Raw genomic sequence first — 111453 nt, forward strand, 5'->3', positions numbered from 1 at the left:
CGGCGGCTGGGTGCGCGCGACCGCGGGCGACGGCGCAGGCGCCGAGATCACCGGCGAGGTGGTCGGCTCGGCCGGACGCGCGACGTTGTTGCTCGGCGGATCGAACAGCAGCGTGAACTCACGGGTCAGGCGGCCGCTGGACCAGTTCAGTTCGAGGATGACGTCGACGAAGGGCTCCTGCACCGCGCGGTCGCTGGACAGGCGCAGATAGGGACGTCCGTCGGAACGGCGGGCCAGTTGCACCTGCGTGTTGGCCAGCACCGCGTTGTAGTCCAGGCCCGAGGCCCGGTAGGACTCGGGCGGAGCGACGCGCAGCTTCAGCGAGCTCGCCTCTTCAGGGCTCAGGCTGCTGACGTCGATCTCGGCGCGCAGCGTTTCGCCGAGCGCCGACTGCACCGTCAGTTTCCCCAGTCCCAAACCCCAGGCAGAGCCCGCCGCCAGTCCCAATGCAGTGACCGCGGCCACCTGGCTCAGCGCAAAACGCGCATATGCGCTCGCATGTTTTTTCAAGGCGTCCCCCAAAGCAACAAAGCGGCCCACCCGGAGGACCGCTCGTCATGACGTATTGTTGTTGTGCGACTCATGCGCCGCGCAGGCTCCCTGCCTATCCCGCGGTAGAAAATCACAACGGTGGCAAGCATATACGCATCGTTGCTGAGGTAGCTCATGAATAACATCCATGAGCCAGCCTCGATTCACAGGTGGTTACGGCCTTGTCGCTAGAAGGCAACGCGGGCGGAGTGCTCGCTTTCCCTCATCGGAACGAAAAAAAGCGGTGACACGCCACCGCTTCCAGGCCGACCGCCTCAGCGATCCAGCAGGATCCTCAGCATCCGGCGCAGGGGTTCGGCCGCCCCCCACAGCAGCTGGTCACCGATGGTGAACGCGCCCAGGTAGTCCGGACCCATCGCCAGCTTGCGCAGACGGCCCACCGGGATGGTCATCGTGCCGGTCACCGCGACCGGCGTCAGGTCCTTGATCGTGGCCTCGCGGGTGTTGGGCACGACCTTCACCCACTCGTTGTCGGCGGCGATCATGGCCTCGATGTCGGCCAGCGGCACGTCCTTCTTCAGCTTGAAGGTCAGGGCCTGCGAGTGGCAGCGCATCGCGCCCACGCGCACGCAGAAGCCGTCGACCGGCACGGCCGGCGAGCCGAAGCCCTCGCCCTGGCCGAGGATCTTGTTGGTCTCGGCCATGCCCTTCCACTCTTCCTTGGAAGTGCCGTTGCCCAGGTCCTTGTCGATCCACGGAATCAGCGAACCACCCAGCGGCACGCCGAAGTTGGCGGTTTCCTCGGCGGACAGCGCGCGCTGCTTGGCGATGACCTGGCGGTCGATCTCGAGGATGGCGCTCTTGGGATCATCCAGCAGCGGACGCACCGCGGCGTTCAGCGTGCCGTACTGGGTCAGCAGCTCGCGCATGTGCTGCGCGCCGCCGCCGGAGGCGGCCTGGTAGGTCTGCGTCGACATCCACTCGACCAGCCCCGCCTTGTACAGCGCGCCCACGCCCATCAGCATGCAGCTCACCGTGCAGTTGCCGCCGATCCAGTCCTTGCCGCCCTTGGCCAGCGCGTTCTTGATCACCGGCATGTTGACCGGATCCAGCACGATCACCGCGTTGTCGGCCATGCGCAGCGAGGACGCGGCATCGATCCAGTGACCGTTCCAGCCCGCGGCGCGGAGCTTGGGGTAGACCTCGTTCGTGTAATCGCCACCCTGGCAGGTGATGATGATCTCGCAGCGCTTGAGCTGCTCGATGTCGAAGGCGCTGCGCAGCGCGGTCTCGTTCTTCGCGAAGGCCGGGGCGGTGCCGCCGGCGTTCGAGGTGCTGAAGAACAGCGGCTCGATCAGGTCGAAATCGCGCTCCTGCGCCATGCGGTCCATCAGCACGGAGCCGACCATGCCGCGCCAACCCACCAGTCCAACCAAAGTCGTCATTTGCGTTCCTTGAAGAGGCCCGGCACTGCTGGCCGGGCATGTCGCCCAAACACCGTCACAAACCCTGGGGAGCCTGCCCGGCTCGCTTCGCCGGGTTTGTGAGTGGGGGCGAGACGAACCGGAGCGGACTAGCTCTTGATGGTTTTGGTCGTGGTAATGGCGGTCGTGCCCTTGCTGGACGCAATGGCGGCGACGACGGCATCACCCATCTCGCGGGTGCTCACCTTCTGGGTGCCCTCGCTCCAGATGTCCGCGGTACGCAGACCCTGGGCCAGCACGGACTGAACCGCCGACTCGATGCGAGCGGCGGCTTCGGGCTGGTTGAGGGAGAACTTGAGCATCATGGCAGCGGACAGGATTGTAGCCAGCGGATTGGCAATCCCCTTTCCTGCTATGTCTGGGGCGCTGCCATGACTCGGTTCATACAGGCCTTTGTTGTTCTTGTCCAACGAGGCACTGGGCAACATGCCAATCGAGCCGGTCAGCATCGCCGCCTCGTCGGACAGGATGTCGCCGAACATGTTGCCGGTGACGACCACGTCGAACTTCTTCGGCGCCTTGACCAGTTGCATCGCGGCGTTGTCGACATACATGTGCTCGAGCTCGACGTCCGGATAGTCGCGGTGGACCTCGGTCACCACGTCCTTCCAGAACTGGAAGGTCTCCAGCACGTTGGCCTTGTCGACCGAGGTCACCTTGCGGTTGCGCTTGCGCGCGGCCTGGAAGGCGACGTGGGCGATGCGCTCGATCTCGGGACGCGAGTAGCGCATCGTATCGAAGGCTTCCTCGCTGCCGGGGAAGTGGCCGTCGACGGCGGTGCGGCGGCCGCGGGGCTGACCGAAATAGATGTCGCCCGTGAGCTCTCGAATGATCAGGATGTCCAGGCCGGCGACGAGCTCCGGCTTCAGGCTGGACGCATGGGTGAGCTGCTCGTAGCAGATGGCCGGGCGGAAGTTGGCGAACAGGCCCAGCGCCTTGCGCAGCCCCAGGATCGCCTGCTCGGGCCGCAGCGCGCGCTCGAGCTTGTCGTACTTCCAGTCGCCGACAGCGCCGAACAGCACCGCGTCGGCCTGGAGCGCGAGCTTGAGCGTCGCCTCGGGCAGCGGGTGGCCGGCGGCCTCGTAGGCCGCGCCGCCGACGGGCGCGGTCTCCATCTCGAGCGGCAACTCGAGCACGTTCAGGACCTTGACGGCCTCCGCGACGATTTCGGTGCCGATGCCGTCACCAGGCAGGACTGCGATCTTCATGAGGTCCTCAGCGAGTAATTCGGTTGTTGAGCCACGGCTTGGTGGCGATGCGTTCGGCCTCGAAGGCCTTGATCTTGTCGGCGTGGCGCAGCGTCAGGCCGATGTCGTCGAAGCCATTGAGCAGGCAGTACTTGCGGAACGGCTGGACGTCGAAGGGCAGCTCCTCGCCATCGGGCTTGACCACGACCTGGCGCTCCAGGTCCACCGTCAGCTGGTAGCCCGGGAAGGCGAAGACCTCGTCGAAGAGCCGGGCGACCTGGCTGTCGGGCAGCACGATCGGCAGCACGCCGTTCTTGAAGGTGTTGTTGAAGAAGATGTCGGCGAAGCTCGGCGCGATCAGCGCGCGGAAGCCGTACTGCTGCAGCGCCCAGGGGGCGTGCTCGCGGCTGGAGCCGCAGCCGAAGTTGTTTCGCGCCAGCAGGATCGACGCACCCTGGTAACGCGGCTGGTTCAGCACGAAGTCCGGATTGGGCTTGCGGCTGGCGGGATCCTGGCCCGGCTCGCCGTGATCGAGGTAGCGCCACTCGTCGAAGAGATTCGGGCCGAAGCCGCTGCGCTTGATCGACTTCAGGAATTGCTTGGGAATGATCGCGTCGGTGTCGACGTTCTCGCGGTCCATCGGGGCCACGAGGCCCTGGTGCACGGTGAACTTGTCCATGGTGGTGTCCTGTCGGTCCTCGGGCTCAGGCGATGCGGCGCACGTCGACGAAGTGGCCTTCCATCGCGGCGGCCGCGGCCATCGCCGGGCTCACCAGGTGCGTGCGGCCACCGGCGCCCTGCCGGCCTTCGAAGTTGCGGTTGCTGGTGGAGGCGCAGCGCTCGCCGGGTTCGAGCCGGTCGGCGTTCATCGCCAGGCACATCGAGCAGCCCGGCTCTCGCCATTCGAAGCCGGCGGCCTTGAAGATCTGGTCGAGGCCCTCGGCCTCCGCCTGCGCCTTCACCAGACCGGAGCCGGGGACCACCAGCGCCAGCTTGACGTTGGCCGCGACTCGGCCGCCCAAGCGCTTGACCACGGCCGCGGCTTCGCGCATGTCCTCGATGCGGCTGTTGGTGCAGCTGCCGATGAAGACCTTGTCGATGCGGATGTCGTTGATCGGCTTGTTGGGCTCCAGCGCCATGTACTGCAGCGCACGCTCGATGGCGCCGCGCTTGACGGCGTCCTTCTCCTTGTCGGGATCGGGCACGCGGTCCTCGATCGACAGGACCATCTCGGGCGAAGTCCCCCAGGTGACCTGCGGGCGGATCTGCGCGGCGTCGAGCTCGACGACCGCGTCGAAGCGGGCGCCCTCATCCGAATGCAGCGTGCGCCAGTACGCCACCGCCTGGTCCCATTCGACGCCGGTGGGCGTGAACGGGCGGCCCTTGACGTACTGGATCGTGGTGTCGTCCACGGCGATCAGGCCGGCGCGCGCGCCCGCCTCGATCGCCATGTTGCACACGGTCATGCGGCCTTCCATCGACAGCGCGCGGATCGCGCTGCCGGCGAACTCGATCGTGTAGCCGGTGCCGCCGGCGGTGCCGATGCGGCCGATGATCGCCAGCACGATGTCCTTGGCGCCGACGCCGGGCATCACCTGGCCCTCGACCCGGATCAGCAGGTTCTTCGCCTTCTTGGCCAGCAGCGTCTGCGTGGCCAGCACATGCTCGACCTCGGACGTGCCGATGCCGTGGGCCAGCGCGCCGAAGGCGCCATGGGTGGAGGTGTGGCTGTCACCGCAGACGACGGTCATGCCGGGCAGCGTGGCGCCCTGCTCCGGGCCGATCACATGGACGATGCCCTGGCGCTTGTCGCTCATCTTGAACTGCGTGATGCCGAAGCGGTCGCAGTTCTTGTCCAGCGTGTCGACCTGCAGGCGGGACACCGGATCGGCGATGCCCTGGCTGCGGTCGGTGGTGGGCACGTTGTGGTCGCTGACGGCCAGGTTGGCCGACAGGCGCCAGACCTTGCGGCCGGCCAGGTCCAGGCCCTCGAAGGCCTGCGGGCTGGTGACCTCGTGGACCAGGTGGCGGTCGATGTACAGGACGGACGTGCCGTCCTCCTCGGTGTGCACCACGTGCTCGTCCCAGAGCTTGTCGTACAGGGTGCGCGGCGCACCGGCGTTGGAGCTGTTGGCGATCATGGGATGGCTCTCCATCACTTCAGGAATGACGCTTCACCGGGAAGCGCCCTTGGAAACGGGGGTCGACGAGCCCGGGGTCGAGGCGGCCGCCTCGTTCCTGGCGGCCGGGCACAGCGCGTCGACGAAGCGCTGCACGACGGTGGGCAGCCGCTCCTGGCGGGCCACACCCAGAACATAGTCGCGCTGGGCCCAGGCTTCATCGAGCGTCAACCGGCGGACGTCGAAGACCTGGGCGAAACGGCGTGCCGGCGCATCCGGCAGCACCGCGACGCCCATGCCGGCCTCGACCAGCTGGGCGATCGCATCGAAGCCGCGCACCTGCAACCGCGCCTTGAGCGTGCGGCCGCGGGTCATGGCCTCCTGCATCATGAGTTCCTGCGCCGCGGCGCCGCTGTGCAGGCCGACAAGGTCATGGTCGAGCAGGTCGTCGAAGCTGACCGACTCGCGTCCGGCCAGCTCGTGGGCCGCCGGCACCAGCACCGCCAGCCGGCCGGTGCGGTAGGACCAGGTCTGCAGGCGGTTATCCAGCAGCGGCGTGGTGAAGACGCCCACGTCGGCGCGGCCCTCGGCCACGGCGGCCTGCACTTCGGCGCTGGTCTGGTCCTCCAGGCTGATGCGGATCTGGGGATGCGCCTGGGAGAACGCGGCCAGGTCCGGCGGCAGCGCCTCGGCGATCGCACCGGCATTGGCGGCGATGCGCAGGTGGCCCTTGATGCCGCGGGCGAACTCGACCACCTCGCTTTCCAGCGCATGCAAGGACGCATGCAGCGAACGGATGTGGCGCACCAGCGCGCGGCAGGCCTCGGTGGGCTCCACGCCACGGGCGCGGCGCTCGAAGAGCTGCACGCCCAGCCGGGTCTCCAGGTCGGAAATCCGCTTGCTGGCCGCGGCCAGCGCCAGATGTTCGCGCTCGGCCCCACGGGTGATGGAGCGGGTCTGTTCGATCGCCAACACGAGGTTCAGGGTGGTGAGGTCGAGGCGCATGGTTCCGCGGCGGCTGGGTTGCACTGTAGCCTTCGCTCAGAGAGCAAGACTCTGGGCGTTCATGATAATTCCTTCGCCCCAAACGAAAGCTTAAAAATTTTCAGCGACGGTGGTTACCGTTGTTTGGCTTGTATTGGTCTGCATCAGGTCCTATGGTGGTCCTGCTTTGGTGTGGTGTCGGGCCACTTCATCGAGGCATCCAACTTCTCAATCAGGAGACTTGCATGCAATCCCGAGCCCGAACCGCCGGCGCGTTCGCGTTGGCCACCTTCTCGACCGCCATGACCGCGATGCTCGCCCAGAGCACCGCGTTCGCCCATGGCGCGCCCGAGTTTCCGATCTCGCGCCAGTACAACTGCTACAAGAACCCGTCGCTGCCGGCCTGCCAGGCCGCGATCGCCTACGGCGGCGAGCAAGCCATCTACGACTGGAACGGCGTCAACCAGGCCGCCGCGAATGGCAACCACAAGGCAGTCGTGCCCGACCTCAAGATCTGCGCCGGTGGGCAGGAGAAGTTCAAGGGCTTCGACCTGGCCCGCGGCGACTGGGCCGCGACCGCCTATTCGCCGGGTGCTGACGGCCGGTATGAATACCGCTACAACGCCACCGCGCCGCACCGCTCGCTCAACTGGACCTTCTTCCTGACGCGCGATGGCTGGAGCCCGACGACGTCCTCCCTGCGCTGGTCGGATCTGGAGCAGGTGCAGCAGCTGGGGCCGGAGCAGATCGTCACCTCCGGCAAGACCTACACGATGAAGCTGAGCCTGCCCAAGCGGACCGGCCGGCATGTGCTGTATTCGGTCTGGCAGCGCGCGGACAGCACCGAGGCCTTCTATGCCTGCTCGGACGTCGACTTCGGCGGCGGCAGCACGCCGCCGGGCACGCCGTCGGACCTCAAGCAGATCGGCCAGGTCTCGGCGGCGCAGGACCTGCCCGCCGGCAGCCAGGTGAAGCTGCGGGTGTTCAACAGCGCCGGCAACGACCTGGAGACGATCTCGGTGTCGCTGAGCGCGGCGGCGACGAAGTCGGTGTGGCTCGGCCAGATCGCGACGAAGGCCAACCAGACCTCCGGCTACCTGAAGGTCGGCACGCTGCAGGGCGGCACCGTCGTCGTGCCCAGCGGCGCGACGGTGATGGACGTCTACCTGCAGAACGCGAACTCGGGCGCGAGCTACGCGATGGACGTCGTCCTGCCGACGACGCCGCCGACCAACCCGCCCGGCACGACCTGGACGGAGGGCGCGAGCTACACGGTCGGCCAGGTGGTGAGCTACCAGGGCAAGAGCTACCGCTGCCTGCAGGCGCACACGGCCTACGTCGGCGCGGGCTGGACGCCGGCCTCTTCGCCGACGCTGTGGCAGGCGATCTGATGACCGCGCCCTGAGTCATCCCCGCGCCGGACCGAGGCCCGGCTCGGACATTCCGAGGCCCCGCCCCGGTCCGGCGCCGGGTGCCTCGGAAGGCCCGCGGGCCGAGAGTGGCTCCACCCTTTCACGTGGAGGCTCTCACCATGGCACTGCCCACCCCGGCCGACCGGCGGCCGCTCCTGTCCTCGACCCGGGCCGCCGCGACTCATCCTGGCACCTCGACCGGCCGCGCGCCCGCAGGACCGCACCGCGAGCGCTGGCGGCGGCACGTCCGGCCGCGATGGGGCCTCTGGCCGGTGGCGCTGGCGATCGCCACGGCGCTGCCCCCGGCGGGCACCTACGCCTTCACGCAAAGCGGCGCCGGGGTAGGCCTGGGCAACGGCATCCCGATGGGCCATGAATGGCTGACGCGGCTGGCGGCGCTGGAGCTGACCGGCGGCGATCCCATCATGCCGACCGACCCGCAGGACCCGCGGCGCAACTGGACGCAGGGACGGGCGAAGAACCTGGACCTGAGCGGCGCGTCGACGCAGGCCGAGCTGGCGCGGCTGCGCGCCCTGCCCTATCCGGACCAGCGCTACCAGTCGACTTACCAGTTCGTCTTCGACGCCATCCTGGGCGAGCGCTGGGTGGACCTGGGCGGCACCAACGTCGCCAAGGGTCGTCTGGGCCAGTTCGACTGCTTCGACGCGGTGGCGCAGGAGCCGCCAGACGTCCAATACGACCACTTCATGCGCCGCTACGACGACCGCAATGGCGACGGCGGCGTGAATGCCGCGCAGCAGTCGCGCCAGCGCTTCGTGCGGTACTTCGTGGCGGCCGCGATGGCGCCGCGCGCGCAGATGCGGACCTGGGACGGCGGCGCCTACAGCACGTCCTACGCCGTGGACCGCAACTACTACCTGATGGGCCGGGCGGCGCACCTGCTGCAGGACTCCTTCAGCACCGAGCACACGGTCCGCGACCCGGGCTCCAACCTGGAGCGCCTGCTGCAGGTCAAGAGCTACCTGTGCGCTGCCGGTTCCGAACAGCACACCCATGACGACAGGCAGTTGCTGACCTACGCGAGCGGCGATGTCATCTGGCGTCCCGGCACGCAACTGCAAGGCGGCTGGTCCGGCTACAAGCCCAGCAACATGAAGGTGCCGGCGCTGGTCGCGCTGGAGGCCAGCAAGGACCTGTGGGCCGCCTTCATCCGCACGATGGGCACTCCCTACGGCCAGCGCGAGGCCAAGGCGAACGAGGAGGCCGAGGCGATCGCCAGGAACTGGATGAGCTTCGACGAGCAGGCGATGCGGGCCTGGTACGACGAGCCGGCCCACCGCGACGCCACTTACGTGCTGGCGCAGAACCAGCGCGGACCTGGCCGCAGCGTGGCGGACTGCATGCGCGGCCTGGGCGAGCCCTCCGGCGACCAGATGGTGCGCGTGCGCCAGCTCGAGGAGGATCGCCGGCAGTGCCTGTTCAACATCGAGGCGCAGGACGGCTATGGCGACCTGGCCGATCCACAGCTGCGCCTGCCCTTCTATTGGCGGTGGAAGGACCAGAGCTGGCTGCCGGCGCCTGGGAACTGGCAGCCGCCCATCCCCGCAGCGGACAGCGGGAACCGGGTGCGCCTGCGCAGCCTGGCCAACCAGCAGACGATGACGGCGCCCGACGGACTGGTCGACAACGCCTGGCTCTACAACCGGGCCGGGACGCCGGTGGAGTTCGTCCAGGTATCCGGCGCCGGCGGCGCCTCCTGGTTCCGGGCGGCGGACCAGAGCGACCTGTTCCTGAGCTATCGCGCCGCGACCGGCGCGGTGAAACTGTACGCGTCGCCGGCCGAGGCCTCGTTCAGCGTGGCGCCGGCGCGGGCCGGCATGGGGCTGCGCAACCTCTACTGGAACCAGTATCTGTGGCTGTCCGGCGAGTCGCCCTACCTCACCCGCAGCGGCGATCCCAACCAGCCCAGTGGACAGTGGTCGCTGGACCCGTCGCCGCCACGCTGAGCGGCCGGCGCAGGCGCCTCAGTCGAGGAGGCCCAGCATCGCCTTGCCTACCGCCTCGGCGACCTCGATGCCATCCACGCCGGCGGACATGATGCCGCCGGCGTAGCCGGCGCCCTCGCCGGCCGGGAACAGGCCGCGCACGTTCAGGCTCTGGTAGTCCTTGCCGCGCGTGATCCGCAGCGGCGAGGAGGTGCGGGTCTCCACGCCGGTCAGCACCGCGTCGTTCATCGAGAAGCCGCGGATCTGGCGCTCGAAGGCCGGCAGCGCCTCGCGGATCGCGTCGAGCGCGTACTCGGGCAGGCTGCCGAAGCCCTTCTGCTGCAGGTCGGTCATCGTGACGCCGGGCTTGTAGCTCGGCTCGACGCCGCCCAGCGCGGTGCTGCGCTGACGCTTGATGAAATCGCCGACCAGGCCGGCCGGCGCCTTGTAGCCGCCCTCGCCCAATTCATAGGCGCGCGACTCCCAATAGCGCTGGAATGCGAAGCCGTCCAGCGGGTTGACGGCGCTGCCGTCCTTCCTGCCGTCCTGGCGGTAGTCCTCGGGCGAGATGCCGACGACGATGCCGGCATTGGCGTTGCGCTCGGCGCGGGAGTACTGGCTCATGCCGTTGGTGACGACGCGATCCGGCTCCGAGGTCGCGGCCACCACCGTGCCGCCCGGGCACATGCAGAAGCTGTAGACCGAGCGCCCGTTCTTCGCGTGGTGGACCAGCTTGTAGTCCGCGGCGCCCAGGATCGGATGGCCGGCATTGGGGCCGAAGCGCGCCTTGTCGATGATCGACTGCGGATGCTCGATGCGGTAGCCGATCGAGAACGGCTTGGCTTCCATGTAAACGCCACGCGCATGCAGCATCGTGAAGGTGTCGCGGGCGCTGTGGCCGAGCGCGACGACCACATGGTCCGCGCGGATCTGCTCGCCCGAGGCGAGCGTCACGCCGCGCACATGGCGCTGCCCATCGGCGCCGGGCTCGATCAGCAGGTCGGTGACCTTCTGCTGGAAGCGGATCTCGCCGCCCAGGCGCTCGATCTCGGCCCGGATCTTGATGACCATGCTCACCAGGCGGAAGGTGCCGATGTGCGGCTTGCTGACGTAGAGGATCTCCTCGGGCGCGCCGGCCTTGACGAACTCGGTCAGCACCTTGCGGGTGAGGAAGCGCGGATCGGAGATCTGGCTGTAGAGCTTGCCGTCGGAGAAGGTCCCGGCGCCGCCTTCGCCGAACTGGACGTTCGATTCGGGATCCAGGACGCTTTCGCGCCACAGGCCCCAGGTGTCCTTGGTCCGCTCGCGGACCTGCTTGCCGCGCTCCAGCACGATCGGTCGCAGGCCCATCTGGGCCAGGATCAGCGCGACGAAGATGCCGCACGGGCCGAAGCCGATGACCACCGGACGCGGGCGGTCGCCGGCATGGAAGTCGGCCGGAGCATGGCCGACGAACTGGTAGCGGGTGTCCGGCGAGGGCTTGATGTGGGCATCGCCCGCGTGGCGCTGGAGCAGCGCGGCCTCGGCGGCGACATCGCCGACCTCGCAGTCGACGGAATAGATCAGCACCATCGCGGTCTTCTTGCGCGCGTCATAGCTGCGCTTGAAGACGGTGAAGGCGGTGAGTTGCGCGTCGGGAATGCCGAGCCGTTCCAGCACGGCGGCGCGCAGCGCCTCCTCGGGGTGGTTGAGGGGCAGGCGGAGTTCGTTGATGCGGATCATGGCGATTGATCGGGCAGCAGGGCGAGGTCGCGGCGGGCCGCCGGACGTCGCAGAAAACAAAACAGGCCCCGCCGGGAGGCATGGGCCTGTTGTCGGGTCGATGGGGTCTTGCTCCCCGCGACCTCAACCCGAGTGCGGACGCTTGCCCGGGTTCTTCTTCGAGCGGGTGTGCGAGCCGCGCTCGAGGCTGCTCTTCTGGCCGCGGTGCGTGGTGACGGTCACGCCCTTGGGCGCGGCGGGACGGGGAGAAGCCTTGCGGTCGGCTTCGGTGACGATCTTGTTGCCCATGTTGGCTCCGGTAATGAACGAGAGACACCTGCCCGAAGTCACAGACTCGCCGGCCTCGGGCCCGAGCGGGCGACCGGTTGCCTTGAGCAGCGTCGGAAATACGGTGAAGGGCGGGAGTTTACACGCGTCGCGGGCGGCTCGGCGTGGCGGCGCGGGTGCCCGGCTCACTCCAGCCCATGGCCGCCGGCATCCAGGGCGGGCGGGCGCAGCAGGTCCGCATCCACGCCCATGACCTCGCTGGCGCGCTCGACCGCCTGCCAGAGCGCGGCCGGCATGGCCAGGATGTCCTCCGGCGAATCGGAGCGAGCGATCCAGGCATCGATTTCCTGATGCTGTTCGCGCGTGATCAGGTCCAGGTTCAACATCTCGTCGATGGTCTTCACGGCGGCGTCCTTCTGGTCGTGGCGGGTCTCAACGGCGAGTCGCTCGGCGCAGGGTACCAGCCTCCTTCGACCGCAAGGCGGCACTCGATCACGCAGAGCGCACGATCCGCGCACGTTCCGCGGGCCGGCCATGCCGATCCGCGTCGATCCGCGCCGGGCCGGGCCCGCCGATTGCCGGTGTCCCGACCGGCGCATGGCAAGCCTCGTCCGCCTCGCCAGGATTCGACCTCGAAGGGAATCGGCCATGAAGCACCTCCGCATCGCCCTCATCACGGCGTCGGTGACCGTCGTCGCCGCGGCGGCCATCGCCCAGACGCAGGAGCCGCCGCCCTCCTCCGGCGCCAGTCGCAAGCAGTCCGGCGTGGTCGGGCCGCCGCTGGACGCGGCGCAGATCCAGCAGCCGCCGGCGTCGACGCCCGCGCCCGCAGTCACGCCGGCGCCGACCGCATCGCCCCCGATCGTCGAGTCCCCCGAGCCGCGGGCAGACGCCCCGGCTCCATCGCGCGCCGAGCGCCCGGCACCGTCGAGCCGCAGGGCCAGCGGCCGGGTCACCGAAGCCGCCGAGCCCTCCGGCGCGCTGCCGATCCGCCCCGACCGGAACTGACCGGCCAGCCCGCCGCGTTCCCACCGCATGAAACCCGCCGCACCGCCTCCGCCTCCACCTGCCGACCAGCACGATCCCGGGCCGCCCGAGGAGGCGGTCCCGCTGTTGCTGCGCGGCTTCTCGGTCGTGCATGCGGCGCTGGCGCTGCTGTTCACCGTCATGGCCCTGCTGCTGCTGGCCATCGCGGCGAAGGAAACCTGGATGGCGCTGCACCTGGACTGGAACGACGAGGCCGCGCAACTCGTGATCGAGGCGATGGGCGTGCTGGCGGCCGCGGTGGTGGCGCTGCAGATCGCTCAGACGATCACCGAGGAGGAGGTGATCCGCAGCGCCCACATCAGCGCGCCGACGCGGGTGCGGCGCTTCCTGTCGCGCTTCATGGTGGTGATCGTGGTCGCGCTCGCGGTCGAGGCGCTGGTGGCCACCTTCCGCTCGGCGCATTCGAACTCGACGCTGCTGCTGCACGCGGCGGCGATGGTGCTGGCGGTCGGCGTGCTGCTGACGGGCTGGGGCCTGTTCATCCGCCTGAACCGCGCCGCCGAGGAGCTCGAACCCGAGGCGATGCAGGAAGCGAAGCGGGAGGATCACAAGCTCAAGTGATCCGGGGCGATGGACCGTCGCCGCTCAATCGTTCTCGAACGGCATCGTGTCCAGGAAGTCCTGCGCTTCCACCTTGCGGGCGACCAGGCGCGCGCAGCCCTTGAGGCGGGACAGGTCCTCGGTCTGCAGGCCCGGATTCGGGTGGGCGCTGAAGCAGCACACGGTGCCGAAGATGCGGCCGTCGGACAGCACCACCGGCGCGCTCAGGTGGGCGCCGATCGGGATCGGCGTCGGCGGCAGTTGCAGCGCTTCGGCCAGCGCCGCCGCGTTCGTCATCAGCTGCGGGACGCGGCCCTCGACGATGCGCTGGCAGTAGCTCTGCTCCAGCGGCGCCGAATCGCCCACATGCACGCCGATCTCCGACTCGCCGTCGACGAAGCGGAACACCCGCTCGCCGTCCAGGAACTCGGACACGAACACCACGTCCATGCCCAGTTGCTCGCGCAGGCCGCGCAGCACCTGGGTGATGCGCGCATCGAGCTCCGGATCGAAACCGTCCGAGGTGGCAGCCAGCAACTCGGAGATGGCGACATCGAGGGAATGGGCGGTGAACGGACGGTCGTACATCGGGCGTAAGGCTGGAAGGAAAGACGCGGAGACAAGCGGTCGATGCTACTCATCCGCCCCGCGGTGCCCCCCGTGGAACGGGCGCGCGGAGGTTACCGCTTGTAGCGAGGCGCCTGGACTCACGCCCCGCGCGTCACGCGATAGAGCCCCACGTCGACGCGCCCGGCCAGGAACCCCGCCTCGCAGTAGCTCAGGTAGTAGGTCCACAGCCGCTGGAACGGCAGGTCGAAGCCTTGCGCCTCGATCGCCGGCCACTCAGCCAGGAAGCGGCGGCGCCATTCCGCCAGCGTCCTCGCGTAGTCGCGCCCGAAGCGGGCCTCGGTGTGGAAGCCCAGGCCGGCGCGGCCCGCCTCCTGGGCCATGCGCTCGGGCGTCGGCAGCATGCCGCCGGGGAAGATGCAGCGCTGGATGAAGTCGGGACTGGCGCGGTAGCGCTCGAAATGCGCCTCGTCGATCGTGATCGCCTGCAGCACCGCCAGGCCACCCGGCTTGAGCCGATCCCGCAAGGTGGCGAAGTAGGTCGGCCAGTACGCCTCCCCGACCGCCTCGATCATCTCGATCGAGACGATGCGATCGAAGTGCCCCTGGATGTCGCGGTAATCCTGCAGCCGCAGGTCGACTTGCGCGGCGACACCCCATTCGGCCGCGCGCTGCTGGGCGAAGGCGAGCTGCTCGGTCGACAGGGTCACGCCGACGACCTCCACCCCGCAGCGCCGGGCGAGGGTCGCCGCCAGCGTGCCCCAGCCGCAGCCGATCTCGAGCACCCGTTGACCCGCGCGCAAGTCCAGCAACTCGACGATGCGGTCGAGCCGCCGCGCCTGCGCGGCCTCCAGCGATCCGTCGGCGGGCGCAGCGGCCCCGCCCCCGGACGCGGCGAAGGACGCGGAGGGTGCGACGGACGCGGTCGGCGCGAAGGGCGCGGTCGCCTCGGCGCTCGAGGCCTTCGCTGTCGGCCCGGCGCCGGACACCTCCGCCGCGGCGATCTCATCCCCGCCGTAGATCGCGCTCGAATAGAGCATCGAGTCGTCCAGCCACTTCGCGTAGAACCGGTTGCCCAGGTCGTAATGGGCGGCGATGTTGTGACGGCTGCCGCGCCGCGTATTGGCATTGGCGCGATGCCGCCATCGCGCGAGCCAGCGCGCCGGGCCCCGCGTCGCGGTCACGCCGGCCAGCGCCGCCTCGTTGGCGACACCGAACATCAGCAGCGCGGTCAGGTCGGGCGAACTCCAGTCGCCATCGCGGTAGGAGAACGCCAGCCCCAGGTCCCCCTGCATCAGCAGGCGCAGCACCGGCCGCCATCGATGCAGCCGCAACTCCGCACGCGGTCCCGGCGCGGGGCCGGTGACCTCGATCCGCCGGCCATCCGGCCAGATGAGCGTCAGGCGGCCCTGCCGAACCCGCGCCAGCCACCGGCGCAGCGGCGCCTGCCACGCGGGCAGCGGATCGCCCGCCAGCGTGGCCGCCGTCGACGGGTCGTCGCAAGGCGCGGTCAGGATCGAACTCGTGTCGTGATGCATGAGGGTCTCGCGGGTCGGTCGAGGAAACTCGGTCTCGAAAATTCCGGATCGGGAAGAACAGTCCCGGGGTCGGGCGCGGTCGGACCGCGCCGCGTCGATCGGGGCGGGGTCGCGGTCAGGGCCTGGACGATGTGGCGCCGTCCCGCCGCACCACGGTCAGCGGCAAGGCCGGCGCGGCCGGCCGCTCATGCAGCCGGGCGCCCTTGAGCCACAGCCGCAGCGCTTCCCAATGGATGCCGGCGACGACCTTCAACGTCAGCAGCGGATAGGCGACGAGCAGCCGCAGCAGCTGGGCATCGGTCAGCGGCGCGCGGCGCGCATCGAGCCGGGCAAGGAGCACCGCGGCGCCGTCGGCCTCATGCACGCTGACGCCGATGGACATCGCCTCGCGGGGCGGCTCGATGCGGAAGCGGTACTGCAGCGCCATGCCGAGGAAGGGCGACACGTACAGGCGCTTGTCGCTGCGCTGCTCGATCAGCGGCGCGGCGCGCTGGGCCGGATCGACCTCGATCAGATAGGCGTGCCGCTGGCCGAAGGTGTTGTTGACCTCGTAGAGAATCGCCAGCGGCGTGCCGTCCGGCGCGTCGCAGAACCACACGCTCAGCGGATTGAAGGCGTAGCCGAGCAGGCGCGGCATCGTCAGCAGCCGCACCGCGCCGCCGGTGGGCAGGCCGGCCGCCGCGAGTTGCGCGTCGATCCAGGCGCGCAGCCCGGCCGCGTCGCTCGCGCGTCCGTCGCCGTGATCCGATGGCCGGAAGCTGAAGAGGTTGAACCGCCCCAGTGAGAACCAGCGCAACCGCGCGTCGAGCGCCGGCAGTTCGTCCAGGTCCAGCAGCATCGAGAACATTCGATAGCTCAGCCGATGACGCAGCGGCCGCAGCCGCTGGTGCATCACCCGCCCGCGGTAGAGCGCGGAGGCGCTTGGCGTGCTTGGGGCGCTCATGCCGCCACCCCGGTCAGATCGGCTAGGCCGGTCGCGCCGCGCGGCAGGTGGATGCGGCCCGATTCGTCGGGCACGGACCAGGGCCGGCGCACGCCGCCCAGGGCCTCCGCCACTGCCAGGCCGGCCTGCAGGCCGTCCTCGTGGAAACCGGACCCGAACCAGGCGCCGCAGAACCAGGTGCGCTGCCGGCCCTGCAGCGACCAGAGCTCGCGCTGCGCGGCGATGCCGGCCGCGTCGAAACGCGGATGCTCGTAGACCTCGGTGCGCAGCAGGTGGTCGGGATGCGGCGGGACGGCCGGATTCAGCGTCACGAACAGCGCTTCCGCGCCCGGCCCCTGCGGCAGGTGCGGCTGCAGCCGGTTCATCCAGTAGGTCACCGTTGGCGCCGCCTGCCCCGTCTCACCGTGGCGTGAGGCGAGGTAGTTCCAGCTCGACCAGACCGCCCGGCGGCGCGGCATCAGCGCCGGGTCGCGGTGGAGCACGGCCAAATTGCGGGTGTAGGGGAAGGCGCCGAGGAGGCGTCGCTCGGCGGCGCTGGGGGCGAGCAGCATGCGCAGCGACTGGTCCGCATGCGTGGCCAGCACGACCTGGTCGAACGGCGCGGTCCAGGCGCCACGCCGGGTACGCAGCCGCACGCCGTCCTGCTCGCGCGCGACGGCGATGACCGGTTCGTCGCGATGGATGCGGTCGGCGAAGGACTGCGTCAGGCGTCGCACGTATTCGCGGCTGCCGCCGTCGACGGTGCGCCACACCGGCCGCCCGCTGACCCGCAGCAGGCCGTGGTTCTCGCAGAAGCGGACGAAGGCGGCGACCGGATAACGGCCGATGTCGGCGGCGGTCGAGGACCAGATCGCCGCGCCCATCGGGTACAGGTGGTCGTCGCGGAAGGCGCGGCCGTAGCCGCGCGCGTCGAGGTAGTCGTCCAGCGTCAGGTCGCCGCTGGCCTGGGCATCCTGCGGCGCCTCGCGGTAGAAGCGCAGCAGCTCCCGCAGCATCGACCAGAAGCGCGGGCGCAGCAGGTTGGACCGTTGGGCGAAGAGGCCGTTCAGGTCGGTGCCGGCGTATTCCAGCGCGCCGCCGTCCAGGCTGACCGCGAAGGACATGTCCGAGGCGCGCGTCGGCACTGCCAGGTGGCGGAACAGCGCGCTCAGGTTGGGATAGGCCGGCTCGTTGTAGACGATGAAGCCGGTATCGACCGGCACGGTCGCCCCGCGATCCGGCGCATCGACCGTGTGGCTGTGGCCGCCGATGCGGCCGTCCGCCTCGAAGACCTGGACGTCATGGCGCCCGGACAGCAGCCAGGCGCAGGACAGGCCCGAGATGCCGGCGCCGACGACGGCGATGCGCAGCGGCCGGCCGTCCGGCGGGCTGGGGAGGTCGGGCGGGAGGGTGTCTGAGCCGGGCATCGTCGCGTCCTGGGGTTTGGCGCTTGTACGCGAACCGACCGGATTTGGATCGCCGCCCCCAAACCGGCGATCCGACTCCGACGTCCGTTGGGGCGAGGGTCGCCCGCATGGCGGTTCCGGCGCGACCCGGCGATGATCCGACCCGCCGTCCGCCGCGTATCAGGTCCCATGGGCACCCCGCGTCGTGACGATTCGACCTCCGCCCCGGCCTCCCGGCCGGGCGAGGCCGCACCCACGCCCGCTTTGCCAAAGGCCCGCCATTTGAAGATCGTCCCGTTCGATCCGGACCGCACGTCCGCATCGCCGCCGTCCGAGCCGGACTGGGCGGCGCTGATGCGTCGCGTCGCCGAACAGCACGATCGGGAGGCCTTCGGCCGGCTGTTCTCGCATTTCGCGCCCCGGCTCAAGAGCTACCTGATCCGCACCGGCAGCACCGACGCCGCCGCCGAGGAACTGGCGCAGGACACGCTGGTGATGGTGTGGCGCAAGGCGGCGATGTTCGATCCGGCGCAGGCGGCGGTGTCGACCTGGATCTTCACCATCGGCCGCCGTTTGCGCATCGATGCCGCGCGGCGGCATCTGCTCGACGGTGCCGGCGACGAGTGTTTCGAGTTCGACCGCCTGCAAGCCGACCAGCCCGACGTGGCCGACCACGCCGATGCGGCGCGCCAGGGCCAGCGGATCCGTGACGCGTTGTCCCGGTTGCCGCCGGAGCAGGCGCAGGTGCTGCGGCTGTCCTTCTACGAGGACGAGCCGCATGCGCGGATCGCCTCGGAGCTCGGATTGCCGCTGGGCACGGTGAAGTCGCGGATCCGGCTGGCGGTGGCGCATCTGCGCCGGCTGCTGGATCCCTGAGCCGGCCGCGGTCCTCCATGCACCTGAATCGACCCCTCCAACGGCTCTGCCATCGACCTCACCATCACCCTCTCCCGCCCTTCTCCTCCTGACCGTCCGACCATGCGCCCGCCCGACATCCACCATCACCCCGCCGACGAGCTGCTGCTGTCGCTGGCCGCGGGCGCGCTGCCCACGGGCATCCGGCTGGTGACGGAAATCCATCTGGAGCTGTGCGCCGCCTGCCGCGAGCGGGTGGCGATGCTGCGGGCGGTCGGCGGGGCGCTGATCGAGGAGGAAACGGCCGCGCCGATGCGCGACGACGCGCTGGCGCAGGCGTTCGCCCGGATCGACGCGATCGAGGCGGCTGCAGGCGCGGTGGGGACGGCCGTTCCCCGCAAGGTGCCGGCCCCGCCACCGCTGCCGACTGGCGCGGTGTGGCCGAGGGCGCTGGCCGACTGCAGTGCGACCCGCTGGCGCTGGATCGGACCGGGCATGCGCTGGAGCAAGGTCAGCGTGCCCGGCGCGCCGCAGGCCAATGTCTTCCTGCTGCGCATCGGCCCGGGCAAGTACCTGCCGCCGCACACCCACCGCGGGACCGAGCTGACGCAGGTCATCTACGGCCGGTTCCACGACGGGCGCGCCCTGTTCGGCCCCGGCGACTTCGACCTGGCCGACGGCGAGGTCCACCATCAGCCGGTGGTGCAGGAAGGCAGCGAATGCATCTGCGTGGCCGCCGTCGACGGCCGGCTGCACTTCGACGGATTCATCGCCCGATGGTTCGGGTCGCTCGTCGGGATGTGAGCGCGGCCGTCACGAGCGCGGCGACGCCGGACGACACGCCGCTGATGACGGTGCCCCACGCCAGGTCGATGACGGTGATGAGCCAGGGCCAGTCGCGCAGCGTGGCCTGGTTGGTGAAGTCGTAGGTCGCGTAGGCCAGGAAGCCGAAGCAGGCGCCCTGCGCGAACGCGAGCCGCGATCGGCCCCGACGCAGCGCGGGCGCGACCGCGAAGAACACCAGTCCGGCCACGTACAGCGGATAGAAGACCGCCACTGCCCGCCAGTCGACGGTCGCTGCCATCAGGTGACCGATGGCCGGCTGGTAGACGCGCCCGGCCATGGTGCCGAGCCAGGCGGCGTCCATGGCCAGGAACACCACCAGCGTCGCGAGGTAGGCCAGCGGCCAGCGCCAGGCGGGCGCGTGAGTGGGCAAATGGCGGGGTGTCGTGGTCGAAGCGGTCATCGCGATCTCCTGGGGGTTCGATTCATCGCAGCCGATAGGTCAGCATCCGTCCGCCCTTCACCACCGCATCGAGCCCGACCCAGCGGCCATCGGACCGGGCTCGCCACAGCGTCAGCTGCTGACGTTCCGCGGGCTTGCCCGCGACGACAGGGGGCGTGGCGGTGAGGCGCCAGCGCATCGCCTCGAGCTCGCGGCCGGCGACGGTGATCGACGCGTCGGGCAGGCGCTCGATGCGGACCTCGTCGACCTCGCCGGTCTGCGGATTCAGCAGGCGCTGCTGCCGCACCAGCGCAGGATGCCAGTAGGCGTAGCTCATCAGGCAATCGGACCCGCCCGTCCCGGCGGTGGATGCAGCCGGCGATGTCGATCCCGATGCGGCAGGCGGTGCCGACGGCGACGTGAGCGTGGATGGCGCTGGCGATGCGGTCGACGGCACTCGCGGCCCGAAGCTCTTGTCGACGTCGATCGGCTTGCCGTCGTCGTCGGTGCGGCTCTGGAGTCCCTGCAGGCAATCGCCGCGCCAGCGCTCCCGGGCCTCGTGGCGGTAGCGGAAGACGGTCAGGCCCAGGAGCTTCACATCGAAGCGGGCGACGCTGCGCACGGTGCGGGCATCCGGCTCGCCAGCGACCTCGAAGCGATGGCTGCCGATGGGCTTGCCATCGAGGCGGACCTCGAAGTCCCAGCTCCCGCCCGCGACCGCGACCGCTTCGGCGGTCCGCGGCTCAGGCGTCGCCTCGGCGCCCGGTGTTGCCGCGCCGACCGAGGCGCCGCTGATCGAGCCGACCGCGACGATGATGGCGCGCAAGCCGACCCGGGGCAGGAACGCTCGGGCGGCCTTCATCGCGTCCCGTCCCGTTTGGGCGGCCACGGGATGAAGGCGCTGGTGCGGGCGATGTAGTCGCGATAGGCGGGACGCCGCTGGCCGATGTCCTGCTCGAGCAGCGTGATGCCGCTCACCTTGAGCAGCAGCACCGTCATCAGCACCGGCGAGGCCAGGCACCAAGCCACCGCCACGCCGCCCGCCGACACCGCCATCAGGCCCAGCCCCCACCACACGCAGCATTCGCCGAAGTAGTTGGGATGACGCGAGTAGCGCCACAGTCCGGTATCGAGCACCCGGTCGCGGTGCCCCGGCGCGCGGCGGAATCGCGTCAGTTGCGCGTCGGCGATCGTCTCGATGAGCAGGCCGCCCACCGCGATCGCGGCGCCAAGGGTGTCCCAGGCCGTCCACGCCGACCGCCCGCCGCCGCTGGCCGCGAGCTGCGGCCAGGACACGACCCAGCCGAGCGCCGCTTGCAGCAGGAACACCAGCCACAGGCTCTTGAGCCCGAAGCCCGGCTGGTTGCGCGCACGGATCGCCTGGTAGCGGGGATCCTCGCCATGGCCCCAGTTGCGCGTGGTCACGTGGACGCCGAGCCGCAGCGCCCAGGCGAGCGTGATCGAGAGCATCACCCAGGCCCGCGCGTCCCCGCCGAGGCTGACGACATAGAAGGCCGACGGCGCGGCGATGAAGGCCGACCACACGCGGTCGGCCAGGCTCGCATCGCGCCGCGCGAGGCTGACCAGCCAGGTCGGCAGCGCGATGGCCACGGCGATCGAGAGGCCGATGGCGGCTGCGACGGCGAGCGCGACACCGGAAGGCGCCATGTCGATGCCCACCATCAGCGCCGCGGCGCGAAGAGATAGTGGCTGACCCACCACTGCTGCCCGTGGTCGTAGGCGAACAGCTCCTCGACGGAGAGCAGGAAGAGCCGCCAGCGCTGCCACCACATGGGCGCGTCGTCGGGACCGTAGACCCGGTCGAAGACCGGCATCAGCTCGGCGCGGTGCGCGTCCAGCCGTTCCAGCCAGGCCGCCGCGGTGCGCGCATAGTGGCGGCCGTCCCAGCGCCAGCGCTGCAGCAGCGCCAGGTCGTCCTGGCAGAGCAAGGCCAGGTCGTCGCTGGGCATCATCCCGCCGGAGAAGAAGTGGCGGCTCATCCAATCGGTGGCATCGCGGACCTCGAAGGCATACGGTGCCTCGCGATGCGCGAAGACATGCAGGAAGAACCGGCCATCGTCCCGCAGCCAGTTCGACACCTTGCGGAAGGCGCGCGGCCAGTTGCGCAGATGCTCGAACATCTCGACCGACACGATCCGATCGAAGCGCCGGTCGAGCTGGCCGTCATCGCCCCAGGACGAGAAGTCGGCGGTGCGCACCTGCAGGTTGCGCAGGCCGAGCCGAAGCGCCTGCGCTTCGATGAAGGCGCGTTGCGAGGCCGAGTTCGACACCGCCAGGATCTCCGACGCCGGCAGGTGCTCGGCCATCCACAGGCTCAGCGATCCCCAGCCGCAGCCGAGTTCCAGGATGGTCTGCCCATCGGCCAGTCCGGCGCGCGCCGCGGTCTCGGCCAGCGCCGCCTCCTCGGCCGCCGCCAGGTTGTCGACGCCTTCGGGCCACCAGCAGCAGCTGTACTTGCGCCGCGGGCCCAGCATCGCCTCGAACAGCGCCGGCGGCAGCTCGTAGTGCTGCGCGTTGGCCTGCTCGGGGAGGACGGCCAGCGGCGCGGCACGCAGCCCGGCCAGGAACTCCTGCGTCAGCGCGGCGGCCGCCTCGGGGTCCTGGTGATGGGCCTCGTCGAGCCGCAGGCGCAGCAGGCGCCGGATGCCCAGCCGCACCGCGGCCTCGGGCAGCAAGCCGCGCTCGGCGAGCCGCACGGCGATCGAGGAAATTGCAAGCGCCATGGCATGCCCTTCGAAGAATGACTTGCCGCTTGTACGCGGGGGGCGGCGACTTGGATCTCCACCCACACCAGCCACCTCCGGGGACCATCCTCACCCCTGCCCTCGGCCCACAACCCCCGGGGTCCCACCCCGCACATCGCCTGAGCCGCGGACGCGGCGGCGGCCTCAGCCCGCCATCACCCGCCCCTTGCCGCCGCGCTTGCCACGCAGCATCTCGTGGTCCGCGCGCTCGATGAGTTCCTGCGCGCCGGCCGTGTCGTCGGGCAAGAACACCGCGACGCCCACGGTCGCCCCGACCGCGACGGTCGCGCCCGAACTGAGGGTGACCGGCTCGCCGATCGCGTCGATCACGCGCGCCAGCACCGGCCGCCAGTCGTCGCCGTCCATGCAGGTCAGCACCAGCACGAACTCGTCCCCGCCCAGGCGCGCCGCGGTGTCCAGCGGCCGGATGTGGGCCAGCAGCCGCGTCGCCACCGTCAGCAGCAACTGGTCGCCGGCGTCGTGCCCGTGCTCGTCGTTGACGGCCTTGAAGCCGTCCAGGTCCAGGTAGCAGATCGCCACCCGCTTGCGTTCCCGCCGCGCCACCGCCAGCGCCTGCTCGATCCGGTCGTGCAGCAGCACGCGGTTGGGCAGCTGCGTCAGCGCGTCATGGAAGGCCGCGTGCGCCAGGTGCTCGTGCGCCGCCTTCATCGGCGTGATGTCCACCGCCATCGCGAAGATCTCGGTCTCCGACAGCGGCGCCGCGCCGAAGTCCACCCACACCGCCTCGCCGCCCTTGCTGCGCATCCGCAGCTGCGACCGGTAGTGGCCGTGCTCCTCCAGCGCCGAATACACCTGCCGCCCGACCTCCTCGTACTGCGCGTCGTCCCAGTAGAGCACCCGCGCTGGCGCGCCCTGCAGTTCGCCGGGTCCGTAGCCGAGGATGCGTTCCACCGCGCGGTTGCGCCAGGTGATCGTGCGGCGCTCGATCTTGGCCATGCCGACCAGGTCGCTGTCGAGCATCGCCGCCTGCTCGCGCTGCAAGCGCCGCGCCTGGGTGACGTCGCGCCCGGACGAGAACACGAACAGCTCGCCGCGGATCTCGGTGACGCTGAGCTGCAACTCGACGTCGATCACCTGGCCGTCATCGCGGCGGTGCTGCACGTCGACGCGCTGCCGGTCGCCCGCCTTGATCTTGGCAAGCCAGGCGTTGATCGCCGCCTCGTCCTGGTTGACGTCCCAACTCCCGACATGGCGTCCCATCAGCGCGGCGCGGGTGGACTTCAGCATCTCGGCGAAGGAGTCGCTCATCTCCACCAGCCGACCGCGTCCGTCGACGATATGGATCCCATCCGCAGAGACGCGCATCAGCGCCTGGATGCGCTTGCCCTGCTCGGCCAGCGCCGTCATGGCCTCGTCCTCGCGGCGGTTGGCGCGCCGCACATGCCAGGTGGCGAGCGTCACCAGCAGCCAGGCCAGCGCCGCCAGCGACGCCACGGTCCAGGCCTGCTCGCGCCAGGGGGTGAAGAATCGCTCGTTGTTCACGCCGGCGTAGACGACGAAGGGCCAATGGTCGAGCGCGCGGTAGGCGCTGGTGCGGTTCTGGCCGTCGATGCTGACCGTCGAGACCACGCTGCCCTGGCGCGGATTGGCCGCCAGCATCTCGCGCATCCGCGATGAGACCTGCGTGTCGCCGACCTCGCCCTGCACCGGACTGCCCGGCGCGATGCGCGCGACCAGCCGCAGGTCATCGCGGCGCAGCGTCATCGCGTCCAGCGGCGCCAGCTCGTAGCGCTCGAACAGGTGGCGGAAATGGTCGACGCCGACGCTCACGTAAAGCACGCCCGCGAAGCGGCCGCGCACGATGAGCGGCCGCACGAACGCCACGACCCAGTTCCCCGATACCCGCGAGACCAGCGGGCCGGTCACCAGCGTCGCGGGCTCGGCGAGTCCGCGCGCCTGGATGAAGTAATCGCGATCGTCGACGCGGGTCGGCGCGCCGGCGGGCAGGCGCGTGCCCCAGCGGACCTGGCCGCTGGCGTCGGCGGCCCGGAAGGCCTCGATCCCGTGCAGCAGGCCGAAGCGCGCATGCAGCACCTCGTTGAGCACCGCGTCGGAGGCGCCGCCGGGCGCGGCTGCCATCAGCCGCTCGAGTTCGCCGCCGGTGGCGCGCAGCACCGCGTCCACGCGGCCGATCTCGGCCTCGACATTGAGCTGGGCCACGGCGGCCAGGCCTTCGGCGACGTCCCGCGCCTGCCTCGCATAAGCGCGATGCGAGGTCTCCAGCACATGCCAGACCAGCGCCGCGAGCACCAGCGCGACGGTCAGGTTCGCGCCGACGAGCCAGGCCGTCATGCGGCGGCGGCGCCTGGCGGCACCGTCGACGAGGAGTTGGGGATCGGTCAGCGGCATGGCTTGCGAAGCATCGGCTTCGGCGCCGGGCGGGCTTGCGCCCTGTCCCGGCCGGTCTCCCTGGGTCTGCCGGCCCCGTCGCCGGCATGAAGCCAGTCTACTGAGCGAGGGGGCGGCGATGCGATGCCCGGAAACCCGGGAATGCGGGGGGTGTCACAGCCCCTCCATCGCCCGTTCCTGCGCCTTGTCCTTCAGCGTGCCGCCCTTGGGGGCGAGCAGGTCGCGGGCGTGGGGGATGCCGGAGCCGGCCTGTTCCGGCGGCGGCGGGGCCTTGTAGGCCGGCATCACCGACACCGTGCCGCCCTTGACCTTCTGCTCGGCGCTGCCGCGCGGGCAGGCCTCGTTGGTGTAAAGCACCTGGCCGTCGACCACGCAGCGGCGCACGCCGCCCGACGCACTGCCGCCGGTACCGGCCGGCGCATCGGCCTCGGTGCGGAGCTTCGGCAGCTCGACCTTCCCGGCCTGTCGTTCCACCTCGCGCGTCGCGTCGCGCAGGAACGGGATCTCGTCGCGCTTCTTCCAGCCGATGACGCCCAGCACGGCGACGAGGACGATGAGCAGGACTGCCCGCATGAATGCTTCTCCCTGAAATCGCGCACTGCGGCGCGTCGGTCTTGCCGGTCCACGCTGGACCCGCCTGACGGGCCCGCCTGGGTGGGCCGGCGGCTGCGGATGATATCGACGCCAGGTCCCCGTGGGAGCGACCGTTCGGGCTCGGATGCGCCCGCCGTGGGACGCTCGTCACGCCCACGGGCTGATCCGGCATCGCGCCGATCGCGCACGGCCGTCTGAGGCACACTTCGCCGCCAGCCCTTCGTCCGCACCCGGCCCGCCGGCCCTCGCGCATGACCCGTCCAAACGATTCCACCGCCACGGCCGCTTCCCCCCCGGACCGCCCGGCACCCGTCGGCTTCTGGGAAGCCTTCCGCTTCTGGCTGAAGCTGGGCTTCATCAGCTTTGGCGGCCCCGCCGGGCAAATCGCGATCATGCATGCCGAGCTGGTCGAGCGCCGCCGCTGGATCAGCGAGCGGCGCTTCCTGCATGCGCTCAACTACTGCATGCTGCTGCCCGGCCCCGAGGCCCAGCAGCTCGCCACCTACATCGGCTGGCTGATGCACCGCAGCTGGGGCGGCATCGTCGCGGGCGGCCTCTTCGTGCTGCCGTCGCTGTTCATCCTCATCGCGCTGTCGTGGATCTATGTCGCCTTCGGCACGCTGCCGGCCGTCGCGGGGATCTTCTACGGCATCAAGCCCGCGGTCACCGCGCTCGTGCTGCACGCGGCCCACCGCATCGGCCGCCGGGTGCTGCGCAATGGCTGGCTCTGGAGCATCGCGGTCGCCGCGCTGGTGGCGATCCTTCTCGACCTGCCCTTCCCGCTGATCGTGCTGGGCGCGGGCCTGGCCGGCGCACTCGGCGCCCGGTTCGCGCCGCAGGTCTTCTCGAGCGGCCCCGCGCATGCCGCCGCGCAGGCCGGCTACGGCCCGGCGCTGATCGACGACGACACGCCGACGCCCCCGCATGCCGCCTTCACCCGCGGCCGCCTCGCCCGCGTGCTGATCGTGGGCCTGGGGCTGTGGCTCGCCGCGATGGGCGCCTTGGTGGCCGTGTACGGGCTGGAGGGCGCGTTCACGCAGATGGGCCTGTTCTTCACGAAGGCCGCGTTGATGACCTTCGGCGGCGCCTATGCGGTGCTGCCCTACGTCGTGCAAGGCGCCGTCGAACACCACCACTGGGCCACCGGTCCGCAGATGATCGATGGCCTCGCGCTGGGCGAGACCACGCCGGGGCCGCTGATCATGGTGGTTGCCTTCGTCGGCTTCGTCGGCGGATGGAAGGAGCAGGTCTTCGGACCGGACGCACTGTTCGCCGCCGGCGCCACGGCGGCGGCCGTGGTCACCTTCTTCACCTTCCTGCCCTCCTTCATCCTCGTGCTGGCCGGAGGCCCGGTGATCGAGGCGACCCACGGCGACCTGCGCCTCACCGCGCCACTGACCGCGATCACCGCGGCGGTGGTCGGCGTGATCGTCAACCTGGCGCTGTTCTTCGCCGGCCATGTGTTCTGGCCGCAGGGGCTGGGCGGTCCGTTCGATGCCATGTCGGCGCTGATCGCCGCGGGCGCGGCGATCGCGCTGTTCCGCTTCAAGTGGGGCGTGATCCCGTTGCTCGGTGCCTGCGCGGCGGTCGGGCTGGCGTGGACCTTGGCGGCAGGCGCATGAACCCGCCCACAGGCACGGCGTCCGAGCCGTCGGGCTCGCCCGCGGACCGCGAGCCAGCCTGGCGGACCTGGCTGGCTCGCACGCTGGCTCGCGTCGATCGCCGGTATCGCGTGCCGGAACTGCCCAGCTCGCTGACGCTGACCCACGACGAGCCGCCCGCCGTCGCGCTGGCCGTGGCGATCGAGGAGGCGCGCACGGCGCTCGTTGCAGGCCGGGAGCCCGGCGAGAGGGCGAAGAGCCTGTTTCTTGAGGCGTTGGCGCGGCTGATCGGTGAAGCGCTACGGACCGACGGCGGCGATCCGGCGTTCGCCGCGATGGTGCTGCGCCACCGGTCGCCCCGGGTGCGCGAGCACGCCTCCCTCAGCGCCCACGCCGAGCGCGACCGACGCCAGCTGCGGGCGACCGCCAACGCCCTCGCCCACCCGGCCAAGGCGCAGCGCCTGCCGCCGGGCGCAATGCGCGACGCGCTCGTTGCCCTGCATGACGCGGCCACCGCCGGCGACTGGTCGCGGTTGGCCGACGCCGCTGAGCGCTTGCACCCGCTGCATGAGTCCCCCGAGCTGCCTGACGCCGCGCGGCGTCTGCGCGACGACGGCGCCCTGGCCCGGCTCCGCCGTCTGGACGAGTTGGCGTCGGATCCCGAGGTGATCCGCTACCGTGCGCTGTGGGATCGGCAAGGGCCGTCGGCGGGCAGCGCGCAGGCGGTGGCTTCGGGCGCCGGCGCCCAGCAGCGCGGCGACGCGGTGGAGGGCCTCGCGACCGAGGCGCTGCAGGCGCTGGTCGACCGGATGAACGCCGGCGCAGCCAGCGAGATGGACGCGACCAGCGCTGCGGTCGACGCTGCGGTCAGCGGGAATGCTGGCGAGCGCGCGAGCTATCGGGTCGTCACCTCGTTGCGGGTTCCGGCCGCCTTCCCGGGCGATCCACAACGGGCCAAGAGCGAATGGGACGTGGCGCTGCTGCGCCGCCACGACGCCGACACCTGGGACCTGCTGCTGCTGGTCGAAGCAAAAGCCTCGGCCGATGCCGCGACCACCGACCTGCCCCGCCTGCTGCGCGGCCTGCGGCTGCTCGCGCAGGCGGACCCGCGCGCCACCTATGCCTTCGCATCGCATCAGGGCGAGATCCCCTTGCGGGGCGCCTCGCTGCGCGCGCTGCCGACCGAGGAAGCGGAGCTGGCCCGCGCGGTGCTCTATTGCAGCGATGCGCCGGCCGAGCAGGCGCCGAGGCTGCTCAGCGCCGCGAGCCGCATGCAGCTGCTGTCGGCGCCGGCGAGCCTGGACTTCGCCGACCAGCTCGAGCGCGGCCTCGCGGTCGAGTCACGGCAGCTCGAGCCGGTCTGGGACCAGCTGCTGACGGCGCCCGCCTTCGCGCCGGTGCTGCGCCAGCATGCGACGCTGCGGACGGTGCGCGAGCTCATGGTCCACCCGAGCGACCTGATGGCGGCGGTCCGCGCCGCCCCCGCCCCGACCTAGTTCGCCGACGAGAGCGCAGCCCTCGAACCGCGAAGCAATCCTGCGTTTCCAACCGAGAGAACCCCCGCCGATGCCCCGCGCTTCCCTTCCCTCCTTCGCCAGGCGAGTCTTGTCCCTGTCCCTGTCGACCTGTCTCTCCGGGCTGGCCGGGCTGACCGGCCTGGCCCTGTCATCCCCAGCCGGCGCCCAACCGGTGATGGCGCGCGAGAACCTCAACGCCACGCTGTGGTTCCAGACCGCGGTCGAGCGCCAGGCCGCCACGCTGGCGGTCTATCGGGCCGCGACCGCCCGCCTGGGCGCGGCGCGACGGGCGACGCGCGAGACGGCTTCGCTGGAGCAGGCGGCGCAAGGCGGCTTCTCCCGCAAGCCACCGGCCATCGTGCTGGACGTGGACGAGACCGTGCTCGACAACTCGCCTTACGAGGCTTGGCAGATCCGCGACGGGCATCGCTACGAGGAAAGCACCTGGGCCGCCTGGGTGGCCAGCGCGCAGGCGGCCGCGATTCCCGGCGCGCCCGAGTTCATCGCGCGGGCTCGTGCGAACGGTTTCCGGGTCGTCTTCATCACCAACCGGCGCTGCCCGGCGGACGGCCCCTTCGGCCCGGACGGCTTCCATGCCGCCTGCCCGCAGAAAGCGCAGACGATCGCCAACCTGAGCCGTGTGCTCGGCCACGCGGTCGCGCCCGCCGACGTGATGCTGCGCGGCGAACGCGCGGAATGGGGCGCCTCGGACAAGACGCCGCGGCGCGAGGCCGTCGCGCGCACGCACCGGATCGCGATGCTGGTCGGCGACGACCTCAACGACTTCGTGCCGCGCGCCCGCTACGCCGAGCAGGCGCATGCGGCGCGCTGGGGCACGACCTGGGTGCCGATCCCCAACCCGACCTACGGCTCCTGGGGCGATGCGCTGTCGCTCACCCAGCGCTACGAGGCGCTGAAGCCGTGGAGCGGGCCCGCGGTCGCCGAGCCCGGAGCGGCGTCCTCGGCAGCCTCGGCGGCTTCAGCGGCTTCCGCCGCTTCGGCTCAATAGCCGGCGGCCAGCCCGGTGTTGCGGCGCGGATCGTTGGCGCCGTAGAAGCGGTTGTTGCCCACCGGCTTGCCGGTCAGCGAGGGCGCGCCGATGATGATCGCCGCCAGGTGATTCGCCGGATGCGGCGCGCCCAGCTTGTGGCCCATGCCTTCGAGGATCCGGCGCGTGTCCGGCGACAGCGCATAGGGCTCGACATTCGTCAGGTCCGGCATCCACTGGTGATGGAAGCGCGGCGCATCCACCGCCTCCTGCACGGTCATGTCGAAGTCGATCGCATTGATCATCGTCTGCAGCACCGCCGTGATGATGCGGCTGCCCCCCGGCGTGCCCACCACCATCACCGGCTTGCCATCCTTGGTCACGATCGTCGGGCTCATCGACGACAGCGGCCGCTTGCCCGGGGCGATCGCATTGGCCTCGCCCTGCACCAGCCCGTACATGTTGGGCACGCCCACCTTGGAGGTGAAGTCGTCCATCTCGTTGTTCAGCAGCACGCCGGTCTTCGCGGCAGTGACCTTGGCGCCGAACCAGTCGTTCAGCGTATAGGTCACCGACACCGCGTTGCCCCATTTGTCGGCGATCGAGTAATGGGTGGTGTTGCTGCCTTCATGCGGCGGCACGCCCGGCTTCAGGTCCTTGGACACGCCGGCCTTGGTCGGATCGATCGCGGCGCGGATCTTGGCCGCGTAGTCCTTGTCCAGCAGCCGTTGCAGCGGGTTCTTCACGAAGTCGGGATCGCCCAGGGTGCTGTTGCGATCGACGTAGGCATGCCGCATCGCCTCGATCTGGTAGTGCACGCCCTGCGCCGAGCCCCAGCCGAGCTGGCGCAGCGGATAGCCCTCGAGGATGTTGAGCATCTCGCAGATGATCACGCCGCCTGAACTGGGCGGCGGAGCGGAGACCACGTGGTAGCCGCGGTAGTCGCACTCGACCGGCGCCAGCTCGCGGGTCTGGTACTGGTCCAGGTCGGCCTGCGTCAGGATGCCCTTGCCAGCCTGGCTCGACTCGACCAGCGCCTTCGCCACCCAACCCTTGTAGAAGCCCTCCGTGCCCTTGGCGCCGATCTCGCGCAGCGTGCGGGCCAGGTCCTTCTGCACCAGCCGGTCGCCGGGCTGGAAGGCCTTGCCCTTGTTCAGGAAGATCGCCGCGGACGCGGGGTCGGCCTCGAAGTCCTTGGTGGCCGTCTGGAACATGTCGACGTCGCCCTGGTCGAGCGCGAAGCCGCGGTCCGCCAGCGCGACCGCCGGCGCGATCAGCGTCTGGCGCTTCATCGTCCCGTACTTCTCGCGCGCGTACTCGAGCCCCGACACCGTGCCCGGCACGCCCACCGCCAGGTGGCCGTGGGTGCTCAGGCCCTTGACGACGTTGCCGTCCTTGTCCAGGTACATGTTGGCCGTGGCGGCCAGCGGCGCCTTCTCGCGGAAGTCCAGGAAGGTCTTGCGACCGTCGGCCAGCTGGATGGTCATGAAACCGCCGCCGCCCAGGTTGCCCGCGGCCGGGTACACCACCGCGAGCGCATAGCCCACCGCCACCGCGGCATCGACGGCATTGCCGCCGTCCTTGAGCACGTCGACGCCGACGCGCGTGGCCAGATGCTGGGCCGTCACCACCATCCCGTTGGGCGCGGCCACCGGCGCGACAGACGCGGCGAACGAGGGCGCGACCGGCGCGAACGCGAGCGACGCGGTCGCCGCCGCGGCGCAGACAAGCAAACGGAAAGTCTTCATGAACCTGATTCCTCAACAGATGCGACCGCGCGATTCGACACCGGCCCCGGCATCGCCCGCAATCCCACGAGGCGTCAGATCGTTACTGGAGAGGGTCTTTCAGCGCGTCGGGCACCGGCAGTGCGACGATGTCGATGCCTTCGTCCGCCAGTTCGCGCGCCTCGTCGGGCGTGGCACGACCGCGGATGCCGCGCTCCTGGGCCTCGCCGTAATGGATGCGGCGCGCCTCGGTGGCGAAGCGGTCGCCGACGTCCTCGGTGTTCGCCATCAGCGTGCGCACCGCCTGGATCACCTGCTTCTGCAGCTCCACGGCGATCACCGGCGCGCCCGGCGGCAGCGCCGACGCGGCGGGCACGGGGACTGGCGACGTGGGCGCACGCGGCTGGGACGGTGCCGGCTCGGCCGCGGCGGAAAGGTTCAGCCGCGGGGCACTCGGCATCCGGCGCACATTGGCGCTGTTGCACAGCGGGCAGCTCAGCAGGCCTCGCTGCTGCTGCGATTCGAAGTCGGTGGCCGACGCGAACCAGCCTTCGAAGGAATGGCCGGTGTCGCAGGCCAGGTTCAGGACCAGCATGATGGGCCGATGCTAGCGGCTCGCCGCCTCGGCCGCCGGCATCCAGTCCAAAGGCCATGCGCCGGCACGCCAGCGCTGCAGCCACAGCAGGCAGGTCAAGGTCTTGGCATCGGTGACGCGCCCGTCGAAGACCATGCGGTCCAGCTCGTCCTCGCCGACGGCCAGCAGGTCGAGGAACTCCCCGTCGTCCAGTTGGCGCTCGCCGGCGATCAGGCCGCGCGCGAAGAAGATCTCGATGCGTTCGTCCGAGTAGGCGATCGCGTTGTGCATCACGCCGGCGTAGGCCCACTCGCGCGCGGTGTAGCCGGTCTCCTCGACCAGCTCGCGCATCGCGCAGCGCAGCGGCGACTCCTGCGGATCCAGCTTGCCAGCGGGAAACTCAAGCACCACACGACCCACTGGGTAGCGGTATTGACGCTCGATCAGCACGCGCCCGTCGTCCAGCAGCGGCACGATCACCGCGGCGCCCGGATGGCGGATGTACTCCCGCGTCGCTTCACGGCCGTTGGGCAGCGCGACACGATCGCGCTTCGCATGAAGGAAGTTGCCCCGCAGGATCCAGTCGGAACTCAGCGGGGTCTCTCGCAGATGGGGATCGGCGTCGGCGGCCGGGGGAATGCCGATCACGCCGTCGGCATCGGGGCGAAGGGCCTCAGGCAGCTTCTTCGTCATCGAACTCTCGCACCTTGGACCGCGAGCGGCGCAGGTAGCGCCACACGAAGCCCGGGAAGCCCAGCGTCACGAACAGCGCCAGCGCCGCCGCGTAGAACTCCCAGCCCTGCGGCGAGCGCTGACCCAGCCGGGCCTCGAGCCCGAAGCCGACGGCCAGCGTGGCCAGCGCCAGCAGGAAGAGTTCCAGCAAGCGCCAGCCGGCGGCCTTGGGATCACGGCGCGGCCCGACGAGCAGGACGCGCGAACTGAGATACGGCAGGTTGGCCGCGACCAGCGCGACCACCAGCACCACCCAGACTGAAGCGCCCTGCTCCATCGTCGGGTCCCGCGTTCAGCGCGCTCAGTGCGCCAGCGCGCGGGTCACGGCCTGGCCGCACAGCGCCAGCAGGCCGCCGGGCAGCAGGCCGAAGGCCAGCACCGCGATGCCGTTGAGCGACATCACCAGGCGCGCGTCGGCCGGGGCGTTCAGCGGGCTGTGGTCGGCCGGTTCGTCGAAGAACATGACCTTCACGACACGCAGGTAGTAGAACGCGCCGATCAGCGACAGCACCACCGCCACCACCGCCAGCCACAGGTAGAGCGACTGGCCGGTCGTGACCATCGCCTGCAGCACCGCCAGCTTGCCGTAGAAGCCCACCGTCGGCGGGATGCCGGTCAGCGAGAACATGTAGATCGCCATCACCAGCGCATACCAGGGGCTGCGCTTGAACAGGCCGGCCAGGTCGCTGATCTGCTCGGACTCGAAGCCCTGGCGCGCCAGCAGCATGATCAGGCCGAAGCTGCCCAGCGTCGTCAGCACATAGGTGATCGCGTAGAACATCGCCGAGCTGTAGGCGTTCAGCGCGTGGTTGTCCGGCTGGCCGTTCACCACGCCCGAGGCCAGGCCCAGCACGACGAAGCCCATCTGCGAGATCGTCGAGTACGCCAGCATCCGCTTCAGGTTGCTCTGCGCGATCGCGGCCAGGTTGCCCACCACCAGCGAGGCCACCGCCATCACCAGCAGCATCTGCTGCCAGTCCGTGGCCAGCGGCAGCATGCCTTCCACCAGCAGGCGCAGCGCGATGCCCAGCGCCGCCAGCTTCGGCGCGCCGCCGATCAGCAGCGTCGCGGCGGTCGGCGCGCCCTGGTAGACGTCCGGCACCCACATGTGGAACGGCGCGGCGCCCAGCTTGAAGCCCAGGCCGGCGACGACGAACACGACGCCCAGCACCAGCACGCCCTTGTTGACCGTGCCGCTGGAGATCACCTCGAACACCCGCGGGATCGACAGCGAGCCGGTAGCGCCGTACATCATCGACAGGCCATACAGCAGGAAGCCCGAGGCCAGCGCGCCCAGCACGAAGTACTTCATCGCGGCTTCGGTGGAGATGGTGTGGTCGCGGCGCAGCGCGGTCAGCGCGTACAGCGACAGGCTCATCAGCTCCAGGCCGAGGTAGATCGACAGGAAGTTGTTGGACGCCACCATCACATTCACGCCCAGCAGCGCCAGCAGGCTCAGCGTGAAGAGCTCGCCCTTGAGCATCTCGCGGGACTCGGCGTAGGGACGCGCATAGACCAGCGTGATGATCAGCGCCAGCGCGCTGACGCCGCTGAGCAGGTGGCTCAGCGGATCGACCACCAGCAGGCCCTGCATCGCCTCGGCCGGCGGGTTGCCCATCGCGGCGAAGTGCATCGCACCCACCACCGCCAGGCTCAGCTGGGTCAACCAGTAGGTCGGCGTGCGGCGCGGGTCGGTGACGAACAGGTCCACCAGCGCGACCACGCAGGCCAGCACCAGCAGCAGGATTTCGGGATAGACCGCGACCCAGTTCATGTCATTCATTGTGTTGGGCCCTTATTGGAGCTTGGACACCGCGACGTGCTTGAGCAGCGCGTCAACGGAGGGGTGCATCACGTCGGTGAACGGCTTCGGATACACGCCCATGTAGAGCGTCGCGATCGCCAGCACGCCCAGCATCAGGAACTCGCGGCCATTGATGTCGGTCAGGTTGCGGACGTTGTCGTTGGTCACCGCGCCGAAGTAGACGCGCTTGATCATCCACAGCGTGTAGGCCGCGCCGAAGATCAGCGCCGTGGCCGCCAGCAGGCCGATCCAGAAGTTGTGCTGCACCGAGCCCAGGATCACCATCCACTCGCCCACGAAGCCCGCGGTCGCCGGCAGGCCGCAGTTGGCCATGCCGAAGAACACCGCCAGCGCGGCGAACTTGGGCATCGTGTTGACGACGCCGCCGTAGTCGGCGATCTCGCGCGAGTGCACCCGGTCGTACAGCACGCCGATGCACAGGAACATCGCGCCCGACACGAAGCCGTGCGAGATCATCTGCACCAGGCCGCCGGAGATGCCCAGCTCGTTGAAGATGAAGAAGCCCAGCGTCACGAAGCCCATGTGGGCGACCGACGAATAGGCCACCAGCTTCTTCATGTCGCGCTGGACCATGGCCACCAGGCCGATGTAGATCACCGCGATCAGCGACAGGGCGATGATGAACCAGTCGTAATGACGAGCCGCATCAGGCGCGATCGGCAGCGAGAAGCGCAGGAAGCCGTAGGCGCCCAGCTTCAGCATGATGGCCGCCAGGACCACCGAGCCGCCGGTCGGCGCTTCCACGTGGGCATCCGGCAACCAGGTGTGCACCGGCCACATCGGCACCTTCACCGCGAAGGCCGCGAAGAAGGCGAAGAACAGCAGCGACTGCGCCGACATCGGCAGCGGCAGCTTGTGCCAGTCCAGGATCTCGAAGCTGCCCGACTGGCTGTACAGGTACAGCAGCGCGATCAGCATCAGCAGCGAGCCGGCCAGCGTGTACAGGAAGAACTTGAAGGCCGCGTACACCCGGCGAGGTCCGCCCCAGACGCCGATGATGATGTACATCGGGATCAGCGTGGCCTCGAAGAACACGTAGAACAGCATGCCGTCGAGCGCGCAGAACACGCCGATCATCAGGCCCGACAGGATCAGGAAGGCGCCCATGTACTGGTGCACCCGCGTCTCGATCACTTCCCAGGCGGCGATCACCACGATGATCGAGATGAAGGCCGTCAGCGGCACGAACCACATCGAGATGCCATCCACGCCCAGGTGGTAGTGGATGTTGAAACGCTCGATCCAGGACGCGTTCTCGACGAACTGCATCGCGGCCGTCGAGGTGTCGAAGCCGGTGATCAGCGGCAGCGTCACCAGGAAGGAAGCGACCGACGCGACCAGCGCCATCCAGCGCACCGCGCTGGCGTTGTTGTCGCGTCCGAGCGCGAGCAGCAGGCCACCGCAGACGATGGGCAGCCAGATGGAGAGACTCAGCAACATTCTTATTCTCCGCCCGCGTCACAGACCCAGCAGGGCCTTGAATTGGGGCCACATGGAAGGCCACAGCTGCCAGGTCATCAGACCCACGACACCCAGGATCATGACCAGCGCATACCAGTACAGGTGGCCGGTCTGGATCAGGCGCACCAGGCCGGCGATGCCGCCCACCGTGCGCGCGGAGCCGTTGATCAGGACGCCGTCGATGACGCCCTGGTCGCCGGCCTTCCACAGACCGGTGCCGATCGCGCGGGCCGCGCGGGCCAGCACGTTCTCGTTGAACCAGTCCATGTAGTACTTGTTCTCCAGGATCGTCACGATCGGGCGGAAGGTGCGCGCGATCGCGGCCGGGATCGCCGGGCTGATCATGTAGAACCAGTAGGAGACGACCACGCCGGCGACGGCCAGCCACAGCGGCAGCGTCTGCAGGCTGTGCAGCGCCATCGCGAAGGCGCCATGGAACTCCTCGCCCAGTTCGTGCATCGCGTGGTGGATCTCGTGGTTCACGAAGATCGCGTCCTTGAAGAACTCGCCGTGCACCATTGGGCCGATCGTCAGGTAACCGATCACCACCGACGGGATCGCCAGCAGGATCAGCGGCACGGTCACCACCCAGGGCGACTCATGCGGCGTGTGGTCGTGACCGTGGCCATGGTCGTCGTGATGGTCGTGCTCGCCCGGGAACGGCTTGTGGTGGAAGTGCTCCTTGCCGTGGAAGACCAGGAAGTACATCCGGAAGCTGTAGAAGGCGGTCACGAAGACGCCGGCCACCACCGCGAAGTAGGCGAAGCCCGCGCCCGGCAGGTGCGACGCGTGGACCGCCTCGATGATCGAGTCCTTCGAGTAGAAGCCCGAGAAGAACGGCGTGCCGATCAGCGCCAGCGACCCCAGCAGCGAGGTGATCCAGGTGATGGGCATGTACTTGCGCAGGCCGCCCATGTTGCGGATGTCCTGGTCATGGTGCATGCCGATGATCACCGAGCCCGCGCCCAGGAACAGCAGCGCCTTGAAGAAGGCGTGCGTCATCAGGTGGAACACCGCCACCGAGTAGGCCGAGGCGCCCAGCGCCACCGTCATGTAGCCCAGCTGCGACAGCGTGGAGTACGCGACCACGCGCTTGATGTCGTTCTGGATGATGCCCAGGAAGCCCATGAACAGCGCCGTGATCGCGCCGATCACCAGCACGAAGTTCAGCGCCGTGTCCGACAGCTCGAACAGCGGGCTGAAGCGCGACACCATGAAGATGCCGGCCGTCACCATGGTGGCCGCGTGGATCAGCGCGGAGATCGGGGTCGGGCCTTCCATCGAGTCCGGCAGCCAGACGTGCAGCGGGAACTGCGCCGACTTGCCCATCGCGCCGATGAACAGGCAGATGCAGGCCACGCTCAGCATCATCCACGGCTCGCCGCCGAAGGGGTTGGCGAAGCCGATCTTGGCCAGCTCGGCCGACTTGGCGAAGGTCTCGGTGTAGTTCAGCGATCCACCGTAGGCCACCAGCAGGCCGATGCCGAGGATGAAGCCGAAGTCGCCGACCCGGTTCACCAGGAAGGCCTTCATGTTGGCGAAGATCGCGGTCGGCTTCGTGTACCAGAAGCCGATCAGCAGGTAGGACACCAGGCCCACCGCTTCCCAGCCGAAGAACAGCTGCAGCATGTTGTTGGACATCACCAGCATCAGCATGCTGAAGGTGAACAACGAGATGTAGCTGAAGAAGCGCTGGTAGCCGGGGTCTTCCTCCATGTAGCCGATGGTGTAGATGTGCACCATCAGCGAGACGAAGGTCACCACGCACATCATCATCGCGGACAGGCCGTCGATCATGAAGCCGACTTCCATCTTCAGGCCGCCCAGCACCATCCACTCGTAGACGGTCTGGTTGAAGCGCGCGCCATCCAGCACCGCGCTCAGCGTCATCGCCGAGAGGATGAAGGCGATCAGCACGCCCAGGATGGTGACGACATGAGCGCCGCGGCGGCCGACCTGCTTGCCGAACAGGCCCGCGACGATGGCGCCCGCCAGCGGGGCCAGCGGCACCGCCAGCAGCAGGTTCTGGGAGAGTGTTGCAGACATTGTTTTTCTCGCTTCCCTCGTCAGCCCTTCAGGGCGTCCAGCTCTTCCACGTCGATGCTGCTGCGGTTGCGGAACAGCACGACCAGGATCGCCAGGCCGATCGCCGATTCAGCGGCCGCCACGGTCAGGATGAAGAACACGAACACCTGGCCGGCCATGTCGCCCAGGTAGTGCGAGAACGCGACGAAGTTCATGTTGACCGCCAGCAGCATCAGCTCGATGGCCATCAGCAGCACGATCAGGTTCTTGCGGTTCAGGAAGATGCCGATCACCGACAGCGCGAACAGGAACGCGCCCAGGATCAGGAAATGGTTCAGGCTCAGCGCACCCATCACGCGGCTCCTTCGTTCTTGTCAGCCGCCGGCACGGACGGGGCTTCGACGGTCGGGGCGACCTTCACGATGCGCAGGCGGTCGGCCTTCTTGACCTTGACCTGCTGCGACGCGTCCTGGTGGCGCGAGTCCTTGCGGCCGCGCAGCGTCAGCGCGATCGCCGCGATGATCGCCACCAGCAGCAGCACGGCGGCGATCTGCAGCGGGAACAGGTAGTTGGTGTAGATCTCGATGCCCAGCAGCTTGGTGTTGCCCAGCTGCGCCATGTTGGCGATCTCCGGCGCGTTCTCGACGCCGCGGAAGCCGCCCATCAGCACGGCCGCGATCTCCAGCGCGATCAGCGCGCCGACCAGGCTCGCCACCGGCAGATGCTTCCAGATGCTCTCGCGCACCGCGGTGGACTCGAAGTCCAGCATCATCACGACGAACAGGAACAGCACCATGACGGCGCCGATGTAGACCAGCACCAGGGTGATGGCCAGGAACTCGGCCTTCAGCAACATCCACAGACAGGAGGCACTGAAGAAGGACAGGATCAGGAACAGGGCCGAGTGCACGGTGCTCTTGGCCGTGATGACACGGAACGCAGAGCCCAGCAGCACGGCCGAGAAGACGAAGAACAGCGCGGTAGTGATATCCATGCGATTTCCTGCAAGCAGGCCACCGGTCGCGGTCCCCTCCCCTCGCTGGCGCGAGGGTCCGGGCAACCGCTGGACCGGTCAGCGGTACTTGGCGTCGGCCTCCTTGCTGGCTGCGATCTGCGGCTCGTACCGGTCCCCCACCGCCAGGAGCATCTCCTTGGTGAAATAGAGGTCGCCGCGCTTCTCGCCGTGGTATTCGAAGATGTCGGTCTCGACGATCGAGTCCACCGGGCAGCTTTCCTCGCAGAAGCCGCAGAAGATGCACTTGGTCAGGTCGATGTCGTAGCGGGTGGTGCGGCGGGAGCCGTCGGCGCGCACGTCGGATTCGATCGTGATCGCCATCGCGGGGCACACGGCCTCGCACAGCTTGCAGGCGATGCAGCGCTCCTCGCCGTTCTCATAACGGCGCAGCGCATGCAGGCCGCGGAAGCGAGGAGACAGCGGGGTCTTCTCTTCCGGGAACTGCACCGTGATGTTCTTCGAGAGGAAATGCCGGCCGGTCAGGGCCATGCCCTTCAGCAGCTCGGTGAGCATGAAGCTCTTGACTAGGTCCTTGATGGCGCTCACAGCGGATACCTCGGATTACTTCCAGATATTGAACGGCGACTGGATCCACAGACCCACGACCACCAGCCACACCAGGGTGACGGGGATGAAGATCTTCCAGCCCAGACGCATGATCTGGTCATAGCGATAGCGCGGGAACGTGGCGCGCACCCACAGGAAGCAGGTCACGACGAAGAAGGTCTTGGCGAACAGCCAGAACCAGTTCCAGAACGCCATGGTCTGCTGGATGAAGGCCGGCGTGTCCATGCCCAGCAGCGACCAGGAGATCGGCGCCGACCAGCCGCCCAGGAACATCAGCACCGCCAGTGCCGAGACCAGGATCATGTTGGCGTACTCGGCCAGGAAGAACATCGCGAACGACATGCCCGAGTACTCGATCATGTGACCGGCCACGATTTCCGATTCGCCTTCGACGACGTCGAACGGATGGCGGTTGGTCTCGGCCAGGCCGGAGATGAAGTACACGAGGAAGATCGGCAGCAGCGGCAGCCAGTTCCACGACAGGAGGTTCACGCCGTGCGACGCGAACCAGCCCTGCTCCTGGCTGGTCACGATGGCGCTGACGTTCATCGAGCCGGTGACCATCAGCACCACGACCAGGCAGAAGCCCATCGCGATCTCGTAGGACACCATCTGGGCCGACGCGCGCAGCGCGCCCAGGAAGGCGTACTTCGAGTTGGACGCCCAGCCGGCGATGATCACGCCATAGACCTCCAGCGAGGTGATCGCCATCAGGAACAGCAGGCCGGCATTGACGTCGGCGATCGCCGCGCCGGGGCCGAAGGGCACGACGGCCCAGGCCGCCAGCGCCGGCATGATCGTCATGATCGGGCCGAGGAAGAACAGGCCCTTGTTGGCCGCGCTCGGGACGATGATCTCCTTGAAGATCAGCTTCACCGCGTCGGCGATCGGCGTCAGCAGTCCCATCGGACCGACCCGGTTCGGACCGGGACGGATCTGCGACCAGCCGATGGCCTTGCGTTCCCACAGCGTCAGGTAGGCGACGCAGCCCAGCAGCGGCAGCAGCACGGCGATGATCTTGAGCAGGCTCCAGACCACCGGCCAGACCATGCCCAGCATCGAGGCGCCGGCGTTGTAGAAGTTTTCCATGGTCGTCTCGTCCTCAGGCCTTGGTCACGGCGATCGCGCCGGTGAACGCGCCCAGCGCGGCGGTCTCGGGAATGCCGGCGGGGATGCGCACCACGTTCGCGGGCAGCGAGGCGTCCAGCTGCGCGGCCAGCACGGCGGCACCGCCGTCCTGCGACACACGCACCTGCGCGCCCTTCTCGGCCAGGCCGAGCTCGGTCCACAGCGACTGCGGCAGCGAGGCCACGGCGGCGTCGCGGCCGTCGCGGGTCAGCTGCAGCGAGGTGGCACGGCGCACCAGCGCGTCGGTCGCATAGATCGGCACGGTGGTCAGGCGTTCCAGGCCCTGCACCGGGGCGGCCGCGGCGGACTGCGCCGACACGCCGTTGGACAGGCGGTTCGTCAGGTCCAGCTCGGAGCCCAGCGCCGCGGCGCGGACCTGCTCGGAGCTGTCGAACTCGAAGCCCGGCAAGCCCAGCAGGTTGCCCAGCACACGCAGGATCTTCCAGCCCGGACGGGTCTCGCCGCGCGCCTTGGCCACGCCGACGAAGCTCTGCAGGCGGCCTTCCGCGTTGACGAAGCTGCCCGAGGTCTCGGTGAACGGCGCGGTCGGCAGCAGCACGTCGGCGAACTCGACCACCGGGCCGGTCTTGAACGGGGTCAGCACGACGACCATCTCGGCCGCGTTGACCGCCTTGGCGGCGGCGGCGGCATTGGCGCCGTCCAGCACCGGGTCGGTGTTCAGCAGCAGCAGGGCCTTGGCTGGCTGGTCGTTCAGCAGCTGGGCGGCGGTACGGCCGCCCTGCCCCGGCTGGGCCTTGACCAACTGGGCGCCGACCGTGTTCGCCGCGGCGGACAGCACGCCGACGCTGGCGCCGGTCTGCTCGCCGATCCAGTTCGCCAGCGACAGCAGCGTCGCGGCCTGCGGATGCTGCACGGCGGCATTGCCCAGCAGCACGGCCTTGCGCTCGCCCGACAGCAGCGTGTCGGCGATCGCCTTGGCAGCGTCGGAGGCCGTGCCGGCGACCGGAGCGCTCACGCCCTTGGCGGCGCCGATGGCGGCAGCGACGCCGGCCAGCTCACTCACCCATGCCGACGGCGCGGCGGCGATCGTGGTGGCGACCGCCATCTTCCAGTCTTCGACCGAGCCCCCCAGTGCCACGACCTGCGCGCCACGGCGAGCGGCCTGGCGCAGGCGCTGCGCGAACAGTGGATGGTCCTTGCGCAGCGACGAGCCGACGACGAAGGCGCGGTCCAGCGTCGACAGCGACGCGATCGAGGTGCCGAGCCAGAAGGCCTTGCCCTCGCCGGCACGCAGTGCCGGATCGACGACGCGCAGCCGCGTGTCGATGTTCTCGCTGCCCAGGCCGCGCACCAGTTGCGCCAGCAGGTGCAGTTCCTCGACGGTGCTGTGCTCGGAGCCCAGCGCGGCGATCGAGGCGCCGCCCTTCTCGGTCTTGATCTGCTTCAGGCCGTTGGCGACGTACTCGAGCGCGGTCGTCCAGTCGACCGACTTCCACTCGCCGCCCTGCTTGAGCATCGGCGTGGTCAGGCGCTCGTCGCTGTTGAGCGCTTCATACGAGAAGCGGTCGCGGTCGGCGATCCAGCATTCGTTGACCGCCTCGTTCTCCAGCGGGACGACGCGCAGCACTTCGTTGTTCTTGACCTGGACGATCAGGTTGGCGCCGGTCGAATCGTGCGGGCTGACGCTCTTGCGGCGCGACAGCTCCCAGGTGCGGGCGCTGTAGCGGAAGGGCTTGCTCGTCAGCGCGCCGACCGGGCAGATGTCGATCATGTTGCCCGACAGCTCCGAGTCGACGGTGCGGCCGACGAAGGTCTGGATCTCGCTGTGCTCGCCGCGGTGCGCCATGCCCAGCTCCATCACGCCGGAGATCTCCTGGCCGAAGCGGACGCAGCGCGTGCAGTGGATGCAGCGGCTCATCTCTTCCATCGAGATCAGCGGGCCGACGTTCTTGTGGAACACCACGCGCTTCTCTTCGGTGTAGCGCGACTTGCCGGCGCCGTAGCCGACGGCCAGGTCCTGCAGCTGGCACTCGCCGCCCTGGTCGCAGATCGGGCAGTCCAGCGGGTGATTGATCAGCAGGAACTCCATCACGCCCTGCTGGGCCTTGATGGCTTTCTCGCTCTTGGTGCGCACGATCATGCCCTGCGTCACCGGCGTGGCGCAGGCAGGCAGCGGCTTGGGCGCCTTCTCCACGTCCACCAGGCACATGCGGCAGTTGGCCGCGATGCTCAGCTTCTTGTGGTAGCAGAAGTGCGGGATGTAGGCGCCGGCCTTCTCGGCGGCGTGCATCACCATGCTGCCTTCGGGCACTTCGACCTTCTGGCCGTCGAGTTCGATTTCAACCATAGTTCTTCTCAGCGGCTCCGGATCAGGCGTGCGCCGGCGACTTGGCCGCGGCGGACGGGGACGACGCACCGGGCGCCTTGTTCTGCTGGGCCTGTTCGATCATCGCGATGAACTCGCCCTTGAAGTGCTTGAGCATCGCGCGCACTGGCATCGCCGCGGCGTCGCCCAGGGCGCAGATGGTGCGGCCCTGGATGTTGTCGGCCACCGAGTTCAGCAGGTCGATGTCCTCGAAGCGGCCCTTGCCGTGGGCGATGCGCTCGATCACGCGATGCATCCAGCCGGTGCCCTCGCGGCACGGGGTGCACTGGCCGCAGGACTCGTGCGCGTAGAAGTAGGACAGGCGCAGCAGGCTCGTGACCATGCAGCGGGTCTCGTCCATCACGATGACCGCGCCCGAGCCCAGCATCGAGCCGGCCTTGGCGATGGAGTCATAGTCCATCGTGCACTGCATCATGATGTCGGCCGGCAGCACCGGGGCCGACGATCCACCCGGGATCACCGCCTTGAGCTTGCGACCCCCGCGCACGCCGCCGGCCAGCTCCAGCAGCTTCTCGAACGAGGTGCCCAGCGGGATCTCGTAGTTGCCGGGACGCTCGACGTCGCCGGAGATCGAGAAGATCTTGGTGCCGCCGTTGTTGGGCTTGCCGACCTCGAGGTAGGCCTGGCCACCGTTGCGGATGATCCAGGGCACCGCCGCGAAGGTCTCGGTGTTGTTGATGGTGGTGGGCTTGCCGTACAGGCCGAAGGAGGCCGGGAACGGCGGCTTGAAGCGCGGCTGGCCCTTCTTGCCTTCCAGCGACTCCAGCAGCGCGGTTTCCTCGCCGCAGATGTAGGCGCCGAAGCCGTGGTGCGCATGCAGCTGGAAGCTGAAGTTGCTGCCCAGGATGTTGTCGCCCAGCAGGCCGGCGGCGCGGGCCTCTTCCAGGGCGGCCTCGAAGCGCTCGTAGACCTCGAAGATCTCGCCGTGGATGTAGTTGTAGCCGGTGCGGATGCCCATGGCGTACGCCGCGATCGCCATGCCTTCGATGACGATGTGCGGGTTGTACATGAGGATGTCGCGGTCCTTGCAGGTGCCCGGCTCGCCCTCGTCGCTGTTGCAGACCAGGTACTTCGCGCCCGGGAATTGGCGCGGCATGAAGCTCCACTTCAGGCCGGTCGGGAAACCGGCGCCGCCGCGGCCGCGCAGGCCCGAGGCCTTCACTTCGGCGATGACCTGGTCGGCGGTCATGCCCTGCCCTTCGCCCTGGGCCAGGATCTTGCGCAGCGCCTGGTAGCCGCCGCGCGCTTCATAGTCCTTCAGCGACCAGTTCTTGCCATCGAGGCCCGCGTAGATCTGCGGGGTGATGTTGCGGTCGTGGAAGCAGGTCTCCTTGCCGGTGGCCTGCCACTTCGAGAGATCGATGTTCGTCATCGTCCAGGTCCCTCAGTTCTTGTTGGCCGCGTGGTGCGCTCTGAGCGCGTCCACCAGCTCGTCCAGCCGCTCGGCGCTCATGAAGCTCAGCATCTGGCGGTCATTGACCAGCATCACCGGCGAGTCGGCGCATGCACCCAGGCACTCGCTCTGCTGCACGGTGAAGACGCCGTCGGCGGTGGTGCCGCCCGCTTCCACGCCCAGCTTCGTGCACAGGTGGTCCAGCGCCTTCTGGCCGTCGCGCAGCTGGCACGGCAGGTTGGTGCAGACGTTCAGCTTGAACGCGCCCAGCTTGCGCTGGTTGTACATGTTGTAGAAGGTCGTGACCTCGTAGACGGCGATCGCCGGCATGCCGAGGTAGTCGGCGATCGCGTCCTCGGCCTCGCGGGACACGTAGCCCTGCTCCTGCTGGACGATCGACAGGCAGGCCATCACGGCCGATTGCGCCTGTTCCGCCGGGTACTTGGCGACTTCGCGCGCGAAGCGGGCCGCGGTGGCCTCGCTCAGGATGAATTCAGTGCTGCTCATCGCTTCACCACTCAACGGTCAATTTCACCGAACACGATGTCCATCGTGCCGATCACGGCCACCGCGTCGGCAATCATGTGTCCGCGGGCCATCTCGTCCAGCGCGGCCAGATGCGAATAGCCCGGCGCGCGGATCTTCAGGCGGTACGGCTTGTTGGCGCCGTCGCTGATCATGTAGATGCCGAACTCGCCCTTCGGATGCTCGACCGATGCGTAGGCCTCGCCCTCGGGGACGCGGAAGCCTTCGGTGAACAGCTTGAAGTGGTGGATCAGCTCTTCCATGCTGCTCTTCATCGCGACGCGCGACGGCGGGGCCACCTTGTGGTTGTCGGTGATGACCGGGCCGGGATTGGCCTTGAGCCACTTCACGCACTGCTGGACGATGCGGTTGGACTGACGCATTTCCTCGACGCGCACGCAGTAGCGGTCGTAGGTGTCGCCGTTGGTGCCGACCGGGATGTCGAAGTCCATGCGGTCGTAGACGTCGTAGGGCTGCGTCTTGCGGGTGTCCCAGGCAATGCCCGAGCCGCGCAGCATCGGGCCGGTCAGGCCCAGGTTCAACGCGCGCTCCGGCGACACGACGCCGATGCCCACGGTGCGCTGCTTCCAGATGCGGTTGTCGGTCAGCAGCGTCTCGTAGTCGTCGACGTTGGCCGGGAAGCGGTTGCAGAAGTCCTCGATGAAATCGAGCAGCGAGCCCCGGCGGTTCTCGTTGAGCTTGTCGATCGCCTTCTGGTTCTTGATCTTGCTGACCTTGTACTGCGGCATCGAGTCCGGCAGGTCGCGATAGACGCCGCCCGGACGGAAGTAGGCCGCGTGCATGCGCGCGCCCGACACCGCCTCGTACATGTCGAAGATGTCCTCACGCTCGCGGAAGCAGTAGATGAGGATGTTCATCGCGCCGCAGTCGATGCCGTGCGCGCCCAGCCAGAGCAGGTGGTTCAGGATGCGGGTCAGCTCCGAGAACATCACGCGGATGTACTGCGCGCGCTCGGGGACTTCCAGGCCCAGCATCTTCTCGATGGCCAGGCAGTACGCATGCTCGTTGGCCATCATCGACACGTAGTCGAGGCGGTCCATGTAGGGCAGCGACTGGATGAAGGTCTTGGACTCGGCCAGCTTCTCGGTGGCACGGTGCAGGAGGCCGATGTGCGGATCGGCGCGCTGGATCACTTCACCGTCCAGCTCCAGCACCAGGCGCAGCACGCCGTGCGCGGCCGGGTGCTGCGGACCGAAGTTCAGGGTGTAGTTCTTGATTTCGGCTGGCATGCTCACAGGCCCCCGTAGTTGTCTTCGCGGATCACGCGCGGGGTGATCTCGCGCGGCTCGATGGTCACCGGCTGGTAGACCACCCGCTTCTGCTCGGGGTCGTAGCGCATCTCGACATGACCCGACACCGGGAAGTCCTTGCGCATCGGGTGGCCGATGAAGCCGTAGTCGGTCAGGATGCGGCGCAGGTCCTCGTGGCCCTCGAAGATGATCCCGTACAGATCGAAGGCCTCCCGCTCGAACCAGTTGGCGGCATTCCAGATCGGGGTCACCGCAGCCACCGCGGGGAAGTCGTCATCGGGAGCGAAGACCTTCACCCGCAGGCGCCAGTTCTTGTTGATCGACAGCAGGTGCGACACGACCGCGAAACGCGCGCCGTCGTAGGCGCCGTCCTTGTAGGTCGAGTAGTCCACGCCGCACAGGTCGATCAGCTGCTCGAAGCGCAGTTCCGAGTGATCACGCAGCAGCTTGGCGACGTTGAAGTAGTCCTTGGCCGCGACGGTGATCGTGATTTCGCCGAGCTCGCGCTTGAGCGCGACGATCTGGTCGCCCAGCACGGATTGCAGCGCCGCCTGCAGGGTGTCGAGTTTCATGGTCATGGGAGTCAGCCTGCTTCTGCTCAGCGAGCGATGGTGTTCTCGCGACGGATCTTGGCCTGCAGCTGCAGGATGCCGTAGAGCAGTGCTTCGGCGGTCGGCGGACAGCCCGGGACATAGACGTCCACCGGCACGATGCGGTCACAGCCGCGCACGACCGAATAGCTGTAGTGGTAGTAGCCGCCGCCGTTCGCGCAGCTGCCCATGGACAGCACCCAGCGCGGCTCGGCCATCTGGTCGTAGACCTTGCGCAGCGCCGGCGCCATCTTGTTGCACAGCGTGCCGGCCACGATCATCAGGTCGGACTGGCGCGGGCTGGGACGGAACAGCATGCCGAAGCGGTCGATGTCGTAGCGGGCCGCGCCCGCATGCATCATCTCGACCGCGCAGCAGGCGAGACCGAAGGTCATCGGCCACAACGAGCCGGTCTTGGACCAGTTCACCAGCTTGTCCAGCTGGGTGGTCATGAAGCCTTCCTTCAATACGCCTTCGTTACCCATATCGAATTTCCAATCTTTCGAGATCAGCGGAGAAGGAACTTCGAGACCGCGGCCGTCGCCTTGACGCCGCGTTGACGCGTTGCCCTTCCCTAACGGACACGCGCCCGAAACGGGCGCCGTGTCCTGATGCGTTCACGGGCCCGGCGCGTCGCCGCGGGCCCGCCGTCGGGTCGTCACTCCCAGTCGAGCGCGCCCTTCTTCCATTCGTAGGCGAAGCCCACGACCAGGATGCCCAGGAAGATCATCATCGCCCAGAAGCCTTCCGGACCGATCTCGCGCAGCGAGACCGCCCAGGGGAACAGGAAGGCGATTTCCAGGTCGAAGAGGATGAAGAGGATGGCGACGAGGTAGTAGCGCACGTCGAATTTCATGCGCGCGTCCTCGAAGGCCTCGAAGCCGCATTCGTAGGGGCTGTTCTTTGCCGCGTCAGGGCGACGCGGGCCGGCCAGGAAGCCCAGCACTTGCGGGGCGATACCCACTCCGCAACCGACCAGGATGAAAAGGATGACGGGCAGGTATTGTTCCAGGCTCACGGCTTGCTCTCGTTTTGATGCCGGGATCGCGATACTGCCGCAGCGGGCGGCAATTCCAATTCCCAACGTGTCACCGAAGATTGGCAGGCCAGGGCCGACCAACGATTCGGCAAAAGCAACGGGCGCGCCGCCAGCGATTATCCAATCGCTCACGGACCGCGCCCGCCTTGGACTCCGGAAATTCGCACACGCATGTCGCGTGGAGATTCCCCCGAATCCTTCAACCTGCTTGATCTGCTTCGATCCGGCTTTCCGGCTAGATCACGAAGACCATGGCAGGCCGATTTATCTGGTGCCGACGGCGAGACTCGAACTCGCACAGCTTTCGCCACTACCCCCTCAAGATAGCGTGTCTACCAATTTCACCACGTCGGCTGGTTGTCACCCTTCAGTGACTTTGTCTTGACGGCTCGCGTTTCAGACAGCCTCGAATTCTATAGCGCTTTCTGAGCGACAAAAAGAAACCGAAGCAATTTTGTCGAGGAGCTTGCGCTTGCCGCCCATCTCTGTCAGTTCGAGGCGCCCGAGGCCGCCGCCGAAGGCGCGGCCTGAGGAGCGATCGAAGCGCCCGGCAGCACTGCGGCCGAAGCCGGAGAGGCCGGCGTGGCGGCGCGCTCCAGCAGCTGCTCGCCAGCCGTCGGGCCGGTGCCGATACCGCCCTCGCGGTGGCTGCCCATGTAGGCCAGGGCCAGCGTCGCCACGAAGAAGATCGTCGCCGCGACCGCGGTCGAGCGCGACAGGAAGTTGGCGCTGCCGGTCGCACCGAACAGCGAGCCCGAGGCCCCGCTGCCGAACGAGGCGCCCATGTCGGCCCCCTTGCCGTGCTGGACCAGCACCAGGCCGATCATCGCCAGTGCCGCGATCAGCTGCACCACCAGCACCAGGTTCATCATCACTTGCATTGCTTCTTTCTCCAGGAACCTTGAACGCCGGGCTTCAGCCGGCGGCGCGGCAGATCGCCGCGAAATCGGCCGCCTTCAGCGCGGCACCTCCGATGAGGCCGCCATCGATGTCGGGCTGCGCAAACAGTTGGACGGCGTTGTCGGGCTTGACGCTGCCGCCGTAAAGGATCTGCATCTGATCGGCCTTCTGCGTGGCCGCGCGCAACTGCTGACGCAGCAGCGCATGGACCTGCTGGGCCTGCTCCGGCGTGGCCGTCAGTCCGGTACCGATCGCCCACACCGGCTCATAGGCCACGACGATCTCGCCAATGCAGTGCGTCAGCGTGTGGATCACCGCCGCCAGCTGGCGCTTGACGACCTCTTCCGTCTTGCCGCCCTCGCGCTCGGCCAGCGTCTCGCCGACACAGACGATCGGCGTGACACCATGCGCCAGCGCCGCCTTGGCCTTGTCGGCGACCAGCTGGTCGCTCTCGGCGTGATAGGCGCGCCGCTCCGAATGGCCGACGATCGCGAAACGGCAGCCCAGGTCGGCCAGCATCGCCGAGGACACCTCGCCGGTGTACGCGCCCTGCTCGTGCGTGGACACGTCCTGCGCGCCGTAGACCATCTGCGTGCCGGTCAGCGCGAGCGCCGTCTCCGTGATGTACGGGAATGGCACGCACACGGCCACCTGGGCGTTCCACGGACCCGCTTCCTTGAGGCCCGCCAGCAGCACGGCGTTGGACGCACGGGTGCCATGCATCTTCCAGTTGCCGACCACCAGTTTCTTGCGCATCACATCAACTCCCTTGAAACCGAAAAAGCCCGCGACCGAGCCGGCCACTCACCAGCTCAGCACGATCTTGCCGACGTGCTCGCCCGACTCCATCAGCGCATGCGCCGCAGCCGCCTCGGCGGCCGGCAACTGCCGGAAGATGACGGGCGCGATGGCACGGGACTCGAGCAGCGGCCAGACCCGCTCGCGCAGCGCGCGGGCGATGCCGGCCTTGAATGCGATCGGGCGCGGACGCAGCGTCGAGCCGGTGATCGTCAGACGGCGACGCAGGACCTGGCCCGCATCGAACTCCGCCTTCACCCCACCCTGCACCGCGATGATCACGGCGCGGCCGTCGTCGGCCAGGCATTGCACGTTGCGCGCGACATAGCTGCCGGCGACCATGTCCAGGATGACATCGACACCGCGACCGCCGGTCGCCGCGTTCACCGCCTCGACGAAGTCCTGGTCGCGATAGTTGATCGCGACGTCGGCACCCAGCGCCAGGCAGGCCTTGGCCTTGTCCGCGTTGCCGACGGTGACCAGCACCGTCGAGCCCAGCGCCTTGGCGATCTGGATCGCGGTGACGCCGATGCCGGAGCTGCCGCCATGCACCAGCAGGCTTTCGCCCGGCTGCAGGCGCGCGCGCTCGAAGACGTTGCTCCAGACGGTGAAGAAGGTCTCCGGCAGGCTCGCCGCCTCGACCATCGACCAGCCCCGCGGCACCGGCAGGCACTGCGCCACCGGAGCGACGCAGAGCTCGGCATAACCGCCACCGGCCACGAGCGCGCAGACCGCGTCACCCACCTTCAGACCGGCACCAGCCAGCGCCTGCGCATCCCCGGCCTCGATGACGCCCGCCACCTCCAGACCCGGAAGATCGCTGGCGCCGACGGGCGGCGGATAGGCGCCCTTGCGCTGCAGCACATCCGGGCGGTTGATGCCGTAGGCCTGCACGCGGATCAGGCACTCGCCGGCCCCGGCAATGGGGTCGGCACGCTCGATCAGCTGCAGGACCTCCGGTCCGCCAGGCTGGGTGATGGCGATGGCTTTCATGACAGGTCGGATCGCGGTGCGTCGAAGCCGGGGATCGGGCCGATTACTCGGCCGAACCTTCGCCGTGAGCCGGAGCGACCGGCGCCGCGTCGCGGTCCAGCAGCGCCTTCATCGACAGCTTGATGCGACCCTTCTCATCGGTCTCCAGGACCTTGACCTTGACAATCTGGCCTTCGCTCAGGAAGTCGGTGACCTTCTCCACGCGCTGGTGGGCGATCTGGCTGATGTGCAGCAGACCGTCCTTGCCCGGCAGGATGTTGATCAGCGCACCGAAGTCCAGGATCTTGGTGACCGGGCCTTCGTAGACCTTGCCGATCTCAGCCTCGGCCGTGATCTGCTCGATGCGCTTCTTGGCCAGCTCGGCCTTGTCGCCGTCGGTCGAGGCGATGGTGATCGTGCCGTCCTCGGCGATGTCGATCTGCGTGCCGGTTTCCTCGGTCAGCGCACGGATGGTGGCGCCGCCCTTGCCGATCACGTCGCGGATCTTCTCCGGATTGATCTTCATCGTGTACAGGCGGGGCGCGAACTGGGAGATCTCGGCATTGGCCGAGCCCATCGCCGCCACCATCTTTTCCAGGATGTGCAGACGCGCTTCCTTGGCCTGCGCCAGGGCGACCTGCATGATCTCCTTGGTGATGCCCTGGATCTTGATGTCCATCTGCAGCGCGGTGATGCCCGAGGTCGTGCCGGCCACCTTGAAGTCCATGTCGCCGAGGTGATCCTCGTCGCCCAGGATGTCAGTCAGCACCGCGAAGCGGTTGCCGTCCTTGATCAGGCCCATGGCGATGCCGGCGACGTGCGCCTTCAGCGGCACGCCGGCATCCAGCAGCGACAGGCAGCCGCCGCAGACCGAGGCCATCGAGGACGAGCCGTTCGACTCGGTGATCTCCGAGACCACGCGGATCGAGTACGGGAAGTCTTCCTTGGTCGGCAGCACGGCGACCAGCGCCCGCTTGGCCAGGCGGCCGTGGCCGATCTCGCGGCGCTTGGGGCTGCCCACGCGGCCGGTCTCGCCGGTGGCGAACGGGGGCATGTTGTAGTGCAGCATGAAGCGCTCGGAATACTCGCCCGCCAGCGCGTCGATGACTTGCGCGTCGCGGTCGGTGCCCAGCGTCGCGGCGACCAGCGCCTGCGTCTCGCCCCGGGTGAACAGTGCCGAGCCGTGGGCGCGCGGCAGCACGCTGTTGCGGATCTCGATGGCGCGCACGGTGCGGGTGTCGCGGCCGTCGATGCGAGGCTCGCCGGCCAGGATCTGGCCACGGACGATGCGGGCTTCGATCTCGAACAGCAGGCCATCGACTTCCACGCCGTCGAAGGCGACGCCTTCGGCGGTCAGGGCGTCCTTGACCTTGGCGTAGGCGGTGCGGCAGGCCTCGGTGCGGGCCTGCTTGGAGCGGATCTGGTAAGCGGCGCGCAGCTCTTCCTCGGCCAGCGCGGTGACCTTGGCGATGAAGCCCTCGTCCTTGGCCGGGGCGACCCAGTTCCAGGACGGCTTGCCGGCTTCACGGACCAGCTCGTTGATCGCGGCGATGGCGACCTTGCCCTGGTCGTGGCCGTAGGTCACGGCGCCCAGCATGATGTCTTCGCTCAGCTGGTCAGCCTCGGACTCGACCATCAGCACGGCCGCTTCGGTGCCGGCGACGACCAGATCCAGCTTCGAATCGATCAGCTGGGTCTTGCCCGGGTTCAGCACGTACTCGCCATTGACGTAGCCCACGCGGGCGGCGCCGATCGGGCCGTTGAACGGAATGCCGGAGATGGCCAGCGCGGCGCTGGTGGCGATCATGGCGGCGATGTCGGCCTGGACTTCCGGGTTCAGCGACACCGTGTGGATCACGACCTGGACTTCGTTGAAGAAGCCTTCGGGGAACAGCGGGCGGATCGGGCGGTCGATCAGGCGCGAGGTCAGGGTCTCGAGCTCGCTCGGGCGGCCTTCACGCTTGAAGAAGCTGCCGGGGATCTTGCCGGCGGCATAGGTCTTCTCGATGTAGTCGACGGTCAGCGGGAAGAAGTCCTGGCCGGCCTTCGGGGCCGACTTGGCGACGACGGTCGCCAGGACCACGGTGTCCTCGATGTTCACCAGGACGGCGCCGCTGGATTGACGGGCGATCTCGCCGGTCTCCATCACGACTTGGTGCTGGCCCCATTGGAAGGTCTTCGTGACCTTGTTGAACATGCTCATTCGAGTTCTCCTCAGTTCAGGGATGCGCCGCTCGCGGTGCGGCGCGGAACCGGGAGTGAAGCTGGGTTTGGCGGGATGCCATTCCAGAGCGCCTGCTTGCCCGGCCCCTGCCGGCAAGCGCATTGGAATGACACAGCAGCGCCACGTCAGCCCGACTCCATCGTCTTCTCACGCGACCCGCCCACGGGGGCTGGCGGCGTGACCGGCGACTGGACCGGTGGCGAGCCGTCCGGAACGCTCCGGCAGCGGCTCGCAGAAACGACAAAGAGCCTGTTGGAATCGGACCAATCAGGCTCTTTGCATGCGCACGCGAATTACTTGCGCAGACCCAGCTTCTGGATCAGGGCGGTGTAGCGGTCCGCATCCTTGTTCTTCAGGTAGGCCAGCAGGCTCTTGCGCTGGTTGACCATCTTCAGCAGGCCGCGGCGGCCGTGGTGGTCCTTGGCGTGCAGCTTGAAGTGGGGGGTCAGCTCATTGATGCGAGCGGTCAGCAGGGCGACCTGGACTTCGGGGGAGCCCGTGTCGTTGGCGCTGCGGGCGTTGGCCTTGACGATGTCGGCCTTGTTCAGATCGGCGATGGACATGATGCGCTCCTTGTTCCGGAATGGTTCGGAAGGTCCGCCGGGCATGGCCGATGAAGGCTGCGAGTGCGCTGACGGTTTCCGAGGATTGACTTGCGGTCACAGGTGAAACCGACCCGTGCCGTGCTGGCTGTTCCCCTGGACGGACCAGGCAAAACAGCGCGCAGTATATACCAATCAGACAGGGAGTCGGCGTTCGCCCGGGGCGAAGGACCCGGACGGACCGCCCGTCCCGGCCCGCGACCTCAGTCCGGACGACGCATCCGGCAGGACGACGGCTGCGCCGCCCGCGTCGCGTCCAGGTAGCGCAGGGTGCGGAAGCCGTAACCGGATCCCTCGTTGTCGTGCGGCACGCCCGCCTCCCCGGCGCGGCGCATCACGCTGACGTACAGCGGCTGCTGGAGCTGGTGATCGGCGGCGCGCATCTCGCCTTCGTGGGCGATGCCCAGCGGCCGGCCGTCCAGTTTCAACCCCTCGAGCGCCGTCGCCACCGCCCGGGGCGCCGTCGTGCCGGCCCGCTCCATCGCGGCGACCAGCATCTCCACCATCAACTGCATGCGTGCATGCAGGTAGTCGTGCTCCGGCTTGGGGAAGCGCTGGCGGAACGCGGCATAGAAGCGCTCTGCGTCTGCCGTGCCGACATTCGGATGCCATTCGGCGACCGCCAGCACCCGGTCGACGCCCGCTTCGCCGAGCACCCCCGGCACGCCCAGCGCGTTGCCGTAGAAGGTGTGGAAGCGCGCCTCCAGCCCGATGTCCTTGGCCGCCTTGATCAGCAAGGTCAGGTCGTTGCCCCAGTTGCCGGTCAGCACGGCCTGGGCGCCGCTGGCGCGGATCTTGGTCGCGTAGGGCAGGAAGTCCTTCACGCGGCCGAGCGGATGCAGTTCGTCGCCGACGATGCGCAGGTCGGGCCGGCGCCTGGCGAGCATCGCCCTCGCTTGCTCGCGCAGGTGCTGGCCGAAGCTGTAGTCCTGGCCGATCAGGTAGATCGTCTTCAGCGCCCGATCCTGGGCGATCACCTCGACCAGCGCGGCCAGCCGCATGTCGGTGTGGGCGTCGAAGCGGAAGTGCCAGAAGCTGCACTGCGCGCCGGTCAACGCCGGATCGACGGCGGCGTAGTTCAGGAACAGCGCGCGGCGCGCCGGCTCACGCGCGTTGTGCTTGTCCAGCGCCGCGATCAGCGCGCCAGCGACGGCCGAGCTGTTGCCCTGCAGCACGACCTGGATGCCCTGGTCGGTCGCGGCGCGCAGCATCGACAGCGACTCCTCGACCGAGCCCTTGCTGTCGAAGCGCACCAGTTCCAGCCGCCGCGCGCCGCCGGGCAGCCTCACGCCCCCGCGGGCGTTGACGCGTTCGGTGGCCCAGACCAGGTTGCGGAACACCGCTTCGCCGCCATTGCCGAGCGGCCCGGACAGGCCCTCGATCAGCGCGAGTCGGATGGGCGCCGCCGGAGCGCCGATCGGGATCGATGACGCGGAAGACGTGGCCGAGGCCCCCTGGCCGGTCGACGAGGCCGTCACGCTCGCGGACGACGCCATGCCGACGGTCATCGCGGCGCCCAGCAGCAGCGCCACCCTCCCCGCCCGGCGCCTCACAGCGCGGCCGGACCGTTCAGTTGCGACAGGTCCCAGCGCGGCCGGACCTCGAAGCCGCCGCCGCGGGTCAGCGCCGCCATGTCGCGCTGCAGGCGCAGCGCGGCGGCGAGCGCGATCATCGCGCCGTTGTCGGTGCACAGGTGCAGCTCGGGGTAGTGGACGCGCACCCGGCGCTTCTCGCAGACCGCGTTCAGCTGCTCGCGCAACCGCTTGTTCGCGCCGACACCGCCGGCCACGACCAGCCGCTTCAACCCGGTTTCCTTGAGCGCGAGCAGCGCCTTCTTCACCAGCACCTCGACGATCGCCGCCTGCGTCGACGCCGCGAGGTCGGCGCGCTGCGACTCGGTGATGCCGCCAGGCTGCGCCTCGAGCTTGCGGACCTGCGTCAGCACCGCCGTCTTCAGGCCCGCGAAGCTGAAGTCGGGCTTGCCACTGTGCAGCAGCGGACGCGGCAGCGCGAAGGCCTCGGCATCGCCCTGCTCGGCCAGCCTGGACAGGTGCGGGCCACCCGGATACGGCAGGCCCAGCAGCTTGGCCGATTTGTCGAAGGCCTCGCCGGCGGCGTCGTCGATGGTTTCGCCCAGCAGCTCGTAGCTGCCGACGTCATCCACCCGCATCAGCTGCGTGTGACCGCCCGAGACCAGCAGCGCGACGAACGGGAACTCCGGCGGATCGGCCGACAGGAACGGCGACAGCAAGTGGCCCTCGAGGTGGTGGATGCCCATCACCGGACGATCGAGCGCGGCACCCAGCGACGCCGCGACGCCCGCGCCGACCAGCAGTGCGCCGGCGAGGCCCGGCCCCTGGGTATAGGCGACGACATCGATGTCCGCCAGGGACAGGCCGGCGCTGCCCAGCACCTCGCGGGTCAGCGGCAGCACGCGGCGGATGTGGTCGCGGGAGGCCAGCTCCGGCACCACGCCCCCATAGGCCTGGTGCATCGAGATCTGGCTGTGCAGCGCATGCGCGAGCAACGCCGGCACGCCGTCGCCGGACGCGTCGACCAGCGCCACGCCGGTTTCGTCGCAGGAGGATTCGATGCCGAGGACACGCATGGCTTCCGGGCGCGGTCAGCGCGCGCTCAATGGTTCTCTTTGGCGTGGTTGATCGAGTACTTGGGAATCTCGACCGTCACATCGGTGTTGGACAGGATGGCTTGGCAGGACAGGCGCGAATTGGGCTCCAGGCCCCAGGCGCGGTCCAGCATGTCCTCCTCGTTCTCCTCCATCTCGGACAGCGACGCGAAGCCCTCGCGCACGATCACGTGGCAGGTGGTGCAGGCGCAGACCTGGTCGCAGGCGTGCTCGATGTCGACATGGTTGTCGAGCAGCGCCTCACAGATCGTGGTCCCGGACGGCGCCTCGATGGTCTTGCCCTCGGGCGCGTATTCGGGATGGGGAAGGATCTTGATGACGGGCATGGGATGTCCTTGAAGCTGGCGGTGTCGGCTCGCGCTCAGACCTGATCGATGCTGCGGCCGGTCAGGGCCTGCTGGATGCCGCGGTTCATGCGCGCGGCGGCGAAGGCCTCGGTGCCCTTGGCGAGCGCCTCGACAGCGGCGTCGATGGCGTCGGCGTTCGCGACCGCGTCCTCGGCCTGCGCCTTGGCCAGCAGGTCCGACTGCAGCGCGGCGATCTCGGCGCGCTCGGCCTCGCTGAGCAGGTCGCCGTCGGCACGCAGCGCGGATTGGGTGGCGAGGATCATCCGCTCGGCCTCCACCCGCGCCTCGCGCAGCTTGCGGGCGGCCATGTCGGATTCGGCGCTGGCGAAACCCTCGCGCAGCATCGTGGCGATCTGGTCGTCGGACAGGCCGTAGCTGGGCTTGACCTGCACCGCCGCCTCGACGCCCGAGCCCAGTTCGCGCGCGGACACGCTCAGCAAGCCGTCGGCGTCGACCTGGAAGGTCACGCGGATGCGTGCCGCACCGGCGGCCATCGGCGGAATGCCGCGCAACTCGAAGCGGGCCAGCGAGCGGCACTCGCTCACCAGTTCACGCTCGCCCTGCAGCACATGCACCGCCAGCGCGGTCTGGCCATCCTTGAAGGTGGTGAAGTCCTGGGCCTTGGCGACCGGGATGGTGGCGTTGCGCTCGATGATGCGCTCGACCAGTCCACCCATCGTTTCCAGGCCGAGCGACAGCGGGATCACGTCCAGCAGCAGGATCTCGCCGTCGGCGCTGTTGCCCGCGAGCTGATTCGCCTGGACCGCCGCGCCCAGCGCGACGACCTCGTCGGGATTCAGGTTGGTCAGGACCTCGCGACCGAAGAGCTCGCCGACGACGCGGCGCACGATCGGCATGCGGGTCGAGCCGCCCACCATCACCGTACCCTGCACCTCGTCGGCGCCGACCTTGGCGTCGCGCAGCACGCGGCGCACCGCCAGCAGCGTCTTGTTGACCAGCGGCTGGGCCAGTTCGTCGAACTGGGCGCGCGACACCTCGACGCTCAGCGCGCCGGCATCGAGCGCGGCGCTCAATGTGACGCGCTCGGCGTCGGTCAGCGACTCCTTGGCCTGGCGCGCGGCGACCAGCACCCGGCGCTTGTCCGCGGCGCTGGTGGCGCTCAGGCCGGCCTGCGCCAGCGCCCAGTCCGCCAGCAGGCGATCGAAGTCGTCGCCGCCGAGCTGCGCATCACCGCCGGTGGCCACCACCTCGAAGACGCCCCGCGTCAGGCGCAGCAGCGAGATGTCGAAGGTGCCGCCTCCCAGGTCATAGACCGCGTAGAGGCCTTCGCTGCCGTTGTCCAGGCCGTAGGCGATCGCCGCCGCGGTGGGCTCGTTGATCAGGCGCAGCACGTTCAGGCCCGCGAGTTGCGCGGCGTCCTTGGTCGCCTGGCGCTGCGCGTCGTCGAAGTAGGCCGGGACGGTGATGACGGCGCCGAACAGGTCGTCGTTGAAGGTGTCCTCGGCCCGCTGGCGCAGCGTCGCCAGGATCTCGGCGCTGATCTCGACCGGCGACTTCAGGCCCTCGCGGGTGGCCAGGCTCAGCATGCCCGGCGTGTCCTCGAAGCGATACGGCAGCTTGTCGCGATTGGCGATGTCCTCGACGCGGCGGCCCATGAAGCGCTTGACGGAGACGATGGTGTTTTCCGGATCCTCGGCCTGCGCGGCGAGCGCGTCGTAGCCGAACTGGCGGCGGCCCTCGGGCATCACCCGCACCGCCGACGGCAGGATCACCCGCCCCTGGTCGTCGGGCAGGCACTCGGCCACGCCATGGCGCATCGCCGCCACCAGCGAATGCGTCGTGCCCAGGTCGATGCCCACGGCGATGCGCCGCTGATGGGGATCGGGCGACGCGCCGGGTTCGGAGATTTGCAGCAGGGCCATGGTGTCGTGTCTTGTTCTTCGGAAGTCGAGGCGGCAGCGACGATGCGCGCGGGCCTCAGGAATGCTCGAGCGCCTCCAGGCGCTGGTCGATGTCGGCGCGGAAGCGTGTCAGGAACATCAGCGCGCGCACCGATTCGGCGGCGCCGGCGGCGTTGTCCTCGTCATCGAGCTGGCGACCGGCCTGCGCCAGCAGCGCGCGCTCGCGGGCGGCGACCTGCTGGTCGATGGCCAGGATCGCCTCGGGCGTCCTGGCTTCGTCCAGCGACTCGCGCCACTCCATCTGCTCCATCAGGAAGGCGGCCGGCATGCGGGTGTTCTCGTTCGCCTGGATCGGCGCGCCGCGGAGTTCGCAGAGGTAGGACGCGCGCTTGAGCGGATCGCGCAGGCGCTGATGGGCCTCGTTGACGCGCAGCGACCACTGCATCGCCAGGCGCTGCGAGGCCGCGCCCTCCGCCGCGAAGCGGTCGGGATGCACCTTGGCCGCCAGCGCCTTCCAGCGCTGGGCGATGTCGGCACCGTCCTGCGCGAAGCGCTGGGGCAGACCGAACAGGGTGAAGTCGTCGTCGTCGAGTCTCATGAAGCTTGTCGCTCAATCAGCACCGGAGCGCGCCAAAGAAAAGGCGCGGCACCTGGCCGCGCCCTCGCTCGCGTCCGACCTCAGATGCGGAAGGATTCGCCGCAGCCGCAGCGGTCCTTCTCGCGAGGATTGCGGAACTTGAAGCCCTCGTTCAGGCCCTCGCGGACGAAGTCCAACTCGGTGCCATCCAGGTAGGGCAAGCTCTTCGGGTCGATCAGCACCTTGACGCCATGGCCCTCGAAGACGACGTCCTCGGGAGCGACCTCATCGGCGTACTCCAGCTTGTAGGCCAGGCCGGAGCAGCCGGTGGTCTTGACGCCCAGGCGCACGCCGACGCCCCGCCCGCGCTTGGCGATGTAGCGCGTGACATGCCGGGCGGCGGCTTCGGTCAGGGTGACGGACATCGCGCGGACCTCAAGCGGCGGCGGTCGCGGCGTCGGCGGCCTGGCCGTGCTTGGCACGGTAGTCGTCCACCGCGGCCTTGATGGCGTCCTCGGCCAGGATCGAGCAGTGGATCTTCACCGGCGGCAGCGCCAGCTCTTCCGCGATCTGGTTGTTCTTGATGGACAGCGCCTCATCGAGCGTCTTGCCCTTGACCCATTCGGTCACGAGCGAGCTCGACGCGATCGCGGAGCCGCAGCCGTAGGTCTTGAACTTGGCGTCCTCGATCAGGCCGGTGGCGGGGTTGACCTTGATCTGCAGCTTCATCACGTCGCCGCAGGCCGGCGCGCCGACCATGCCGGTGCCCACCGATTCGTCGCCCTTGTCGAAACCACCCACGTTGCGCGGGTTCTCATAGTGGTCGATGACCTTGTCGCTGTATGCCATGACTGTTCTCCAACGTCGTTGTTCGTGTGTCCTGCGGATCAGATCAATGAGCGGCCCATTGGATGGTGCTCAGATCGATGCCTTCCTTGTACATGTCCCACAGCGGGGACAGCTCGCGCAGCTTGGCGACGCGGTCCTTCAGCAGCGAGACGGCGTAATCGATCTCTTCCTCGGTCGTGAAGCGGCCGATCGTCATGCGCAGCGAGGAATGCGCGAGCTCGTCGCTGCGGCCCAGCGCGCGCAGCACGTAGCTAGGCTCCAGGCTCGCGGACGTGCAGGCGGAGCCCGAGGACACGGCGATGCCCTTGATGCCCATGATCAGCGACTCGCCCTCGACGTAGTTGAACGAGGCGTTGACGTTGTGGGGCACGCGGCGGGTCAGGTCGCCGTTGATGAAGACCTGCTCGATGTCCTTGAGGCCGTCCAGCAGCCGCTGCTGCAACGCCTTGATGCGGGGCAGCTCGGTGGCCATTTCCTCGCGGGCGATGCGGAAGGCCTCGCCCATGCCGACGATCTGGTGCGTGGGCAGCGTGCCCGAGCGCAGGCCGCGCTCATGGCCGCCGCCATGCATCTGCGCCTCCAGGCGCACGCGCGGCTTGCGGCGCACATACAGCGCGCCGATGCCCTTCGGCCCGTAGCTCTTGTGCGAGGCCAGGCTCATCAGGTCCACCGGCAGCGTGTTCAGGTCGATCTCGACCTTGCCCGTGGCCTGGGCGGCGTCGACGTGGAAGATGATGCCCTTCTCCCGGCACAGCGCGCCGATCGCGGGGATGTCCTGGATCACGCCAATCTCGTTGTTCACGAACATCACCGAGATCAGGATCGTGTCGGGGCGGATCGCGGCCTTCAGCACGTCGAGGTCGAGCAGGCCGTCTTCCTTGACGTCGAGGTAGGTGACCTCGAAGCCCTGGCGCTCCAGTTCACGGGTCGTGTCGAGCACGGCCTTGTGCTCGGTCTTGACGGTGATCAGGTGCTTGCCGCGGGACTGATAGAAGTTGGCCGCGCCCTTGATGGCGAGGTTGTTGGACTCGGTGGCGCCGGAGGTCCAGACGATCTCGCGCGGATCGGCGCCGATCAGCTTGGCGACTTCGACGCGGGCCTTCTCCACGGCTTCTTCCGCTTCCCATCCCCAGGCATGGCTGCGCGATGCCGGATTGCCGAAATGCTCGCGCAGCCACGGGATCATCGCGTCGACGACGCGCGGATCCACCGGCGTGGTGGCGCCGTAGTCCATGTAGATGGGGAAATGCGGGGTCATGTCCATGGGAACGTTCTTCTTGTCGACTACTGAATCGGGAGACCGGCGGACGGGTCTTACTTGCTCATCGCGTTGCCGAGCGCGAACACGGAATTCGGCGCGGTGATGCGGATGGGCTTGACGACGGGGGTGCTGGAAATGGCGCGCTTGACCGGCGCTTCCTCGACGGTGACGCCCTTGGCGAGCTGGTCGTCGACCAGCTTGCGCAGCGTGACCGAGTCGAGGAACTCGATCATCTTGTTGTTGAGCGCCGTCCACAGGTCGTGCGTGATGCAGCGGCCGTTGTCGTCGCCCATGCAGTTTTCCTTGCCGCCGCAGCCGGTGGCGTCGATGGGCTCGTCGACGGCGACGATGATGTCGGCGACGGTGATCTCATCGGACCGGCGACCCAGCGAGTAACCGCCACCGGGGCCGCGAGTGGACTCGACGAGCTGATGGCGGCGCAGCTTGCCGAACAGCTGCTCCAGGTAGGACAGCGAGATCTGCTGGCGTTGGCTGATCGCCGCCAGCGCGACGGGGCCGCTGTTTTCGCGCAGGGCCAGATCGATCATCGCGGTGACGGCAAAACGACCTTTGGTGGTGAGACGCATCGAACTTCTCCTTGGCGCCCGTGTGGGCTTCAGGACATGGAGGCGGCGGCTCGGCTGACGCCGGGTCGACTCACGGAGCAGGGTTATCCCCCGCAATGTCCGAGCATTTTACTCAATTAAGAAGGAGCTTGCTCGGGTTACCCCCGACTGGCGTCGAGGGGGCCTGCTCAGGACAGGCGCCCGGCGGCAATTTGCGCTAGGCGTCGGCAGCCCGACTCGAGCAGGTCCAGCACGTGCTCGAAGCCGTCGGGACCGCCGTAATAGGGATCCGGGACCTCGATCTCCCCCGGAAGCAGGGAAATCCGGTGCTGCAGCGCAGCAGGACAGCGACGGCGGAGTTCGCGCAGATGGCCCCCGTCCATGGCGACCAGCAAGTCGAAGCGTTCGAAATCATCGGGGCGAAGCGCGCGCGCCCGCTGGTCGCAGAGCTCATAGCCCCTTTTTCGGGCGTGGTCTTGGGAGCGCTCGTCGGGCGCTTCGCCCGCATGCCAACCCTGCACCCCGGCCGAGTCGACCCGGACTCGGTCGGCGATGCCCAGCGCTTCCAGCTGGTGGCGCAGGACGCCCTCGGCGGTGGGGGACCTGCAAATATTCCCCGTGCAGACGAAGAGGATGGAGAGCTCAGGGGTGGACATGGGGCGGGATTGTCGCGCGCGTCAACGCCCCTCCCCGCCACGGACGACCGCAATCGCCTCGATCTCGATCATCGCCTCGGGCGTGTAGAGGGCCTTGATCTCCGCGATCGTGTCCGCGGGGTACGGCGCCGAGAAGAACTCGCGACGCAGCGCCACGACGTCCTCGAAGTGCGCCATGTCGGTGACGAAGATGGTGACCTTGGCGACGTCCTTCAGGCTGGCGCCGCCGGCCTCCAGCGCGCGGCGCAGATTCGCGAAGGCCTGACGGCCCTGGGCGAGGAAACCGCCCGACACGATCCGGCCATCCTCGCCGGCACCAGCCTGACCCGAGATGAACAGCCACCCGCCCGCCTTGATGCCTTGCGACAGCAGATAGGGTTCGTAGGGATCGGGATGGGTGATGACACGTTCCAGCATGGCTGCATTCCTTTCATTCGTTGAAGACGGGTTGATCACCGTCCATGGCGACCACGATAGGGATGCAGAAGCAGCGCGACAAAGGTTGGTTTGTCAGCCGTAAGATGAGTCAATCTCATCAATGGACGGCCTTGGATGGATCGCCGATTGCTTCCGCTGTCCGCGCTGCGCGCCTTCGAGGCGGCGGCGCGCCTGGGCAGCTTCAAGGCCGCGGCGAACGAGCTGGGCGTCACGCCGACGGCCATCAGCCACCAGATCCGCGGGCTGGAAGCAGCGAGCGGGGTCGCGCTCTTCGAGCGCCAGGTCCGCCGCGTGACGCTGACCGACGCGGGCGTGCAGCTCTATCCGGTACTGCGCGACGGCTTCGACGCCTTCCAGGTGGCGCTGGAGCGATTGACCCAGCCGCGCCGGCGGCCGCAGGTGGTGATCTCGGCGACGAATGCCTTCACGGTGAAATGGCTGGTGCCGCGGATGTCGGACTTCCGCGCGCGGCATCCCGGCATTGACCTGCAACTGCAGGCGTCCGACGAGGTGGTCGACCTGCGCTCCCGCGGGGTGGACGTCGCGATCCGCTACGGACGCGGCCCCTACCCCGGCCTGGTGACGCAGCCGCTGTTCACCGACCACTTCGCGCCGGTGGCGAATCCGCGTCTGGGGGTGAGATCGATCGAGGATCTGGCCCGGGTGCCGCTGATCTGCTTCGACTGGAAACGCGTGCAGCCAGAGAACCCCACCTGGGAGCGGTGGTTCGCGACGGCCGGTGTGCAAGACCTGTCCCCGGCCGGGCAACTGCGCTTCTCCGACGAGGGGCATGCGATCCAGGCGGCGGTCGCGGGACAAGGCATCGCGCTGCTCAGCCAGGCGCTGATCGCCGAGGAACTGGCGGCCGGCCACCTGGTGCGGCCCTTCGGCCCGGTGATCGACGGCCACACATATCACGTGGCCGTGAGCGCGGATCGCGCTCCGTCAACGAGCGCGCAGGCGGCGATCGACTGGCTGCGCGGTCAGGCTCAGGGGAAGTCTGGGTAGGCGGAGCGCCCGGCGATGTGGTCCGATGGCTCGAGCCACATTCCCCTCGGAAGTTCCGGGACCGGGATTTGCTCCACGACAGCCTCACACCAGGGAGTCCTTCATGAGCCTCACGCAAATCGAAACCATCCGTGCCGCGCGCCTGCAACTGATCGACCTCGGCGACGAGAAGACAGCGAAGCTGCTCGAATGGGCGCTGGAGACCGACAAGGCGCCGTCGACCGCGTCTTCGACGACGGACAAGCGCGACGCCCCACCGGCTCGCTGACGGACGCGTCCATCGGACGATCCGGGCTGTCGCGAGTAACGATCCTCGCTTTGCTTCGTTCCGATCCCCGGGAGGGATCCCTAGGCTGCGGCGTTCACACGCTTTGCGCTCGTCGAGCCCGCCGCCATGCCCCTCCCGCCCGCTCTGCCCGTTTCCGGATCCACCCGCCGCCGCTGGCTCGCGCAGGCCGCCGCCCTCACGGGCGCGGTTGCCCTGCCCGCCGCCCCTGTCCGCGCAGCCGAAGCCACGCCCTTGCGCATCGGCTATCAGAAGTCGAGCACGCTGACGCTGCTGCTCAAGTCGCGCGGGGTGCTCGAGCAGGCGCTCGCCCCGCGGCAGATCGCCGTCTCCTGGCATGAATTCACTTCCGGCCTGCCGCTGCTGGAGGCGCTGAACATCGGCGCGCTGGACCTCAGCGCGGACGTCGCCGACGCCGTGCCGCCGTTCGCGCTGGCCGCCGGCGCCAAACTCACCTACTACGCCATCGAGACGCCGTCGCCGACCGCCCAGGCCATCGTCGTGCGCAAGGATTCGCCGATCACCAGGGTCGCGCAACTCAAGGGCAGGAAGGTCGGTTTCGCCAAGGGCGCCGGCGCGCATTACCTGCTCCTGGAAGCGCTCAGCCAAGCCGGCCTCTCCATCCGCGACATCGAACCCGCCTATCTCAACCCCGCCGACGGCCGATCCGCCTTCGAGAACGGCGCGATCGCCGCGTGGGTCGTGTGGGATCCCTTCCTGGCAGCGGTGCAGCGCCAATCCGGTGCCCGGATCCTGGTCGACGGCACCCGCATCGCGGCCTACCGGCGCTTCTACCTCGCGGCCACGCCCTTCGCGCAGCGGCATCCGGAGGTGCTGCAGCGGGTCTACGAGGAACTCCAGCGCGCCGGCGAATGGGTCAAGAAGAACCCCGCCGCCGCAGCCGACTGGCACGCGCCGGCGCTCGGCCTGGACGCCGCGATCGTCGCCGCCGCCAACGAGCGCCGCAGCTATGCGGTGCGCCCCGTCGACACCGAGTCGCTCGCCGAGCAGCAGCGCATCGCCGACGCCTTCAGCGGCGCGCAGATCCTGCCTCGCCGCGTCGCCATCCAGGAATCACCGGTCTGGCGCCCGGCCTGACCCTTCCGACCGACCGCCAGGAGCCCGTTGCCATGTCCGTCCTGCATCCCGCCGACTCGATCGCCACGACCGCTTCGGCCGCTTCGGCCGCTTCTACCGCCTCGTCGCCCACGCTGGCCCGACCACCCCAAGCGCCCCGCCATCCGGCGCCACTGCCGACTCGCACCGTCACCGACGTCCGCGCCGCGCTGTTCGCGCGGGTGGAGATCGCGCTGCTCGACGTTCGCGAGGAAGCCGCCTATGCCGAGGCCCATCCCCTGTGGGCCGCCAACCTCGCCGCCTCGCGGCTGGAACTCGATGCCTGGGGACGCCTGCCGCGGCGCGACGTCCCCATCGTCGTCTACGACAACGGCGAGGGCGTGGCCGCGCCGTCTGCGCGCAAGCTGCAGGCGCTGGGCTACACCGACGTCGCGCTGCTCGACGGCGGACTGGCCGCGTGGCGCGACGCCGGCCTGGAGCTCTTCCGCGACGTCAACGTGCCGAGCAAGGCCTTCGGCGAGCTGGTCGAGGCCCGACGCCACACGCCGTCGCTTCCGGCCGAGGAGCTTCAGCGTCGCCTCGCGCGCGGCGACCGGCTCGTCCTGCTCGACGCTCGGCGCTTCGACGAGTACCGCACCATGAGCCTGCCCGGCTCGATCAGCGTGCCCGGCGGCGAATTGGTGCGCCGTGCCCGTGACCTCGCGCCGGACCCGACGACGACCATCGTCGTCCACTGCGCGGGGCGTACCCGCAGCCTGATCGGCGCGCAGTCGCTGATCGACGCCGGCCTGCCCAATCCCGTCGTCGCGCTGCGCAATGGCACGATCGGCTGGACGCTCGCCGGCCTGGCGCTCGCTCAGGGCCAGGGGCGCTCGCACGAGGACGTGCCGCTCGGCGACCTGGACGCGGCGCGCGAGGGCGCCACGGCGCTGGCCCGCCGCGCGCATGCGCAGCGCATCGATGCGCGCGTGCTCGCCGAGTGGCTGGCCGATCCGCGCCGCTCCACTTACCGCTTCGACGTCCGCGGCGCCGACGAGTACGCGCGCGGCCACCGGCCGGGCTTCCGGCACGCGCCCGGCGGCCAGTTGGTCCAGGAAACCGACCACCATGTGCCGGTGCGCGGCGCGCGCATCGTGCTGAGCGACGACGACGGCATCCGGGCCTCGATGGCGGCGGCCTGGCTGGCGCAGATGGGCTGGGAGGTGGCGGTGCTGCCGCCGGATCCGGCGGCGCATACCGAGACCGGTCCTGACCTGCCGCCGCAGCCGCTCTCCCCCACCGTGGCGACGGTGACGCCCGCCGAGCTGGCCCGCTGGCGCGCCGAGGACGCGGATCGCGAGCATCCGAAGACGGTGGTGGTCGATGTCGCGCCGAGCATCACCTACATCGTCCGGCACATCCCGGGCGCCTGGTGGAGCCCGCGGGCACGGTTGGCGGAGGCGTTGCGCACCGTCATTCCGCCGGCGCGCCGTGTCGTGCTGACCGGCAACCTGGGGGTGCTGCCGCGCTTCGTGGCGGCCGACCTGGCGGCGGAACTGGCGGCCGAGGGTCGCGAGCTGCTGGTCCTGGAGGGTGGAACGACCGCCTGGTATGACGCCGGCCTGCCGATCGAGTCAGCGAATCCGCGTCTGGCCTTCCCTCGAGACGACCGCTACCGCCGTCCCTACGAGGGCACCAACCATCCGCGCGACGCGATGCAGGCCTACCTGGACTGGGAGTACGGCCTCGTCGCGCAACTGGACCGCGACGGCACGCACTTCTTCCGCGTCATCGAAGGCTGACCAACGCCCAGCCCCACACCGCCCTCAGCGTCAGGCCCGCGGACAGCGAGTGCCGATGGGGCCGGAAGGCTGCTGGGGGTTCCCGGACGGGATGCCCCCTGCTGCCTGGAGCGCCCGCGCTCGCCGCCTCGCAGTCGAGCGCCTCCCGTTCCTCGAAGACCTCTCGTTCCTCGAGGGCCCTCCCGTTCCAAGCGACCGACGACGCCCCGTCTGCGCCCAGCGCTCCGCGCCCCCGCCCGATTACTTCCCCTTCCCCGCCGAGATCGGCACGACGTTGTCGTGCACCGCTGCACCGAAGGCCTGTTCCTTGAGCTGCGCCAGTTGATCGCGCAGCCGCGCCGCCTTCTCGAACTCGAGGTTGCGCGCGTGTTCCAGCATCTGCTTCTCCAGCTGCTGAATGCGCTTGCTCAAGTCCTTCTCGCTCATCGCCTCGACCTCCGCCGCCTCGGCGATGACCTTGGCGTCGTCGCGGCCCGGCTTGTCGCTGTAGACGCCTTCGATCAGGTCGCGGATGCGCTTGACCACGCCGCGCGGCGTGATGCCGTTGGCCTCGTTGAAGGCGATCTGCTTGGCGCGACGGCGTTCGGTCTCGCCGATCGCCTTCTTCATCGAGTCGGTGATGCGGTCCGCATAGAGGATGGCCTTGCCGTTCACGTTGCGCGCCGCCCGCCCGATGGTCTGGATCAGGCTGCGTTCAGCGCGCAGGAAGCCTTCCTTGTCCGCATCCAGGATCGCCACCAGCGACACCTCCGGGATGTCCAGCCCCTCGCGCAGCAGGTTGATGCCGACCAGCACGTCGAAGGTCCCCAGCCGCAGGTCGCGCAGGATCTCGACCCGCTCGACCGTGTCCACGTCCGAGTGCAGGTAGCGCACCTTCACGCCGTTGTCGCTGAGGTACTCGGTCAGCTGCTCGGCCATGCGCTTGGTCAGGGTGGTGATCAGCACCCGCTCGTTGATCTCGATGCGCTCGCGGATCTCCTGCAGCACGTCGTCGACCTGGTGGGTCGCGGGCCGCACCTCGACGACCGGGTCCACCAGCCCGGTCGGTCGCACGAGCTGCTCGACGACCGCGCCGGCCTGGCGCTTCTCGTAGTCGCCCGGCGTCGCGCTGACGAAGATGGCCTGGCGCATCTTGCGCTCGTACTCCTCGAACTTCAGCGGCCGGTTGTCCATCGCCGACGGCAGTCTGAAGCCGTAGTCGACCAGCGTGCTCTTGCGCGCGCGGTCGCCGTTGTACATGGCGCTGAACTGGCCGATCAGCACATGGCTCTCGTCCAGGAACATCAGCGCATCGGGCGGCAGGTAGTCGACCAGCGTCGGCGGCGGATCGCCGGGCGCCGCCTGCGAGAGGTGGCGGGTGTAGTTCTCGATGCCCTTGCAGTGCCCGACCTCCTGCAGCATCTCCAGGTCGAAGCGGGTGCGCTGCTCCAGCCGCTGCGCCTCGACCAGCTTGCCTTCCTTGATGAAGAAGGCCACGCGCTCGCGCAGTTCCTCCTTGATCGTCTCGATCGCGGCCACCACGCGGTCGCGCGGCGTCACGTAATGGCTGGACGGATAGACGGTGAAGCGCGGGATCTTCTGGCGGATCTGGCCGGTCAGCGGATCGAAGAGCGTCAGCCCCTCGACCTCGTCATCGAAGAGCTCGATCCGCAGCGCCAGCTCCGAGTGCTCGGCCGGGAACACGTCGATGGTGTCGCCGCGCACGCGGAAGTGGCCGCGGGTGAATTCCATCTCGTTGCGGGTGTACTGCATGCGCGCCAGCTGCTGGATCACGTCCCGCTGACCGACCTTGTCGCCCACCCGCAGCGTCATCACCATCTGGTGGTAGTCGCTCGGATTGCCGATGCCGTAGATCGCCGAGACGGACGCCACGATCACCACGTCCCGCCGCTCCAGCAGGCTCTTGGTGCAGGACAGCCGCAGCTGCTCGATCTGCTCGTTGATCGCGCTGTCCTTCTCGATGAACAGGTCGCGCTGCGGCACGTAGGCCTCGGGCTGGTAGTAGTCGTAGTAGCTGACGAAATACTCGACCGCGTTCTTCGGGAAGAACTCGCGGAACTCGCTGTACAGCTGCGCCGCCAGCGTCTTGTTCGGCGCGAAGACGATCGCCGGCCTGCCCAGCCGCGCGATCGTGTTGGCCATGGTGAAGGTCTTGCCAGAGCCGGTCACGCCGAGCAGCGTCTGGAAGCTCTCGCCGTCGTTGACGCCCTCCACCAGCTGCTGGATGGCGGTCGGCTGGTCGCCCGCAGGCGGATAAGGCTGGAAAAGCTGGAAGGGAGAGCCTTCGAAAGAGACGAATTCGCCCTTCGGCGGCGCGCCCACCTCGGGCGTCTGCGCCTCGGGCGAAGCGGACTTCTTCCCCTTGGCGGCGGGGGTTGCGGGCGTGGCGGCGGTGGATCGGCTCATCAGGGTTTCCCAGGGGCAACGCATGTTCCCTGCCTACAATCGGCGGGCTTCGCTGGGCGCTCAGGAGGCGCCTCGGGCGTCAGGACGCGACAGCGTAGCGCAGCCGGGCGGGTTTCTCCCGTCGCGCCCTTCCCGCTCTTGCCAACGCACTGTCAGGAAAGCCTCCATGTCCCTGTTCGCCGCCGTCGCCATGGCCCCCCGCGACCCCATCCTGGGTCTGAACGAGCAATTCAACGCCGACCCGAACCCCAGCAAGGTCAACCTGGGCGTCGGTGTCTATTACGACGACAACGGCAAGCTGCCGCTGCTGGCCTGCGTGGCCGCGGCGGAAGCGCAGATGCAGGCCGCCCCCAAGCCGCGCGGCTACCTGCCCATCGACGGCATCGCCGCCTATGACAGCGCGGTGCAGGGCCTGGTCTTCGGCGCCGACAGCGAGGTCCTCAAGGCCAAGCGCGTCGCCACGGTGCAAGCCCTGGGCGGCACCGGCGGCCTGAAGATCGGCGCCGACTTCCTCAAGCGCCTGAACCCCGGCGCGACGGTGCTGATCTCCGATCCGTCCTGGGAAAACCATCGCGCGCTGTTCACCAACGCCGGCTTCCCGGTCGAGACCTACCCCTACTACGACGCCGCCAACCGCGGCATCCACTTCGACGGCATGCTGGGCGCGCTGAACGCCGCGGCCGCCGGCACCGTCGTCGTGCTGCACGCCTGCTGCCACAACCCGACCGGCTACGACCTGACGCCCGCCCAGTGGGCGCAGGTGGTCGAGGTGGTCAAGGCCAAGGGCCTGGTCGCCTTCCTCGACATGGCCTACCAGGGCTTCGGCGAGGGCATCGCCGAGGACGGCGCGGTCATCCAGCAGTTCCTGGCCGCCGGCCTGGACTTCTTCGTCTCGACCAGCTTCTCCAAGAGCTTCTCGCTCTATGGCGAGCGCGTCGGCGCGCTGAGCGTCGTTTGCGCCTCGGCCGAGGAAGCGACCAAGGTCCTGAGCCAGCTCAAGATCGTGATCCGCACCAACTACTCCAATCCGCCGACGCACGGCGCGCAGGTCGTCGCCACCGTGCTCTCCACCCCGGCGCTGCGCGCCCAGTGGGAAGAGGAACTGGCCGGCATGCGGGTGCGGATCAAGCAGATGCGCGAGGCGCTGGTGGCCGAACTCAAGGCCGCAGGCATCACCGACGACCTCAGCTACGTCATCCGCCAGAAGGGCATGTTCAGCTACAGCGGCCTGTCGGCCGAGCAGATGCAGCGCCTGCGCACCGAGTTCGGCGTCTACGGCGTCGATTCCGGCCGCATCTGCGTGGCGGCGCTCAACAGCAAGAACCTCAAGCCGGTCGCCGCCGCGATCGCCGCGGTCAAGCGGGGCTGATCGCCGGCGGATCTCCGCTTCGGCACCACATTTCGATGCGCTGATCGCACGATCGGCCATCGAACCCAGGGTCGGTTCCGCCGCAAGCGGACCGGCCCTGCGCATTTATGGCGAAATCCGCCGGTTCGAAGTCCCTGCCGCGACGCCAGACGGCACGCCGGCGACACACACTTCCGATGGCCGGGACCTAGAATTGCTGCATTGCACAACGGGTGCCAGCTTTCGCCTCACTCCCCCTCGAGAGGTCCGCCAGATGCTCTACCAGCTTTATGAAACCCAGCGCGCGCTGCTGAGCCCGTTCTCCGAATTCGCCAGCGCCACCGCCAAGCTCTACAGCCATCCGCTGTCGCCGTTCGCGCACACGCCGCTGTCGCACCGGATGTCGGCCGGCCTGGACCTGATGCACCGGCTGGCCAAGGAGTACGAGAAGCCGGAGTTCGAGATCACCAGCGTGGAAGTCGACGGCATCGACGTCGCGGTGCAGGAGCTGGTGGCGCTGGAGAAGCCCTTCTGCCGCCTGCTGCGCTTCAAGCGCTACACCGACGACCCGGCCGTGCTGGCCAAGATGAAGGCCCAGCCGACGGTGCTGGTCGTGGCGCCGCTGTCGGGCCACCACAGCACCCTGCTGCGCGACACCGTCAAGCAGCTGCTCAAGGACCACAAGGTCTACATCACCGACTGGACCGACGCCCGCATGGTGCCGATGGAGGCGGGTCCCTTCCACCTGGACGACTACATCTACTACGTCCAGGACTTCATCCGCCATGTCGGCCAGGACTGCCATGTGATCTCCGTCTGCCAGCCCACGGTGCCGGTGCTGGCGGCGATCTCGCTGATGGCGTCCAAGGGCGAGGTCACGCCGCGGTCGATGACGATGATGGGCGGCCCGATCGACGCCCGCAGGAGTCCGACCGCGGTCAACAACCTGGCGATGAACAAGAGCTACAGCTGGTTCGAGAACAACGTCATCTACCGGGTGCCGACCAACTTCCCCGGCGCGGGGCGCGAGGTCTACCCGGGCTTCCTGCAGCACACCGGTTTCGTGGCGATGAATCCGGACCGTCACCTGACCTCGCACTACGACTACTTCCTCGACCTGGTCCGCGGCGACGACGACAGCGCCGAGTCCCATCGCCGCTTCTACGACGAGTACAACGCCGTGCTGGACATGCCGGCCGAGTACTACCTGGACACGATCAAGACGGTGTTCCAGGACTTCGCGCTGGTCAACGGCACCTGGGATGTCGGCGGCGACCTGGTGCGTCCGCAGGACATCACGCAGACCGCGCTGCTGACGGTGGAAGGCGAGCTGGACGACATCTCCGGCGCCGGCCAGACCAAGGCGGCGCATGAGCTGTGCAGCGGCATCGACGCCAGCAACCAGTTCCACTACGACGCGATCGGCGCCGGTCACTACGGCATCTTCTCTGGCCGCCGCTGGCGCGAGAAGGTGTACCCGGTGATCCGCGACTTCATTGCCAAGTACGATGCGGCCCCGTTGCACCAGCCCGCCGCGGCCAGGCGCGTCGCCCGACCGGCGGCGCGCCGGTCGCGCAAGCCGACCGAGTGATCCCCGCCGCGCCCGCTTCCCCCACCTCCGCTGACCCGACCGCCACGCCGTCCGCCGGCGTGGCGGATGCCGCGTTCGACGCGCTCGTCGAACGCCTGAACCAGGCGTTGCCGCAGACGCAGTGCACGCGCTGCGGATATCCCGATTGCCATTCCTACGCGCATGCGATCGCGCGCGGCGAGGCCGCCATCAACCAATGCCCGCCCGGCGGAGCCGAGGGCATCGCGCGACTGGCCGCCCTCACCGGCCGCGAGCTGCTGCCCCTCAACCCGGAGCATGGCCTGGAGGGCCCGCGCCGGCTCGCGGTCATCGACGAGGACTGGTGCATCGGCTGCACGCTCTGCATCAAGGCCTGTCCGGTCGACGCGATCGTGGGCAGCAACAAGCTGATGCATCACGTCATCGACGCGGACTGCACCGGCTGCGAACTCTGCATCCCGGTCTGCCCGGTGGACTGCATCTCGCTGGCCGACGTCACGCCCGGACGCAGCGGCTGGTCTGCCTGGAGCCCGGCGCAGGCCGAGCGCGCCCGCGAGCGCTACCGCTGGCATGAGATCCGCGTCGAGCGCGATCGCCGCGAACACGACGACCGCCTGGAGGCGAAGGCGCGCCGCAAGCTCGACCACCTCGAGACCGAAACCCGGCTCACCGACACGGCCCAGATCGATCGCAAGCGCGCCGTCATCGAAGCCGCGCTCGCGCGCGCCCGGGCCAAGCGCGGCGTCTGAGCCACACGCCTCGTCCCCTCTCCGTCCGACCCCGCCCGCGCTGACCGCTCGCATGACCGATCGCCATGAACAAGACCCAGATCCGCGAGTTCTTCGAGATCCTCCGCGCCGCCAACCCGTCGCCGCAGACCGAACTCGAGTACGCCAGCGTCTTCGAGTTGCTGGCCGCGGTGCTGCTGTCGGCCCAGGCCACCGACGTCGGCGTCAACAAGGCGACGCGCCGACTGTTCGTCGTGGCCAACACGCCGCGCAAGATCCTCGAGCTCGGCGAGGAGCGGCTCGCCGAGTACATCAAGACGATCGGCCTCTACAAGACCAAGGCGAAGAACCTGCACGCCACCTGCCGCATCCTCGTGGAGCAGTACGGGGGCGCGGTGCCGCAGAGCCGCGAGGCGCTGGAGTCGCTGCCCGGCGTCGGCCGCAAGACGGCCAACGTGGTGCTCAACGTGGCCTTCGGCGAGGCCACGATGGCGGTCGACACCCACATCTTCCGCGTCGGCAACCGCACCGGCCTGGCGCCGGGCAAGAACGTGCTGGAGGTCGAGCAGCAGTTGCTCGCGCGCGTGCCGCCGGAATTCCTCGTCGATGCCCACCACTGGCTGATCCTGCATGGGCGCTATGTGTGCCAGGCGCGCCGTCCGCTGTGCGAGCGTTGCGCCGTCGTCGCGCAATGTGACAGCGCACCGATGGCCGGGGCCCGTTGAGCGAACCCGGCCCCCTACAATCCGCGCGTCCATCCGTCAGGGAAGCCATGTCCAGCATCAACGACCTCGTCGACCGCGTGGAGCGCCTGCTGGTGCGCCACGAGGAACTGAAGCGCACGAACACGCTGCTCGAACAGCAGGTGCAGGCGCTCACGCTGGAACGCGACAGCCTGCGTTCGCGCCTGGCCGCAGCGCGCGGGCGCATCGACGCGCTGCTCGATCGCCTGCCGCTGGAAGCGGCCGACCTCCTCGAGGGCAATGACGGATCGGAGGCCACTGACTCTCGAAAGACGGGCGCATGAAGCAAATGGAAGTGACGATCATGGGCCAGAGCTACTTGCTCGGCTGCCCTGAAGGCGGAGAGGCCGCACTGCAGAAGGCAGTCGCTCGGGTCGACAAGGAGATGTGCGCGATCCGCGATGCGGGCCGCATCAAGGCGCGCGAGCGCATCGCGGTGCTGGCGGCGCTGAACCTGGCCTATTCGCTGACCGAGGCGGGCGCCTCGGCCGCAGCCGGCGATGCAACCGATGCAACGGCGGGTGACAACGGTACGGGTGCCGGACAGCTGTCTGCACCGGATCTTGAAACGCTGATGAAGCGGCTCGATGAAGCCCTGGTGCAAGACGGGCAACTGCTGTGATCGTCGCGGCTCGCCGCGTAGAATCCGCTCCGTCCACTGCGTTCGCGTGAGTTTTATATTTCCTTGAACCGATGCTCTCGCGAGCAAGGGCTTGGAACATTGCACGGCTGGTGTGAGCGTCTCGCGTCAGATGAACCCGAAGCCTTGCTGACCTCGCCCACCTGTACCCCTAGGGTTCAGGAATGCGGCTCACGGCTCGCCGTGGACACCTCTTCCCGAAACCGCGCCTGACCGCTCAGAGCGCGGTTTTTTCATGGTCGATCGGCCGCCCCCCGGGCGAAGCCGATTTCGCGGGGGTTTCACCTTGAGCACTGCCCAGTCCTCCCAGCCCGCCGGCGTCGCGCCGCAATACTGGCTGATGAAGTCCGAGCCGGACGAGGCCTCGATCGATCACCTCCAGGCTGCGGGCAAGCTGCCCTGGACCGGCGTGCGCAACTACCAGGCGCGCAACTTCATGCGCGACCAGATGCGCATCGGCGACGGCGTGCTGTTCTATCACTCGTCGTGTCCGGAACCGGGCATCGCCGGCTTCGCCGAAGTCAGCAGCACCGCCTACCCGGACGCCACGCAGTTCGACCCGGCGAGCCCCTACTTCGATCCCAAGTCCAGACGCGAGGAACCTCGCTGGCAGCATGTGGACGTGCGCTTCGTGCGCAAGACGCGGCTGCTGAGCCTGGCGGAGATGAAGCGCGATCCCGCACTGGCGCAGATGCGCACGCTGCAGCCGGGCAACCGCCTGTCGATCACGCCGGTGACGCCGGCGGAATGGTTTCACCTGCAGGCGCTGCTGGCCTGAGCCGCACGCGCGCTGGACGGCGCGCGAGGGCTGCTCGCCGCGACGGCGGCAGCCTCAGCCGCCCATGCCGAACGGGATCGAGGCCAGCACGACCTGGTTGCCGCCTCGCCGCTGGGCTTCCTTGACCGCCATCTCGGCGGCGCCCAGAAGTTCCTCCTGGCGCGACGCGGTGTGCGGAAAACTGGCCACGCCCATCGACAAGGACAGCCCGATGTCCTGGCCATGCAGCACCACGATCTGCGCATGGCACTGGCGGCGCAGCTGCTCCATGCGCGCATGGGCCGTCGCCAGGCCCACGCCGGACAGCAGCACCGCGAACAGGTCGTCCCCGATGCGGCACGCGGCGTCCATCGCGCGGGTGTTGGCGCGCAGCATGCGGCCCAGGCCTTCGAGCAGGCGTTGACGCGCTTCCTCGGCCAACCCCGCCTCGGCCGAGACCGGATCCAGCGCGATCAGCACCAGCGTGAATTCGCGGTGCTCGCGCGTCGAGAGATCGATCTCGCGCAGCAACTGGTCATCGAACTGCGCGCGCATGTAGAGCCCGGACACCTCGTCGCGGCCGCTGCCCTGCTGCAACTCGCGGCGCATCTGCTCCAGCGACTTCTGCTGCTGCTCCAGTTGCTGCAGCGCGCGCTGCAGATGTGTCTCGCGATGGCGTTCCTCGGTCTTGTCGTTCCACAAGGCCATCACATGCTCCTGGCCCAGCGGGAAGCGCATGACCATGAACTCGCGGCGGCGGCCGCCGATCTCGAGGCGATGCTCCGAGCTCACGACGCCGCGCTGGGCCAGCGTGGCCTGCTCGGAGCGACGCATCGCCTGCACCTCGTCGCCGCGCATCAGGTCCGCGTCGGTCGCCCCGACGATGCCGGCCTCGACGCGGCCGAACAGCTCGCCCATGGCGGGGCTCGCGAAGACGTAGCGACCGGTGGCCATCGACTTCACGGTCAGGCAGGCACCGGTCGGCTCCAGCAGGCTGAGCAGGCCGGCCGCGACGGGTGCCTGGGGCGATCCCGACGACGCCAGCCAAGCATCGAAACTGGCGGGCGCGGGCGTCGCGGCGGCGTTTAATTCCATGGGTCGGGCCGAGCCAGGGACCCCCTGGCGGTCGAATGGTGGTGGATCGAATGTAGATGGGTGCCGGTCGCCCGGGCAAGTGCCGCCGACGGTGACCGGGGCTCCCTCCCCCTAAGCTTGGGGTCAGGCATCCTAGCTTGCCGGCACGGAGGACGAGAGCGATGCATTTCGCCCAGCAGGCCGACCCGAGGCGCGCGCGGCAGCGGGGCGTGAAAAAGTCACACCGGATGGCGAGGGAATCGGCGATGGCCGCGCTGAACGCGGGGGCCGGTCCTCCGCGCTCTCACGGGCTGGCGCGCGTTGACGCGGTTCAATTTGGCGGACGGTCAAAAATGAGGCTAGAATCCGCGTTTTGCTGGCAAACCCTGCGCGTCGATTCGGAAGTGGAATCCGGATACTCCGCTTCGAAGGCAAGCCCTTCCTCGCGAACACCGAGCGCTATTTGAAGGAATTTCATGACCACCATTCGCGTCAAAGAAAACGAGCCGTTCGACGTGGCCCTGCGCCGCTTCAAGCGCACCATCGAGAAGCTGGGCCTGCTCACCGAGCTGCGCGCCCGCGAGTTCTACGAGAAGCCGACCGCCGAGCGCAAGCGCAAGAAGGCGGCCGCCGTGAAGCGCCACTACAAGCGCGTGCGCAGCATGCAGCTGCCCAAGAAGCTGTACTGATCGAACGATCGGACCGCTTCGGCACCGGGGACCCTCACTGAGCGCTCCCCACCGCCCGAACAGCACAGAAAGCCCGCGCAGGACGCTGCCGCGGGCTTTTTTGTCTCCGCGCCGGACCGGTCCGCGGTGATCCAGGATCCCGCATGACCGCGACGCACATTTCGAGAGAGAAGCAAGGAGCCCTCATGAGCCTGAAGGAACAGATCACCGAAGACATGAAGACGGCGATGCGCGCCAAGGACAGCGAGCGCCTGGGCACGATCCGTCTGCTGCTGGCCGCGGTGAAGCAGAAGGAAGTGGACGAGCGCGTGACGGTGGACGACGTGATGCTGGTGGGCATCGTCGACAAGCTGATAAAGCAGCGCAAGGACTCGATCAGCCAGTTCACCGCTGCCGGCCGCCAGGATCTGGCCGACAAGGAAACCGCCGAGCTGAAGGTGCTGGAGGTCTATCTGCCGCAGCGCCTGAGCGAGGATGAAATCAAGGCCGAAGTCGCCGCGATCGTGGCCGAACTGGGCGCCAAGGGCCCGGCCGACATGGGCAAGGTGATGGGCGCGGTGAAGGGCAAGCTCGCGGGCAAGGCCGACATGGGCCTGGTCTCCGCCGCGGTGAAGGCCGCGCTGGCGGGCTGAGCCCTCGGGCCCGCTTCCGATTCAACGACAGGAGCCCCGATGGAACTGACCGTTCAACAACTGACGCCCGATTTCTGCGTCGCGCCGCAGCTGACGCCGGACACGATGGCCGCGCTGGCCGCGGCCGGCTTCAAGTCGGTGATCAACAACCGCCCCGATTTCGAGGGCGGGCCGGACCAGCCCACCAGCGAGCAGGTCCGCGTCGCGGCCGAGGCGGCGGGCCTGGTCTATCACCACCTGCCGGTGCAAGGCGGCTACCAGTCGCCGGAAGAGATCGCCGCGATGCGCGCGCTGCTCGACGCGGCGCCCAAGCCGGTGCTGGCGTTCTGCCGCTCCGGCGCACGCTCCACCAAGCTCTTCGCTTCGGCGATGCAGCTCGACGCCTGAAGCGCCACGACGACCTTGCCCGGCACGGGCATCCAAGGCCCCGGTCCTCGACCGGGGCCTTTTTCCTTCCCCTCTGCCTGCCTCAGGGCTTTCCCGAAACAGCGTACGAAATCAGGTCCTCGTCAGCCCCCGCTGGCTACAGTCCGCGTCTACGACAAGAAACGAGCCCTCCCCGTCGCGGGCTCCCATGGAGATGTGGATTCGTCGATGAACGCCCTGCTTGCTTTCGCCAAGGGCATCGACTGGCTGACGGACCGGTTCGGCACGCTTGCCGCCTGGGCCGTCCTGCTGTCGTGCTTGATCAGCGCCGCCAACGCGGTGATTCGCTACGGGCTGGACATCAGCTCCAACGCCTTCCTCGAGATCCAGTGGTACCTGTTCGCCGTCTGCGTGATGGGCGGCGCGGCCCAGGTGCTGCGCCTGAACGAGCATGTGCGGGTCGACATCCTCTACGCGCGCTGGCGCGGTCACGGCAAGGTCTACATCGACCTGTTCGGCCTGCTCGTCTTCCTGATCCCGGTGATGGCCTACGCGGGCTGGCTGTCCTGGGACTTCTTCCTGGGCAAGCTCATGACCGGCATGCGACCGGACGACACGATCGCGTCGCTCGGCCTGGGCGGCTACCTGCACAAGCTGTTCACCAGCGGTGAGGTGTCGGGCAACGCCGGCGGGCTGATCCGCTGGCCGGCCGCGCTGACCTTGCCGGTCGGCTTCGGGCTGGTGTTCCTGCAAGGACTCTCGGAGGTGATCAAGCGCCTCGGCTACCTGGCCCATCTCGTCGAGATGGACACCCACTACGAGAGGCCACTGCAATGATCACGATGGAGCAGTTTCCCCCGCTGATGTTCGCGGGGCTGATCATCATCATGCTGATCGGCTTCCCCGTGGCCTTCTCGCTGGCTGCCCTGGGCCTGGCCTGCGGATTCTTCGCGGTGAGCCAGGGCTGGTTCCCGCCGGAGTTCATGACGGCGCTGCCTCAGAACGTCTTCGGCATTCTGTCCAACGACCTGCTGCTGGCGATTCCGTTCTTCACCCTGATGGGCGCGCTGCTCGAGAAGTGCGGGCTGGCCGAGGACATGCTCGATTCGATGGGCCAGCTCTTCGGTCCGGTGCGCGGCGGGCTGGGCTACTCGGTCATCATCGTCGGCTTCATCCTGGGGGCGATCACCGGCACGGTGGCCGGCCAGGTGATCGCGATGGCGATGATCTCGCTGCCGGTGATGATGCGCTACGGCTACAACATGCGCTACGCGACCGGCGTGCTGGCCGCCTCCGGGACGATCACCCAGCTAGTACCGCCCTCGCTGGTGCTGGTGGTGCTGGCGGACCAGCTCGGCAAGCCGGTGGGCGACATGTACAAGGGCGCCTGGGGGCCGTCGATCCTGCAGGTGCTGATCTTCGCGCTCTACACCTTCGCGCTGTCGCGGCTCAAGCCCGAGCACGTGCCGGGCGTGCCCAAGGAGGCACGCACCCTGGACGGCTGGGCGCTGTGGAAGAAGTGCCTGCGCGGCATCATCCCGTCGGCGGTGCTGATCTTCGCGGTGCTGGGCTCGATGGGCGGCCTGCCCGGCATCAACACGGCGATCTGCACGCCGACCGAGGCCGGCGCGATGGGCGCGGTGGGCGCCTTCATCCTGGCCGCCTCGCACCGGCGCCTGAACTGGCCGGTGGTCCGGGAGGCCATGATCGGCACGATGCGCATCACCGCGATGGTGGTGTTCATCCTGATCGGCTCGCGCACCTTCTCGCTGGTGTTCCAGGGCGTCGAAGGCGGCAAGTGGATCGAGCACATGCTGACCAGCCTGCCGGGAGGCCAGATCGGCTTCCTGATCGTGGTGAACCTGTTCATCTTCTTCCTGGCGTTCTTCCTGGACTTCTTCGAGATCGCCTTCATCATCCTGCCGCTGCTCGGACCGGTGGCCGACAAGATGGGCATCGACCTGGTGTGGTTCGGCGTGATGCTGTGCGTGAACATGCAGACCAGCTTCATGCACCCGCCCTTCGGCTTCGCCCTGTTCTACCTGCGGGGGATTTCGGACTCGCTGTTCAAGACCGGCGCGCTGCCGCGGCGGGTGCTGTCGAGCGACATCTACCTGGGCTCCATCCCCTGGGTGGCGATGCAGCTGATCCTGGTGGCGATCGTCATCTTCTTCCCGGTGACGGTGACCGCGTTCCTCGACAAGGCCGAGGCAGTCGACATGGACAAGGCCACCGAGATGCTGCAAGGCATCGATGCCGGACAGGCCGACCGCGTCGATCCGAACGCGGACACGAACGCGCTGTTCGGATTGCCGCCGGAGGCCGCGTCGGCCGCCTCCGCGCCGGGCGACCCGGCCTCGGCGCCAGCGTCCGAGGCCGAGGATCCGATGGAGGCCGTGCGGCGCTCGCTGGAAGAGAAGAAGTAGCGGCGAGCCGCCGGCGCGGCGGCGCCTCGCCCCTCAGCGCGTCGACGGCGGCATGTTCGATGCCTCCTTGATGCGCTGCCATGCATCCTTCACGGCGGGCTTGGCGCGCGCCCAGTCCAACGACGATCCCTTGCGCTGCTCGCCCCAGTCGCGGTGCAGCTCGGCCTCGAAATCATCGAAGTCGCGGTCGGGATAGCGCGCGAAGGCATCGACGCCATAGGCATACGCCGGGCCGAAGTCGTCATGCGTGTCGGTGGGTTGCACGTAAGGCCGCTTGGCGTAGTGCTCACGCCAATAGGCGGCTTCCTGTTCGCGGTCATAGGCCTGGTCTCTGCGTTCATCGAAGTCGGGCATGGGTGGCTCCTGCTGTCTGGATGAGGATCGACGGCAAGTCCCATGCCCTGCCGCGACTACAGTCGCGGGCATGCGCGCTTGCAGTCTCCCCTCCCTCCCCGCCCGCCTTGGCCCTCACCCGGATCGTGGGCAGCGCCGGCGCCATGGTTATCCGCGCATGGCTGCGGGACTCACGGCGGCACTCCTTCCGCTCGTATCGGCCGCGGCGACGGACGCTTGCGTCGCAGGCGCCTGGCGCGGGACGATCGGCGGCACGCCGGTGTCGATCGCGCTGAATGCAGCTCAGAACGACCAGCCAGCGATGGGTCGCTACTACTACCGCAACTCGCTGGACGACCTCACCCTGGTGCGTGATCCGAAGACCGACGTCTGGCAGGAACTCGATGCGCGCGAGCGCCACACCGGATGGCTGACCCTGACCTGCGACACGTCCACGCTGCGCGGCGAATGGCGCTCTCCGGACGGTGCCAAGCGGCTGCCGATCGCCGCGACCGCGATTCCGGCCGAGGCCTACGGCACGCCCCGCAAGGCTGGCCTGAGGCCCAGGCTCGACAAGACCGGCGCGATCGACGGGCGGCGGTTCGAACACCTCACCTACACCGTGCCGGACGGGGCCAGGACACCTGGGCAGTCGCTCGGTACCACGCATCAAGGCGTGCGGCTGATCGGCAGCGGGCCCGGCATCGATGCGCTCAACGCCACCCTGCAGGCCAAGGCCGTCGACGCGGTCATGGAGCATCTGGAGTGCGTCGCGGCAGGACGCCAGGATCGCGGCGTCGGCGCCGGCTACGGCTCCTCTCAGGTCCAATCGGTCACCGCCTGGAATGCGAGCTTCGCCGTCATCCAGACCTCCATTGAGGGCTATTGCGGCGGGGCGCATCCCTGGCATGGCAACCACTTCGCCACCTACCGCCTCGACACCGGCGCCGCCGTGGACACCGCCAACTGGCTCCTCCCCGAACTGCGCCAGGAGATCCCGAAGTCCTCCGCGCTCGGCCGCCTGCTGATGAACGCCTACGAGCGCACACCCAACGGCCCGGATGCCGACTGCCGCGACGCGATTCGGTGGGATGGTCGTGCCGTCCACGCGGCGGCCGGACAGATCGTCTTCGAAGGAGGGACCTCTTACGCGATGACGCCCTGCGCCGAGGACATCGCGCTGCCGATCGACGTCATCCAGCCCTTCCTCACGCCTGTCGGGCGCGAGGCGCTGAAGGCCTTCCGTTGAGCCCGGCGCGCAATCGAGCGCGTATCGCCGAGTTCGGGTCAGACCGCCCAGCGGCGACTGCCGGCCGGCGAGCCCGACCGATGGCTCACTGGGACGACACCATCTTGAGTCCGACGATGCCTGCGGCGATCAGTCCGATGCAGGCCAGCCGGGCCGGCGACGCGGACTCGCCCAGCAGCACGATGCCCGCGATCGCGGTGCCGACCGCGCCGATCCCCGTCCAGATCGCATAGGCCGTCCCGACCGGCAGGTGCTTCAGCGCCCAGCCCAGCAGCACCACGCTGGTCACCATCGCCAGCACGGTACCCACCGTCGGCCACGGCCGCGTGAAGCCGTCGGTGTACTTCAGGCCGACGGCCCAGCCCACCTCGAACAGCCCGGCCAGGAACAGCACACCCCACACCATGTCGAACTCCTTGTCTGAGACCTCCGCCTGCGGCGCCGGCCGTCTGCGGCTCGAGGTCTTGATTCACGATGGGGGGCACTGTATGTTCGACAACGCTGATAGCTGAAGTCAGAATCCATCAGCTCCACTGACAGATCGACACCAACTCCGAGACATCGCCATGGCTTTCGACCTCGACAACGTCCGCGTCTTCCTCGCGGCGATCGACCACGGCTCGTTCTCGGCCGCTGCCCGCGCACTGGGCCGGGTGCCGTCGGCGGTCAGCATGACGATCGCGCACCTGGAGGCCGAACTCGACTTGCCGCTCTTCGACCGCGCCGGTCGCGAACCTGTCCCCACGCCCCAGGCGCTCGCGCTGGTGCCGCAGGCGCGCCGGTTGGCCGAGCAGCTCGGTCAGCTCAACCGGCATGCGCTGTCGATGACGCAGGGTTTGGAGCCCTCGCTGGTGATCGCGGTGGCGCCGGAGCTGCTGGCCGCCACGCCATGGAGCGATGCGCTGATCACCTTGTCCGGCGAGTTCCCGCTGCTGGCAATCGAAGTGCTGACCGCGCCGCAGGCGGACGCCCTGGCGATGCTGAAGTCCGGCCGTGCGCAGCTGGCGCTGGTCTTCGAGCGACAGGGGCTGGATCCCTCCGAACAATTCCAGGAAGTGGCCCGCGAGACGCTGGTCGCCGTGGCCGCTGCCTCGCACCCCATGCTCGCCCGCGAGGCCGCGGCGCTGCGCGACGAGCACCTGATCGCCGAGCGCCAGATCCTGGTCGCCGGCCGCGATGCCTGCGACGTCGACAAGCGGATCTCGGTCTCGCGGGTGCAGTGGCGCACCGACAGTCCGGTCGCGGCGCTGCGCATGGTGTCGGCCGGGCTCGGCTGGGCCTGGCTGCCGTCCGGATTCGTGCGCGCGTCACTGGCCTCCGGCGAGCTGGTCCAGATCCCCGCCGGCAACTTCACGACCGCGCTGCAGCTCTATGTCGACGTGGTGTGGACCCAGACCCGGCCGCTGGGCCTGGCCGCACGGCGCTTCGTCGAGTTGCTGAATGGCCGGTCGGGCTGCTCCGGTGCGATCGCGAGCGACCGCGCCGCGCCGCCGGCTTCCGCCGCCACGATCAGCGATAGCGTTCCGGGTCGGGCGAATCTGTCGGCTGCGCGACCACGCGCCGGAAAGCGGCGTTCATCGGCAGCTTTAGGTTGATGCCGTTGGGCGGCAGCGGGGACTCGAACCAGCGTCTGTAGATCGTGTGGATCTCGCCGCTGCGGTACAGGCCGACGAGCACGTCGTCGACCATGGTCTTGAACATCGGATCGTCGCGGTTCAATCCGATCGCATAGGGCTCCACCGTCAACGCGCGATCGGAGATGACGTAGTCGTCGGGCGAGACCGCCGCGCCCTGCTGCGCCAGCAGGCTGCGGATGATGACGTCGTCCATCATGAAGGCATCGGCGCGGCCGCTGCGCAGCAGCTGGAACGCGTCCGGATCGTCCAGCCCGGCGACGATGCGGATGCCCAGGCCGAGTTGCTCGTTGACCTTGGCCAGGTGCTGGATGCTGGTCGTGCCGATGGTGCTCACCACCGGCCGGCCGCGCAGGTCGCCCAGGCTCTGCACCTTCTCGCCATGACGCGTCATCAGCTTGGTCTCGGCCACGAAGATCGTCACCGAGAAGGCCTGGCTGCGCGCCCGCTCCGCGGTGTTGGTGGTGATGCCGCACTCCATGTCCAGCGTGCCGTTGCTGACCATCGGCATTCGCGTCGCCGAGCCCACCGCCACGCGCCGCACCTCGAGATCGGGCAGCTTCAGCCGGGTGCGCAGCGAGGCGATCACCCGCTCGCACAGTTCGACCGAATAACCGGTGGGCCGCAGTTGCGCGTCAAGGTAGGAGAACGGCGCCGACGCCGGGCGGTAGCCGATGACGATGACGCCGGTCTCGCGGATGCGCGTCAGCGTCGGCCCTTCGGGCGGCTGCGCCGGACGCACGACCGGTGCCGGCTTGGCGGCCGCCGCCTGCGCGGCCGGCACGGTCGCGAGCAGGCCCAGCACCAGTCCCAGGGCGAGGGCCACGCCCAGGATCCCGCGGAGGCCGAGCTCGGGTGTCCACGCGACAGCCTGTGCGGCGCGCGCCGGGCGCGTCGCGATGGAGGCTCGCCACGCCGCGCCCATGTTCAGTCCTCGCGGTTCTCGGCGCGACGGGACGAGCTGTCGCCGTCGCCGTCCTGGCCGAGCGCCTCGGCGTCGAGCCGTCGCAGCTCGTCCAGCCGGGCGCCGATCTTGATCTCCAGGCCGCGCGGCACCGGCTCGTAGAAGCGCTGGTCCTCCAGGCCGTCCGGCAGGTACTGCTCGCCCGCCACGTAGGCGCCCGGGAAGTCATGCGCGTAGCGGTAGGCCTTGCCGTAGCCCAGCTCCTTCATGAGCCGCGTCGGCGCGTTGCGCAGATGCACCGGCACCGGTCGCGAGCTGTCCTGCTTGATCAGCGCGCGCACCTGGTTGTAGGCGTTGTAGACGGCGTTGGACTTCGGCGCGATCGCCAGGTACACGACCGCCTGGGCCAAGGTCAGCTCGCCTTCCGGCGAGCCCAGGCGCTCGTAGGTCTCGGCGGCGTCCAGGCAGATCCGCAGCGCGCGCGGATCGGCGTTGCCGATGTCCTCGCTGGCCATGCGGATCAGGCGCCGGGTGATGTAGCGCGCGTCCACGCCACCATCGAGCATGCGCACCAGCCAGTACAGCGCCGCGTCCGGGTTGGAGCCCCGCACCGACTTGTGCAAGGCCGAGATCACGTCGTAGAACTGGTCGCCGCCCTTGTCGTAGCGCCGCAGCTGCTCGCCGAGGGTGCGCTCCAGCAGCGCCTCGTCGATCTCCGCCGTGTCCGCCGGCGTCAGCTGCGCCACCGTCTCCAGCGTGTTGAGCAGACGCCGCGCATCGCCATCGGCATAGCCGATCAGGCGCTGGGTGGCGGCCTCGCTGACCGGCGGCGCGCCGAGCGCCTCGCGGCCGCGCGCCAGCAGCTCGCGCATGTCCTGCTCGTCGAGCGACTTCAGCACATGCACCGTCGCGCGCGACAGCAGCGCCGAATTGACCTCGAAGGACGGGTTCTCCGTCGTCGCGCCGATGAAGCTGAACAGCCCGGACTCGACATGCGGCAGGAAGGCGTCCTGCTGCGCCTTGTTGAAGCGGTGGACCTCGTCGACGAACACGATCGTGCGACGCCCCTGCCCGGCCGCGGCCAGGGCCCGCTCGACCGCCTCGCGGATGTCCTTGACGCCGCCCAGGACCGCCGAGATCGCGATGAACTGCGCGTCGAAGAACTGCGCCATCAGCCGTGCCAGCGTCGTCTTGCCGACGCCCGGCGGGCCCCACAGGATCATCGAATGCGGCCGGCCGCTCTCCAGTGCGACGCGCAGCGGCATGCCGGGTCCCAGCAGATGGCGCTGGCCGACGACCTCATCGAGCTGCCGCGGCCGCAGCCGTTCCGGCAGCGGTGCGTGCTTGCCGGGCGTGGCCATCGCCGGCGGCGCGCTGGGAACGGGATCGAACTCGTCCGGAAAGAGCGACGCGTTGCTCATCGATGCAGGCTCGAAGGTCCGTCAGGGCTGGCGCGCAATGTCGGTGCCCGGCGGCGGCGTGAAGCGGAAGCGCTCGGCGGACACCTTGGCATTGGGTTCCACCGCGCTGAACTGCATCACCGACTGCTGGCCGAAACCGTCGACGATCTCCAGCGCCGACAGCTCGCGCCCCTTGAAGCCGAGCTTCAGGCTCTGCAGGCCGCTGTCGTTGCGCCGCGGCGTCGCCTGCACCCAGTCCAGCCCATTGGCCGCCGGCAGCGCCTTCAGCGTGAAGTCGCGCGACAGGTCGCCCCCGGCGAGCAGCGACACCGGCGTCGCGCCCAGCGCCTGGTCCATCTGCCGCACCGTGGCCTGCTGCAGGTCCGGGTCGTAGATCCAGACCTCCTTGCCGTCTGCCACGATGAGTTGCTCGGCCGGCTTCGCGTAGGCGAAGCGGAACTGGTTCGGCCGCTGGAACTCGAAGGTGCCGGTGGTGGTCTTCTTGCGCTTGCCGTCAGGCGCGGTGACCGTCTGCGTGAAGCTGGCACGGCCGCTCTTCACCTCGGTCACGAACTGCTGCAGCGCGCTCACGCCGTCGGCATGGGCCATCGCGGCGGCGCCCAGCAGCGCCGCGCCCGCGAGCCCTCGGCTCAGGGCGGCGCGCAGACCGCGGACCGGCAGGGAAAGGAGCGAATGGGTCATCGGATGCTCTTCGACGATGGCGAGGGTTCTTGGACGGAGCGGGATGCGGCGCCTGGCGCCGTTCATTCGTCCCGCTTGGGCACGATGATGTCGCGGTTGCCGTTGGTGGCCATCGACGACACCAGGCCCGACTTCTCCATCTGCTCCAGCAAGCGGGCGGCCCGGTTGTAGCCGATGCGCAAGTGGCGCTGCACCAGCGAGATCGACGCCCGCTTGTGCTGCAACACCACCGCCACGGCCTGGTCGTACATCGGATCGGACTCGCCGTCGCCGCCGGCGGCCAGGCCGGGCAGGCCGTCGCCGCCGCCGTCACCGTCGAGCACGCCGCCCTCGAGGATGCCCTCGATGTAGTTGGGCTCGCCGCCCTGCTCCTTCAGGTAGTCGACGACGCGATGCACTTCGTCGTCGCTGACGAACGCGCCGTGCACCCGCACCGGGAGCCCGGTACCCGACGCCATGTAGAGCATGTCGCCCATGCCCAGCAGCGCCTCGGCGCCCATCTGGTCGAGGATGGTGCGCGAGTCGATCTTGCTCGAGACCTGGAAGGACAGGCGCGTCGGGATGTTGGCCTTGATCAGGCCGGTGATCACGTCCACCGACGGACGCTGCGTGGCCAGGATCAGGTGGATGCCCGCGGCACGGGCCTTCTGGGCCAGACGGGCGATCAGTTCCTCGATCTTCTTGCCGACCACCATCATCAGGTCGGCCAGTTCGTCGATGACGACGACGATGTGCGGCAGCCGTTCCAGCGGCTCCGGCTCTTCCGGCGTCAGGCTGAACGGGTTGGGGATCTTCTCCTCGCGCTCGGCCGCGTCGGCGATCTTCTTGTTGTAGCCGGCCAGGTTGCGCACGCCCATCTTGGACATGAGCTTGTAGCGCCGCTCCATCTCGTTGACGCACCAGTTCAGCGCGTTGCCGGCCTGCTTCATGTCGGTGACGACCGGGGCCAGCAGATGCGGGATGCCCTCGTAGACGCTCATTTCCAGCATCTTGGGGTCGATCAGGATCAGGCGGACGTCGCGGGCCTCGGCCTTGTACAGCAGCGACAGGATCATCGCGTTGATGCCCACCGACTTGCCCGAACCAGTGGTGCCGGCGACCAGGCAGTGCGGCATCTTCGCCAGGTCGGCCACGACCGGCATGCCGACGATGTCCTTGCCCAGGCCCATCGTCAGCGGCGATGCCGCGTCGGCATAGACCTGCGAGCCGAGGATCTCCGACAGCCGGATCGTCTGGCGCCGCGCGTTGGGCAGCTCCAGCGCCATGTAGTTCTTGCCCGGGATGGTCTCGACCACGCGGATCGACACCAGGCTCAGCGAGCGCGCCAGGTCCTTGGCCAGGCCCAGGATCTGCGCGCCCTTCACGCCGGTGGCCGGCTCGATCTCGTAGCGGGTGATCACCGGCCCGGGCGAAGCCGCCACCACCCGCACCTCGACACCGAAGTCCTTCAACTTCTTCTCGATCATGCGGCTGGTCATTTCCAGCGACTCGGGCGTGACGGTTTCGATGCGCGGCGGTGGCGCGTCCAGCAGGTCGACCTGCGGCAGCTTGGCGTCAGCGGGATCGGTGAAGAGCGTCTGCTGACGCTCCTTGATCACGCGGGTGGACTTGGGCACCTCGACCACCGGCGGCTCGATGACGATCGGGATGTGGTGCTCCTCCTCGACCTGGCGCTCGACCTCGACGATCGCCTCGCGCTCGCGCTTGGCTTCCTTGCCGACGCGCTTGTCCTCGGCGATCTCGCGGCGGACCTCGCGCCTCTCGATCAGGCGCTCGATCGAGGCGCCGATCTGCTCGGACAGCTTCAGCCACGAGAACTTCAGCGCCAGCGACACGCCGGCCACCAGTGCGGCGATCCATACGACACCCGAGCCAGCGAAGCCCAGCAGCTTCATGCTGGCCGGCCCCAGCAGGTAGCCCAGCACGCCGCCGGCATGGCCAGGCAGGTGCGACTCCCAGCCGTACAGGCGCGTCCACTCGAGCGCACAACTCGCCGCCATCAGCAGCGCGAGGCCGCCGATCGCCGGCAGGCGCTCCTTCAACGTCGGCATCGGGCTGCCGTCGGCGCGCAGCAGGCGCGCCAAGCCGCTCAACCAGGCGCGCAGCGACACCAGCATCAGCCACCAGCAGGAGTAGCCGAAGCCGAAGAGCATCAGGTCGGAGATCCAGGCGCCGAGCGATCCGACGCGGTTGCGCGTCGGCCCGGCGATGCCGGCGGTGCTGAACGCGGCGTCGGCGCGGTCATGGCTGACCATCGCGAGCAAGACCAGGCACCAGACCAGCGCGCCGACAAGCAGCCACAGCGGCGTGCGCAGCGGGCTGGGCGGCGTGGGCACCGCGACAGCCGCCGCGGCCTTCTTGGACTTGCGCGCCGGCGCGGGACGCTCAGGCGGCGTGGCGGCGTCGTCACCGCCGCCCAGCAGGGAACCGGGAAAACTCATCCCGCGATTGTGACGCAAGCGCCCCGCGTCTCAGACGCGGGGCCGGGCGCCATGGTGAAGAAACGTTGGCGCCTCAATCGTGCTGCAGGCGTTCCTTGATGACCACCGAGCCGTTCTCGAGCGTCTCGATCACGCCCTTGTCCTCGAGGTCCTTCATGACGCGGCTGACCATCTCGCGCGAAGCCCCGACGACCTTGGCCATGTCCTGGCGCGACACCTTGCCGCGGATGATCTTCACGCCCTTCTCTTCCTCTGCCATGTCCAGCAGCGTGCGGGCGACGCGGCCGTAGACGTCGAGCAGCGCGAGCGACTCGATCTGCCGGTCGGCGTTGCGCAGGCGGGCGACCAGGCCGCGCAGGATGCCGTAGGCCAGGCTCGACGGCTCCGGCAGGCCGCGTGCGAAATCGGCGCGACCGAGCACCAGCATGTCGGTCTGCACCTCGGCGCGCACCGTCGCCGAATGCGGCTCGTTGTCGATGAGGCTCATCTCGCCGACATAGTCGCCGGGCTGCAGCACCGCGAGGATCACCTCGCGACCGCGGCTGTCGGCGGTCAGCACGCGGGCGCGGCCGTTCAGGAGGATGAAGAGCGCGTTGGATTTGGTCCCCTGCTCGACGATCAACTCGCCGCGTTTGAAGCGCCGCTTGACGACGCTGTCCGCGATGGACTGGGCCTGGTCGGCGGTCAGCAGGGAGAACAAGGGAACCCTGCGGATCAGATCCAAGTTGGACAACATGGCCATGAAGGGATGCCTCCTGTCGGGGGTTAGGGTCAATCGTGGTTGTCAGGATGGCAGAGGGACCCGCCACCTAGAATGGATGCATTGTGCCAATTTGTTCACGGCTGTTCATAGGGTCAACGCTGTAACGGCCGTAGGCTGTCGACCCTTGCGTCCACTGTGCGCATCCCCAATTGCCTGTCATGAGCCAAAACACCCGACACGCCCAACTGCTGATCCTCGGCTCCGGTCCCGCCGGCTACACCGCCGCCATCTATGCGGCCCGCGCCAACCTCAAGCCGCTGCTGGTCACCGGCATGGCGCAAGGGGGTCAGCTGATGACCACCACCGAGGTCGACAACTGGCCCGCCGACGTGATGGGCGTGCAAGGTCCCGAGCTGATGCAGCGCTTCCAGCAACATGCCGAGCGCTTCCAGACCGAGATCGTCTTCGACCACATCAACAGCGTCGACTTCTCCAAGCGCCCCTTCACCCTGACCGGCGACAGCGCCGTCTACACCGCCGACGCGGTGATCCTCGCGACCGGCGCGTCGGCGCAGTACCTGGGCCTGCCGTCCGAGGAGTCCTTCATGGGCCGCGGCGTCAGCGCCTGCGCCACCTGCGACGGCTTCTTTTATCGCGAGCAGGAAGTCTGCGTGGTGGGCGGCGGCAACACCGCGGTCGAGGAAGCGCTGTACCTGTCCAACATCGCCAGCAAGGTCCACCTGATCCACCGCCGCGACAAGTTCCGCGCCGAGCCCATCCTGGTCGACAAGCTGATGGACAAGGTCAAGGCCGGCAAGATCGAGCTGCACCTGTTCCACACGCTGGACGAGGTGCTGGGCGATGCCAGCGGCGTCACCGGCGTGCGCATCAGGAGCACGCAGGACGGCACCACCACGGACGTCAAGCTGCAAGGCTGCTTCATTGCCATCGGCCACAAGCCCAACACCGACATCTTCGCCGGCCAGATCGAGATGAAGGATGGCTACATCCGCACGAGGAGCGGCCTGGAAGGCTTCGCCACGATGACCAGCGTGCCGGGTGTCTTCGCCGCCGGTGACGTGCAGGACCATGTCTATCGCCAGGCCATCACCAGTGCCGGCACCGGCTGCATGGCGGCGCTCGACGCTCAGCGCTTCCTGGAGCAGGAAGCGGGCTGAGCCCGGCGAGCTTGGCGCCACGCTGCGGCGTCGCTCCACTCCAGGCGGCCCGCCTTTGCGCGGGCCGGCCTATTTCTGCTACACTCGCCGTTTTCCTGCGCCGACAACCTGTGAAGGATCTCGACGCGGGGAAGATGGGAAACCGCCACCCTATGGCGAGGTGAGGCCGCCGCCCGCGATCCGACAGCAAGGTCGGGACGATTGGGACGGTCGCCGGATGACAAGTATCGGAGTGTCCTCATGGCACGCGTCTGCGAAGTCACGGGCAAGAAGCCCATGGTCGGGAACAACGTTTCCCACGCCAACAACAAAACCAAGCGCCGGTTCCTGCCGAACCTGCAATACCGCCGTTTCTGGGTCGAAAGCGAAAACCGCTGGGTCCGTCTGCGCATCAGCAACGCCGCGCTGCGTCTGATCGACAAGAAGGGCATCGACGCCGTGCTGGCCGACCTGCGTGCCCGCGGTCAAGCCTAATCACTGAACCAGGAGCGACACCATGGCATCCAAAGGCGGACGCGAAAAGATCAAGCTGGAATCCACTGCCGGCACCGGTCATTTCTACACCACGAACAAGAACAAGAAGACCACGCCTGAAAAGCTGGAATTCATGAAGTTCGACCCCAAGGCGCGCAAGCACGTGCTGTACAAGGAAACCAAGCTGAAGTGATTCAGCTTGCGAGGGCCGCGACAGCACCGCCCTCCCCTTGAAGAAAACCCGCCAATCGGCGGGTTTTTTCATTCTGGCGACCCGCAACTTCACTGCGGACCGGGCCGGTCAGGGCGTCACTCGCGCCAGGCGGTCCTTGCCGAGCAAATCCTTGGCCATCCAGTCGTCGATCATCTTCTTCTCATAGCGCAAGGGCTCGGAGTCGAAGTAGCGGTTGGTCGCGTTCTGGTAGTCCATGTCCTTGATGTCCGCCTTGCCGGACTTCAAGACCTTGCCGTTCTCGCTCAGCGTGTAGTTGAAACTCATCCGGGGAATGGTGACCGTGCGCAGGATCCGCAGCCGGTCGATGCGGGCATTCGGCTCAAGTTCCCCGGCCAGATCCACATCGGTCACTTCAATCTTCAGTTGCTTGCCCGGCAGCTCGCGCGCGGCCAGCGCCTTGAAGTGATCCTCCAGCTGCTTCATCGCCGTGGTGCGATCCGAGCTGTTGAAGCCGATGTCCGAGAAGTTCTCCGGCTTGACGAAACTTACTTCCGCCTGCGCCTGGGCCACCGACGCCATCACCCCAAAGCTGAGGGTCGTCAGGCCGATCAGCGCGATGCGCTTGAACGGGATTGCGGCAGTCATGTCACTCTCCTTGTGTGAGGTTCCCGCCAAATTATGGGCGCCCCAATGAAAAAAGGCGCCCGGTAAGGGCGCCCTTTGCATTCCTTCATCCGTCGCCGGGTGACGGCCATCACCGAGACGGCATCACCTCAGACGACGTCACATCGACCGATCAGGCGCGAACCGCGCGCAGGCCCATCGCGAAGGCCTTGAGTTCGGCGATGCCGCTTTCTTCGGCCTTGCGACACCACGCCTGGAGGTCATGCACCAGTTGCTCGGCCGACACGTTCGTGCGAGTCCACAGCTGACGCAGTTCCTCGCGCATGGTGACCAGCTTGTCCAGCACCGGGCTCGCGGCGCGAGCCCCATCCAGCTGCGCCTGGAAGACCGCGGGGATCTTTTCGGCATCACGGTGGAGCCAGCGCTTGGCCAGCTTGAACTGGTGGAACTTGACGCTGTGCTGCTCGCCGGCCGCCTTGAGCTTGGCCAATTCATCCTTGCAAGCGCCACGCAGACCGCGGGCATAACGCGCCATCACCTCATAGCGATTGGCGATGATGGCTTCCAGCGTGTCCTTGTCCGCGACGGCCTTGATCTCGCCGGTCTTCATCTGCGGCGCGGTCTTGCGGACCTTTGCCCAACCGATCATCTCCATCGCACGGATGTAGCCCCAGCCGATGTCGAATTCGAACGGCTTGACCGAGAACTTCGCCGACGTCGGATAGGTGTGGTGGTTGTTGTGCAATTCCTCGCCACCAATGATCAGGCCCCACGGGGAGACATTGGTCGACGCGTCGGTCGCCTCGAAATTGCGATAACCCCAGTAGTGGCCGGCGCCGTTGATCACACCGGCCGCCCAGAACGGGATCCAGACCATCTGGACGGCCCACACCGCCAGACCGACCACGCCGAACAGCGCCAGGTCGATGATCATCATCAGCGACACGCCCCAGACCGAGCGTCCACTGTAGACATGACGCTCCATCCAGTCGTCCGGCACGCCGTGGCTGAACTTCTTGATGGTTTCCTCGTTCTTGGCTTCGGCGCGGTACAGCTCGGCGCCCCGGGTCATCACCGTCTTGATGCCACGGGTGACCGGACTGTGCGGATCTTCCTCGGTCTCGCACTTGGCGTGGTGCTTGCGGTGGATGGCGACCCACTCGCGCGTGACCATGCCGGTGGTCAGCCACAGCCAGAAGCGGAAGAAGTGCGACGGGATCGGCCCCAGGTCGAGCGCGCGGTGCGCCTGGGCGCGGTGCAGGAAGATCGTCACCCCGGCGATGGTGATATGCGTCACCACCAGCGTGAAGACCACGATCTGCCACCAGCTGGCGCCGGTGAAGCCGTCGATCATCCAGTTCAGGACGGCATCGTGCACAGACATCAATACGTTCATTCGGTCCTAACCCTGCTCGCGAGGAGCCAGTTGTCCACAGGAAGCCACGATTGTAGGCGAGGCCCTCTAGAAATCGCCCAAATCAGACCGGCTTTCCCCCCTGCTTTTGACGCACCAGGGCTGAAGAGCCCGAGATCGTGATCCATCGAACGAACCGAAGGGTGACCGACTGCGAACAATCCGAGCAGCCGGCCTACCCTGTCTCGGCAACCAGTTCGTTATAAGAATTTCTACGCGAGCAAGCCGCTCACTTCTTGCGTTCCCACACGGCGGCGAAGAAGCCGTCGCTGTGGTGGCGGTGCGGCCACAGACGCAGATAGCCGTTATCGGACAGCGCCTTTGCCTGCTCGGCATCGACCTGCGCATGGGCCAGGACCTCCTGGGCCGGTTGCAGTGTGAAATCGGGATGGGCTTCGGCGAAAACCTGGGCGACGGCCTCGTTCTCGGCGTCCAGCAGCGAGCAGGTCGCATAGACCAGTCGGCCGCCCGGCTTGAGCAGGCGGGCGGCGCTGTTCAGGATCGCCACCTGCTTGTCGTGCAGTTCCTTGACGCTGTCCGGCGACTGGCGCCACTTCAGGTCGGGATTGCGGCGCAAGGTACCCAGGCCCGAACACGGCGCGTCGACCAGCACCCGGTCGATCTTGCCGGCCAGACGCTTGATCCGGTCGTCGCGCTCATTGCTGATCTGGACCGGATAGACATTGGACAGCCCGCTGCGCGCCAGGCGCGGCTTGAGCTTGTCGAGCCGGTGCCCCGAGACGTCGAAGGCATACAGCCGGCCGGTGTTGCGCATCGCGGCGCCCAACGCCAGCGTCTTGCCGCCGGCGCCGGCGCAGAAGTCGACCACCATCTCGCCGCGCTTGGCCTCGGTCAGCAGCGAAAGCAACTGGCTACCCTCGTCCTGGACCTCGACCTGCCCGCTCGTGAAGACATCCAGCTTCTGCAGCGCGGGCTTGCCTTCCAGGCGCAGGCCCCACGGCGAATAGGGTGTCGGCGTCGAATTGAAGCCCTTGTCCTTCAACGCGGCCTGCACGTCCTCGCGCTTGGCCTTGAGCAGGTTCACGCGCAGGTCCAGCGGCGCCGCCGTGTTGACGGCGTCGGCCAGTTGCCAGAACTGCTCCTCGCCCAGGCGCGCCTTCAGCGGCTCGACCAGCCAGTCAGGCAGGTTGTGGCGCAGCTTCTCCGGCAGCTTGGCGCGATCGATGGACCCCACCTGCTTGAGCCACTGCTGCTCCTCCTCCTTGAGCGCGCCGCGCAGGAAGGCCTCGTTGCCGGCCCAGGCGAGGATCGCCAGGCGCCGCGCCATCGGACCGCGGCCGGACTGGGCCAGGTGCTGCAACATCGGGCGCTGGCGCAGCACGGCGTAGGCGGTTTCGGCGATGGTGTGGCGCTCGCGCTGGCCGAGGGACTTGTTGGCGCGGAAGAAGTCGGAGACCAGGGCGTCGGCCGGCTTGTCGAACAGCAGCAGGCTGTCCACGAGTTCGGCGCAGAGTTCGAGAAGGGCATTAGGATGCATCGCCGGATTATCCCCGAGCCTTCCCGCATGAGCGACGCCACGCCCTCCCCCCGTCCCAGCGCCGCGCCCGTCGCGGCCTCCCCCGGCCATGGCGCCGGCGACCCGCTCGCCCCGCTGCCCGAGGCGCCGCCCGGACGCTACCGCCACTACAAGGGCGGCGAGTACGAGGTCCGCGGCGTCGTGCGCCACAGCGAGACGCTGGAACCGCTGGTGCTCTACCAGCCGCGGTACGGCGACTCGGGTCTATGGGTCCGACCCTACGACATGTTCTTCGGCACCGTCGAGGTCGACGGCCGCGCGGTGCCCCGCTTCGCCCGGATCGGCGACTGACGGCCTCGCCCGCCATGCCGCTCCTGCACCAGATCCAGCGCCGCCCGCGCCTGCTGATCGGCGCGGCGACGGGCGCGCTGCTGGCGGCCTCCTGGCCGATGGAACTGGCCTGGCACACGCGTCTGCTGCTGGGCTGGAGCGCCGGCGTCTGGACCTACCTGCTGCTCATCGGCTGGCGGATGTTCCACACCGCCGCCGAAGACATCGAGGAGCAGGCCCGCGCCGTCGCGGACAGCGTGCCGACGGTGCTGGCGCTGGCCATCCTCGGCGGTGCCGCGAGCATGGCGGCGATCGCGTTGGAACTGGCGCAAGTCAAGGATGCCGGCCTGCTGAAGGCCTGGCCGCACCTGCTGGTGGCGTCGGCGACGCTGACCGGCTCCTGGCTGCTGCTGCCGGTCGAGTTCGGGCTGGCCTATGCCTCGATGTTCCATTGCGGGCCCAAGGCGCCCCACGGGCTGGAGTTTCCCGGCGACGAGGAGGCGCCCGATTACATCGACTTCCTCTACTTCGCCGCGACGGTGGCGGCGACCTCGCAGACCTCGGATGTCGTCGTCAGTTCGCGGCCGATCCGGCGGCTCGTGCTGGTGCAGGCGGTTCAGGCCTTCGTGTTCAACACGGTCGTGCTGGCGCTGACGATCAACTTCCTGGCCGGGATGCTGGGCTGAGCGCCCTGGCGGCCCGAGGTCAGCTGAACATCTGCGGCTCTCCGCCGGCATGGCGGACGCGGGCGCCCTCGACGGCCAGCCGCCCCTCGACGAACCAGCGCACCGCGCTGGGATACATGCGGTGCTCGAGCCGCAGCACCCGGGCCGCGAGCGCCGCCTCGTCGTCACCGTCCAGCACCGGCACGACCGCCTGGGCGACGATCGGTCCATGGTCCAGCTCCGCGGTCACGAAGTGGACCGTCGCGCCGGCCACGCGACAGCCGGCCTCGATGGCGCGCTGATGCGTGTGCAAGCCGGGGAAGGCCGGCAGCAGTGACGGGTGGATGTTGAGCATCCGTCCCGCGTAGTGGGCGGTGAAGCCTGGTGTCAGGATGCGCATGAAGCCGGCGAGCACGACCAGGTCGGGACTGAAGCCATCGATGACGCGCTGCAGTTCGGCGTCGAATGCGACGCGCGCCGCGTCGCCCTTGCCGAAGGCCTTGTGGTCGACGACCGCGGTGGGCACGCCGTGCGCCTGCGCGAAGGCCAGTCCGGCGGCGTCCGGCCGGTTGCTGATCACCGCGGCGATGCGCGCCGGCCAGCCGCCGGCGGCGCAGGCCTGCACGATGGCTTCCATGTTGGAGCCGCGGCCGGAGATCAGGATCACGATGTGCTTCATGGGCCGGCAGTGTAGCCAAGGGCATCGGCATGAATGGCCGCCGCGCGGGCCGTGCCTCCCTACAATCGCCCTCCCGCCGCCCCGCCGGACGCAGCCTGCCCCGCCTCGAGGCGCGGCTGCCGCGCACGGTGCGGCCACCGCCCAGCCCGCCGCCATGACCGACCATCCGCCTTCCTTCCCGCGCCAGCGCGTGCTCTCCGGCATGCGCCCGACCGGCGCGCTGCACCTCGGCCATTACCACGGCGCCCTGAAGAACTGGGTGCGGCTGCAGGCGGCCTACGACTGCTTCTTCTTCGTCGCCGACTGGCATGCGCTGACCACCCATTACCAGCACCGCGAAGGCCTCGAGCAGAGCGTCTACGACATGGTCGTGGACTGGCTGGCCGCCGGCATCGACCCGGCGCAGGCGACGCTGTTCATCCAGAGCCGCATGCCGGAACACGCCGAGCTGTTCACGCTGCTGGCGATGAGCACGCCATCGAGCTGGCTCGAGCGCATGCCCAGCTACAAGGACCTGGTGGCCGAGAACCGCGAACTGGCCACCTACGGCTTCCTCGGTTATCCGCTGCTGCAGGCGGCGGACATCCTGATCTACAAGGCGGCCTTCGTCCCGGTCGGCGAGGACCAGGCGCCGCATGTGGAGGTGACGCGCGAGGTCGCGCGCCGCTTCAATCACCTCTACCGCCAGCAGGCGGCGCCGCTGTTCCCGGAGCCGCAGGCCCTGCTGACCGAGACCTCGCGCCTGCCCGGCCTCGACGGCCGCAAGATGAGCAAGACCCACGGCAACGCGATCGCGATGCGTGACGCGCCGGAGGTCGTCGCCGAGAAGGTGCGCACGATGCAGACCGACCCGCAGCGGGTGCGCCGCGGTGACCCGGGCGAACCCGAGCGCTGCCCGGTCTGGGCGCTGCACAAGGTCTATGCCGACAGTGACACCCGTGCCTGGGTGGAGTCGGGCTGCCGCAGCGCCGGCATCGGTTGCCTGGACTGCAAGCAGCCGCTGATCGAGGCGATCCATGACGAGCAGGCGCCGTGGCGCGAGCGTGCCGATGAATTGCTGGCCGATCCGAAGAAGGTCCACTGGATCGTCGAGGTCGGCACGGAACGTGCCCGTGCAGTGGCGCGCAAGACGCTGCGCGAGGTGCGCGGCGCGATGGGCATCGACTATTGAGATGGCCGAGATGGCTGGCATCCACATCACCGACATCGAATCCGCCATCAACTGGTGGCGCCAGCGCGCGCCGGGCGACGGCGTGTCGCTCGGCCCCGAGCTGCGCGCGCTGGCCGAGGTCTACGCGCTGATGGTCTTCCACCACGAGGCCGAGTGCGACGAGGACTCGATGCCCGGCCAGGCGCTCCAGGCCTGGCTGCGCTGGTACGACACGACACCGGACGCGCCCTGCATCGCGATCTGCTCGACCAGCCAGGGCGACGAACTCTGCAAGGGCTGCGGCCGCAGCTTCGACGAGGTCCAGAACTGGCCGGTGTTCACACCCGGCGAGAAGCGGGCGACCTGGCGGCGGATCACGCTCGAGGGCACGGCCTGGCGCTTCAACCGCTATGCGGAGCGGGCCATCGAGCTGCGGGGCGAAGCGCCCCCGCCCAATCCGGACGCGGCTGAGCGGGCCGCGCCCCCCAGGGAGTCCGCTTGACCGACGCGGCGAATGCCGGCGCACGCTTGGCCCTGGGCGGAAGGCTCGAGAGCCTGCGCCAGATCCTGCCGCTGGCCTGGCCGGTGTTCATCGGCCAACTGGCGGTGCTCGCCTACTCCACCATCGACACCTTGCTGGTCGCGCGGCATTCCGCGGTCGACCTGGCGGCGCTGGCGGTGGGCTCCGCGGTCTACACCTCGGTGTTCGTGGGCTTGATGGGCGTGGTGCTGGCGATCTCGCCGGTGGCCGGGCAGCTCTTCGGCGCCAGGCGCATGGCCGAGGCCGGCGACAGCCTGCACCAGGCCGCCTGGCTGGCGCTCGCGCTGACGGTCGTGGGCGAGTTGATCCTGTGGTTCCCGCACCCCTTCCTGGCGATCTCGCAGGTCAGCCCGGAGATCGCCGCCAAGGTGCGGGACTACTTGCGCATGCTGGGCATCGCGCTGCCGGCCGCGCTGCTGTTCACGGCCTATCGCGGCTTCAACACCGCGGTGTCTCGGCCAAAGGCGGTGATGGCGCTGCAGATCGGCGGGCTGCTGCTGAAGCTGCCGGCCAGTGCGCTGCTGATCGCCGGCTTCTCGGTCGGACCGCTCCAGGTGCCGCCGCTGGGCGCGGTGGGCTGCGCGATCGCGACGGCGATCGTGATGTGGAGCCAGCTGCTGATCGCACTCGCGGTGCTCAAGCGCGATACGTTCTATGCGCCGTTCGGATTTGCCGGGGCGGGGCTGCACCGGCCGCGGCGGGCGACGCTGGTCCGGCTCGTCAAGCTCGGCGTGCCGATGGGGGCTTCGGTGCTGATCGAGGTCACCGGCTTCACCTTCATGGCGATCTTCATCGCGCGGCTGGGGACCACGCCGGTGGCCGGCCACCAGCTCTGCGCCAACCTGGTCGCGATGATGTTCATGCTGCCGCTGGCGCAGGCCAACGCCTGCAGCACCCTGGTGGCCCAGGCGCTTGGCGCCCGCGACTACGCGGCGGCGCGACGGCTCGGCTGGCACGGCCTGGAGATCGCGCTGGCCATCGCCTTCGTGCTGGGCGGCGTGATCTTCTCGCTGCGGGAGCAGGTCCTGGGGCTCTACACCCGCGACGCGGCCATCATCGCCGCGGCGCTGCCGCTGCTGGGCTGGCTGTGGTTGTTCCATGTGTCCGACGCCGCACAGACCGTCGCCGCCTTCGTGCTGCGCGCCCATCACATCGCGACGGCGCCAATGCTGATCTACGCCTTCGCGATCTGGGGGCTCGGACTGGGCGGCGGCTACTGGCTCGTTTTCGGCGAGCATGCCGCCGAGCTGCCGGCCCTCATGCAAGGCGCCATGGGCTTCTGGAGCGCGGCATCGGTGGGACTGGCGGCGGCGGCGATCGGACTGGGCGCGCTGCTGGCATTGGTGCATCGGCGCGAGATCCGCGACTAGCGCGCGTCCCGGTAGCGAGGCGGAGCCGGCCGGCGCCGAGGCCCCCGCCTAAGCTGCATTCAGCGGCAGCGTGATCACGAAGCAGCTGCCGCCGCCCTCCCGGGCGTCGCAGCGCACCGTGCCCTGGTGAGCCGTGGCGATCTGCTTGACGAGGTTCAGGCCCAGGCCGACGCCACCGGACACCTCGGCATGGCCCGGCAGGCGGAAGAAGGCTTCGAAGATCCGTTCCCGCATCGGTTCGGGCACGCCCGGGCCGCGGTCGCAGACCTGCAGCTCGATGCGGTCCTGGCCGGATCGTCGCACCTTCAGCTCGACCACCGGTCCGCCATAACGGCGCGCGTTCTCGAGCAGGTTGCGCAGCGCGCGACGCAACAGGCGGTCATCCCCCCTGAGGGTCAATTGGCCGATGCCGTCCTCGACCTCCAGTTCGGCGCCTCCCTGCGCGGCCGATTCGGCGGCAATCGCCAGCAGGTCCACCGGCTCGAGCCGCAGCGACTGCGCGCCGCCTTCGAGACGGCTGGCCAGCAGCACTTCCTCGACCAGCGCATCCAGCTCGGCGATGTTGGTGTTGATCTCCTGGCCCAGCCGCGCGCGCTGCGCCGGCGAAGCGTCGTCCAGCATCGAGAACGCCATCTTCAGCCGCGCCAGCGGCGAGCGCAGCTCATGGCTGGCATTGGCCAGCAGGCTCTTGTGGGAGCGCAGCAGGGTCTCGATCTGCTCGGCGGCGCGGTTGAAGCTGGTGGCCAGCGCGGCGACCTCGTCCTTGCCGTTGTCCTGCACCCGGAAGCTCAGGTCCCCCGAGCCGAATTGCTCGACGCCGGACTTCAGCGATTCGAGCCGCCGCGTGAGCCGGCGCACGACCGGATAGGCACCGCCGGCCACCGCCAGGAACAGCACCGCGAGCAACACGGCCAGCGCCTCGCCGCTGGGGCGCGGCACCCAGCCGGGCACCCAGGAGGCGGCGCTCTCCTCGCGTCGCTGCTGCTCGAGCCGGTCCAGCATCCGCTGGCGCGTCTGGTCCATCTCGGGCCGGCCTTCCCGGCGCGCGGGATCCCGCCACTCGGGCGGCGGACCATCGACGAAGGGATCGCGGCGCTCGCGGAAGACGCGGCGGGGGCTGCTCGCGGCGCGCGCCTCGGCCTCGAGCTTGTCCTGCCCCATCGGACCGGATGCGCCGGGCGGCCGCGCCAGGCGCAGGAACAGCAGATGACGGCCGTCGTCCAGGGGCACCCGCTGCACCCGCGAACCCGGCAGGTCCTCGCGCCGCTCGAACAGCGGCGAGGCGCCGATGCGGTGCCCGCGCGCATCTTCCAGCGCCAGCGCCATGCGCAGGCGCTGTCCCCAGTCCTCGACGGCATCGGCCTGTTCGTCGACCGATGCGGTCGAAGGGGGCAAGGCGCGCTGCACCAGCACCGCCAGCGCCACCAGCCGCTCGGAAGCCGCCTGCTCGAAGGTGCCGCGCTCCTGCTCGATGCGCCCCTGGAACAGCCAGGCCGAGCCGAGCGCGAACGCCAGCAGCACCACCACGACGGTGACGTAGATCCGGAGGTACAGCGCCTTCACTTACTCGAGGCCTTCGGCGTCCTGCTTGCGTGCGAACACATAGCCGGCGCCGCGCACCGTCAGCACCCGTCGCGGGTTCTTGGGATCGTCCTCGATCACCGAGCGGATGCGGGAGATGTGCACGTCGATCGAGCGGTCGAAGGCCTCCAGCGGATGGCCCTTGAGCGCATCCATGATCTGGTCGCGCGACAGCACGCGGCCCGGGCTCTGCGCCAGCACGACCAGCAGGTCGAACTGGTGGCTGGTCAGGTCGCAGGCATTGCCGTCCAGACGCACCTGGCGCGCCGCCAGGTCGATCTCCAGCCGGCCGAAGCGCAGCACCTCGTCGCCCATCGCCTGAGGCTCGGTACGGCGCAGCAGCGCCTTCACGCGGGCCTGCAGCTCGCGCGGCTCGAAGGGCTTGGGCAGGTAGTCGTCGGCACCGAGTTCCAGGCCCAGGATGCGGTCCATCGGCTCGCCGCGGGCCGACAGCATCAGCACCGGCAGGCGGCGCCAGCGCTTGTCGCCGCGCAGCTGGCGGCAGAACTCGAGGCCGTCGCCGTCAGGCAGCATCAGGTCCAGGACCAGCAGCTCGAACTGGCCGGACTCCAGCTCCGAGCGGCCTTGCGCCAGCGAACCGGCGAAGCTCACGTCGAAGCCGGCGCTGCTGAGATAGTCGCCCAGCATCGCGGTCAGCCGGGCGTCGTCGTCGATCAGGAGCAGTCGTGGATTCATCGGGCGTTGCGAGGCGGCCATCGACCGGGCCGGATCGGCCTGGCCGCGCGCCGCGGACTCATCGAAAGACTGAAGCATAGCCGGCCTCCCGCGCTCAGCGTTCGGTGAAAGGTTGCGGCACCGGGTTGTCCGGATTCGCGCCCTGGCGGTCCTTCCGGTGCTGGGCGTGGTCCTTCATGCGCAGCTTCATCTTCTCCCGCTGCTGCTTCTTGAGTTCGGCGATCTTGGCGCGCTGCTCGGGGGTGAGCACGCGCGACGCATCGATCATCGCCAGCGTGAGGCGCTTGGAGGCGACCTCGTGCTGCGCGGCGATCTGCTGACGCAGCTGCTCGACCGCATTGGCGTCGACGGTGGGCGCGGTGAACAGCGCTTCCATGCGCTCATGCAGCTGGCGGCCGGTCTCGCGCTGGCCCTTCAGGTCGTTCTGGGCGGCCTCGAAGATCTGCTTGAGCTGGGCGCGCTGGGCGTCGGTGACGCCGGCTTCCTTCAGCAGACGGCCTTGCATCGGGAAGCCGCCGAAGTCGTGGCCGCCGCGATGCATCGCATGCGGCGGCGGCGGCGGCATGTCGCCAGGAGCGGATTGGGCTTGCACGGACAGTGCGGCCACGCCGAGGCTCGCAGCCAGCACCAGCATCGTGAGGGGTCGGGTAATGCGTTTGACCATCTCGGAATCTCCAATTCGTTTGGGGGTGAGGAGATGGTCGGCGGCGCGCGTCAATCGCCCATGGGTGCGCCGTAAAGATTCGTGAAATGAATCGGCCCCAATGAAAAACGCCCGCGACACCTCTTGAAATCGAGGCCTCGCGGGCGCCTGGAGCGACCCGCGCCAGAGGGCGCGGATCGACGACTGGCTACCGGGTCGATCAGGCGATCGGCTTGAAGCGCACCCGCTTCGGACGTGCGCCTTCCTCGCCCAGGCGCTTCTTCTTGTCAGCTTCGTATTCGTGGAAGTTGCCGTCGAAGAAGAACCACTGCGAGTCGCCCTCGCAGGCCAGGATGTGGGTGCAGATGCGGTCCAGGAACCAGCGATCGTGGGAAATCACCATCGCCGAGCCGCCGAACTCCAGCAGCGCCTCTTCCAGCGCGCGCAGGGTTTCGACGTCCAGGTCGTTGGACGGTTCGTCCAGCATCAGCACGTTGCCGCCCTGGGCCAGGGTCTTGGCCAGGTGCAGGCGACCGCGCTCGCCGCCAGACAGCTGGCCGACCATCTTCTGCTGGTCGTTGCCCTTGAAGTTGAAGCGGCCGATGTAGGCGCGCGACGGCATCACGAACTTGCCGACGACGATGTTGTCCAGGCCGCCCGAGACGTCTTCCCACACCGTCTTGTTGGCATCCAGGCTCTGGCGGCTCTGGTCGACGAAGGCCAGCTTGGCCGTCTTGCCGATCTTCACCGTGCCCGAGTCCGGCTGCTCGACGCCCTGGATCATGCGGAACAGCGTCGACTTGCCGGCGCCGTTCGGGCCGATGATGCCGACGATCGCGCCGGGCGGAACCTTGAACGACAGGTTGTCGATCAGCACGCGGTCGCCGAAGGACTTGGTCACGTTCTCGAACTCGATGACCTCATTGCCCAGGCGCTCGGCCACGGGGATGAAGATCTCGTTCGTCTCGTTGCGCTTCTGGTATTCGACGTCGCTCAGTTCCTCGAAGCGGGCCAGGCGCGCCTTGCTCTTGGCCTGGCGGCCCTTGGCGTTGGAGCGGACCCACTTCAGTTCTTCCTTCATCGCCTTGGCGCGGGCGTCCTCGGACTTCTGCTCCTGCTCCAGGCGACGCTCCTTCTGGTCCAGCCAGTCGGAGTAGTTGCCCTTCCAGGGGATGCCATGGCCGCGGTCCAGTTCCAGGATCCATTCGGCGGCGTTGTCGAGGAAGTAGCGATCGTGGGTGATGGCCACGACGGTGCCCGGGAAGCGCTGCAGGAACTGCTCCAGCCACTCCACCGATTCGGCGTCCAGGTGGTTGGTCGGTTCGTCCAGCAGCAGCATGTCGGGCTTGGACAGCAGCAGGCGGCACAGCGCCACGCGGCGCTTCTCGCCGCCGGACAGCACGCCGATGTTGGCGTCCCACGGCGGCAGGTTCAGCGCGTCCGCGGCCAGTTCCAGCTGCAGGTCGGTGTTCTCCGAACCGGCCGCGGCGATGATCGCCTCGAGCTCGCCCTGCTCGGCGGCCAGCGCGTCGAAGTCGGCGTCCGGCTCGGCGTAGGCGGCGTAGACCTCGTCCAGGCGCTTCTTGGCGGCCAGCACGCCGCCGATGCCTTCCTCGACCGCTTCACGCACGGTCTGGTCCGGATTGAGCTTGGGCTCCTGCTCCAGGTAGCCGATCTTGATGCCGGGCATCGGGATCGCCTCGCCCTCGATCTCCTTGTCGACGCCGGCCATGATCTTCAGCAGCGTGGACTTGCCCGAGCCGTTCAGGCCCAGCACGCCGATCTTGGCGCCGGGGAAGAAGGACAGCGAGATGTCCTTGAGGATGTGGCGTTTCGGGGGAACCGTCTTGTTGACGCGGTTCATCGAAAAGACGTATTGAGCCATGGCGATGGTTGTTCAGCGTTTCGTGGGTTGACCTGGGAGGCCCCTTGGGCGCCGGGGATCGCGGAGTGATCCGGCGGCCGGGGTGTGCATGGGCGGTGGGGGCTCGCCCGGGCAATAGGCATGCATTGTCGCAGCTTCCGCCCATGCCCCTAAACTCGATCGCCCTTCCCACCTTCCCCTCATCTTCCCATTCGCACCGAGATGACCACCATGCCGTTCCGTCCCATCTCCGTCCGATCGCGCGCGCCAAGCGCGCGCCTGGCCCGGGCCGCGCTGGCCGCCCTGCCGATGGCGCTGGCCCTCGTCACTGGCGGCCTGCAGGCCCAGACGCTGCGCTGGGCCAGCCAGGGCGACATGCAGACGGCCGATCCGCATTCGCAGAACGAGATCGTCACCAACGCGATGAACGGCCAGGTCTACGAGCGGCTGGTCTCGCGCGACCGCCACCTCAACCTGGTGCCGGGTCTTGCCACCGAGTGGACCCAGCTCAAGCCCACGCTGTGGCGGCTCAAGCTGCGCCAGGGCGTGAAATTCCACGACGGTTCGCCGTTCACCGCCGACGACGTGGTGTTCTCGATCAACCGGGCGAAGGATCCCTACTCGCAGATCAGCGTCTACGCGCAGGCGGTGGGGACGCCGCGCAAGATCGACGACTTCACCGTCGAGTTCCAGCTCGACAAGGTCAATCCGATCTTCCTGCAGCACCTGGACACGCTGTTCATCATGAGCAAGCGCTGGTGCGAGCAGCACAAGGTCGTCCAGCCGCAGAACTTCAAGGACAAGCAGGAAACCTATGCCGCGACGCATGCGAACGGCACCGGCCCCTACCAGATGACGGCCCGCGAGCCCGGCATCCGCACCACGTTCAAGCGCAACCCCGACTGGTGGGGCAAGTTCGACGGCAACGTCCAGGACGCCGTCTACACGCCGATCGCCAACGACGCGACGCGGCTGGCGGCGCTGGTCTCCGGCGAGATCGACTTCGTGCTCGACCCCTCGCCGCGCGACATCCCCAAGCTCAAGCAGACGCCGCAGGTGAAGGTCCAGGAAGGGCCGGAGAACCGCATCGTCTTCATCGGCATGGACCAGGCGCGCGACAAGCTGCTGTACGCGAAGGTGCCGGGCGACAAGAACCCGTTCAAGGACCTGCGCGTGCGCCAGGCGCTGTACCAGGCCGTCGACATCCAGACGCTGCGCACCAAGCTGATGAACGGGCTGAGCCTGCCCACCGGCGGCCTGACGCCGTCGCCGCTGGGCGCGTTCAACGACCCGCAGCTCGAGACCCGGCTGCCCTACGACCTGACCGCCGCGCGCAAGCTGATGGCCGACGCCGGCTATGCCAACGGCTTCGAGGTCACCCTGGACTGCACCAACAACCGCTACATCAACGACGAGCGCATCTGCCTGGCGCTGGCGTCGATGTGGGCGCAGCTCAAGGTGAAGGTCAAGGTCAACGCGCAGCCGCGGGTGCTGATGTTCCCCAAGCTGGAGAAGCTGGACACCAGTCTCTACATGTATGGCTGGGGCGGCAGCATCACCGACGCCGAGGTCGCGATGACGCCGCTGATGCGCAACCGCGGCGAGAAGTCGGTCGGCCAGTACAACTTCGGCAACTGGAAGGACGACAAGTTCGACGAACTGGCCGCCGCCTCGAGCGAGGAGGCCGACCCGAAGAAGCGCGAGGCGCTGATCAAGGCCGCGCTGGCCGAGTTCCGGTCACAGGTGCACCTGATCCCGCTGCACCGCCAGATGATCCCGTGGGCCACGCGGGCCAACGTGACGGTGGTCCATCGCCCGGACAACTGGTTCGAGCTGCGCTGGGCGTCGGTCGCGGCGAAGTGACGGAGAGCCCCTCGCCCGCGAAGCGGGAGAGGGATCGGGGTGGGGCTCCGTGCCTGGCTCGGTCAGCGCAGCGGCGGGTCGAACAGGTACCCGATTCCCCGCACGGTCCGGATCAGCGGCGAGCTCGGATCGTCGTTGAGCTTCTGCCGCAGCCGCGACACCATCAGGTCCACCGAGCGCTCCAGCGCGTTGACCCCATCGCCGCGCGCCAGGTGCAGCAGTTCCTGGCGTTGCAGGACGCTGTGCGGCCGCTCGAGGAAGGCCCGCAGCAGCTTGTATTCGCTCTGGGAGAGCACGACGCAGAAACCCCCGGGCCCGGTCAGGCGGCGCGTCATCGGCTCGAGCCGGAACCGGCCGAACATCAGCACCTCCGCCGCGTCGCCCTCGCGGGGCCGCAGCAGCGCCTTGATGCGGGCCTGCAGCTCGCGCGGTTCGCCGTCCTTGGCCAGTACCGCATCGGCCCCGCGCTCCAGCGCCAGCACCCGCTCCAACGTGCTGTCCTGCTGCAGCAGCACGATCACCGGTAGCCGCGAGCGCTGCCTGAGCCGCGTCAGCGCGCCCCAACCCGCCTCCCGCGCATCGCTCGGATCGATCAGGGCCAGGTCCACCGGCAGCAGCGGCACGCGGTCCAGCAAGGCCGCCTCGCTGCTGTCGGTGACGCGAAAACCCCAGGCCCGCATCAGGCCGGCGAATCGCAGGCGCGCATGCGGGTCGGGGTCCAGCAGCAGCAAATGGGTGCCGGCGGCAGGATCGGGAAACAGGGCGCTCATGGACAAGGGGGCAAGTGGCAACACTGGCGCAAGACTATGCCGCCGCAACCCCGTCCGAAGGCCGATCAGCACGGGCCTCGCAGCCCTTTTTACCCGCGGTTTACCGCCCCGAAACACGACTGCGGGCACCGACACGCGGGGCTGAATGACGGCTGTCACCGAGCTTGCGCCAAGCTGTCCGCGGCCTGCGCATTCCGGGGGGCCGGATGGGCCGATCGCGCCCGGCCAAGCGTGTCGATCGCGTGAGCAACCCGTGCGGAACTTGCATCCTTCCGACCTCGGGCGCGACCGATCCCCCTGTAGGGGGACACCCCCTCGGCTACAATCCCCCCCATCACCGCGGCTCAGTCTTGCCGCGGTTTTCATTTCTGAGCTCACGCTCTCCCACGGCAGCCGAAGACTGGCGCCAGGCCCCACGGGCCGGCGCGCTGCACACAAAGCCCGTCCGGGCACGAACAAAGCAGCTTATGAGTTTTGACGCACTGGGGCTCTCCCAGCCCCTGCTCCGCGCGATCGCCGATGCCGGCTACTCGACCCCCACCCCCATCCAGAGCCAGGCGATTCCCGCCGTCCTGACCGGCGGCGACCTGATGGCCGGCGCCCAGACCGGCACCGGCAAGACCGCCGGCTTCACCCTGCCCGTGCTGGAGCGCCTGTCCGCCGGCAAGCCGGTGCGCGACGCCAAGGGCCGCATCGCCATCCGTGCCCTGGTGCTGACTCCGACGCGCGAGCTGGCGGCGCAGGTCGAGGAAAGCGTTCGCACCTACGGCAAGTACCTGCCGCTGACCAGCATGGTCATGTTCGGCGGCGTCGGCATGCAGCCGCAGATCGACAGGCTGCGCAAGGGCGTGGACATCCTGGTGGCGACGCCCGGCCGCCTGCTGGACCATGCGCAGCAAGGCACGCTGGACCTGTCCAAGGTCGAGATCCTGGTGCTGGACGAAGCCGACCGCATGCTGGACATGGGTTTCATCCATGACATCAAGAAGGTGCTGGCGCTGCTGCCGGCCAAGAAGCAGAGCCTGCTGTTCTCGGCGACCTTCAGCGATGAGATCAAGGCGCTGGCCGACCGGCTGCTGGACAACCCGGGCCTGATCGAGGTCGCGCGCCGCAATGCCACCGCCGACACGATCGCCCAGCGCATCCACCCGGTCGACCGCGACAAGAAGAAGGAACTGCTGGCCCACCTGATCACCAAGCACGACTGGCATCAGGTGCTGGTGTTCACGCGGATGAAGCACGGCGCCAACCGCCTGGCCGAGTTCCTGGACAAGCAGGGCATCACCGCGATGGCGATCCACGGCAACAAGAGCCAGGGCGCTCGCACCAAGGCGCTGTCCGAGTTCAAGAGCGGCGACCTGAAGGTGCTGGTGGCGACCGACATCGCCGCGCGCGGCATCGACATCGACCAGTTGCCCCACGTCATCAACTACGAGCTGCCCAATGTGGCCGAGGACTATGTGCACCGCATCGGCCGCACCGGTCGCGCCGGCGCGCAGGGCGAGGCGTTGTCGCTGGTGTGCGTCGACGAGGAAGGTTTCCTGCGCGACATCCAGAAGCTGATCAAGCGCGAGATCCCGCGCGAGGTGGTGCCCGGCTTCGAGCCGGATCCGAACGCCAAGGCCGAACCGATCGTGATGGGCCGCATGGTCCTCAACGGCGGCGTGGGCAAGTCGTCGGGTTCGCCGCGCCCGGCCGGTGGCGGCGGTGGCCGTCGTGGCGGCGGCGGCGGTGGTGGTCGCTCGCAAGGCCAGGGTCGTCCGCAGGGCGGCGGCCAGGGCGGACGTCCGGCGCAAGGCGCCCAAGGCGGCCAAGGCGGCCAGCGCAGCGGTGGCAACAGCGGCGGCCAGGGCCAGCGGCAGGGTCAGGGCGGCCAGGGGCAAGGCCAGCGGACATCGCAAGGTCAGAGCGCCGGTGGCCAGCGCCACGGTCAAGGCCAGGGCCAGGGCAGCCGTCACGGCAGCCAGGGCAATCGACCGGCCGGCTCGGCGCTGACGCGCCCGAAGTCGACCTCCTGACCGGCCGGCTTCGGCCGAGCAACGACGGCGCCGTCATCGGCGCCGTTTTCATTTCCACCGTCGCCTGCCCGCCTTTGGCTCTTGCGGCATCGTGCGCGGCGCCCACATCGGCCTCGCCTGCCCGCCTTGGGCATACTCGCGGCCACTCCCCATGAAGACCGCGCCCATCGTTCCCGCCCGCGTCGACTTTTCCGGCGCCGTGCCCCACGCGCCCGAGTTCGGCGACCTCTACCACGCACCGTTCGGTGCTTTCGAGCAGGCGCGGCTTGTCTTCCTGGCCGGCAACGGCTTGCCGGGTCGCTGGGCGGGCCGCACGCGCTTCGTCGTGCTGGAGACCGGCTTCGGCCTGGGGAACAACTTCCTGACGACCTGGGCGGCGTGGCGCGACGATCCCTCGCGCTGCGAGCGCCTGGTCTTCCTCAGCGTCGAGAAGCACCCGCTGACCCGCGACGACCTGGCGCGTGCCCATGCCGCATCGCCGGTCCCGGAATTGGCCGCGCAGCTGATCGACGCATGGCCCCCGCTCACACCCAACCTGCATGCGCTGGATTTCGAGAACGGACGGGTGCGACTGATGCTCGCGCTGGGCGACGCGCGGGACTGGCTGCCGGAGCTGGTGGCTTCGGTGGACGCGTTCTTCCTGGACGGCTTCGCTCCGGCGAAGAACCCCGAGTTGTGGGATGAAGCCGTGCTGCGTCAGACCGGCCGGCTGGCCGCTCCCGGCGCCACGGCCGCGACCTGGAGCGTGGCGCGGGCCGTGCGAGACGGGCTCGCCGCCGCGGGTTTCCAGGTGGAGAAGCGGCCGGGAACCGGCGGCAAATGGGCGACGACCGTCGCGACCTTCGCGCCGCGCCATCGCGCGCCGGAACCGCCTGGCCGCGCAAGGCCGCATCCCGCGCCGCGCGACGTGCTGATCGTCGGCGCCGGCTTGGCCGGCGCGGCCTGTGCACGCGTGCTGGCACGCGAGGGCTTGCAGGTGACGGTGCTCGAGGCCGGCCCCACGCCGGCCGGCCAGGCCTCCGGCAATCCGGGCGGGCTCTTTCACGGCACCCTCCATGCCGACGATGGCGTGCATGCGCGCTTAAACCGGGCCGCGGCCCTGGCGACGGAGCGCGAACTGCGCCGGATCGCCCCCACCCTGCCCTGGCTGCAATGGGGGTTGCTGCGGGTCGAGCGCGGGCCGCAGGCCCTCGACGACATGCGCGGCCTGCTGGACCGCAGCGGCCTGCCCGCGGCCTACATCCAGGCGCTCGATGCCGACGCAGCCGCGGCGCTGGCGAAGGTCCCGCTCGGGCGCCCCGCCTGGCACTTCCCGGGCGGTGGCGCGGTGTCGCCGCCAGCGCTCGTGGCGGCCTGGCTCGCGGAAGCGGCGCGCCGCCCGGGCTTCTCGCTGCGCCACGACACGGCCGTGGCAGGCCTGCAGCGCGACGACGCCAGCGGTCGCTGGGCCGCGCTCGGCGCGGACGGCACGACGATCGCGACCGCCGACGCGGTGGTGCTCTGCGGCGGCACCGCCAATGCCCAGCTGATGGCGGATTGGTCGGCTGGACCCGCGTGGCCGTGGATCTCGCAGCGCGGGCAACTGAGCACCCTGCCCCGGGATCGCTCGCCCTGCGTGCTCGGCCTGCCGGTGGCCGGGCTCGGCTACGCCTTGAGCCTGCCCGACGGCACGATGTGCTTCGGCGCCAGCGCCGATGCCGGCGATCCCGAACCCCAGCTTCGCGCCGCGGATCAGGCCCAGAACCTGGCTCGCCTGGCAGAGCTGCTGCCGGACGCCCTGGGCCACGCGCCAACGGCTTCAACGACCGTCGACGCGCTGGAGGGCGATCCGCTGCCGCTCGCAGGCCGCGTGGGGTGGCGCAGCCTGGTGCCGGACCGGCTGCCCATCGTCGGCGCCCTGCCCGCGCAGGCGCCGGCACAGCGCGCGGAACAGGTGCGCTTCTGGCCGCGGCATCCGGGGCTGATGGTGCTCGGCGCACTGGGCTCCCGCGGCATCACGTCGGCGACGCTGTGCGCGGAGCTCATCGCCGCGCAGCTCACTGGGGCACCGTGGCCGATTGAAGCCAGCCTGGCCGAGGCCGTCGATCCGGCGCGCTTCGGCGCGAAGCAGCGCAGAAGCGGCGGATGACCTCAGTCATGCCTGGTCATGGTCGGTCATGGCTGGGCTGGCAGCGCCTCCGGCTTCACCATCACCGCGGACACGGCCTCACGGGCCCGCGAGGACGGCGGGAAGTGCGGTGACATCAGCGTCACGAAGGCCGCCGCCGCGGTGATCGCGCTGAGCCCGATGCCCAGCCCCCACTTGATGGCGCTCGTGACCGTCTGATGCATCTCCGCGCGCAGTCCGCCGATCGAGTCCTTGATCTCGGCGCGCAGACCTCCCACCTCCTGCTTCAGCTCGCTGCGAAGCCCGCCGAGCTCGTGCTTCATCTCGCTGCGCAGGTCGCCGATCTCCTGTTTCATCTCGCTGCGCAGGTCGCCGATCTCCTGTTTCATCTCGCTGCGGAGCTCACCGAGCTCCTCCTTCATCTCGCTGCGCAGGGCGCCGATCTCGTGCTTCATCTCGCTGCGGAGCGC

Annotated in this window: 110 protein-coding genes, 1 tRNA gene and 1 other RNA gene (1 of these 112 only partly in view); 39 read left to right on the top strand and 73 right to left on the bottom strand. The window is 68.8% G+C overall.

Annotation, left to right across the window (positions count from 1 at the left end; genetic code table 11):
• The 6 genes from CS062_RS01325 to CS062_RS01350 all read right to left on the bottom strand — a co-directional run.
• Positions 1–510, bottom strand: a 510-nt coding sequence (locus tag CS062_RS01325) for a FimV/HubP-related protein (RefSeq protein WP_368372842.1), incomplete at its 3' end; no start/stop codon positions are given.
• Between the two features lie 296 nt (positions 511–806).
• The gene (gene asd, locus CS062_RS01330; RefSeq protein ID WP_099859680.1) at positions 807–1937 is read right to left on the bottom strand and encodes an aspartate-semialdehyde dehydrogenase; all 1131 of its coding nucleotides are present in this window, start codon (positions 1935–1937) and stop codon (positions 807–809) included.
• Positions 1938–2065: 128 nt separating this feature from the next.
• A complete protein-coding gene (leuB, locus tag CS062_RS01335) occupies positions 2066–3184 on the bottom strand; it encodes a 3-isopropylmalate dehydrogenase (RefSeq protein WP_099859681.1) in 1119 nt (372 codons plus the stop codon).
• 7 nt (positions 3185–3191) lie between these two features.
• On the bottom strand, positions 3192–3842 hold the full coding sequence (leuD, locus tag CS062_RS01340; RefSeq protein WP_099859682.1) for a 3-isopropylmalate dehydratase small subunit: 651 nt from the start codon (positions 3840–3842) through the stop codon (positions 3192–3194).
• Positions 3843–3867: 25 nt separating this feature from the next.
• Positions 3868–5304: a 3-isopropylmalate dehydratase large subunit gene (gene leuC / locus CS062_RS01345; protein WP_099859683.1), complete on the bottom strand. Its 1437-nt coding sequence runs from the start codon at positions 5302–5304 to the stop codon at positions 3868–3870.
• Positions 5305–5337: 33 nt separating this feature from the next.
• Positions 5338–6288 carry a LysR family transcriptional regulator gene (locus tag CS062_RS01350; RefSeq protein ID WP_099859684.1) on the bottom strand — a complete coding sequence of 317 codons (951 nt, stop codon included), beginning with the start codon at positions 6286–6288 and terminating at the stop codon, positions 5338–5340.
• A gap of 224 nt (positions 6289–6512) precedes the next feature.
• Between CS062_RS01350 and CS062_RS01355 the strand changes: the two genes are divergently transcribed.
• Both CS062_RS01355 and CS062_RS01360 read left to right on the top strand, forming a co-directional pair.
• Positions 6513–7658, top strand: coding sequence for a lytic polysaccharide monooxygenase (locus CS062_RS01355; RefSeq protein WP_158238635.1), 1146 nt, complete (start codon positions 6513–6515; stop codon positions 7656–7658).
• Positions 7659–7798: 140 nt separating this feature from the next.
• The gene (locus CS062_RS01360; protein ID WP_099859686.1) at positions 7799–9646 is read left to right on the top strand and encodes a hemolysin D; all 1848 of its coding nucleotides are present in this window, start codon (positions 7799–7801) and stop codon (positions 9644–9646) included.
• 18 nt (positions 9647–9664) lie between these two features.
• Here the strand turns inward: CS062_RS01360 and CS062_RS01365 are convergent, their stop codons facing one another.
• The 3 genes from CS062_RS01365 to CS062_RS01370 all read right to left on the bottom strand — a co-directional run bounded on the left by CS062_RS01365 (position 9665) and on the right by CS062_RS01370 (position 12018).
• Positions 9665–11347: an NAD(P)/FAD-dependent oxidoreductase gene (locus CS062_RS01365; RefSeq protein WP_099859687.1), complete on the bottom strand. Its 1683-nt coding sequence runs from the start codon at positions 11345–11347 to the stop codon at positions 9665–9667.
• Between the two features lie 123 nt (positions 11348–11470).
• Entirely contained in the window at positions 11471–11635 is a 165-nt protein-coding gene (locus tag CS062_RS26575; protein WP_175538227.1) for a hypothetical protein, read from the bottom strand.
• A 164-nt stretch (positions 11636–11799) separates the two neighbouring features.
• Positions 11800–12018: a hypothetical protein gene (locus CS062_RS01370; protein ID WP_099859688.1), complete on the bottom strand. Its 219-nt coding sequence runs from the start codon at positions 12016–12018 to the stop codon at positions 11800–11802.
• A gap of 244 nt (positions 12019–12262) precedes the next feature.
• Between CS062_RS01370 and CS062_RS01375 the strand changes: the two genes are divergently transcribed.
• Positions 12263–12622, top strand: coding sequence for a hypothetical protein (locus CS062_RS01375; RefSeq protein ID WP_099859689.1), 360 nt, complete (start codon positions 12263–12265; stop codon positions 12620–12622).
• A 159-nt stretch (positions 12623–12781) separates the two neighbouring features.
• The gene (locus CS062_RS01380; protein ID WP_233217866.1) at positions 12782–13222 is read left to right on the top strand and encodes a hypothetical protein; all 441 of its coding nucleotides are present in this window, start codon (positions 12782–12784) and stop codon (positions 13220–13222) included.
• A gap of 24 nt (positions 13223–13246) precedes the next feature.
• Here the strand turns inward: CS062_RS01380 and CS062_RS01385 are convergent, their stop codons facing one another.
• The 4 genes from CS062_RS01385 to CS062_RS01400 form a co-directional block, all read right to left on the bottom strand.
• Positions 13247–13789 (bottom strand): GAF domain-containing protein, encoded by a 543-nt coding sequence (locus tag CS062_RS01385; protein ID WP_099859690.1) that lies wholly within the window; start codon positions 13787–13789, stop codon positions 13247–13249.
• A gap of 119 nt (positions 13790–13908) precedes the next feature.
• Entirely contained in the window at positions 13909–15306 is a 1398-nt protein-coding gene (locus CS062_RS26715) for an SAM-dependent methyltransferase (RefSeq protein ID WP_099859691.1), read from the bottom strand.
• A 115-nt stretch (positions 15307–15421) separates the two neighbouring features.
• Entirely contained in the window at positions 15422–16249 is an 828-nt protein-coding gene (locus CS062_RS01395; RefSeq protein WP_099859692.1) for a DUF1365 domain-containing protein, read from the bottom strand.
• Positions 16246–17655, bottom strand: a complete 1410-nt coding sequence (locus tag CS062_RS01400; RefSeq protein WP_099859693.1) for an NAD(P)/FAD-dependent oxidoreductase — start codon at positions 17653–17655, stop codon at positions 16246–16248. The genes CS062_RS01395 and CS062_RS01400 overlap by 4 nt, the downstream gene beginning before the upstream one ends.
• A 261-nt stretch (positions 17656–17916) precedes the next feature.
• Between CS062_RS01400 and CS062_RS01405 the strand changes: the two genes are divergently transcribed.
• Together CS062_RS01405 and CS062_RS01410 are read left to right on the top strand one after the other, a co-directional pair.
• On the top strand, positions 17917–18510 hold the full coding sequence (locus CS062_RS01405) for a sigma-70 family RNA polymerase sigma factor (RefSeq protein ID WP_233217857.1): 594 nt from the start codon (positions 17917–17919) through the stop codon (positions 18508–18510).
• Between the two features lie 102 nt (positions 18511–18612).
• Positions 18613–19293, top strand: a complete 681-nt coding sequence (locus tag CS062_RS01410; RefSeq protein WP_099859694.1) for a ChrR family anti-sigma-E factor — start codon at positions 18613–18615, stop codon at positions 19291–19293.
• Here the strand turns inward: CS062_RS01410 and CS062_RS01415 are convergent.
• The 6 genes from CS062_RS01415 to CS062_RS01440 form a co-directional block, all read right to left on the bottom strand.
• Positions 19256–19735, bottom strand: coding sequence for a DUF2177 family protein (locus tag CS062_RS01415; RefSeq protein WP_099859695.1), 480 nt, complete (start codon positions 19733–19735; stop codon positions 19256–19258). The genes CS062_RS01410 and CS062_RS01415 overlap by 38 nt on opposite strands.
• A gap of 22 nt (positions 19736–19757) precedes the next feature.
• Complete coding sequence (locus tag CS062_RS01420) at positions 19758–20576, bottom strand: DUF6134 family protein (protein ID WP_099859696.1); 819 nt, start codon at positions 20574–20576, stop codon at positions 19758–19760.
• Positions 20573–21382, bottom strand: a complete 810-nt coding sequence (locus CS062_RS01425) for a DUF1295 domain-containing protein (RefSeq protein WP_099859821.1) — start codon at positions 21380–21382, stop codon at positions 20573–20575. The genes CS062_RS01420 and CS062_RS01425 overlap by 4 nt, the downstream gene beginning before the upstream one ends.
• Positions 21383–21396: 14 nt before the next feature.
• A complete protein-coding gene (locus CS062_RS01430) occupies positions 21397–22458 on the bottom strand; it encodes an SAM-dependent methyltransferase (RefSeq protein WP_099859697.1) in 1062 nt (353 codons plus the stop codon).
• A gap of 165 nt (positions 22459–22623) precedes the next feature.
• Positions 22624–24849, bottom strand: coding sequence for a bifunctional diguanylate cyclase/phosphodiesterase (locus CS062_RS01435; protein WP_099859698.1), 2226 nt, complete (start codon positions 24847–24849; stop codon positions 22624–22626).
• Positions 24850–25002: 153 nt separating this feature from the next.
• Positions 25003–25422, bottom strand: a complete 420-nt coding sequence (locus CS062_RS01440; RefSeq protein WP_099859699.1) for a hypothetical protein — start codon at positions 25420–25422, stop codon at positions 25003–25005.
• Positions 25423–25694: 272 nt separating this feature from the next.
• Between CS062_RS01440 and chrA the strand changes: the two genes are divergently transcribed.
• From chrA to CS062_RS01460, 3 genes are all read left to right on the top strand, one after another.
• Positions 25695–27065, top strand: a complete 1371-nt coding sequence (chrA, locus tag CS062_RS01445) for a chromate efflux transporter (RefSeq protein WP_099859700.1) — start codon at positions 25695–25697, stop codon at positions 27063–27065.
• The gene (locus tag CS062_RS26070) at positions 27062–28540 is read left to right on the top strand and encodes a 3-deoxy-D-arabino-heptulosonate 7-phosphate synthase (RefSeq protein WP_158238636.1); all 1479 of its coding nucleotides are present in this window, start codon (positions 27062–27064) and stop codon (positions 28538–28540) included. Before chrA ends, CS062_RS26070 begins: the two co-directional genes overlap by 4 nt.
• Before the next feature lie 109 nt (positions 28541–28649).
• Positions 28650–29570, top strand: coding sequence for an HAD family acid phosphatase (locus tag CS062_RS01460; RefSeq protein WP_158238637.1), 921 nt, complete (start codon positions 28650–28652; stop codon positions 29568–29570).
• On the opposite strand, the gene ggt is transcribed toward CS062_RS01460, so the two are convergent.
• From ggt to CS062_RS01635, 35 genes are all read right to left on the bottom strand, one after another.
• A complete protein-coding gene (gene ggt / locus CS062_RS01465; RefSeq protein ID WP_233217867.1) occupies positions 29564–31183 on the bottom strand; it encodes a gamma-glutamyltransferase in 1620 nt (539 codons plus the stop codon). The two genes, CS062_RS01460 and ggt, sit on opposite strands and share 7 nt — an antisense overlap.
• 196 nt (positions 31184–31379) lie before the next feature.
• Positions 31380–31871 (bottom strand): DUF1178 family protein, encoded by a 492-nt coding sequence (locus CS062_RS01470; RefSeq protein ID WP_099859705.1) that lies wholly within the window; start codon positions 31869–31871, stop codon positions 31380–31382.
• A gap of 12 nt (positions 31872–31883) precedes the next feature.
• Positions 31884–32543 (bottom strand): NUDIX domain-containing protein, encoded by a 660-nt coding sequence (locus CS062_RS01475; protein WP_099859706.1) that lies wholly within the window; start codon positions 32541–32543, stop codon positions 31884–31886.
• Positions 32524–32859: a DUF2818 family protein gene (locus CS062_RS01480; RefSeq protein WP_099859707.1), complete on the bottom strand. Its 336-nt coding sequence runs from the start codon at positions 32857–32859 to the stop codon at positions 32524–32526. Before CS062_RS01480 ends, CS062_RS01475 begins: the two co-directional genes overlap by 20 nt.
• A 24-nt stretch (positions 32860–32883) precedes the next feature.
• Positions 32884–34365 (bottom strand): NADH-quinone oxidoreductase subunit NuoN, encoded by a 1482-nt coding sequence (nuoN, locus tag CS062_RS01485; protein ID WP_099859708.1) that lies wholly within the window; start codon positions 34363–34365, stop codon positions 32884–32886.
• Positions 34366–34377: 12 nt separating this feature from the next.
• Positions 34378–35847 carry an NADH-quinone oxidoreductase subunit M gene (locus tag CS062_RS01490; protein ID WP_099859709.1) on the bottom strand — a complete coding sequence of 490 codons (1470 nt, stop codon included), beginning with the start codon at positions 35845–35847 and terminating at the stop codon, positions 34378–34380.
• An 18-nt stretch (positions 35848–35865) separates the two neighbouring features.
• Positions 35866–37914 (bottom strand): NADH-quinone oxidoreductase subunit L, encoded by a 2049-nt coding sequence (nuoL, locus tag CS062_RS01495; protein WP_099859710.1) that lies wholly within the window; start codon positions 37912–37914, stop codon positions 35866–35868.
• 20 nt (positions 37915–37934) lie between these two features.
• Positions 37935–38246, bottom strand: a complete 312-nt coding sequence (nuoK, locus tag CS062_RS01500; RefSeq protein WP_067273420.1) for an NADH-quinone oxidoreductase subunit NuoK — start codon at positions 38244–38246, stop codon at positions 37935–37937.
• Positions 38246–38887 (bottom strand): NADH-quinone oxidoreductase subunit J, encoded by a 642-nt coding sequence (locus tag CS062_RS01505; RefSeq protein ID WP_099859711.1) that lies wholly within the window; start codon positions 38885–38887, stop codon positions 38246–38248. Before CS062_RS01505 ends, nuoK begins: the two co-directional genes overlap by 1 nt.
• A gap of 78 nt (positions 38888–38965) precedes the next feature.
• On the bottom strand, positions 38966–39454 hold the full coding sequence (gene nuoI / locus CS062_RS01510) for an NADH-quinone oxidoreductase subunit NuoI (protein ID WP_259373097.1): 489 nt from the start codon (positions 39452–39454) through the stop codon (positions 38966–38968).
• Between the two features lie 15 nt (positions 39455–39469).
• Positions 39470–40564: an NADH-quinone oxidoreductase subunit NuoH gene (nuoH, locus tag CS062_RS01515; RefSeq protein WP_099859712.1), complete on the bottom strand. Its 1095-nt coding sequence runs from the start codon at positions 40562–40564 to the stop codon at positions 39470–39472.
• A 13-nt stretch (positions 40565–40577) separates the two neighbouring features.
• On the bottom strand, positions 40578–42911 hold the full coding sequence (nuoG, locus tag CS062_RS01520; protein ID WP_099859713.1) for an NADH-quinone oxidoreductase subunit NuoG: 2334 nt from the start codon (positions 42909–42911) through the stop codon (positions 40578–40580).
• Between the two features lie 22 nt (positions 42912–42933).
• Positions 42934–44322, bottom strand: coding sequence for an NADH-quinone oxidoreductase subunit NuoF (nuoF, locus tag CS062_RS01525; RefSeq protein ID WP_099859714.1), 1389 nt, complete (start codon positions 44320–44322; stop codon positions 42934–42936).
• Positions 44323–44334: 12 nt separating this feature from the next.
• On the bottom strand, positions 44335–44832 hold the full coding sequence (locus CS062_RS01530) for an NADH-quinone oxidoreductase subunit NuoE family protein (protein ID WP_099859822.1): 498 nt from the start codon (positions 44830–44832) through the stop codon (positions 44335–44337).
• 29 nt (positions 44833–44861) lie between these two features.
• A complete protein-coding gene (locus tag CS062_RS01535; RefSeq protein WP_099859715.1) occupies positions 44862–46118 on the bottom strand; it encodes an NADH-quinone oxidoreductase subunit D in 1257 nt (418 codons plus the stop codon).
• Positions 46119–46120: 2 nt separating this feature from the next.
• Complete coding sequence (locus CS062_RS01540) at positions 46121–46717, bottom strand: NADH-quinone oxidoreductase subunit C (protein WP_099859716.1); 597 nt, start codon at positions 46715–46717, stop codon at positions 46121–46123.
• Between the two features lie 20 nt (positions 46718–46737).
• Complete coding sequence (locus CS062_RS01545) at positions 46738–47214, bottom strand: NuoB/complex I 20 kDa subunit family protein (protein ID WP_067067101.1); 477 nt, start codon at positions 47212–47214, stop codon at positions 46738–46740.
• Between the two features lie 173 nt (positions 47215–47387).
• On the bottom strand, positions 47388–47747 hold the full coding sequence (locus CS062_RS01550; protein WP_091724279.1) for an NADH-quinone oxidoreductase subunit A: 360 nt from the start codon (positions 47745–47747) through the stop codon (positions 47388–47390).
• 290 nt (positions 47748–48037) lie between these two features.
• A tRNA-Leu gene (locus CS062_RS01555) sits at positions 48038–48122 on the bottom strand.
• 134 nt (positions 48123–48256) lie between these two features.
• Positions 48257–48649, bottom strand: a complete 393-nt coding sequence (gene secG, locus CS062_RS01560) for a preprotein translocase subunit SecG (protein ID WP_099859717.1) — start codon at positions 48647–48649, stop codon at positions 48257–48259.
• Positions 48650–48683: 34 nt separating this feature from the next.
• Positions 48684–49424 (bottom strand): triose-phosphate isomerase, encoded by a 741-nt coding sequence (gene tpiA, locus CS062_RS01565; protein WP_099859718.1) that lies wholly within the window; start codon positions 49422–49424, stop codon positions 48684–48686.
• A gap of 48 nt (positions 49425–49472) precedes the next feature.
• Entirely contained in the window at positions 49473–50459 is a 987-nt protein-coding gene (locus tag CS062_RS01570) for an NAD(P)H-quinone oxidoreductase (protein ID WP_099859719.1), read from the bottom strand.
• Between the two features lie 43 nt (positions 50460–50502).
• A complete protein-coding gene (gene pnp, locus CS062_RS01575) occupies positions 50503–52641 on the bottom strand; it encodes a polyribonucleotide nucleotidyltransferase (protein WP_099859720.1) in 2139 nt (712 codons plus the stop codon).
• A 314-nt stretch (positions 52642–52955) separates the two neighbouring features.
• The gene (gene rpsO / locus CS062_RS01580) at positions 52956–53225 is read right to left on the bottom strand and encodes a 30S ribosomal protein S15 (protein ID WP_091724274.1); all 270 of its coding nucleotides are present in this window, start codon (positions 53223–53225) and stop codon (positions 52956–52958) included.
• Positions 53226–53467: 242 nt separating this feature from the next.
• A complete protein-coding gene (locus CS062_RS01585; RefSeq protein WP_233217868.1) occupies positions 53468–54760 on the bottom strand; it encodes a branched-chain amino acid ABC transporter substrate-binding protein in 1293 nt (430 codons plus the stop codon).
• Positions 54761–54813: 53 nt separating this feature from the next.
• Complete coding sequence (tsaD, locus tag CS062_RS01590) at positions 54814–55872, bottom strand: tRNA (adenosine(37)-N6)-threonylcarbamoyltransferase complex transferase subunit TsaD (RefSeq protein WP_099859721.1); 1059 nt, start codon at positions 55870–55872, stop codon at positions 54814–54816.
• A gap of 26 nt (positions 55873–55898) precedes the next feature.
• Positions 55899–56237: an ISC system 2Fe-2S type ferredoxin gene (fdx, locus tag CS062_RS01595; protein ID WP_099859722.1), complete on the bottom strand. Its 339-nt coding sequence runs from the start codon at positions 56235–56237 to the stop codon at positions 55899–55901.
• Between the two features lie 35 nt (positions 56238–56272).
• Positions 56273–58141 carry a Fe-S protein assembly chaperone HscA gene (hscA, locus tag CS062_RS01600; protein ID WP_099859723.1) on the bottom strand — a complete coding sequence of 623 codons (1869 nt, stop codon included), beginning with the start codon at positions 58139–58141 and terminating at the stop codon, positions 56273–56275.
• Between the two features lie 55 nt (positions 58142–58196).
• Positions 58197–58718: a Fe-S protein assembly co-chaperone HscB gene (gene hscB, locus CS062_RS01605; protein ID WP_099859724.1), complete on the bottom strand. Its 522-nt coding sequence runs from the start codon at positions 58716–58718 to the stop codon at positions 58197–58199.
• 80 nt (positions 58719–58798) lie between these two features.
• Positions 58799–59122: an iron-sulfur cluster assembly protein IscA gene (gene iscA, locus CS062_RS01610; protein WP_099859725.1), complete on the bottom strand. Its 324-nt coding sequence runs from the start codon at positions 59120–59122 to the stop codon at positions 58799–58801.
• 10 nt (positions 59123–59132) lie between these two features.
• On the bottom strand, positions 59133–59546 hold the full coding sequence (gene iscU, locus CS062_RS01615) for a Fe-S cluster assembly scaffold IscU (RefSeq protein ID WP_099859726.1): 414 nt from the start codon (positions 59544–59546) through the stop codon (positions 59133–59135).
• A 43-nt stretch (positions 59547–59589) separates the two neighbouring features.
• A complete protein-coding gene (locus CS062_RS01620) occupies positions 59590–60810 on the bottom strand; it encodes an IscS subfamily cysteine desulfurase (protein ID WP_099859727.1) in 1221 nt (406 codons plus the stop codon).
• Positions 60811–60860: 50 nt separating this feature from the next.
• Positions 60861–61394, bottom strand: coding sequence for a Fe-S cluster assembly transcription factor (locus CS062_RS01625; RefSeq protein WP_091724267.1), 534 nt, complete (start codon positions 61392–61394; stop codon positions 60861–60863).
• A gap of 167 nt (positions 61395–61561) precedes the next feature.
• Positions 61562–62029 carry a low molecular weight protein-tyrosine-phosphatase gene (locus tag CS062_RS01630; RefSeq protein ID WP_099859728.1) on the bottom strand — a complete coding sequence of 156 codons (468 nt, stop codon included), beginning with the start codon at positions 62027–62029 and terminating at the stop codon, positions 61562–61564.
• Between the two features lie 21 nt (positions 62030–62050).
• Positions 62051–62446 carry a RidA family protein gene (locus CS062_RS01635; RefSeq protein ID WP_099859729.1) on the bottom strand — a complete coding sequence of 132 codons (396 nt, stop codon included), beginning with the start codon at positions 62444–62446 and terminating at the stop codon, positions 62051–62053.
• A gap of 135 nt (positions 62447–62581) precedes the next feature.
• Between CS062_RS01635 and CS062_RS01640 the strand changes: the two genes are divergently transcribed.
• From CS062_RS01640 to CS062_RS01650, 4 genes are all read left to right on the top strand, one after another.
• Positions 62582–63475 carry a LysR substrate-binding domain-containing protein gene (locus tag CS062_RS01640; RefSeq protein WP_099859730.1) on the top strand — a complete coding sequence of 298 codons (894 nt, stop codon included), beginning with the start codon at positions 62582–62584 and terminating at the stop codon, positions 63473–63475.
• Between the two features lie 103 nt (positions 63476–63578).
• A complete protein-coding gene (locus tag CS062_RS26075; protein WP_158238638.1) occupies positions 63579–63743 on the top strand; it encodes a hypothetical protein in 165 nt (54 codons plus the stop codon).
• 126 nt (positions 63744–63869) lie between these two features.
• Positions 63870–64859 carry an aliphatic sulfonate ABC transporter substrate-binding protein gene (locus tag CS062_RS01645; RefSeq protein WP_099859731.1) on the top strand — a complete coding sequence of 330 codons (990 nt, stop codon included), beginning with the start codon at positions 63870–63872 and terminating at the stop codon, positions 64857–64859.
• Between the two features lie 32 nt (positions 64860–64891).
• Entirely contained in the window at positions 64892–66619 is a 1728-nt protein-coding gene (locus CS062_RS01650; RefSeq protein WP_099859732.1) for a rhodanese-like domain-containing protein, read from the top strand.
• Positions 66620–66859: 240 nt separating this feature from the next.
• Here the strand turns inward: CS062_RS01650 and uvrB are convergent, their stop codons facing one another.
• Positions 66860–69025 (bottom strand): excinuclease ABC subunit UvrB, encoded by a 2166-nt coding sequence (gene uvrB / locus CS062_RS01655; RefSeq protein ID WP_099859733.1) that lies wholly within the window; start codon positions 69023–69025, stop codon positions 66860–66862.
• Positions 69026–69191: 166 nt separating this feature from the next.
• On the opposite strand from uvrB, the gene CS062_RS01660 reads away from it, so the two are divergent.
• The 8 genes from CS062_RS01660 (at position 69192) to CS062_RS01695 (ending at position 74832) form a co-directional block, all read left to right on the top strand.
• The gene (locus tag CS062_RS01660; protein ID WP_099859734.1) at positions 69192–70394 is read left to right on the top strand and encodes an amino acid aminotransferase; all 1203 of its coding nucleotides are present in this window, start codon (positions 69192–69194) and stop codon (positions 70392–70394) included.
• 253 nt (positions 70395–70647) lie between these two features.
• Positions 70648–71964: a polyhydroxyalkanoate depolymerase gene (locus tag CS062_RS01665; protein ID WP_099859735.1), complete on the top strand. Its 1317-nt coding sequence runs from the start codon at positions 70648–70650 to the stop codon at positions 71962–71964.
• A gap of 59 nt (positions 71965–72023) precedes the next feature.
• Positions 72024–72692 (top strand): electron transport complex subunit RsxB, encoded by a 669-nt coding sequence (gene rsxB / locus CS062_RS01670; protein WP_099859736.1) that lies wholly within the window; start codon positions 72024–72026, stop codon positions 72690–72692.
• A gap of 65 nt (positions 72693–72757) precedes the next feature.
• The gene (gene nth, locus CS062_RS01675; protein WP_099859737.1) at positions 72758–73396 is read left to right on the top strand and encodes an endonuclease III; all 639 of its coding nucleotides are present in this window, start codon (positions 72758–72760) and stop codon (positions 73394–73396) included.
• 47 nt (positions 73397–73443) lie between these two features.
• On the top strand, positions 73444–73698 hold the full coding sequence (locus tag CS062_RS01680; protein WP_099859738.1) for a cell division protein ZapB: 255 nt from the start codon (positions 73444–73446) through the stop codon (positions 73696–73698).
• Complete coding sequence (locus CS062_RS01685) at positions 73695–74036, top strand: cell division protein ZapA (RefSeq protein WP_099859739.1); 342 nt, start codon at positions 73695–73697, stop codon at positions 74034–74036. Before CS062_RS01680 ends, CS062_RS01685 begins: the two co-directional genes overlap by 4 nt.
• A 27-nt stretch (positions 74037–74063) precedes the next feature.
• Positions 74064–74248, top strand: a non-coding RNA gene (gene ssrS, locus CS062_RS01690) — 6S RNA.
• A gap of 146 nt (positions 74249–74394) precedes the next feature.
• Entirely contained in the window at positions 74395–74832 is a 438-nt protein-coding gene (locus CS062_RS01695) for an EVE domain-containing protein (protein ID WP_099859740.1), read from the top strand.
• 54 nt (positions 74833–74886) lie between these two features.
• Here CS062_RS01695 and CS062_RS01700 read toward each other — a convergent pair whose 3' ends face one another.
• Complete coding sequence (locus CS062_RS01700; RefSeq protein WP_099859741.1) at positions 74887–75906, bottom strand: GGDEF domain-containing protein; 1020 nt, start codon at positions 75904–75906, stop codon at positions 74887–74889.
• A gap of 455 nt (positions 75907–76361) precedes the next feature.
• On the opposite strand from CS062_RS01700, the gene rpsU reads away from it, so the two are divergent.
• From rpsU to CS062_RS01725, 5 genes are all read left to right on the top strand, one after another.
• Positions 76362–76574 carry a 30S ribosomal protein S21 gene (rpsU, locus tag CS062_RS01705; RefSeq protein WP_012346814.1) on the top strand — a complete coding sequence of 71 codons (213 nt, stop codon included), beginning with the start codon at positions 76362–76364 and terminating at the stop codon, positions 76572–76574.
• 185 nt (positions 76575–76759) lie between these two features.
• Entirely contained in the window at positions 76760–77206 is a 447-nt protein-coding gene (locus CS062_RS01710) for a GatB/YqeY domain-containing protein (protein WP_099859742.1), read from the top strand.
• Between the two features lie 39 nt (positions 77207–77245).
• Positions 77246–77593: a protein tyrosine phosphatase family protein gene (locus tag CS062_RS01715; RefSeq protein ID WP_099859743.1), complete on the top strand. Its 348-nt coding sequence runs from the start codon at positions 77246–77248 to the stop codon at positions 77591–77593.
• 207 nt (positions 77594–77800) lie between these two features.
• Positions 77801–78409 carry a TRAP transporter small permease subunit gene (locus tag CS062_RS01720; protein WP_099859744.1) on the top strand — a complete coding sequence of 203 codons (609 nt, stop codon included), beginning with the start codon at positions 77801–77803 and terminating at the stop codon, positions 78407–78409.
• On the top strand, positions 78409–79998 hold the full coding sequence (locus CS062_RS01725; protein WP_099859824.1) for a TRAP transporter large permease: 1590 nt from the start codon (positions 78409–78411) through the stop codon (positions 79996–79998). The genes CS062_RS01720 and CS062_RS01725 overlap by 1 nt, the downstream gene beginning before the upstream one ends.
• 33 nt (positions 79999–80031) lie before the next feature.
• Here the strand turns inward: CS062_RS01725 and CS062_RS01730 are convergent, their stop codons facing one another.
• Positions 80032–80352, bottom strand: a complete 321-nt coding sequence (locus tag CS062_RS01730; RefSeq protein WP_099859745.1) for a hypothetical protein — start codon at positions 80350–80352, stop codon at positions 80032–80034.
• 157 nt (positions 80353–80509) lie between these two features.
• On the opposite strand from CS062_RS01730, the gene CS062_RS01735 reads away from it, so the two are divergent.
• Positions 80510–81580: a hypothetical protein gene (locus tag CS062_RS01735; RefSeq protein ID WP_143742222.1), complete on the top strand. Its 1071-nt coding sequence runs from the start codon at positions 80510–80512 to the stop codon at positions 81578–81580.
• An 85-nt stretch (positions 81581–81665) separates the two neighbouring features.
• Here CS062_RS01735 and sugE read toward each other — a convergent pair whose 3' ends face one another.
• Positions 81666–81986: a quaternary ammonium compound efflux SMR transporter SugE gene (sugE, locus tag CS062_RS01740; RefSeq protein WP_099859747.1), complete on the bottom strand. Its 321-nt coding sequence runs from the start codon at positions 81984–81986 to the stop codon at positions 81666–81668.
• A 160-nt stretch (positions 81987–82146) separates the two neighbouring features.
• Here sugE and CS062_RS01745 point away from each other — a divergent pair, with 160 nt between their 5' ends.
• On the top strand, positions 82147–83175 hold the full coding sequence (locus CS062_RS01745; RefSeq protein WP_099859748.1) for a LysR family transcriptional regulator: 1029 nt from the start codon (positions 82147–82149) through the stop codon (positions 83173–83175).
• On the opposite strand, the gene CS062_RS01750 is transcribed toward CS062_RS01745, so the two are convergent.
• From CS062_RS01750 to CS062_RS01770, 5 genes are all read right to left on the bottom strand, one after another.
• Entirely contained in the window at positions 83090–84040 is a 951-nt protein-coding gene (locus tag CS062_RS01750; RefSeq protein WP_158238639.1) for an amino acid ABC transporter substrate-binding protein, read from the bottom strand. The genes CS062_RS01745 and CS062_RS01750 overlap by 86 nt on opposite strands.
• A gap of 101 nt (positions 84041–84141) precedes the next feature.
• Positions 84142–85479, bottom strand: coding sequence for a replication-associated recombination protein A (locus CS062_RS01755; protein WP_099859825.1), 1338 nt, complete (start codon positions 85477–85479; stop codon positions 84142–84144).
• 81 nt (positions 85480–85560) lie between these two features.
• The gene (gene lolA, locus CS062_RS01760; RefSeq protein WP_099859750.1) at positions 85561–86220 is read right to left on the bottom strand and encodes an outer membrane lipoprotein periplasmic chaperone LolA; all 660 of its coding nucleotides are present in this window, start codon (positions 86218–86220) and stop codon (positions 85561–85563) included.
• A 62-nt stretch (positions 86221–86282) separates the two neighbouring features.
• On the bottom strand, positions 86283–88661 hold the full coding sequence (locus tag CS062_RS01765; protein WP_099859751.1) for a DNA translocase FtsK: 2379 nt from the start codon (positions 88659–88661) through the stop codon (positions 86283–86285).
• A 73-nt stretch (positions 88662–88734) separates the two neighbouring features.
• Positions 88735–89403, bottom strand: coding sequence for a Crp/Fnr family transcriptional regulator (locus CS062_RS01770; protein ID WP_067067043.1), 669 nt, complete (start codon positions 89401–89403; stop codon positions 88735–88737).
• A 179-nt stretch (positions 89404–89582) separates the two neighbouring features.
• On the opposite strand from CS062_RS01770, the gene trxB reads away from it, so the two are divergent.
• The 3 genes from trxB (at position 89583) to rpmG (ending at position 91209) form a co-directional block, all read left to right on the top strand.
• A complete protein-coding gene (gene trxB, locus CS062_RS01775) occupies positions 89583–90542 on the top strand; it encodes a thioredoxin-disulfide reductase (protein WP_099859752.1) in 960 nt (319 codons plus the stop codon).
• 240 nt (positions 90543–90782) lie between these two features.
• The gene (gene rpmB / locus CS062_RS01780; protein WP_022979438.1) at positions 90783–91016 is read left to right on the top strand and encodes a 50S ribosomal protein L28; all 234 of its coding nucleotides are present in this window, start codon (positions 90783–90785) and stop codon (positions 91014–91016) included.
• 22 nt (positions 91017–91038) lie between these two features.
• On the top strand, positions 91039–91209 hold the full coding sequence (rpmG, locus tag CS062_RS01785) for a 50S ribosomal protein L33 (RefSeq protein WP_058934741.1): 171 nt from the start codon (positions 91039–91041) through the stop codon (positions 91207–91209).
• 108 nt (positions 91210–91317) lie between these two features.
• Here the strand turns inward: rpmG and CS062_RS01790 are convergent, their stop codons facing one another.
• The 3 genes from CS062_RS01790 to CS062_RS01800 form a co-directional block, all read right to left on the bottom strand.
• Positions 91318–91836 (bottom strand): DUF3016 domain-containing protein, encoded by a 519-nt coding sequence (locus CS062_RS01790; protein WP_158238640.1) that lies wholly within the window; start codon positions 91834–91836, stop codon positions 91318–91320.
• 151 nt (positions 91837–91987) lie between these two features.
• Positions 91988–93199 (bottom strand): DesA family fatty acid desaturase, encoded by a 1212-nt coding sequence (locus tag CS062_RS01795; RefSeq protein ID WP_233217858.1) that lies wholly within the window; start codon positions 93197–93199, stop codon positions 91988–91990.
• A gap of 259 nt (positions 93200–93458) precedes the next feature.
• A complete protein-coding gene (locus CS062_RS01800; protein ID WP_099859755.1) occupies positions 93459–94727 on the bottom strand; it encodes an RsmB/NOP family class I SAM-dependent RNA methyltransferase in 1269 nt (422 codons plus the stop codon).
• Positions 94728–94754: 27 nt separating this feature from the next.
• On the opposite strand from CS062_RS01800, the gene CS062_RS01805 reads away from it, so the two are divergent.
• Positions 94755–95057 carry a DUF1653 domain-containing protein gene (locus tag CS062_RS01805; protein WP_099859756.1) on the top strand — a complete coding sequence of 101 codons (303 nt, stop codon included), beginning with the start codon at positions 94755–94757 and terminating at the stop codon, positions 95055–95057.
• 14 nt (positions 95058–95071) lie between these two features.
• Complete coding sequence (locus CS062_RS01810) at positions 95072–95722, top strand: DUF1345 domain-containing protein (RefSeq protein ID WP_158238641.1); 651 nt, start codon at positions 95072–95074, stop codon at positions 95720–95722.
• Positions 95723–95741: 19 nt separating this feature from the next.
• On the opposite strand, the gene purN is transcribed toward CS062_RS01810, so the two are convergent.
• Positions 95742–96380, bottom strand: coding sequence for a phosphoribosylglycinamide formyltransferase (gene purN, locus CS062_RS01815; RefSeq protein ID WP_099859758.1), 639 nt, complete (start codon positions 96378–96380; stop codon positions 95742–95744).
• Between the two features lie 154 nt (positions 96381–96534).
• Between purN and trpS the strand changes: the two genes are divergently transcribed.
• Genes trpS through CS062_RS01830 form a run of 3 tightly spaced genes read left to right on the top strand, consistent with a single transcriptional unit; the run spans position 96535 to position 99441 of the window.
• Entirely contained in the window at positions 96535–97551 is a 1017-nt protein-coding gene (trpS, locus tag CS062_RS01820; protein WP_099859759.1) for a tryptophan--tRNA ligase, read from the top strand.
• Positions 97552–97561: 10 nt separating this feature from the next.
• Positions 97562–98032: a DUF3717 domain-containing protein gene (locus CS062_RS01825; protein ID WP_099859826.1), complete on the top strand. Its 471-nt coding sequence runs from the start codon at positions 97562–97564 to the stop codon at positions 98030–98032.
• A complete protein-coding gene (locus tag CS062_RS01830; protein WP_233217860.1) occupies positions 98029–99441 on the top strand; it encodes an MATE family efflux transporter in 1413 nt (470 codons plus the stop codon). The genes CS062_RS01825 and CS062_RS01830 overlap by 4 nt, the downstream gene beginning before the upstream one ends.
• 48 nt (positions 99442–99489) lie before the next feature.
• On the opposite strand, the gene CS062_RS01835 is transcribed toward CS062_RS01830, so the two are convergent.
• The 4 genes from CS062_RS01835 to ettA form a co-directional block, all read right to left on the bottom strand.
• Positions 99490–101004 (bottom strand): sensor histidine kinase, encoded by a 1515-nt coding sequence (locus CS062_RS01835; protein ID WP_233217862.1) that lies wholly within the window; start codon positions 101002–101004, stop codon positions 99490–99492.
• Positions 101005–101718: a response regulator gene (locus tag CS062_RS01840; protein ID WP_099859829.1), complete on the bottom strand. Its 714-nt coding sequence runs from the start codon at positions 101716–101718 to the stop codon at positions 101005–101007.
• A gap of 94 nt (positions 101719–101812) precedes the next feature.
• Complete coding sequence (locus CS062_RS01845) at positions 101813–102382, bottom strand: Spy/CpxP family protein refolding chaperone (protein WP_099859760.1); 570 nt, start codon at positions 102380–102382, stop codon at positions 101813–101815.
• 199 nt (positions 102383–102581) lie between these two features.
• Positions 102582–104246: an energy-dependent translational throttle protein EttA gene (gene ettA / locus CS062_RS01850; RefSeq protein WP_099859761.1), complete on the bottom strand. Its 1665-nt coding sequence runs from the start codon at positions 104244–104246 to the stop codon at positions 102582–102584.
• Between the two features lie 288 nt (positions 104247–104534).
• On the opposite strand from ettA, the gene CS062_RS01855 reads away from it, so the two are divergent.
• Complete coding sequence (locus CS062_RS01855; RefSeq protein WP_099859830.1) at positions 104535–106088, top strand: ABC transporter substrate-binding protein; 1554 nt, start codon at positions 104535–104537, stop codon at positions 106086–106088.
• 62 nt (positions 106089–106150) lie between these two features.
• On the opposite strand, the gene CS062_RS01860 is transcribed toward CS062_RS01855, so the two are convergent.
• The gene (locus tag CS062_RS01860) at positions 106151–106858 is read right to left on the bottom strand and encodes a winged helix-turn-helix domain-containing protein (RefSeq protein WP_158238642.1); all 708 of its coding nucleotides are present in this window, start codon (positions 106856–106858) and stop codon (positions 106151–106153) included.
• Between the two features lie 467 nt (positions 106859–107325).
• Between CS062_RS01860 and CS062_RS01865 the strand changes: the two genes are divergently transcribed.
• Together CS062_RS01865 and mnmC are read left to right on the top strand one after the other, a co-directional pair.
• Complete coding sequence (locus tag CS062_RS01865; RefSeq protein WP_099859763.1) at positions 107326–108876, top strand: DEAD/DEAH box helicase; 1551 nt, start codon at positions 107326–107328, stop codon at positions 108874–108876.
• A gap of 151 nt (positions 108877–109027) precedes the next feature.
• Positions 109028–111004 (top strand): bifunctional tRNA (5-methylaminomethyl-2-thiouridine)(34)-methyltransferase MnmC2/FAD-dependent 5-carboxymethylaminomethyl-2-thiouridine(34) oxidoreductase MnmC1, encoded by a 1977-nt coding sequence (gene mnmC, locus CS062_RS01870; protein ID WP_099859764.1) that lies wholly within the window; start codon positions 109028–109030, stop codon positions 111002–111004.
• Positions 111005–111030: 26 nt separating this feature from the next.
• Here the strand turns inward: mnmC and CS062_RS01875 are convergent, their stop codons facing one another.
• Positions 111031–111453, bottom strand: partial view of a coiled-coil domain-containing protein gene (locus CS062_RS01875; RefSeq protein WP_158238643.1) — the 3' portion only. Its footprint extends 147 nt past the window's final position; the window shows 423 of its 570 coding nt (coding positions 148–570); its start codon lies beyond the right edge, outside the window; it ends in the stop codon at positions 111031–111033.

This window comes from Roseateles chitinivorans (assembly GCF_002761755.1).
Classification (GTDB): Bacteria; Pseudomonadota; Gammaproteobacteria; order Burkholderiales; family Burkholderiaceae_C; genus Roseateles; species Roseateles chitinivorans.

Coding starts and splice junctions, on each gene's coding strand:
- asd (WP_099859680.1), bottom strand. CDS start 1,937: ATGACGACTTTGGTTGGACTGGTGGGTTGGCGCGGCATGGTCGGCTCC.
- leuB (WP_099859681.1), bottom strand. CDS start 3,184: ATGAAGATCGCAGTCCTGCCTGGTGACGGCATCGGCACCGAAATCGTC.
- leuD (WP_099859682.1), bottom strand. CDS start 3,842: ATGGACAAGTTCACCGTGCACCAGGGCCTCGTGGCCCCGATGGACCGC.
- leuC (WP_099859683.1), bottom strand. CDS start 5,304: ATGATCGCCAACAGCTCCAACGCCGGTGCGCCGCGCACCCTGTACGAC.
- CS062_RS01350 (WP_099859684.1), bottom strand. CDS start 6,288: ATGCGCCTCGACCTCACCACCCTGAACCTCGTGTTGGCGATCGAACAG.
- CS062_RS01355 (WP_158238635.1), top strand. CDS start 6,513: ATGCAATCCCGAGCCCGAACCGCCGGCGCGTTCGCGTTGGCCACCTTC.
- CS062_RS01360 (WP_099859686.1), top strand. CDS start 7,799: ATGGCACTGCCCACCCCGGCCGACCGGCGGCCGCTCCTGTCCTCGACC.
- CS062_RS01365 (WP_099859687.1), bottom strand. CDS start 11,347: ATGATCCGCATCAACGAACTCCGCCTGCCCCTCAACCACCCCGAGGAG.
- CS062_RS26575 (WP_175538227.1), bottom strand. CDS start 11,635: ATGGGCAACAAGATCGTCACCGAAGCCGACCGCAAGGCTTCTCCCCGT.
- CS062_RS01375 (WP_099859689.1), top strand. CDS start 12,263: ATGAAGCACCTCCGCATCGCCCTCATCACGGCGTCGGTGACCGTCGTC.
- CS062_RS01380 (WP_233217866.1), top strand. CDS start 12,782: ATGGCCCTGCTGCTGCTGGCCATCGCGGCGAAGGAAACCTGGATGGCG.
- CS062_RS01385 (WP_099859690.1), bottom strand. CDS start 13,789: ATGTACGACCGTCCGTTCACCGCCCATTCCCTCGATGTCGCCATCTCC.
- CS062_RS26715 (WP_099859691.1), bottom strand. CDS start 15,306: ATGCATCACGACACGAGTTCGATCCTGACCGCGCCTTGCGACGACCCG.
- CS062_RS01395 (WP_099859692.1), bottom strand. CDS start 16,249: ATGAGCGCCCCAAGCACGCCAAGCGCCTCCGCGCTCTACCGCGGGCGG.
- CS062_RS01400 (WP_099859693.1), bottom strand. CDS start 17,655: ATGCCCGGCTCAGACACCCTCCCGCCCGACCTCCCCAGCCCGCCGGAC.
- CS062_RS01410 (WP_099859694.1), top strand. CDS start 18,613: ATGCGCCCGCCCGACATCCACCATCACCCCGCCGACGAGCTGCTGCTG.
- CS062_RS01415 (WP_099859695.1), bottom strand. CDS start 19,735: ATGACCGCTTCGACCACGACACCCCGCCATTTGCCCACTCACGCGCCC.
- CS062_RS01420 (WP_099859696.1), bottom strand. CDS start 20,576: ATGAAGGCCGCCCGAGCGTTCCTGCCCCGGGTCGGCTTGCGCGCCATC.
- CS062_RS01425 (WP_099859821.1), bottom strand. CDS start 21,382: ATGGCGCCTTCCGGTGTCGCGCTCGCCGTCGCAGCCGCCATCGGCCTC.
- CS062_RS01430 (WP_099859697.1), bottom strand. CDS start 22,458: ATGGCGCTTGCAATTTCCTCGATCGCCGTGCGGCTCGCCGAGCGCGGC.
- CS062_RS01435 (WP_099859698.1), bottom strand. CDS start 24,849: ATGCCGCTGACCGATCCCCAACTCCTCGTCGACGGTGCCGCCAGGCGC.
- CS062_RS01440 (WP_099859699.1), bottom strand. CDS start 25,422: ATGCGGGCAGTCCTGCTCATCGTCCTCGTCGCCGTGCTGGGCGTCATC.
- chrA (WP_099859700.1), top strand. CDS start 25,695: ATGACCCGTCCAAACGATTCCACCGCCACGGCCGCTTCCCCCCCGGAC.
- CS062_RS26070 (WP_158238636.1), top strand. CDS start 27,062: ATGAACCCGCCCACAGGCACGGCGTCCGAGCCGTCGGGCTCGCCCGCG.
- ggt (WP_233217867.1), bottom strand. CDS start 31,183: ATGGTGGTGACGGCCCAGCATCTGGCCACGCGCGTCGGCGTCGACGTG.
- CS062_RS01470 (WP_099859705.1), bottom strand. CDS start 31,871: ATGCTGGTCCTGAACCTGGCCTGCGACACCGGCCATTCCTTCGAAGGC.
- CS062_RS01475 (WP_099859706.1), bottom strand. CDS start 32,543: ATGACGAAGAAGCTGCCTGAGGCCCTTCGCCCCGATGCCGACGGCGTG.
- CS062_RS01480 (WP_099859707.1), bottom strand. CDS start 32,859: ATGGAGCAGGGCGCTTCAGTCTGGGTGGTGCTGGTGGTCGCGCTGGTC.
- nuoN (WP_099859708.1), bottom strand. CDS start 34,365: ATGAATGACATGAACTGGGTCGCGGTCTATCCCGAAATCCTGCTGCTG.
- CS062_RS01490 (WP_099859709.1), bottom strand. CDS start 35,847: ATGTTGCTGAGTCTCTCCATCTGGCTGCCCATCGTCTGCGGTGGCCTG.
- nuoL (WP_099859710.1), bottom strand. CDS start 37,914: ATGTCTGCAACACTCTCCCAGAACCTGCTGCTGGCGGTGCCGCTGGCC.
- nuoK (WP_067273420.1), bottom strand. CDS start 38,246: ATGGGTGCGCTGAGCCTGAACCATTTCCTGATCCTGGGCGCGTTCCTG.
- CS062_RS01505 (WP_099859711.1), bottom strand. CDS start 38,887: ATGGATATCACTACCGCGCTGTTCTTCGTCTTCTCGGCCGTGCTGCTG.
- nuoH (WP_099859712.1), bottom strand. CDS start 40,564: ATGGAAAACTTCTACAACGCCGGCGCCTCGATGCTGGGCATGGTCTGG.
- nuoG (WP_099859713.1), bottom strand. CDS start 42,911: ATGGTTGAAATCGAACTCGACGGCCAGAAGGTCGAAGTGCCCGAAGGC.
- nuoF (WP_099859714.1), bottom strand. CDS start 44,322: ATGACGAACATCGATCTCTCGAAGTGGCAGGCCACCGGCAAGGAGACC.
- CS062_RS01535 (WP_099859715.1), bottom strand. CDS start 46,118: ATGCCAGCCGAAATCAAGAACTACACCCTGAACTTCGGTCCGCAGCAC.
- CS062_RS01540 (WP_099859716.1), bottom strand. CDS start 46,717: ATGACCATGAAACTCGACACCCTGCAGGCGGCGCTGCAATCCGTGCTG.
- CS062_RS01545 (WP_067067101.1), bottom strand. CDS start 47,214: ATGGGTAACGAAGGCGTATTGAAGGAAGGCTTCATGACCACCCAGCTG.
- secG (WP_099859717.1), bottom strand. CDS start 48,649: ATGCAAGTGATGATGAACCTGGTGCTGGTGGTGCAGCTGATCGCGGCA.
- tpiA (WP_099859718.1), bottom strand. CDS start 49,424: ATGCGCAAGAAACTGGTGGTCGGCAACTGGAAGATGCATGGCACCCGT.
- CS062_RS01570 (WP_099859719.1), bottom strand. CDS start 50,459: ATGAAAGCCATCGCCATCACCCAGCCTGGCGGACCGGAGGTCCTGCAG.
- pnp (WP_099859720.1), bottom strand. CDS start 52,641: ATGAGCATGTTCAACAAGGTCACGAAGACCTTCCAATGGGGCCAGCAC.
- rpsO (WP_091724274.1), bottom strand. CDS start 53,225: ATGTCCATCGCCGATCTGAACAAGGCCGACATCGTCAAGGCCAACGCC.
- CS062_RS01585 (WP_233217868.1), bottom strand. CDS start 54,760: ATGGCGTCGTCCGCGAGCGTGACGGCCTCGTCGACCGGCCAGGGGGCC.
- tsaD (WP_099859721.1), bottom strand. CDS start 55,872: ATGCGTGTCCTCGGCATCGAATCCTCCTGCGACGAAACCGGCGTGGCG.
- fdx (WP_099859722.1), bottom strand. CDS start 56,237: ATGCCCGTCATCAAGATCCTTCCCCATCCCGAATACGCGCCCGAGGGC.
- hscA (WP_099859723.1), bottom strand. CDS start 58,141: ATGGCCCTGCTGCAAATCTCCGAACCCGGCGCGTCGCCCGATCCCCAT.
- hscB (WP_099859724.1), bottom strand. CDS start 58,718: ATGAGACTCGACGACGACGACTTCACCCTGTTCGGTCTGCCCCAGCGC.
- iscA (WP_099859725.1), bottom strand. CDS start 59,122: ATGTCCGTCACCCTGACCGAAGCCGCCGCCCGGCATGTCACGCGCTAC.
- iscU (WP_099859726.1), bottom strand. CDS start 59,546: ATGGCATACAGCGACAAGGTCATCGACCACTATGAGAACCCGCGCAAC.
- CS062_RS01620 (WP_099859727.1), bottom strand. CDS start 60,810: ATGGACATGACCCCGCATTTCCCCATCTACATGGACTACGGCGCCACC.
- CS062_RS01625 (WP_091724267.1), bottom strand. CDS start 61,394: ATGCGTCTCACCACCAAAGGTCGTTTTGCCGTCACCGCGATGATCGAT.
- CS062_RS01630 (WP_099859728.1), bottom strand. CDS start 62,029: ATGTCCACCCCTGAGCTCTCCATCCTCTTCGTCTGCACGGGGAATATT.
- CS062_RS01635 (WP_099859729.1), bottom strand. CDS start 62,446: ATGCTGGAACGTGTCATCACCCATCCCGATCCCTACGAACCCTATCTG.
- CS062_RS01640 (WP_099859730.1), top strand. CDS start 62,582: ATGGATCGCCGATTGCTTCCGCTGTCCGCGCTGCGCGCCTTCGAGGCG.
- CS062_RS26075 (WP_158238638.1), top strand. CDS start 63,579: ATGAGCCTCACGCAAATCGAAACCATCCGTGCCGCGCGCCTGCAACTG.
- CS062_RS01645 (WP_099859731.1), top strand. CDS start 63,870: ATGCCCCTCCCGCCCGCTCTGCCCGTTTCCGGATCCACCCGCCGCCGC.
- CS062_RS01650 (WP_099859732.1), top strand. CDS start 64,892: ATGTCCGTCCTGCATCCCGCCGACTCGATCGCCACGACCGCTTCGGCC.
- uvrB (WP_099859733.1), bottom strand. CDS start 69,025: ATGAGCCGATCCACCGCCGCCACGCCCGCAACCCCCGCCGCCAAGGGG.
- CS062_RS01660 (WP_099859734.1), top strand. CDS start 69,192: ATGTCCCTGTTCGCCGCCGTCGCCATGGCCCCCCGCGACCCCATCCTG.
- CS062_RS01665 (WP_099859735.1), top strand. CDS start 70,648: ATGCTCTACCAGCTTTATGAAACCCAGCGCGCGCTGCTGAGCCCGTTC.
- nth (WP_099859737.1), top strand. CDS start 72,758: ATGAACAAGACCCAGATCCGCGAGTTCTTCGAGATCCTCCGCGCCGCC.
- CS062_RS01680 (WP_099859738.1), top strand. CDS start 73,444: ATGTCCAGCATCAACGACCTCGTCGACCGCGTGGAGCGCCTGCTGGTG.
- CS062_RS01685 (WP_099859739.1), top strand. CDS start 73,695: ATGAAGCAAATGGAAGTGACGATCATGGGCCAGAGCTACTTGCTCGGC.
- CS062_RS01695 (WP_099859740.1), top strand. CDS start 74,395: ATGAAGTCCGAGCCGGACGAGGCCTCGATCGATCACCTCCAGGCTGCG.
- CS062_RS01700 (WP_099859741.1), bottom strand. CDS start 75,906: ATGGAATTAAACGCCGCCGCGACGCCCGCGCCCGCCAGTTTCGATGCT.
- rpsU (WP_012346814.1), top strand. CDS start 76,362: ATGACCACCATTCGCGTCAAAGAAAACGAGCCGTTCGACGTGGCCCTG.
- CS062_RS01710 (WP_099859742.1), top strand. CDS start 76,760: ATGAGCCTGAAGGAACAGATCACCGAAGACATGAAGACGGCGATGCGC.
- CS062_RS01715 (WP_099859743.1), top strand. CDS start 77,246: ATGGAACTGACCGTTCAACAACTGACGCCCGATTTCTGCGTCGCGCCG.
- CS062_RS01720 (WP_099859744.1), top strand. CDS start 77,801: ATGAACGCCCTGCTTGCTTTCGCCAAGGGCATCGACTGGCTGACGGAC.
- CS062_RS01730 (WP_099859745.1), bottom strand. CDS start 80,352: ATGCCCGACTTCGATGAACGCAGAGACCAGGCCTATGACCGCGAACAG.
- CS062_RS01735 (WP_143742222.1), top strand. CDS start 80,510: ATGGCTGCGGGACTCACGGCGGCACTCCTTCCGCTCGTATCGGCCGCG.
- sugE (WP_099859747.1), bottom strand. CDS start 81,986: ATGGTGTGGGGTGTGCTGTTCCTGGCCGGGCTGTTCGAGGTGGGCTGG.
- CS062_RS01745 (WP_099859748.1), top strand. CDS start 82,147: ATGGCTTTCGACCTCGACAACGTCCGCGTCTTCCTCGCGGCGATCGAC.
- CS062_RS01755 (WP_099859825.1), bottom strand. CDS start 85,479: ATGGCCACGCCCGGCAAGCACGCACCGCTGCCGGAACGGCTGCGGCCG.
- lolA (WP_099859750.1), bottom strand. CDS start 86,220: ATGACCCATTCGCTCCTTTCCCTGCCGGTCCGCGGTCTGCGCGCCGCC.
- CS062_RS01765 (WP_099859751.1), bottom strand. CDS start 88,661: ATGAGTTTTCCCGGTTCCCTGCTGGGCGGCGGTGACGACGCCGCCACG.
- CS062_RS01770 (WP_067067043.1), bottom strand. CDS start 89,403: ATGGCCATGTTGTCCAACTTGGATCTGATCCGCAGGGTTCCCTTGTTC.
- trxB (WP_099859752.1), top strand. CDS start 89,583: ATGAGCCAAAACACCCGACACGCCCAACTGCTGATCCTCGGCTCCGGT.
- rpmB (WP_022979438.1), top strand. CDS start 90,783: ATGGCACGCGTCTGCGAAGTCACGGGCAAGAAGCCCATGGTCGGGAAC.
- rpmG (WP_058934741.1), top strand. CDS start 91,039: ATGGCATCCAAAGGCGGACGCGAAAAGATCAAGCTGGAATCCACTGCC.
- CS062_RS01790 (WP_158238640.1), bottom strand. CDS start 91,836: ATGACTGCCGCAATCCCGTTCAAGCGCATCGCGCTGATCGGCCTGACG.
- CS062_RS01795 (WP_233217858.1), bottom strand. CDS start 93,199: ATGTCTGTGCACGATGCCGTCCTGAACTGGATGATCGACGGCTTCACC.
- CS062_RS01800 (WP_099859755.1), bottom strand. CDS start 94,727: ATGCATCCTAATGCCCTTCTCGAACTCTGCGCCGAACTCGTGGACAGC.
- CS062_RS01805 (WP_099859756.1), top strand. CDS start 94,755: ATGAGCGACGCCACGCCCTCCCCCCGTCCCAGCGCCGCGCCCGTCGCG.
- CS062_RS01810 (WP_158238641.1), top strand. CDS start 95,072: ATGCCGCTCCTGCACCAGATCCAGCGCCGCCCGCGCCTGCTGATCGGC.
- purN (WP_099859758.1), bottom strand. CDS start 96,380: ATGAAGCACATCGTGATCCTGATCTCCGGCCGCGGCTCCAACATGGAA.
- trpS (WP_099859759.1), top strand. CDS start 96,535: ATGACCGACCATCCGCCTTCCTTCCCGCGCCAGCGCGTGCTCTCCGGC.
- CS062_RS01825 (WP_099859826.1), top strand. CDS start 97,562: ATGGCTGGCATCCACATCACCGACATCGAATCCGCCATCAACTGGTGG.
- CS062_RS01840 (WP_099859829.1), bottom strand. CDS start 101,718: ATGAATCCACGACTGCTCCTGATCGACGACGACGCCCGGCTGACCGCG.
- CS062_RS01845 (WP_099859760.1), bottom strand. CDS start 102,382: ATGGTCAAACGCATTACCCGACCCCTCACGATGCTGGTGCTGGCTGCG.
- ettA (WP_099859761.1), bottom strand. CDS start 104,246: ATGGCTCAATACGTCTTTTCGATGAACCGCGTCAACAAGACGGTTCCC.
- CS062_RS01855 (WP_099859830.1), top strand. CDS start 104,535: ATGGCGCTGGCCCTCGTCACTGGCGGCCTGCAGGCCCAGACGCTGCGC.
- CS062_RS01860 (WP_158238642.1), bottom strand. CDS start 106,858: ATGAGCGCCCTGTTTCCCGATCCTGCCGCCGGCACCCATTTGCTGCTG.
- CS062_RS01865 (WP_099859763.1), top strand. CDS start 107,326: ATGAGTTTTGACGCACTGGGGCTCTCCCAGCCCCTGCTCCGCGCGATC.
- mnmC (WP_099859764.1), top strand. CDS start 109,028: ATGAAGACCGCGCCCATCGTTCCCGCCCGCGTCGACTTTTCCGGCGCC.